Origin of the sequence: Pseudomonas sp. NPDC089401, assembly GCF_044749485.1 — a bacterium.
Taxonomy (GTDB): domain Bacteria; phylum Pseudomonadota; class Gammaproteobacteria; order Pseudomonadales; family Pseudomonadaceae; genus Aquipseudomonas.
The window spans coordinates 282317-394511 of sequence record NZ_JBIVIA010000005.1 but is presented as its reverse complement, the minus strand read 5'-3'; the positions used below and the strand labels follow the sequence as shown (position 1 = coordinate 394511).

Sequence of the window (112195 nt, the reverse complement as noted above, 5' to 3'; positions counted from 1 at the left end):
TCTACGGCCTCTGGGGCATCTACGTGGTGATTCCGGCCATCCGGCCACTGACCACCTGGCTCAACAGCGAGCTGGGCTGGATCCCGTTCTTCGGTACCTCCCTGAGTGGCCCCGGCCTGCTGCCGGCGGCGTTGGTACTGGCGATCATGATCCTGCCGACCATTGCCGCGGTGTCCCAGGACGCCTTGACCAGCGTGCCGATGAAGACCAAGCAGGCTGCCTACGGCATGGGCACCACCCATTGGGAAGCGATCCTCAAGGTCATGGTGCCGTCCGCCGCCACCGGCATCTTCGGCTCCCTGGTCCTCGGCCTTGGCCGTGCGCTGGGTGAAACCATGGCCCTGGCCATGCTGGTGGGCAACGCCAACACCATCACGCTTTCGCTGTTCGCCCCGGCCAACACCCTGGCTGCCTTGCTGGCGCTGAACTTCCCGGAAGCCGGCCCGAACGAGATCGAAGTACTGATGTACGCCGCCCTGGTGCTGATGTTCATCACCTTGCTGGTGAACGTGTTCGGCTCGATGATCATGCTCTACGCCCAGCGGGGTAACAAACAATGACCGACATCACTGCCCCAGCCAACCCGATGCCCAGCCTGCAGCGCCGCTTCGAAGGCCGCGCCCTGCGCAGCATCATGCTGACCAGCACGGTATGGTGCGTGGCCCTGCTGGCCAGCGTACCGCTGATCTCCGTGCTGTACATGCTGATCACCCGTGGTGGCGCGCGCCTGAGCCTGGAAGTGTTCACCGAATTGCCACCCACCGGCTTCGAGATGGGCGGCGGTTTCGGCAACGCCATGGCCGGTACCTTCGTCATGGTCGGCATCGCTGCCGCCATCGCGGTGCCGGTCGGCATCCTCGCGGCGGTGTTCCTCGCCGAGCTGGGCCCGGACAGCAAGCTGGCCAATGCCTCGCGCTTCGCCGCCAAGATGCTCACCGGCCTGCCGTCGATCCTCGCTGGCGTGTTCGCCTACGCCCTGGTGGTGATGACCACCGGCACCTACTCGGCCCCGGCGGGCGGTGTGGCACTGGCCGTGCTGATGCTGCCGATCGTCGTGCTGACCGCCGAGGAAGCCATGAAGATGGTGCCCAAGATCATGAAGGACGCCGCCTACGGCATGGGCTGCACCCGCGCCCAGGTGGTCTGGAAGATCGTCCTGCCGACCGGCATGCCGGCGATCCTCACCGGCGTCATGCTGGCCGTGGCCCGTGCCGCCGGCGAGACCGCGCCGCTGCTGTTCACCGCGCTGTTCAGCAACTACTGGATCCTCCACGAAGGCAGCCTGGCGGTCATGAACCCCACCGCCTCGCTGGCCGTGCTGATCTACAACTTCTCCGGCATGCCGTTCGACAACCAGCTGGAGCTCGCCTGGGCGGCCTCGCTGGTGCTGGTCATGATCGTGCTGGTCGTCAACATTCTTAGCCGTATCTTCGGCAAGCCCAAGTACTGAGAAAGGGAGCATCCAACTTGAACGTATCCACTGCGCAGCGAGTCGCTCCCATGGTCGATCAGACACCTGTAGTCATGGACTGCAAGCTCGACAAGATTTTCTACGGCAACTTCATGGCCGTGCGTGACAGCCACGTGCCGATCCGCAAGAACGAGATCACCGGCTTCATCGGCCCGTCCGGCTGCGGCAAGAGCACCGTGCTGCGTAGCCTGAACCGCATGAACGACCTGGTGAAGGGCTTCCGCTTCGAAGGCCACGTGCACTTCCTCGGCCAGGACGTCTACGGCAAGGGCGTCGACCCGGTGGTGGTGCGCCGCTACATCGGCATGGTGTTCCAGCAGCCGAATCCGTTCTCCATGAGCATCTTCGACAACGTCGCCTTCGGCCTGCGCCTGAACCGCTACAAGGGCGACCTGGGCGACCGCGTCAAGCACGCCCTGCAGGGCGCTGCCCTGTGGGACGAGGTCAAGGACAAGCTCAAGGTCAGCGGCCTGGCCCTGTCCGGTGGGCAGCAGCAGCGCCTGTGCATCGCCCGTGCCATCGCCACCGAGCCGGAAGTGCTGCTGCTCGACGAGCCGTGCTCGGCGCTCGACCCGATCGCCACCCGTCGCGTGGAGGAGTTGATGGTCGAGCTGAAGAAGGACTACACCATCGCCCTGGTGACCCACAACATGCAGCAGGCGATCCGCGTCGCCGACACCACCGCGTTCTTCTCGGTGGACATTTCCCAGGGCACCCGCACCGGCTACCTGGTGGAAATGGGCCCGACCACGCAGATCTTCCAGAACCCGCGTGAACAATTGACCAGTGACTACATCAGCGGCAAGTTCAGCTGATCGGCTCACTCGCCACGTCGGCCGGACGCGAGAACCGAAAGGTTCCCGCGTCTGGCCTTTTTACCTTCCGTTAAAGTGTTACTCGGGATTTCCAATGCGTGCCACGCGTCGACTTGACCTGCCAGCGGTAGAACGCGCACTGCGCGAGGTGCAGGGCCGTTTCTGCGAACTCAGCCGGCATTTCACCGAACCGCGCGACCCGTTTACCGACGAGGTGCTGCAGAATGTGGTTGAAGGCTACGCCCTGATTGACGACTATGTCGCACGGGGTATCGACCTGTTCGACCTCCAGCAGTTGAACCTGATGCTGGAAATCAACGCCACCGTGCTGTGCGGCAGCGATCCGGCACGCCGTCGTGAGTTCGCCCAGCACCTGGCAGCGACCGAGGCACACTTTTTCAACAACGTGGAGGGTGGCATCAAGGACCTGTACAACTGGTACTGCTCGTACCGCAGCGATTCGATCTGGAAGCGCGCGGCGGGTGTCTATGTACGGATCCTCAGCAAGCCACAGCTGTTCATCGAAGGCAACAACCGCACGGGCTCGCTGATCGTCAGCTACCTGCTGATGCGCGCCGGGTTGCCGCCATTCGTGCTCACGCTGGACAACGCCGAGGGCTACTTCAACCCGTCCTCGGTCATTCGCAACTCCGCCAAACACGGTGTCAAAGCCTTGTACGAATTGCCCAAGATCAAGAAAAAATACGCGGCCTTTCTCGAAGCGAAAGCGCCCGAGCCCGATCAGTTCTTCCTGGGCCGGGCCACCGTGCCAGCCTGTCAGGGAGGCCACTGACATGACCGGTTCCTCGATGCCTGACCACGGGCGCAGGGCATGGCAGGGCTTGGGGCGCAAGGCCCGCCGTCCGCAGGTGCGCATCTCGTTCGATATCGACGATACGCTCGCCTGCCTGCCCCATCACAGCCCTGCCGAGAACAGCAAGCTGCCGGAGTGCATCCACCGCTGGCTGGGCGAACCCCTGCGCATCGGCACCCGCTCGCTGATCCGCGACCTGCGCCGCCAGGGCTGCAGCATCTGGATCTACACCTCGTCGGGGCGCACGCCGTCCTACATCCGGCGCTGGCTGATGCTCTACGGCATCCACGTCGATGGCGTGGTCAACAGCGATCGGCACAACCACGTGGTGGCGGCACACGGCCTCGAAAATGCCCCGTCGAAGTATCCACCAGCCTTTGACATCGACCTGCACGTGGATGACTCCGAAGGCGTCGGGATCGAAGGCGATGACCATGGCTTCCGCGTGGTCGTGGTTGACCCGGAGGACGAGGGCTGGGCGCAGAAAGTCATGGACGCTGCGCTCAAGGTGCAGGCCCAGCTGGCCTGGCAGCAATCGTTCCGGCATGAGGCACCCGCGCCGCGCTGCCCGGAGGCACTGGCGTCGTGACCCTCAGGGCTCCAGCCCGATCCCGCGCAACACCACGGTCGTGATGGTCTGCAGCGCCTGTTCGAACTGCTCGTCGCTGAGCGGCTGATGACCGTTCAGCGCCCTGACCTGGTAGTCGAAGTCGGCGTAGTGCTGGGTCGTGGCCCAGATCATGTACAGCAGGGCGAAGGGCGCGATCGGGCGGATGCGCTGTTCATCGACCCATTGGCGGATCTTGTCCTCCTTGAACTTGGCACCGGCCAGCAGGTGTTCCTCGATGATGTCGCGAAACAGCGGGGCGCCGTGCATGATTTCATTGGCCCACAGTTTGGAGCCGTGGGGGCGCAAGCGTGAGTGGGTCATCTTTTCCCGCACGTAGCTGGTCAGTACCACCCGCGGGTCGTCGAAGTGGGCGAAACAGGCGCCCTCGCGTTCCCAGTCGCCGAGCAGGTTGACCAGCACTTCACGGTACAGTTCGTCCTTGGTGGCGAAGTAGTAGTGCAGGTTGGAGCGTGGCAGCTCGGCGCGCCTGGCGATATCGATCATCGACGTGCCTGCGTAACCCTGTTCGGCGAACACCTGCTCGGCGGCGAGCAGAATCTTTTCGACGTTCTTGCGGCGAATCTTGATCTTGTGGTTACTCATTCCATTCCCGGCACTGGTGCTCGTGGCAGTAAGTCTCTGACGCCCTCGAGAAGGCGGGCGCCACATCCGTGGGCGCCCGGAAAACGATCCCATTATCGAGGCTCAAGGTGCGCTGCGGTAGATCTGTGCATACATCGGCCAGTGGTCGGAGACACCCTCGGGGTGCTGGCCGCCGTCGAAGCGCGCCGGTGCGCCCCACCTGTTCACCTGGTAGACGCTCGCCCTGGGCATGTGGATGCTGGCGCGGTCGACCTTCCAGCCATTGAAGCCGTCGCCGTTCATGGCCTTGGGGAACAGCAGCATGTCGAAGAACGACCACTGCCGCTCGCGGTGGTAGTAATAGCTGCCGTTGCAGTCGTCGCAGCCGATCAGGTGCGACACGTCCCAGTCGCTGGCAAGGGTGCTGGCGATGGAGTGGTGCGTGGCTTCCTCGCCGGCATTGATGTTGAAATCGCCACCGACGATCGGCAGCACGTCCGCCGGCAACTGGCGCTTGAGCTCGGCCAGGTACTCCAGCGCCTGGCGCCGCAGGTAGCCCGGGGCGCCACCGGAGGGCAGGTGCACGGCGAACACCGAGGCCTTCTGGCCGCCAGGCAGCATCAGGCGGACTTCGAGGATGCCGCGGGTCTTGCCGGTCTTGTCCGAGCTGTCGCCTTGCTCGTTGCGGTAGGGCACCCGGTGCAGGATCGGCTCGCCCCACTGGGGCAGACGGCTGAGCACGGCGGTGTCGATGCCGCGCTCGTCCCAGCCTTCCAGCAGCACTTGGGTCTGGTAGCCCGACGTTGTCAGGTGCTGGTCGAGCCGCTCCAGCACCGTGCGGTTCTCTACTTCGTCGAGCATGAGGATATCCGGCCCGCGGCCACCGTCGGTCTGGCTGATCACTGCTGCCAGGCGGGTGAGTTTTTCCTGAAGCCGGGCATCGCTCCAGTCGTTGTGTTCGCATTCGTCGCGCCAAGGCTTGACGGTGATCCTGGCGCAGCTGGCGAGGTATTCTGGGTGGGCCTGCTTGACGCTCAGGGGCAGGTAGGCGACGTCGTCCTTGCCCTGGTCATGCGTGGTGTCGAACAGGTTTTCGACGTTGTAGGTCATCAGCGATACACGCTGCTCGGGGTGTTCGCTGACCGGCGCGGACCCGCAGCCGACCAGGCCGAAGGCGAAGAGCAGCGGCAGATGCCGCAAGCGTAAGGTGTCCATGGCGATTCTCCCGAGTCAGGAAGCTGGGCGGCCAGCGATCAGCGCGGCATTGAGCAGTTGCGCCAGGCGCACCGAGGCCAGTTGCACTTGCCGTTCGGCCAAGGGCACGAAGGTACTCATGTAACGGGCATCGATGCCGCCAGCGCTGGCCGACTGCTCGTTCATCAGCTTGTCGCCGCGGTTGTACTCCTTGCCGGTCCGGTTGTAGGCCAGGGTCTTGGCGCTGTAGTCGCTGCCACCGGTGTCATCGTCATCGACACTCTGCTTGCTCGGCAGCTTGCGTTTGCCGGTGGCCTTCTGCGGATAGATGCCGTCATCGCGCACGATGCGGCAGGCCTGTTGCGACCATTGCGCCGGGTTGCTGGAGTCGGCGGCGGGCAGGTCTTTCTGCAGCTTGTCGGCATAGGCCTTGACGTCGAGCCGAGCTGCGCCCAGCAGGAAGTCGTCCCAGACCTGGCGCAGGTTGTAGGTCTTGGCGCCGGCCTGTACGGGATAGTCGTAGCCGCCCCGGTCCGCCTTGAAGCTGTTGTTCAGCGGAGAGCTGGCATCGCTGCTGTGGTGGATGAGAAACAGCAAGGCCATCAGGCGCGTCTGGCTGGGTGCCTTGGGGTCGGCCAGGGCGTCGCGGTTGTGCTCGATCGCCGCCACGGTGCAGGCGCCATCGGGGCAGTCGCGAGTCTGCTGGAAGGTGCAGTCGTCACGTTTGTAGACCACGTTGAGCTGGTTGCGGGTGTTTTCCCACAGCACCTGGTTCTGCGGGTTCTTTTCCAGGTTACCGGCCCAGTTGGCGACCACGGCGAAGTCGCTCTGCTTGATCTGGCTGAGCAGGCGCAGGGCTTCTGCCTTGGCTTCGGGGGTCAACTGGCGCTGGGCCAGTTCACCGACCAGCGCGGTGCCTTGCTGGCCCCAGGCCAATGCCTGGCCGGCCCACAGGCTGGCAGCCACTACCAGGCCAGTTTTCAGAAATTTGCTCACAGTCACTTGCAGGTTCTCCTTGTTGAAGTTTGCGGTACAAGGCAACGGGCGAAGATGCCGGCCACGTGTCAGAGGGCCAGGAAGACCCCGGCCAGTGCTGCGCTCATCAGGTTGGACAGAGTGCCAGCGACCACTGCCCTGAGCCCCAGCCGGGCGATATCGGCGCGCCGCTCAGGCGCCATGATGCCCAGGCTGCCCAGCTGGATACCGATGGAAGCCAGGTTGGCGAAGCCGCACAAGGCGAAGGTGACGATCACCTGGGCCTGGGCGCTCAGCACCGGCATGCCCTTGGCCGCAGCCTGGGCTGGGTCGAGCAGGCGGGCGAAGTCGGCATAGGCGACAAATTCGTTGAGCACCAGTTTTTCACCGATCAGCCCGCCCGCCGTGACGGCCTCATGCCAGGGCACGCCCAGCACGAAAGCCAGCGGCGCCAGGCAATGGCCGAGTATCAGCTGCAGATTCAGCTGCGGCTGGCCGAACCAGCTGCCGGTCCAGCCGAGCAGGCCGTTGAGCAGGGCGATCAGGCCGATGAAGGTCAGCAGCATGGCACCCACATTGAGGGCCAGGTGCAAGCCGGCGGAGGCACCGATGGCGGCGGCATCGATGACATTGGCCGGCTGGCCATGGGCCTGGCCCGGCAGGTCGTCGGGGTGTTCGTGGGGGACTTCGGTTTCCGGCTCCATCAGCTTGGCCATCAACAGGCCACCAGGGGCGGCCATGACGCTGGCAGCGATCAGGTACTTGAGTTCGACCCCCAGGCTGGCATAGCCGATCAGCACGGAGCCGGCCACCGAGGCCATGCCGCCGGCCATCACCGCGAACAGCTCGGAACGGGTCAGGCTGCGTACATAGGGGCGGATCACCATGGGTGCCTCGGTCTGGCCGACGAAGATGTTCGCCGTGGCCGCCATTGCTTCGGTGCGGCTGGTGCCCAGCAGGCGCTGCAGGGTGCCGCCGATCACGTGGATCACCACGCGCATGATCCCCAGGTAGTAGAGCACTGCGATGAAACTGCTGAAGAACACGATCACCGGCAGTACCCGGATGGCGAAGACGAAGCCGTCGGCGCCGAACACCTCGGCCATCCGCGTGCTGCTCAGGCCGCCGAAGATGAACGCGATGCCATGGTTGGCGTAGTCCTGCAACGACGCCACCGAGGCGCAAATCTCCCCCAGGGCGCTTTGGCCCCAGGGTACGTAGAGGGCGAAGGCGCCCAGCCCGGCCTGCACGGCGAAGGCCGTGCCGACGGTACGCAAGCGAATGGCCTTGCGGTTGTTGGACAGCGCCACGGCGATCAGCAACAACACCACGATACCGATGAAGCCCATCGACGAATCCCCGGAAAAGCTCAGCAGGTTGGCGTCAGAACGCGCGAAAGGCGCCGGGCAGCAATTGCCCGGCGGTCCAGTGAAGGCTCGCTGCCGCATCGTGGCCGACGCAGATCACCGGGCAGTCCGGCGCCAGCAGCTCGACCATCACCTGGCGGCAGGCGCCGCAGGGCGAGATCACTGGCACCTTGGGCGCGTACACCAGCATCGCCTTGAAGCTGCCGGGCGCCTGGCCCTGGCTGATGGCAGCGAACAACGCGCTGCGCTCGGCGCAGTTGGTCAGGCCGTAGGACACGTTCTCCACGTTGCAGCCGCGGATGACCGTACCGTCGCCACACAGCAGCGCGGCACCGACGGGGAACGCCGAATACGGGCACCAGGCGCTGTCCGCCGCGGCAATGGCCTGCGGCAGCAGCAAGCCATGCAGCGCCTGCCAGGCTTCAGGGCGCATGGCTGAGCACCTGCTCGGCGACCTTGCGGATGCGCTGTTGCGCCTGGCCAAAGCCGGCCGGCTGACCGGCACGGTCCTGGGCCTGCAGGTAGCCGATCATCGACTCCAGGTCGTTGATGCCGGTGTCGAGCCGCTCGCTGGCCTGCTTGAGCACCGTGAAGTTGTCGCCGCCTTCGGCGAGGAAACTGTTCATGACGATCCGGTAGGGCTGTTCGGGCTGCACCACCTGGCCGTCGACCTTGAGGCTGCTGGCGAGCACGCGCTGGCCTTTCGGCTGGCTGGCATCCCATTGGTAGGTCAGCGACGCCGAGGGTTGCAACGGGTAGAAGCCCATGCCGCCGTCCTGCCATTGCTGCTCCAGCAGTTCGCGCAGTTGCGCGCCGCTCAGGGTGAGCAGGGTCAGGCTGTTGTTGAACGGCTGCACGGCAGCCACCTGGCCGTAGTTGACCCGATCCTGGCCCTCGTCGAGGGTCAGGTCCATGCGCATGCCGCCCTGGTTCATCAGTGCCACCTGGGCGCCGAGTTCGCGGGTGGCGGCCAGTTGCGAGTCGGCGATCAGGTCGCCCATCGGCGATTCGCCGGCTTCGTTGGTCACGCGCAGCACTTCGCGGGCGGCCAGGCGGGCCACCGGCTTGCCCAGCAGGGCCTGGCTGCGGGCCTGGACTTCGGCCAGCAGCGGGGCGACTTCGGCGCTGGCGCTGTAGCGCGCAGCATCCACCACCAGGTTGTTGGCCTTCACCGCCAGCAACTGGTGTTTGCGGGTGTCCACGGTCAGGGTCAGCTGGGTGAGCAGTCGGCCGTAGGACGCGCCCTGGGTCACCAGCTTGTCGCCCAGGCGGCACAGGTAGCCCTGGTGGGTGTGGGCGGTGACCACCACCTTGATCTGCGGGTCCAGGCGCCTGGCCACTTCCACCACTTCCCCGCTGAGCTGGCTGCAGTCCTGTTGGTCGAAGCGCTCGGGGGTGGTGCCGCCCTGGTGGATCACCGCGACCACGGCGTCGACCTGCTGCTGGCGCAGTTCCGGCAGCAGGGCGTTGATCGCCTCGGCCTCGTCGAGGGTGGCAAGGCCTTGCATGCTCTTGCCGCTGACATAGGCATCGACATTGCGCAGGGTGGCACCGACGAAGGCGATGCGGGCACCGTGGGCCTGCTCGATGCGGTAGGGAGCGAACAGGGGTTTGCCGCTCTGCTGGTCGATCAGGTTGGCAGAGATGTAGGGGAAGCCTGCGCCCTTGAAGGCCTTGTCGAACTGGCAGGCCTGCTCGCGGCTGCTTTGGCAGCCGCCGTCGATCTGCCGCAGCAGCTCGGCTTTGCCATGGTCCAGCTCATGATTGCCGACCACCGAGAATTTCAGCCCCAGCAGCTTGAGGGCCGCGAGGCTGGGTTCGTCGGCCCACATCGAGGAGATCGGCGGGCTGCCACCTACCATGTCGCCGGCGCCGATCAGCAGCAGTTGCGGGTCCTGTTGGCGCAGCTCGGCCAGGGCGCCGCTGAGCGGCCCGAGGCCACCGGCCATGAGTTTGACCGGGCCGGCGGCATCCGTGTACTGCAATGGGCTGGACAGCAGGTTGCCGTGGAAGTCGTTGAGTGCGGCAATGTGAACGTCGACCGGTGCCGGGGCTTTCTGGCAGCCGCTGGCCAGCAGCAGGGCGGCCAGCAGCAGCGGCCGCGGGCGGGGTACGAAAGGCGCGTGCGACATGAAGGCTCCGCTCGATCAGACAGGTTGCAGGGCGGTGGCCTGGGCGGCAACCGGCTTGCTGGCAAACGGTGTACCCATGCCGGCGCGCAGCAGGAGCATCTTCAGGTGATCGGTGATCAGTTCCAGGCGATCCTGCAGGTGGTTGTTGAACACCAGGCCGATCAGCGCGATGGCGATCCCCAGGGCGGTGGCGTACAGCGCTGTGCCGATGCCGCGGGACACTTCGCCCGGGTCGGAGACGCCGGCTTCGGCGAGGGCCTTGAAGGTGTCGATGATGCCCAGGATGGTACCCAGCAGGCCCAGCAGCGGAGCGCCGGCGACCACCGCCTCGAGCATCCACAGGCTGCGCGAGAGCTTGCCGCGCATGCCGATGTAGATGGCCTGGCCCAGGTCTTCCAGTTCATTGTGCGAGTGCAGCTGGCCGCGGCCTTCGAACAGCTGGCGCAGCAGCTCCAGCGGCAGGCTGTCACGCTCGCGCAGGGCCGCGGGCAGTTCGTTGAAGTGGCGCACCTTGTTGTGCAGGGCGGCTTCCAGGGCGCGCGCCTTGCGCAGGTTGTAGGCGAAGAAGATGCCCCGTTCCACCACCACGAAGGCGGCGAGGGCGGCGGCGCCGTACATGATGTAGAAGGTGATGTCGTGCAGCAGGTCCATGTTCATGGCGGGTTGCCTCGATGCAGGAAAGTAGGGCGGGGCAGGCGCGGGCCTGCCCCGGGTCAGGGTCAGAACTCAGCTTCGAAGGACACTGCGGCAGTACGCTCTTCGCCGATGTTGTAGTACGGCGTGCCGATGGTGCTGCGGTTGTTCGCGCCACCGTTGCCGAAACCCGGGTTGTACTGCGCGGAGGTGAAGGCCACGCTGTCGACGCCGCTGAGGTATTCGCGGTCGAACAGGTTGCTGACCGACAGGCGCACGGCGGCGCTCTTCATGTACTTCCTGTTCACCGGCAGGCGGTAGCCCAGGTTCAGGTCCACGGTGGTGAAGTGCGGGATCGACTGGTCGTTGGTCATGTCGCCGTACTGGTTGTCGACGAACTTGCCGATGACGTTGCCGTAGAAGCGGCCGTCGTCGTAGCCCAGGCTCAGGTTGAACATGTTCTTCGGCACACCGGCCACCTGCTTGCCCTTGGTCGGCAGGTCGATGCCGTAGTAGCTGATGGTGTCCTGCTGTTCGGCTTCGGTGTAGGTGTACGAGGCGTAGTAGTTGAAGTCGTGGGGCAGCAGCCCGCTCCATTCCAGTTCCAGGCCGCGGTTCTTCACTTCACCGACGTTGAGCATCTCGTAGTCGCCGGTGATCTGGTTACGGCTGGAGATCTGCCGGTTCTTGAACTGCAGGTAGAACAGCGTGGCGCTGAGCGCCATGTCGTCGCTCGCGTAACGCCAGCCCAGCTCGTTGTTCCAGCTCAGCTCGGGCTTCAGGCTCATCGAGTCGCCACCGTTGTACAGCACGTAGTTCGGCGGCGTGCGCATGGCGCGGGAGACGCTGTAGAACAACGAGTTGCTGGTGTCGAGCTGGTACTTGGCGTTGAAGCTCGGCAGGAACTCGTGGTACGTGGCATCGCGCTTGGTCGGCGTGTCATAGAGGCTGGCACGCAGCTCGCCGTCACGTTCGGAGTGTTCGTAGGCCACGCCGCCGCTCAGGGTCAGGTCGGGGGTGGCGTTCCAGGTGTCCTGGACGAACAGCTTGTGCGAAGGCGTGATGGTGAAATAGTTGCGCCCCTGGACGACGTTGCCGTTGGCATCGCGGACCTGGTTGCTGTCGTTGTAATCGGCCCACAGGTCGGTCGGGCTGCCATCGGCCTTGAGCGGCACGAACGGCTGGCTCTGGCGCTGGCGGGCGCGTTCGTACCAGTAGCCGACGTCGAAAGTGTGTTCGTCGTTGATGGCCCAGCTCAGCTTGGTGTTGATGCCAGGGCGCCAGGTCTCGGTCCAGGACGGGCGATAGTAACGGCCGCTGACCGGGTTGCCGTCGGCGTTGTACTGGGCCGAGGTCTTCAGGTTGCTCAGGTCGTAGTTGCCGCTGGAGTTGGTATTGCTGAACAGCGTGGCCGGGGAGCCGAAGGCACTGTAGCTGCCGCCGTCGGCATAGTAGTAATAGGGTTGCACGGTCAGCTGCAGGTCGTCGCGCAGCTGGAAGCGCCCGGTCACCGTGGCGCTCATGGTCTCGAACGGGTTGACGCTGGTCTTGTAACTGGCGGTGGTCAACTTGCCGGTGGTCGAGTTGTAGGTCGGCACGTTGGGGAAGTCGTACTTATGGTCCGAATGATACTGGGCCAGGCTCGGCTTCACGTATTTGTAGTTTTCCTGTTTGTGGTACTTGAGCAGGGCATTGATGCTGTTGCCTTCGCCAAACTTGAACAGGCTGTTGAGTTCGAACTTTTCGGCGTCGAGGTCGCCTTTGCCTTTCCATTTGTCACTGTTGGTCTTGGACGCGGAAATATAGTTGCTCAGGCCGTTGTATTCGCCGGTATTCAAGCGGACGAAGGTCTTGTCCAGGTTGTTGCTGCCAAGGGTCTGCTTGATGAACACACCGGCGTCCTTGCTCGGGGCCATCGACACCAGGCCGATGTTGCCGCCGCTGGCACCGATGTGCGGTGCGTCGAGTTCCGAAGAGCCTTGGGTGAGGAACACTTCCTGCAGGTTCTCCGGGTCACCCAGCAGGTTGGGGTACATGGAGAAGTCGCCCGAGTCGTTGATCGGAATGCCGTCCATGGTCACCCCGACCTGGCTGGCCTGCATGCCGCGCATGGTGAAGGAGAAACCGCTGAGGCCGGTGCTGTCGTCGCTGGAGACGTTGACCCCGGGGGTGTACTTGAGCTTGTCGATACCGTTGCCGGTGGGCGACATCTTGTCCAGGGCTTCCTTGGTCACGGTGGAGCGGGCCTTGGCCGCTTCTTCCTGGACCATCATGCCGTTGCCCAGGGTCTGCCCGGTGACATTGACGTCGCCGATGTCCATGGACTCCTCGGCAAAGGACGCGGCCGTCCAGCCGCCACAGCCGACCGCCAGCAAGGTAACAAACAACTTATTCAACTTCACCACACTTCCCCTTTGAACATGTCAAGACGGCACGGTGATTCCGCGCCGGCCATGAAGGCAGGTTTTAATTTTCGATGTTGTAAACAAGTGTCGCGGTAAACCGGTATTTATCCCTGCCCTCGAATACCGCCTGGGGAAAGGGTCTTACTTGCTCGATACGGCGCAGGCTGGTTTGCGCTGCTTTATTCAGCAACATGCTCGCGGCCTTCTTTTCGATCCCGGAATCGAGCACGGCACCACTGCGATCGACCAGCAACCAGATCACCACGTTGCCGACCGGGCGTTGCAGCGAGGCCTCACGGCCGCGCGGGTACTGCTTGTATTTCTCCAGTTCCGCCAACAGGGCGGCGATGTAGCTGTTCTCCAGTGCCGCCGTGTTCACCGCCGGGGGCGGCGGTGGCGCGGCGGCCTTGGCGACGGTGGGCGCCGGGGTCGGCTTGGCGGGTGCCGGGTCGCTGACCTGCGGCTGCGGCGCCGGCGCGGTCTTTGCGACTTGCGTTTGCGGCCTGGCTGGCTGCGGCTTGGGCACAGGAGGTTTCGGCCTGGGCTTGGGCGGCGGCTCGGGCACTTCCACCACGGGCTCCGGATCCGGCTCCGGCAGCGGCTGCACCTGCGGCTCGGGCGGTGGCGGAGGTGGCGGTTGCGGCTGCAACTCGGCCGGGTCGATCAGCGCCACCTCGACGGTGCTGTCGTCGTACCTGGGGGTGATCTTCAGGTCCGCTTTCATCGCACTGTGGACAGCGACCGCCAGCAGGCAGATCGCCGGCAGGCAGGCGAGGGCTTTTCGCGATTTGTACAGGGCCGACATGGTTTACAACTTGCGCGTGGCGATGGAGACGGAGGCGAAGCCGTTGCTCTTGAGCAGGTCCATCACTGCCACGAGCCGACCCACTTCCACGCCCTGATCGCTGTTGAGGATGACCACCAGCTTCTGGTCAGCGTTTTCCAGCGCCTTCAGCTGCCTGACCAGCTCTTCTTCGCCCAGGTCCTGGCCGTCGAGCTGCAGGCGCAGGTCCTGGCCCAGGGTGATCACGGCCTTGTTCTGCGGCTTGAGCTGCTGGGCGTGCGCGGCGCCCGGCAGCTGGGTCTTGATGCCCAGGGCCGGAATCACGTTCAGGCTGATCAGCACGAAAAACACCAGCAGGAACATCATCACGTCGATCATCGGAATGATCTCGATGTGCAGGCGTTTCTTCTTCGGTTCTTCCCAACTGCGCATTGCTCTGGCACTCCCGGTTTGTGCGTCGGTCGGGCCGAACGGCACGACGGTTTCGACCTGGTGTGAGCACTCCGCCGGGTAATCGTCGAAAGCTGGCACCGATGTCAGGAACGACACCCTAGGTGCATGAAGTTACAATTTGATTAAGTGGCGCAATGCCACTTTTTGCCGGATGGGGAGCTGCGAAGGATGAGTGAAATGCGGTTATCTGCGGTAATAAAGCGGTCATGTTGCGAGGATGAAACTATTTTTGGCGCAAGTGACGGAGGTCAGGTCAAAGGCCGTTGGAATCGTTCGGCGCTGAAACATAACTGACATCGGTGTCAGGTATTAAAGTCCTCCGGAACTGGTTCGATGGATCGGCGTACGCCCGCTCAGGGCCCTGCCACGTCCAGGCCCGCCACCACATTGACGCCTTCGAGCGTGGCAAAGGAAATGTCCTTGGCCGTCAGCAGGAAGTCGCTCAGGTACGGGACCTCCAGCATGTCGCTGCGGATGGCCGCAAACAGCGTGGCCTGCAAACCCTGCTCACCCAGGCGCTTGGCCGTCACGTAGCCGCGTGAGCTGTATTCGTGCACGGCCCAGTTGGGCAGGCAGCAGATACCGCGACCGGACGCCACCAGCTGCATCATCATCACGGTGAGCTCCGAAGTGCGCACCTGGGCCGGTTCGATGTCGGCCGGGTCGAGGAAGCGGGTGAATATGTCCAGGCGGTTGCGTTCGATCGGGTAGGTGATCAGCGTCTGGCGGGCGATATCGGCCGGCTCCAGGTACGGCTTGGCACACAGGGCGTGGTGATTGTCGATGGCCAGCATGGCCTCGTAGCCGAACAACGGCACGTAGCTGATGCCGGGCAGCGACACCGGGTCGGAGGTCACCACCAGGTCCAGGTCGCCGCGCTCCAGGGCCGGCAGCGGTGCGAAGGCGAAGCCCGAGGCCAGGTCCAGCTCGACTTCGGGCCAGGCGCCGCGGAATTCATCCACCGAGGGCATCAGCCACTGGTAGCAGCTGTGGCATTCGATGGCGATGTGCAGGCGGCCGGCGGTGCCGCTGGCCAGTTTGCTCAGGTCGCGTTCGCTGCTGCGGATCAGCGGCAGCACCTGCTCTGCCAGTTGCAGCAGCTTCAGGCCGGCACTGGTGAAGCGCACCGGCTTGGATTTGCGTACGAACAGCGGCATGCCGACGCGCTCTTCCAGCTCGCGGAACTGGTGCGACAAGGCCGATTGGGTCAGGTGCAGGCGTTCGGCGGCCTCTTGCAGGCTGTCGGTCTCGCGCAGCGCAAGGACGGTGCGCAGGTGCCTTAAATCAATCATGAGTAAAATTTGAGATCAGATAGAAAAAAATGAGTTTGTCTCATGGCGTTGCAGTCCTGACAATCCCCCTCATCGAATTTCTCGTTAGGGAGCAGGACACCATGGCACTGGCACACAATCTCGGTTTTTCGCACGGCGGCCACACACCTGAGCTGCGCGCCCATCAGTGGCAAGTGCAGAAAAACGCGGGCCTCGCGCTGCTGCCGGTGGCGGCCGATGCCTGGCACGTAGAGGCCATGAGCCAGGCAGGCGACCCTCGCCACCCGCTCCCCACATTCACCGTCGACCAGGCGTTCGACCTGAGCTGGGCGCCGCTGCTCGAGCACGTGCAGGAGGCCAAGGCTCTGGGCCATGCGGTCAAGCCGGTGGTGATCGGCCCGCTGACCTACCTGTGGCTGGGCAAGACCAAGGGCGCCGAGTTCGACAAGCTGGAACTGCTCGAACGCCTGCTGCCACTGTACGACCAGGTGTTCAATCGCCTGGCCGGCCAAGGCGTCGAGTGGGTGCAGATCGACGAGCCGATCCTGGTGCTGGACCTGCCACAAGCCTGGAAGAGCGCCTTCGAGCGGGTCTACAACATCCTCCAGCGCGCACCGCTGAAAAAGCTGATCGCTACCTATGGTGGCGGTCTGGAGGAAAACCTGGGCCTGGCCGCCAACCTGCCGGTCGATGGGCTGCATGTCGACCTCGTGTGCGCGCCCGACCGCTACACGGCCATCCTCGATCGCTTGCCGGCCTACAAGGTACTGTCGCTGGGCCTGGTCGATGGTCGCAGTGGCGGCTCCGGCGACCTGGAGGATGCCGTGGCACTTGTGCAGCACGCCGCCGAGTGCCTGGGCGATCGCCTGTGGCTGGCGCCGTCCTGCGCGCTGCAGCAGGGGCCGCTGGGTGTGGCCGTGCAGCAGTGCGAGCAGGTGGCCATGCTGGCCAAGGTCGCTGACGCGGGATGCGCGCGCGCCGCTGCCTGACCTGCCTGCCGGTTGACAACGGGACGCCATGCGTCCCGTTTTGCGTTTCTGCCGAGCGCGGTCAGCCACGGCAGGCAGGGCCTTGTGCGGCGAGGTTGCAGTATTGCCCTTTGAAGTACAGCAAGGGCTGCGCAGCTGCCGCGTGCTGACGGTCCAGCGCCTTCACTTCGCCAATCACGATCAGATGGTCCCCCGCGACATGTTCGGCGTGGATTTCGCAATCGAGCCAATGCAGGCAACCGGCGATGATCGGGTTGCCCAGTGGTGAGTCCAGCCGGTCGACGCCCTGCCACTTGTCGCTGCCGCGTCGGGCGAACTGGTTGGAAATCGCCACCTGCGTGCCCGAGAGGATGTTGACGGCAAAGCGCCCGGCCTGGCGGATCCTGGGGTAGCTCGCGGAATTGGCCATGACGCTGAACGAGACCAGCGGCGGGTTCACCGACACGCTGTAGAACGACTGGCAGGTGAAGCCGAGCGGCTCCTCATCCAGCTGCGAGGTGATCACCGTGATGCCGGAGGCGTAGTGCCCGAGCGCCTCGCGAAAGCGCAAGGGCTCGATGGCCGTGTCGGGTAATGACATGGGAGGTCCTGTGCAAAGGGGGCCTGGCGCTGGCCAGGCCCGGGTACGGTGTCAGCGCGCGAGCTCTCGGCGGACGATGTCCGCGCCCGCGCTCAGCGCTTGCAGCTTGCCGCGTGCCACCTGGCGGGGCAGGGGGGCCATGCCGCAGTTGGTGCAGGGGTAGAGCTTGTCGGCGTCGACGAATTGCAGGGCCTTGCGCAGGGTATTGGCCACTTCCTCGGGGGTCTCGATGGCGTGGTTGGCCACGTCGATGGCACCGACCATGACTTTCTTGCCGCGGATCAGCTCGATCAGTTCCATCGGTACGTGGGAGTTGTGGCACTCCAGCGAGACGATATCGATGCTGGACGTCTGCAGCTTGGGGAAGGCCTCTTCATACTGGCGCCATTGCGAACCCAGGGTCTTCTTCCAGTCGGTGTTGGCCTTGATCCCGTAGCCGTAGCAGATGTGCACGGCGGTTTCGCACTGGAGGCCTTCGATGGCGCGCTCCAGCGCGGCCACGCCCCACTCGTTGACCTCGTCGAAGAACACGTTGAAGGCGGGCTCGTCGAACTGGATGATGTCGACACCGGCCGCTTCGAGCTCGCGGGCTTCCTGGTTGAGGATCCTGGCGAATTCCCAGGCCAGTTTTTCGCGGCTTTTGTAGTGCGCGTCATACAGTGTGTCGATCATGGTCATGGGGCCTGGCAGCGCCCATTTGATCGGCTGCGAGGTTTGCCCGCGCAGGAACCTGGCGTCTTCGACGAACACCGGCTTGCGGCGGGCGACCGCGCCCACCACCGTCGGCACGCTGGCGTCGTAGCGATCACGGATGCGCACGGTTTCACGCTGCTCGAAATCCACGCCGTCGAGGTGCTCGATGAAGGTGGTGACGAAATGCTGGCGGGTCTGTTCGCCATCGCTGACGATGTCGATACCGGCGTGCTGCTGTTCCTGCAACGCCAGGCGCAGGGCATCCTGCTTGCCTTCGATCAATGCGTCGTCTTGCAACTTCCACGGTGACCAGAGCGTTTCCGGCTGGGCCAGCCAGGACGGTTTCGGCAAGCTGCCGGCGGTGGACGTGGGAAGCAGTTTTTTCATGACGGTTAACCTTGAGTCTTTTGATTGATCAATGAGCGTATTGCGCGGACCACTGTTCGAGCGTCGCCAGGTGTGGTTTGACGAAGTGCTCTTCGGCGAACTTGCCTTGCTCGATGGCCAGCCGACTGCGTTCTTCCCGATCGTAAACAATGCGCGTCAGCGAATAATCCTGGTGCTTCAAGCTGGGTTGGTAGGACTTTCCGGCCGCCGAATTGGCGTTGTAGATTTCCGGGCGATAGATCTTCTGGAAGGTATCCATCGTGCTGATGGTGCTGATCAGTTCAAGCGCGGAGTAGTCGCCCAGCAAATCGCCGGCGAAATAGAACGCCAGTGGCGCAACGCTGTTTGGCGGCATGAAGTAGCGGACTTTCAGGCCCATCTTGCTGAAGTACTCATCGGTCAGCGAGTACGCGTCCTGAAGGTATTCGACGCCCAGCACCGGATGCTGGTTTTCGCTGCGCCGGTAAGTCCTGCTGCTGGAGACGCTCAGGCAGATGACCGGCGGTTTGGCGAAGTGCTGGCGGTAGCAGTGCGAATTCACGAAGCGCTGGAACAGCTCGCCGTGGAGCTCGCCAAAGTGCTCGGGGGTGCTGAATTCGGCCCGGCCCTGGTTGTGCCCCAGCAGAAGCACGCTGAAGTCGTAGTCTCGCAAATACGAGGAAAAGTTGTTGCCGACCATGCCGGCGATGCGCGCGTGGGTGTGCAGGTCGACAACCGTGGTCTTGAGGATCTCGATCAACGGCAGGGCCTGGCCACTGCATTCGGCGGCGATATCCATTGCCACGGAAACGATTTCAAGTTCGACCTTGTAACGGTCGCCCTCGGGATTATCCCAGTGCGCCAGGGCATTGAACCGGTTGTCGATCATCTTCAGGGTATTGCGCAGGTTTTCCTGGCGATTGGCACCCCGCGCCAAGTTGGCGAAGTTGGTGGTGATGCGAGTGTTTTCCGCAGGCTGGTAGTGCTCGTCGAAGGCAATGCTTGTAACGCTGAAGCTGAAGTCGCAATTCATCTCGATCCCGCATCCCGATCCTTGGCCAACGCCCGAATCGGGCGTTTGCACAGTGATCTTCAAATTGGCTGTGATTGAGATGAATATTAAGTGGGGCTATCAGCCGAGGCTAATGAATAGATTTCAAAGTTATTTTAGCGATGCTCATGCAAAGTAGCTTCATTCAGCGCCTGGGCTGCCAGGCACAGTTCAGCGCCGCCAGGGCAAGTACCAGCGCCGCGCTGGCATAGGCCCAGATCGCCGGCACCTGGGGCAGCAGCAAACCTGCCAGCATCGGCCCGAAACCAGCGCCGATGTCGCGCCACACGGCATTGCCGGCCAGCGCCTGGATACGCCCCTGCGGATTGCGCTGCGCCACCAGCGTCATCACCAGCGGCAGCTGCAAGGCACGCAGTACCAGGACGAAGAAGGCACCGATGAACAGCCAGTGGCTGGCGAACACCAGCAGCGCCAGCGAGGTGGCCAGCGACAGCACCACCAGCATGCGCAAGGCGCCGAAGCGCTCGGCCAGGCGCCCGCCGAAGGGGCTGAAGAGCATTTCGCTGAGGTATCGCACAGCCATCAGCACGCCTGCGGCCAGCACGCCCGCGCTGCCGAGGTGCTGCTGCGCATACAGCGAGAGCCCGAAGATGAACAGGCCGTCCAGGGCCACGCCTTCGATGAACGACCAGGTGGCGATGCTGTCCGGCAGGCGCAGCCGTCGGCCACCTCGGCTGGGGATCGCATGGCCCCGGGCGGGCAGGGCGCGGGCACGCCACAGGCCGCACAGGGCGCTGACGCAGAGCACCAGGAAGACGCTGCGGGGGCCCCAGGCCTGGGCCATCAGCGCACCCAGCGGCAAAGCCAGCATCGGCCCGATCGACAGGGTCGCCCGCGAACGCCCGGCGCGGCGGGCGGCGCCCTCGGGCATGGCGGTGGCAAGGGTCTGGGTACTGAGGTTGAACGTGGCGAAACACAGGCCCCAGACCAATCGCAGCACCAGCAGCGCGGCGAAGCCGGACAGCGTCGCATTGCCCAGCGCGCACACCGCAGCGGCGCAGGCAGCGAGGCTGCAGGCGGCGCGATCACCGTGGCGCGCGTAGAAACGCACCACCCAGCCGTACCCGATGATCCGCACCAGGCGGTTGGCGGCCAGCAGCACCCCGGCCTGGGCCAGGGTCACGCCGAAGTCGGACGCATACATCGGCAGCAGCAGGTAGAGCAGGACATCACTGGGCAGGCACAGCCCCAGGACCTGCGCGGCGTGGCGGGATTCTCGGTCGGCGCGCAGGGTTTGCGCCGGTGCGGCAGCGGACGACATGACGATCTCGTGACAGAGGCGGGTGCGCAGGATAACCCGCGTTGCCGGTGGTTGTCCGGGGCACAGCCGCTCGGGCGCTGCGTTTCAAGTGGAAGAAACCCACGGCGCCGTGGCGGGTCAATGCTTTCTGATGAGTTGTCTTCATATTGCCGCGCCGACCCTCTGGTTTGGCTGCTATAGATTGAACAGCCCCTGTGATTGTGTTGCCAACGTACCGATGGAAAGCTGCGATGCCCGAGGATCGTTCCCTCCATGAACTGAGCCGTGATGAACTCGTTGCCGAGATCATCCGCCTGCGCTCGGCCACTGCGCCCACGCCCGCTGACCCTGGTTTTTTCGGTTTGTCCGAACCGATCGCCGCGGATGCTGTGCTGAGGGAGCGCCATGAACTGTTTCGCACCATCCTCGACACCATCGACGCGGCATTCGCCATCGTCGAGGTGAAGTTCGACGCTGACGACAGCCCCGTGGACTATCGCTTCCTCGACGCCAACCCGGCCTTTGCGCGGGAGTCCGGCATCGACCTGAAGGGCAAGTGGGTGACCGAATACGCACCTGACCTCGAACCGTTCTGGTTCGAGATCTACGGGCACGTGGCCAAGTCTGGCGAGCCGGCCAATTTCGAGAACTATGCCACCACCTTCAATCGCTGGTTCGACGTGCGTGCGGTCAAGGTCGGGCGGGCGCAGGACCGACAGATCGCCATCTTCTTCAACGATGTGACCGGGCGGCGTGTCGTCGAGCAAGAGCGTGACCAGGCCATCGCGGCCTTGCGGGGGCTGAACGAAACCCTCGAACAACGGGTCGGCGAACGTACCGTGGAATTGATGCAGGCCGAGGAGAAACTGCGCCAGGCGCACAAGATGGAGGCCGTCGGCCAGCTTACCGGGGGCCTCGCCCATGACTTCAACAACCTGCTCACCGGGATCTCCGGTTCGCTGGAGATGATCCGCGCCCGGTTGACCCAAGGGCGGCTGGCAGAGGTCGACAAGTACATGACTGCTGCCCAGGGCGCCGCCAAGCGTGCCGCCGCGCTGACCCACCGGTTGCTGGCGTTTTCCCGCCGGCAGACGCTGGACCCGCGCCCCACCGATGTGAACGCGCTGATGGACGGCATGAGCGAGTTGATCCGCCGCACGGTGGGCCCGGAAATCAGGATCGAAACGGTCGGCGCCGAGGGGCTCTGGCCGGCCCTGGTCGACGCAGGCCAGCTCGAGAATGCGTTGCTCAACCTGTGCCTCAACGCCAGGGACGCCATGCCCGAGGGTGGCCGCATCACCCTGGATACCGACAATCGCTGGCTCGACCAGGGCGCCGCCGCGGTCCTGGAGATGCCGCCGGGGCAGTATCTGTGCCTCAGCGTCAGCGACACCGGTACCGGGATGTCCGCAGAGGTCATGGCCAAGGCGTTCGACCCCTTTTTCACCACCAAACCCCTGGGCCAGGGCACCGGCTTGGGGCTGTCGATGATCTACGGCTTTGCCAAGCAGTCCGGTGGGCAGGTGCGGATGCACTCCGAACTCGGCCTGGGCACGACCATCAGCCTGTACCTGCCTCGCTATCTGGGCGATGTGCTCGACGGCGAGGAACAGCTGGCGTCGGCGGCCGTGATGGACAGCCCGGGTTGCGAGACGATCCTGATCGTCGACGACGAACCTTCGGTGCGCATGCTGCTCGATGACGCATTGGGCAGCCTCGGCTACCACCTGCTGGAGGCGGGCGACAGCCTTGCGGCCATGGCCACCCTGCGTTCGGGGGTGAAGATCGACCTGTTGATCACCGATGTCGGCCTGCCGGGTGGCATGAACGGGCGCCAGTTGGCCGATGCCGGGCGGGAACTGCGGCCAGGCCTGAAGACGCTGTTCATCACCGGCTACGCGGTCAACGCAGCCATTGGCCAAGGGCCCCTGCCACAAGGCATGCGGGTCCTGACCAAGCCGTTCGCCCTGGATGCCCTGGTGGGGCAGGTGCGGGAAATGCTGGCGACGGTGGATCAGGCCTGCACGGAGGTGGGACCGACCCAGGGCAGCGTGCGTCGCTGACGAAACCTCAGCGGTGTTGTTCTGCCATCCTTGCGGGGAGCCGAAGGGTGAACGTGGTGCCGGTTGCCGCAGTCGAAACGACGGTGATCGCGCCACCATGGGCCTGGGTGATCTCCCTGACGATAAACAGCCCGAGCCCCACCGAGCGCACCGCATCGGTGTGCTCGCTGGCACGCGTCATCGGTTCGAAAAGCTTGGGGATCAGCGCCTCGGGAATAGTGGGCCCATGGTTGTGCACGGCAATGATCGCCACGCCGTCGACAAGATCGCTGCTCAACGTGATGGGGTGCTGCAGATCGCCATAGGCGACACTGTTGGCCACCAGGTTGCCGATCATCTGTTGCAGGCGGTCCGGGTCGGCCTCGACCACCCCGCAGTGGCGGGCCAGGTGGCGAATACGGGCGTGGGCAAAGGCGACCCTGAGTTCGCCGACACTCTGGTCCACGGTCTTCTGCAAGTCGATCGGGCGGCGACGGATGGCGATGCCCTGGCCGATGCGTGCCGAGGCGAAGTCGAGCAGGTCGGCGATCATGCGCTGGGCGCGTTCGGAGCAATGGCTGATGTTGCCCAGCAGACGCCGCTCCTTTTCACGGCGTTCGCCACGTTCCAGCAGCTGCGTGGCCATCTTGATCGCGGTCAGCGGGTTCTTCAGGTCGTGGCTGGCAATCGCGACCATCTGCTCGGCCACTGCCGCACGCCGCTCGGCATTCCTGTACGCGGCAGCCAGTTCTGCCTTGGCCTGTTGCAGCGCCGCTTCGGCTGCGGTTTTTTCGCTCAGCAGCTCTTCGGCACGGCGGCGTGCGGCCAGCAGCTCACGTTCGTAGCGGTCGCGCTCGACGGTGCCGAACAGGGCCAGCTCGTAGTACACGCCGGCTTCGCGCTCGCGCCGCACGCCATTGAGCAGCATGGTGATGACATGGCCCTGGCGGTGCAGCAGGTCGAGTTTCACTTCCGCCACCGAGCCCTGCATTTTCATCAGCGGCGCCCAGTGGGTCTGGTGAAAGATCCGCCCGCCAACGGTGAGCAGGTCCTGGAAGCGCCGCTGCAGCAGCTGTGCCGGGTCAAGATCGAGCCAATTGCAGAAGGTCTGGTTGCTGCGCAGGATGGTGCCGTCTTCGCGCGTCACCACCAGGCCGCACGGCGCCTGTTCGAACAGCAGGTCGGCATCGGGCAGGCCCGGGTTATCCATGGTCCTGGCTCCAGGGCGCGAGAAACGCGTCCATGGCGGTGGAGCAGGCACTGGGAGCGCTCATGTGCGGGCAATGGCCAATGTTGTCGATCAGGCTCAACTGGCTGTTCGGCAGCACGCGGTGCAGGTATTCGCCCACGGCCACGGAGGCGATCAGGTCGTCGGTGGATTGCAGGATCAGCACGGGTGTCTGCAGGCCCTGGATGTCCTGGCGGTTGTCCGAGAGAAAGGTCACGCGGGCAAACTGCCGGGCGATTTCCGGGTCCGTGCGGCAGAAGCTGTTGGTCAGTTCTTCGCTGAGCGCCGGTTGCCCCGGTGCGCCCATGATGACCGGGGCCATGGTGCTGGACCAACCCAGGTAGTTGCTGTCCAGGGTGTCGAGCAGCGCGTGGATGTCCTGTTCCTTGAAACCGCCCTGGTAATCGTCGGCGTCGATGTAGCAAGGGGAGGGGCCGACCATCACATGGGCGTCGATACGTCCGGGCTGGAGGCGATCGGCCAGTGCGCCGATCATCGCGCTGACCGAGTGGCCAACGAGTATCACCGGGCCTGCGGCGACGTTCGTGATGACCTCGTTGAGATCGGCGGCGTAGCCTGAAAGCGACTCGTACTTCGCGCTGTCGTAGGCGCTCAGGTCCGAGCCGCCTGCGCCCACCAGGTCATAGGCAACGCACCTGAACCGCGCCTTGAAATGCGGCAGCAGGTACTTCCACATCGACTGGTCGCAGCCAAAGCCATGGGAAAAGATCAGCGTCGTCTTGCCATCGCCGTGCACGTGCACGTTGTTGCGCCGTTCTATGTCCATAACTGTCCCGTTGCTCGGCAGCGACCTGCTCCGCAGAGTTCATTTGCATTGATGGGTAACGAACATAGGCGAAGCGAGTGTGAGTCGACATGGCCGTGTGTGTCAAAGTTTCATCCCCTGGCAAACCCGTGAGCTATTTTGCCCTTGGCGTTGTCCAGATAGGACGGAAACACAGCAGTGATCAAGGAGTCCCCGTGGCCAGCAAAAAGGCGCGTGTCAGCAACCAGGCATCAGGTGATATCTCGCAACTGCCGCACGACCTGTTCTTCGCGGCGGTGGAAACCACCCGCATGCCCATGATCGTCACCGACCCGAACCGTGAGGACAACCCGATCATTTTCGCCAATCGGGCGTTTCTGGAAATGACCGGCTATGACCTCGAGGAGATCATGGGGCGCAACTGCCGGTTCCTGCAGGGGCCCGAAACCGAGGTGTCTGTGGTCGACAGCCTGCGCGACGCGATCGGCCGGCGCGTGGATATCGCCACGGAGGTACTCAATTACCGCAAGGACGGCTCCAGCTTCTGGAATGCGCTGTTCATATCGCCGATCTTCAATGAGCGTGGCGACCTGATCTACTTCTTCGCCTCGCAACTGGACGTCAGCCGGCGCCGGGATGCCGAGGACGCGTTGCGCCAGGCACAGAAGATGGAGGCGCTTGGGCAACTGACCGGGGGCATCGCCCATGACTTCAACAACCTGCTGCAGGTCATGGGCGGTTACCTGGGGCTGATCGCCAACGAAGCGAACAAGGCCCAGGTGGACATGAACCGCGTCCGCCGCAGTGTCGGCCATGCCCAGACCGCGGTCGAGCGCGCCAGCACCCTGACCAAGCAGTTGCTGGCCTTCGCCCGCAAGCAGAAGCTGCAGGGGCGGGTCCTCAACCTGAACCACCTGGTCGACGATGTACGGCCTATCATCGAGCGCACCTTCAATGCCGAAGTGACGGTGGAATTCGACCTCGAAGACAACTTGCGCAACTGCCGGATCGATGCGACCCAGGCGGAAGTGGCGCTGCTCAATATCTTCATGAACGCCCGCGACGCGTTGATCGGGCGCAAGCGCCCACATGTCTTCATCGAAACCCGCAACGTGCAGGTCAGCGACATCAACCTGTCCTTCGACGGCCTGCTGCCTGGCAGCTATGCAAGCATCTCCATCACCGACAACGGCATCGGCATGCCCGCCAGCATCCGTGACCGGGTGATGGACCCCTTCTTCACCACCAAGGAGGAGGGCAAGGGTTCAGGCCTGGGCTTGTCCATGGTCTATGGCTTCGCCAGGCAGTCCGGTGGCGCGGCGCGCATCTACACCGAGGAGGGCGAAGGCACGACCCTGCGCCTGTATTTCCCGGTGGACGATGCCAAGGTGACCCAGCCCCAGCAGGTGAAACCGGCAGACCGTAGCGCCGGCACCGAGCGCATCCTCATCGTCGAGGACCGGCCTGACGTGGCGGAGCTGGCCAAGATGGTGCTGGAGGACTATGGCTACGCCGCCGACATGGTGCTCAACGCGCGCGAGGCACTGAAGCTGATCCAGGCAGGGGAACGCTACGACCTGTTGTTCACCGACCTGATCATGCCGGGCGGCATGAACGGCGTGATGCTCGCCCGCGAAGTGCGGCGCCTGCAACCGCAGATCAAGGTATTGCTGACCACCGGTTATGCGGAAAACTCGATCGAACGCACGGACATCGGTGGTTCGGAGTTCGAGGTGATCTCCAAGCCCTGCCAGCCCCACGACCTCGCGCGCAGGGTGAGGCAGGTGCTGGACGGCCCGACCGGGGTAGGTTGAAACCGACGGCAGGTTCTAGCCGCGATAACGCCCGGCTTTGTGCCAGCTGATCAGCACCAGGTTCATGGCGACGGTGCCTGTCGTCGTCCAGAGCGGTATGCCGTGGGCGGTGTCACTTGTGCTCATAAGGTGTGCTCATCAACGTGGTGGCAGGCTTGCGTAGCCCTTCCATGGCCGTGATCCGGGCAATTTCGATACCCTGGCGTACGATAATGACCTCGGTCCCGTAGATGACCTGTTCGAGGATGAACTCGAGACTCGATTGTGCATCGGGCATTTCGTACTTGACCTGTTGCATGGCATTTCCTTTTGGGTTCTGGCCTTCCCGGCACGGCTGGGTGGGTTGCACCGTTGGATCCGTGCATTGACGTTGGTGGATTCGGGAGTGGAACCATTGTCTGCGCCTTCTCGCAAAAAGTGCTTTTGAATTGTTTGGCTTTCGGCCTAGGATTCAGCAAATATTTTTGAGATTTGAGAAAAATGCAGAAAAACAATCTGGACGACATGGACAAGCGCATTCTTCAGGTCCTGAGCCGTGACGGTCGTGCCAGCCTGCAGGAGATCGGCAAGCAGGTCGGCCTGTCCGCGAGCCCGTGCTGGCAAAGGATCAAGCGGATGGAGGAAAGTGGTGTCATCCAGGGTTACCAGGCGCGCATCGACATGGCCCAACTCGGCTACGGCGAAGGCCTGATCGTCATGGTGACCCTGGATCAGCATGACGATCAGGTGCTGCACCGGTTCGAGAAGGCGCTGGCGGAAATTCCCGAGGTGATCGAGGCCTACCTGGTGTCTGGCGAGTACGACTACTTCCTGCGCCTGGCCGTGCGGGATACCCGTGACTATGAGCGGCTGCTGCGCGAGAAGCTGTACAAGATCCCTGGCTTGCGGCATTCGGTGTCGAGCTTCGTGCTGCGGCAGCTCAAGGCCGCCAGCGTGCCGCTCTGAACTTCAAAGGGGCGAGCCAGGCGATCACGTGCATGGCTCGTGTCCAATACCGACTATTGATTAATGCAGCCTTTAACGCATGTGATATGTACGCTGCGATATATGAACTAACTTGAATGAGTCTGCGCTGAACCTTCCCCGCGCGCCGGTTGCATGTCAATTTGCGCCGCCGTCATCATATAGTAAAAATGCCGTTGACCCTCCTCGAATCCTTCGTCTATTCTGCGCCGACAAATTGTAGACAGAGAGTAGACACCTGTTCAGATTGAGCTGTGATGTCTTTTCAGCGCCGTTTTCCGGCGCACTCTCACGCCTGGCGATGGCGTGGAAATATTTGATAAAAACTTGATTTTGCTCAACTTGAAGCAGGGTTTTCTGCACCTGGAATAATTATTTGTCCAGTAGCGGAAGTTCTGACTTGTTGAGCGTGGACCGAATGTCTTCAGGCACTAAAAATAATTAATACCACAGGAGATTCTTCACGGTGACTCATCACAACGCTTCCATCGAAGATGCGCCATTAAATAACTTCCATCAGTTGATGACCGTGCGCGCAGGGGGTGGCTGGATCCTCGACGGCTATATCCTCAGCATCATCGGCGTGGTGATCGTGCAGTTTTCCGATTACCTGAAGCTCGACTCGTTCTGGCAGGGCCTGGTTGCCGCTTCGGCGATGCTGGGTACCTTCTTCAGTGGTTTTCTCGGGGGCTGGCTGACCGACAAGGTGGGGCGCAAGCGCCTGTTCTTCGTCGGCCCGATCCTGTTCATCGTGGGTTCAGTGGGCAGCTTCTGGGCCGAATCTGGCATGGCGTTGTTCATCCTGCGCTTCCTGGTCGGTGTCGGCGTTGGCCTGGAATACCCGGTCGCAGGCTCCTTGCTGACCGAATTCCTGCCGCAGAAGCATCGCGGTCAACGCCTGGCCGGGCTGACCATCCTCTGGTTCGCCGGTGCCGCGCTGGCGTACATCGTCGGCAACTTCATCCTGGCGCGGGGTGGCGACGATGCCTGGCGCCTGGTGCTGGCCAGCTCGGCGGTGCTGGGCGTGCTGCTGTTCATCGTCCGCCTGCGTACCCCTGAATCGCCGCGCTGGCTGGTGAGCAAGGGGCGCCTGGACGAAGCCGAGCGGATCATCAAGCAGGTCTACGGGCCGACATATTCGCTGGCCAGCATGCCCGAGCAGTCGACCGAGCAGAAAGTTTCGCTGGGTGACCTGCTGCGTTCCGGGTATGGCAAGCGCATGCTGTTCGTCGCGGTGTTCTGGAGCGCGGCGGTGGTACCGATGTTCGCCGTGTACTCGTTTGCTCCCGTGGTACTGCAGGCCCTGAACCTCAAGGGCGACTGGGCATCCTACGGCTCGGTGCTGATCACCTTGCTGTTCGTGGTCGGCTGCATCGTCGCCACCCGCATGATCGATTCGCTGGGGCGCCGCCCGCTGATCATCCACAGCTTCCTCTGGTCGACCCTGGCGCTCCTGGGGCTGGGCCTGTTCGCCGATGGTTCGCAGGTGCTGGTGCTGACGCTGTTCGGTGCCTACGCGCTGTTCATCGGGGGGGCGCAGGTGCTGGAACTGGTGTACCCCAACGAGCTGTTCCCCACGGAAATCCGCGCGTTCGCCGTAGGCATGGGCTCGTCCATGTCGCGTATCGGCTCGGCCGCAGGGACCTGGCTGGTGCCGGTCTCGCTGTTGCACCTGGGCATCGGCAACACCATGCTGGCGGCTGCGCTGGTGTCCTTGGCCGGGTTGGTGGTGTCGGTCTGGCTGGCGCCGGAAACCCGTGGCATGAGCCTGGAAATGGCGTCTTCCCTGGAGCGCTGAGGATCGATGCCGCCGCAGGCGTGCCTGCGGCGGGCAACTCAACCGTGCGCGTGCAAGGCATCGACCAGTTGCGCCTTGTTCATGCTCGAGCGCCCCTTGATGTCCTTGCTCCGCGCCTCCTTGAGCAGACTGGCCTTGGTCTGGCTTTGCAGCGAAGCGCCTGAGGTCCGCGAATGGCCCTCGCGCGTCTTCACTGCACGCTTTGCCGAGTCTCTGCGTGCGGTTTGCTTCTCGCTGGCAGTGGTCTTGCTGCCTGAGCCGCCTGGCTTGTCGCCACCACCGGATTGCTTGTTGACCGTGGCCCAGGCGCGCGCCTCGGCTTCCTCCTTGGGCACGCCTTTGTGCTCGTAGCTCTGCTCGATGTGTTCGGCCTTGCGCTTCTGCTTCTCGGTGTATTTGTCCTTGTCGCCGCGTGGCATGGCAGTCACCCCTGCGTGGATTGCATGCACGGTTGAAGGCCGGGGCATGCCCCGAGTGCCCTTTGCCGGACGAGTGGCGACAGGTTTCTTGTCGAGTCAGATTTGTCAATGAACGGTGTGGTGAGGCTGTGGGTGTATTCCGCCCCGTTTCCTACGACACGCGTCCCCTCGCGTCCTACATACCCTGCTGGAGCATCTGTTGAAGCTGCGCTGAACGGGGACGAAGGCAGCATTGTGGCAAGCGAAAGTGGCTGGTACCGTTGCCGCGATATCCACCCTTGATGACCCTCTGGAGTCCGTTGCATGAAAGCAGCCATCGTACAGGCCTTCGACCAACCACCGCGCTACGGCGAAATCGAGGCCCCGGTGGCCGGGCCAGGGGAGGTACTGGTCAAGGTGCGTGCCGCCGCGCTCAGCCAACTGGTGCGCGCCCAGGCCAGCGGCAAGCACTACAGCAGCGGCAAGACCTTGCCCCTGGTGCCGGGCGCCGACGGCATCGGCCTGCTCGAAGACGGCACCCGGGTGTATTTCGCCTTTCCGCGTGCACCGATTGGTGCGATGGCCGAGGTCGTCGCGGTGAAGGCAAGTCACTGTGTGCCAGTGCCGGACGATGTCGATGACATCACCGCGGCGGCCATTGCCAACCCCGGGATGTCCTCCTGGGCGGCGTTGCAGGCCCGCGCAGGGTTCAAGCCCGGCGAGCGGGTGTTGATCAACGGTGCTGCCGGCGCGTCCGGGCGCCTGGCGATCCAGGTGGCCAGGTACCTGGGCGCAGCGCATATCGTCGCCACCGCGCGCAATCCTGCGGTGCAGGATGAACTGCGGGCGCTGGGTGCGGATGCCTTCATCTGCCTCGATCAGCCAACCGAGCAACTGACCGCTGGGTTGCGCGAGGAAATCCAGGGCGGCGGCATCGACATCGTGCTGGACTACCTCTGGGGCCAGCCGGCCGCCTGCATCCTCGATGCGCTGGCAGGCTACGGTAGCGGTGAAGCTTCGCCACGTCTGCGTTTCGTCAATATCGGCGCGGTTGCCGGGGCGACCTTGCCGATGAATCCCGGGGTACTGCGCAGCTCCGGGCTGGAAATGTACGGTAGCGGGCTGGGTAGCGTTTCCACCGAGGAACTGGTGCGGGTGGTCGGGCAGTTGTTGAACGTGATCCGGCCGGCCGGTATCAAGGTCGAGGCGCAAGCGGTCCCGCTGAATGATGTCGAGGCCGCGTGGCAACGCAGCTCCGCCAGCCGGGTCGTCCTGGTGATCTGATGTGTCGGATGCCGACCGGCGCGGTTCAGGCCGAGGCGATGGCTTCGCCCGCGCAGGTCGCACAACCTCGGTGAGCCAGCGACAACCTTTTCAGCAATGGTAACAACAGCAGCGCCAGGCACATGCCCGCGAGTGCCGCCCAGCCCAGCCCGTTGAACAAGCCTACGTAGAGCGGCAACGACAGGCTCGCCTGCATGCCGGCTGGCGGCAACTGCGCAAGGTTGGCCACTGCACTCCCCAGGTACTGCGCCACGCCGGCGGCAACGAAGTAGGCGCCCATCATGAAGCCGCTCATGCGCACCGGCACGTAGCGCGAGATCATCGCCAGGCCCAGGCCGCTGATCAGCAAGTCGCCGAGTGCGTACAGCGCATAGCTCCAGACCACGAACCAGGACGAGACGCGGCCGGCTACCGCGAACTGGCCGCTCACCGCGAGCAGGAAGAAACTGGCCGCGACCGCCGCGAAACCCAGGGTGAACTTCACGGCGACCGGTGCGTCGTGGCCACGCTTGGCCAGCCTGTCGTAAAGCAGCACCAGCAGGGGCCCCAGCACGATGATCCAGATGCCGCTGAGCGCCTGGAACTGGGCCGCGCTCCAGGTGAACAGCGTGTGCCCCAGGAAGGTGAAGCGGGGGTCGACATTGCGCAGCGCGAACAGCGTGATCGAGGTGTACTGCTGCTGATAGAAGATGAAGAACAGGAACACCTGGGCGGTCAGCAGGAGGGCAGCGATCAGGCCGGCGCGTTCCGCCGGCGCCGCCTTGACGGTCAGATAAAGAAAGATCGACAGGATGCCGAGCCCGGCGGCCCACAGCGTGAAGGTCGCCAGCAAGCTGTGTTCGAGTACCTGCGCAGTGAACAGGCTCAGGACGACAGCGCCGGCGGCGATGCCGCCGACGCGTTTCCAGCAGACCGGTCGCTCGTCGGCCGGCGTGCCGATGCGCGCCAGCGTACGGTACCTCAACAGGAAATTCAGGATGCCCATGCCCATGCCGGCGCAACAGACGGCGAATGCCGCGTTCCAGCCCCAGTGGTCCTTGATCCAGGGGGTCGCCAGCATCGAGGCGGCTGCGCCAAGGTTGATCGCCAGGTAGTAGGTGGTGAACGCACTGTCGATGCGTGCCTCATCGCCTTGGTAAATACGGCGTACCAGGCTGGCGGCGTTGGCCTTGAACAGGCCGTTGCCGACCACGACGACACTCAGCGCCGCGAACAGGCTGGGCAAATCCTGGCTGGCCAGCGCCAGCATCAGGTAGCCGCTGCACAGCACCACGGCACCGGTCACCATGGTGCGGCGTGCGCCGAGCACCCGGTCGCCGAGCCAGCCACCGATGGCGGGTGCGGCGAACGCCAGGGCACTGAAGGCGCCCCAGGTCAGGTTGGCGCGGCTGTCCTCGAAGCCGAGGTTGTCGACCATGTACAACACCAGCAGTGCGGCCATGCCATAGAAGCCGAAGCGCTCCCATAACTCGACCAGGAAAACAGTGGTGAAGGCGCGGTGTTTCGATGTTTCACGCATGAAGGGCTCTCCGATTCTTGTTCTTCGAGTGATCGAGCTCAGGTTGTCGTGCGCCGCACCCAGGCTTCCCCGGTGGACGCAGGGCAAGGCTACGGGCTCCAAGGCGCGTTAACGAGCCAACGAATAGCCACGGTGTTCACCGTGGTTTGCCACCTGCGGGCGGGCGGCTCAGGCAAGCCGCCGTCTTCTGGCAGCGTCGCGCAGGCAATCGATCAACAGGCTGGCCGCCGGGGTAGGCGGGCTGTTGCGCCGGGTGATGATCTGCATCGAGATGGGCGGGATGGCGTGGGCAAGGGGCAGTACCGACACCGAGCTCTGCCACTTGAAGTCCAGCAACTGGCGCGGCATCGCCGTGATCAGGTCGGAGCCCTGGACCAGGCCGTGGGAGACGCCGTAGCTCAGGCACTCGACGATACGCGTCGGAATCGGCAGACCCTGTTGGTGGAAGACGTCGAACAGCACCTGGGCCGAGCTGTCCGGCGCCAGGTTCAGCAGCCAGTCGGCATCGACCAGGTCGGCCAGTTGCGTTGCCTGTGCCAGCGGGTGCCCGTGGCGTGCGACCACCACCAGCTCGCTCTGGTAGAGCTCGGTGTGTTCGAACGCGTCGGCGATGGCGTCGGTGCCCATCGCCAGCACGGCGAAGTCGAGCGTGCCGTCCTGCAATTGGCGTAACGCGGTGCCTGGAAAGCCCTCGCTGATGTTGACCCGCGCTGCCGGGAAGCGCCGGCGGAACGCAGCGAAGGCTTCCGGCAGGATGGTCAGGGCCGTCGCCGGGGTGATGGCTGCGGCCAGCGAGCCGACGGCCCCGTCGCGCGCCTGTTCGACGTCTTCGCGGGCACGCTGCATTTCGGCGACGATGAGCCGGGCGCGGACGTTGAGCTGCTGGCCGACCGTGGTCAACTGCACGCCCCGCGTCGTGCGCACGATCAGCGAAACGCCCAGGACGTGCTCGAGCTCCTTGATGGCCTTGGTCAGTGCCGCCGGTGACAGGTGCAGATGCCGTGCTGCCGCGCGAATGCTGCCTTCCTCGACAACGGTGACGAAGGCTTTGAGCTGGTGGTACTTCATGGATGGTCCATTGCCTCGACGGGGGAGCGGATTATCGGTGCTGCGCCGCTGGCTGCCCAGCGGCAATCCGCGGTGAACACCGCCACCATTGATTGGCTTATGAGCGGCGGCCATGGGCGATAGGCTGCTGTCACACAACAACTGCCCCATGAGGAAACACCATGTCCCCTGTTCTGCCCGGCATCGCTGCCATCGCAGCCGAGTCGATCGCGTTGCGCCGACGCATTCATGCCTGTCCCGAACTTGCCTTCGAGGAAACCGTGACCAGCGACCTGGTCGCCGAGTGCCTCACCGAATGGGGCTACGAAGTCCATCGAGGCCTGGGCGGCACCGGTGTGGTCGGCGTGCTGCGATCGGGCAGCGGGGCGCGCACCCTGGGCCTGCGCGCGGACATGGATGCATTGCCGCTGACAGAGAATACCGGCCTGCCCTATGCCAGCGTGAACCCGGGCAAGATGCACGCCTGCGGGCATGATGGCCATACCGCCATGTTGCTCTGCGCGGCCCGCTACCTGGCGCAGGCGGGTGGCTTCGAGGGGACCTTGAACCTGATTTTCCAACCGGCCGAGGAGGGCTTTGGCGGCGCCAGGGCGATGATGGATGATGGCCTGTTCGACAGGTTCCCGTGCGATGCGGTCTTCGCCCTGCACAACATGCCAGGCCTCGCGGCGGGGGACATGGCGTTCTGCGAGGGGCCGATGACGGCGTCCTCCGACAACGTCACCGTCACCTTGCGTGGCGAGGGCGGCCACGGTGCGTTTCCCCACCGTGCGCGTGACCCGATGCCGGCGGCAGGCGCCATTATCCTGGCGTTGCAGACGATCGTCGGGCGTGATGTCGACCCCCTCGATGCCGCGGTGATTTCGGTCGGTAGCGTGCAGGCGGGCGAGGCGTTCAACATCATCCCCGAACAGGTCGAGATGCGCCTGTCGGTGCGCACGCTGGACGCCGAGGTACGGCAGCGGGTCGAACAGCGCATCCGCGCGCTGGTCGCAGGCCAGGCGCAAGGCTTCGGGCTGCAGGCCGATATCCGCTACGACCGTGGCTACCCGGTACTGGTCAACGACCGACGCATGACCGAGTTCGCCGCCGCTATCGCGCGCGACCTGCTGGGCGATGCGCGAGTGGACGCGCAATTCCGGCCGGTGATGGGCAGCGAGGATTTCGCCTACATGCTCGAACAGGTACCCGGCTGCTATGCCTATATCGGCAATGGCACTGGCAGCCGGGGCGGGTGCATGGTGCATAACCCGGGCTACGACTTCAACGACCAGATCCTGGCCGTCGGTGCCAGCTTCTGGGTAAGGCTGGTACAGGGCTGGCTGGCCTAGCGCGTCGCCGTCAGGCATCGACGGTCGTCAGCGGCGCCGCGCTGGCGAATCAGCCCGCCGCACAGCACGCCGATCTCGAACAGCAGCCACATGGGCACGGCGAGCAGGGTCTGGGAGAAGATGTCCGGTGGCGTGAGGATCATGCCGACCACGAAGCAGCCGATGATCACGTACGGGCGGATCCTTTTCAGGTACTTCACGTCGACCACGCCGATCCACACCAGCAGCACCACCGCCACCGGGATCTCGAAGGCGACGCCGAAGGCGAAGAACAGGGTCATGACGAAATCGAGGTAATTTGCGATGTCGGTCATCATGGCCACGCCGGCCGGGGTGGCGGCGGCGAAGAAACTGAACATCAGCGGGAACACCAGGAAGTAGGCGAAGGCCATGCCTGCGTAGAACAGCAGGATGCTCGACACCAGCAGCGGCACTGCGATGCGTTTTTCCTGGCGGTACAGCCCGGGCGCGATGAAGCCCCAGATCTGCTGGAGGATGAACGGGATGGCCAGGAACAGCGAGACGATCATGGTCAGCTTGAACGGCGTCAGGAACGGCGAGGCCACGTCGGTGGCGATCATCGTCGCGTTGGCCGGCAGGTGATCGCGCAGGGGCGCCGAGACCAGGGTGTAGATCTGCTGGGCGAAGGAGAACAGCCCGGCAAAGATCACGAAGATGACCGCCACGCAGCGCAGCAGACGGGTACGCAGTTCGGTCAGGTGCGAGACCAGCGGCATAGGCTGGTCGTGTTGCGGGTTTTCGCTCATGGGGCTCGCGGCGGTTGAGGCGGTTCGGGCGCGGTGGTGGGGGGTTGCAACAGATGCTCGTCGTGCAGCTGGCGACGGATATCGTCGGCACCGAGTTCGCGTTCGACCTCGGCCTTGATGGCGTTGAAGCTGCGTTTCAGGCGGCCGATCCACAGCCCGGCGGTACGTGCGGCGCCCGGCAGGCGCTCAGGGCCGAGCACCAGCAAGGCGACCAGGCCGACGAGCAGCAGTTCGCTGAAGCTGATTCCGAACATGCTTCAGACGTTCTGCTGCTGTTGTGCACTGTTCTGTACCGGCTGTGCAGTGGCGGGGTTGGGCGAGTGCTCATCTTCGCTCATGGCTTTGCGAAAGCCCTTGATCGATTCGCCCAGGTCGCCGCCGAAGTTCTTCAGCTTCTTGGTGCCGAAGACCAGGACCACGACGCCCAGCAGGACGATCCAGTGTTTCCAATCAAAAATGCCCATGGTGTTCTCTGCTTGTGAAAAAGGAAGAAGGCTGGCGCGCGCGGCGCCAGCCTGTCGGGTCAGGCTTCCAGGCCAGCTTTCGCCTGGCCGGTGCGCAGGGTGAAGTTGACGCCCATCGACAGCACCGGCTGTGGCGGGTTCCAGTTAGGCTTGGGTGCGGACAGCAGGAACTCGGTCAGTGGCTCCATCTTGCCTGCCAGCATGTTGGCCAGCAGGGTGCCGGTGGCGGTGCCGCGCACGGTGCCCAGGCCGTTGCAGGCCAGTGCGCCGTAGACGTTCTCGCGCAGTTCGCCGAAGAAGCCGGCACCGTTGCGGGTCATGCCCAGGCCACCGCCCCAGGTGTGCTCGAACGGCACCTCGGTGAGGGTCGGGAAGCGGCGCTCGAACGACAGGCGGTGGGCGGCACGGACCTTGTCGGTGTAGCCATCCTTGGAGCGGCCATCCGGGTTGAAGCTGAAGCTGTTGCGCACCAGGATGCGGTTGTCGTGGGTACGGCGCAGGGTGGAGCCGAACGGGTCGGCCGGGATCACGCCCCAGAATTCCTGGCCACCGATGCTGGCCTGTTCGGCCGCGGTCAGCGGACGGGTCAGGCTGCCGTAGGTGAAGATCGGCAGCATGCGGTTCTGCAGGAAGCCGAAGTGCTGGCCGAAGTGGTTGTTGCCCAGGATCAGCTTGCCCGCAGTGATGCGGCCGGTCGGGTGATGCAGGACGATCTGCTGGCCATAGTCGACGGCGGTGATCACCGTGTCTTCGTACAGGGTGACGTTCTCCGGCAGGCTGTCGGCCAGGCCTTTGACCAGTGCCGAGGGCTGCACCAGCATGGTGCCCGGAGTGTACAGCGCCTTGCGGTAGAACGAGGTGCCGATGCGGTCCTTCAGCTCGTTGCCTTCGATCAGCTCGACCTTCTCGCCCAGGGCTTCGAGGCCGCCACGGTAGGCGTTGAGTACCGCGATGCCCTTGTCCTCGATGGCAGCCTGGTATTTGCCGGAGTGGCGCAGGTGGGCGTCGACGATGTTGTGCTGTTCGACCAGGTCGCGAAGGATGCCCTGGCCACGCTGGTTCAGGTGCAGGATGTTCTTGGCGTTGGTCTTGTCGCCGATGTAGTCCGGTGCACCGATGTCGTGGGGCACGTCGATCAGGAAGCCGGCGTTACGGCCCGAGGTACCGAAGCCGACCTGCTGGGCTTCGACCAGGATCACCTTGTCCTGCGGGAAGTTCAGGGCCAGCTGGCGTGCGGCGGCAAGGCCGGTGAAGCCGCCACCGATCACCACCCACGGTGCCTGGTCGTCGCCGATCAATGGCGCCTTGGGCTGGCGCACGCGGCTGGTGTGGAACCAGCCTGGGGACGAATCGTCGCGTGGCAGCGCATCGACGCGCACCAGCGAGGCCGGGTCGGCCGGGATGCCGTCGTTGAGCAGCGTGGCTGCGCCACCGGCTGCAACCACACCTGCGCCGACGCCGGCCCCAATAAGTACTTTCCTGCGGGTAACTGCCATTTACATCCATCTCAATCAAAGGTGTCTGCGGCCGACTGCAACGCCCTGGCGCCAGCATTCGCCGGACGACCGGGCCGAATCGGTGAAACGCACTGATTCTCACTAGCGAAATACAGTGTGTATACAGATTGTATGATCGAGATGGAGGTGCGTCAATCTGCCCCTGCTTCAAAGTGTCGCCGGGCTGCAGAGGTCTGGGTCAAACGGGCACGAGAGTGCCCAGGCGCTGGTGCAGACGTTTCGCTCAGCAGCTTGCCCTTGGTCTCCGGGGCCAGGAAGTAGGTGACGATGACCCCGAAAAGGCTGATCCCCCCGGCAATCAGCACGGTTGTGGTGATGCCGTAGGCTTGCACGCACAGCGGCAGGAGGAAGGTGCCTGCCGCTGCGCCGACGCGTGAGGCTGCGGTCGCGAAGCCGACCCCGACGCCGCGGATTTCAGTCGGGAACACCTCGCCCGGATACACGCCGGTGAGGGTTGTGGAAATGGCGTTGGCCAGGGAAAACACCAGGAAACAGCCCACGGTCACCAGCGGCGATACGTTCCAGAAAAAGGCCACCACGAACAGGGCGAGGGTAGCGATGGCGAACGGTGGAATCGCCAGCTGGCGACGCCCGACCTTTTCGATCAGCAGTACGGCGATGAGCGTGCCGCCCACGGCGATGGCGTTGATGGCCAGCCCCCCGGTCAGGCCGTCTTCGAGGCCGAGGTGCTCGAGCACGGTGGGGACGAAGGTGCCGATTGCAAAGTACGGCGTCACCAGGCAGATCCAGAACACCGAGACGAAAATCGTCGCCTTGGCGTATGCCGGGGAAAACAGGCTGGCGAAACCCAGTGGCTTGCCTTGCGGTTTGGTTCCCAGGTCCGTTCGCTCATCCGCCGCCATGTACTGTTCGGCCAGGGCCAGCGCTTCCTCGGTTCGCCCTTTGCTCATCAGCCAGCGCGGCGACTCCGGTGTGCCCAGCCGGGCCAGCAGCACGATCACGGTCGGCACGGTGCTCAGCCCGAGGATGACGTTCCAGTTGGCGCTGTCGGAAACCGTCAGTACCCAGCCGATGGCATATGACGCCAGGTAGCCGACATACCAGCCAACCTCCTGCAGGCAGAGCAGCTTGCCACGCAGGCGCGCCGGCGCGAACTCGGCCAGCAGCGGCCAGCCGATGGCGTAGTCGGCGCCAATGGCGACCCCCATCACCAGGCGCACGGCAAACAGTTGCCAGGCCTCGGTCACGAAAAATTGCAGAACCGAGCCCACCAGGAATATCGCCAGGTCGATGGTGAACATGGGCTTGCGGCCAATCTTGTCGGCCAGCAAGCCACCCAGTGGCCCGCCGAGGAAAATGCCGATGAGGGCGGAGGCGCCGATCAGCCCCTGCCAGGCCAGGGAAAGTTGCAAGTCGTTGCTGATGGCCGGCATGACGATGCCGATGGCGCCGAGGATGAAACCATCGATCAACATGCCCCCAGCAATCAGCAGGGTGAGTTTCGTGATGAACTTTCGTTGTTTATCGGACATGGCCTTTACAGGCGGTAACGCATGCTTGGACACAATTGCATCTCCACGTTTTTTTTGTCATTGGACGGTTCAAGGCAGGCAGTGAGCGCAACCACGCTCATGACGCGCCAATACAGCGCGTCGAATCACAAGGCATTGCGGTATTCGGGCTACCGCTCAGATTTCATAGCGAATTTCTTTGGATGGCGGGTGCCCGAAGAAGGCGCTGTAGGACCTGCTGAAGTGCGTGCAGGAAACGAAGCCGCAGGCGATGGAAACATCGAAGATCGAGGCGCTGGAGTTTTGTATAAGCCGCCGCGCCTCGGTAATCCTTAGTTGGAAGTAATACTTCTGCGGGGTGGTGTTCAACTGGTCCTTGAACAGCCGCTGGACCTGGCGCACCGACAGCCCGACGACGTCGGCAAGTTGCCCTGGGCTCAGCGGCTCTTCAAGGTTCGACTCCATCAGTGCAATGACTTCGCGCAACGGCTTGCTGACCTTGGGCTGCTGCGGCCTCTGGACGCTGCGGTGCTTGCTCTGGTCGGCGTCGAGCCTGTCCAGCACCGCATCTGCGAGCTGCAGGCCGGCGCCATGGGCCAGCCAGTGAATCATCATGTCGAAGGCACCGTTGGGCGTGGCCGAGGTCATCCGGTTCCTGTCGAACACCGAGGGCTCATGGCAGACGTTGGCATGGGGCGCGCGTTCGGCCAGCGCCGTGCGTTGCTCGGCGTGGATGGCGCAGCGATAGCCATCCAGCAGCCCGGCGTCAGCCAGGTACCAGGCACCGTTCCACAGGCCGCCGAGGGCGATGGGGAGCCTGGCGATTTTCCGCAGCAGCGCCGATAACCAGCTCGGTACCGTCCTGGCCGCACGCAAGCCGCCGCAGATCACCATGAGGTCGAGGTCGGACAGGCGAATGTCGGTCAGCGGCGTGTCCGGCCTGACGGGGATGCCCAGGTCGCTGATGACTTCGCCGTGGTCATGGCTGAAGGTATGAACGCGAACGGCGCCCGGCGCGATCAGGTTTGCCGTGACCAGCACATCCAGTGCCTGGGTGAAGCACGGCAACGAGAAGTGCTCGAGCAGGAGAAAGCCTACCCTGGAGGTCTTGCGTTCGGTTTGCGCCTGGCTGATGAAGCCCAGGTTGCGGTCTGCGAACGTACGACTGAATGTTCTTGTAGTTGTATTCATCGGGGCACCCAGCAGCCCAAGCCAGATGCTTGACCCACTCATGTTTCCAGGCGTTTTGGATAACGTTTTGTTATCGGTTCAATGCACGACTTGCGAGTGCGAATAAGAGCGAGCGTATGACACTTGATGGCCAAGGTGTTTTTCTAACATACGGCCCTCTGTTGGCGGCTGTCCAGTGTGAAAGTTAAGTAAGTGTTCGCATGACTTCAAGTTATGCGACATGGAATTTTTATGCCGATGAAAAATCATGGGCACTGCGTAGTATGGGTGTCACTCGCGCTGGATGGGGTCAAGGACGATAGGCTACTTGTCGCCAAGGCACGATGATCCAGACACCGTGGTACTCAAAAATGGCACCAGGCAATACGGCGCTCAGGTGCGTGGAGGATAATAATGAACAGCAACGAAGCCGTGATTGGCCTGATCAAGCAGCGCAAGCCGCGCCATGTTTTGCCGCGTCAGCTTTATCTCGATCCTGAGGTGTATCGCCAGGACCTCGAGCACATCTGGCACAAGGACTGGGTGTTCGCCGGGCATTCGTTCGAAATCCCCAAGGCGGGCCAGTATTTCACCCTGCAGATCGGCGACTACCCGGTAGCCGTGGTGCGCGGCAAGGATGGCGAGGTGCGCGCCTTCCACAACGCCTGCCGCCATCGTGGCGCCAAGGTCTGCGAGCACGCCAGCGGCAAAGTGGCCAAGCTGGTGTGCCCTTATCACAAGTGGACGTTCGAGCTCGATGGCAACCTGATCTACGCCGGCAACATGGGCCCGGACTTCGACCGCGCCAACTACGGCCTGAAGACTGTTCATGTCGAAGTGGTGCACACCTACATCTATGTCTGCGTCGCCGAAAAAGCCCCTGATTTCTCCAGCTTCCGCGCGGCCGTCAGCCCCTTCATCGCGCCGCACTTCCTGGAAAACGCCAAGGTCGCCTTCGAGTCGAACCTGATCGAGAAGGGCAACTGGAAGCTGGTGTTCGAAAACAACCGTGAGTGCTACCACTGCGACGGTACCCATCCGGAACTGCTCAACTCCTTCGTCGAGAACCTGTCGGTGCAAGGCGTGGGCGGTGACGACGATCCAGAGCTGGTGGCCCACTGGGACCGCTGTGAAGCGGCGGGCATGCCAAGCCGCCTGAACATGGACCCGCTCGGGCGCTTCCGCATGACCCGTATTCCACTGTCCGCCGGCGCGGTCAGCTACACGATGGATGGCAAGCCGGCAGTGGCGGGGCGGCTGGACAAGAGCGGCGAGGCGGACATTGGTGCGCTGCTGTACTTCAACTACCCGTCGACCTGGAACCACTTCCTCGGCGACCACGCACTGAGTTTCCGCGTGTTGCCGATTGGCCCGGGCGAGACCCTGGTCACCACCAAGTGGCTGGTGCCTGAGTCTGCGGTGGAGGGCGTCGACTATGACCTGGAGCGCCTCACCAAGGTCTGGATCGCCACCAACGACCAGGATCGGCGCCTGGTGGAAGGGACCCACGCCGGTGTTTCCTCGCCGAGCTACGAGCCAGGTCCGTTCTCGGAGAACGCCGAAAATGGTGTCTGCCAGTTCGATGACTGGTACTGCTCGACGATGCTGGAGCGCCTTGAAGGGCGCCCGCAGTTGAAATCGGTAGGTTGATGCATTGAGAACGAGCGCCGCTCACGCGGCGCATCGCGAGCAAGACTCGCTCCTACCCGTTATTGTTGCCTTATCATCGCTGCTCCAATCGCTGATCGAGGCCGCCGTGTTCAACTTTCTGGTCATCGTCTTCCCCGACTTCAACGCCGCCGCCACCACCGCCTTCGTCGACCCGTTCCGGGCCGCCAACTACCTCAGTGGCGAAAGCCGCTTCCAATGGGCCTTCGCTTCGGTCGAGGGCGGGGGTATCCGCGCCTCCAACGGCATGGACCTGTTTACCCAGTCGCTGGCCAACCTGCGGGAGCAGGCCTGGGACCTGGTGATGCTGTCGTGCAGCTGGGCCCCGGAAAGGCACCACAGCAGTTACCTGCAGGGTGTACTCAGGGCTTGGGCGAGCAGGGGTTGCCTGCTCGGCGGGCTGGATACCGGCACATTCCTGCTGGCCGAAGCGGGGTTGCTCAAGGGGCGGCGGGCCACCGCGCACTACGAGCACATCGATGCGCTGCAGGAGCTGTATGCCGATGTCAGCATCGTCGAAGACCTGTATGTGTTCGACCAGCAGCGCATCACCTGTTGCGGCGGCGCGGCAGCGACCGACACCGCGTTGCAGCTGATTCGCAACCTGCACGGCGAGACCTTGGCCAATGAGGCGGCGCGCTATGTGTTTCATCAGCAGTTCCGCCCCGGCAGTGCCCAGCAGAACCCGGAGGCGCAACAGCCGCTGGGGCATACCATCCCGGTGCCGGTGCGCCAGGCGATCAAGCTGATGGAGCGGCACCTGGAGGAGGTCATCGGCATTCCGGCGCTGTGCGAACAGGTGGGCATCTCCCAGCGCCAGCTCGATCGCCTGTTCCGCCAGGTGGTGCACAAGAGCCCGGCGCTGTACTACCGCGATATCCGCCTGGACCGGGCGCGGGGTCTGGTTACCCAGACCGACCTGGCGCTGACCAAGGTCGGCGTCGCTTCGGGCTTCCCCAACCAGTCGCATTTCTGCCGTGCCTACCGCGAACGCTTCGGCCTGACTCCACGCCAGGACCGCCAGGAGGGCAGGGTGCCGTTCGATTACCGCGCCTGGCCGATGCACCAGCGCGGCATGGCGCGGCCATGACGGTCGTTTCCAGGTGACACTTGCTCAAAAACGACAATGTCCTGAAAAGCATAAAATACGGCGGATTTTGCACATTTAACCACTCGGCCCCAGACCATCATCAACCCCACAGAACGGGCAGGACACCTTGCCCGGAATAATAAAAGGGCCGTTGATATGTCTGAGTTGCTGCATCCTCGCCAATTCGAATCGATCAAACAGGGCTACCACCCGGATCCTTTGCTGTCCCAGTCGCTGCGTGCCGAAGCGTATGTCGAACCGCAATGGTTCCGTCTCGACCAGCAGGCCATCCTGGCGAAAAGCTGGCAGTGGGTGTGTCACGTCGAGAAGGTCCGCGAAGCGGGCAGCTACACCACCGTCGACATCGCCGGGCACCCGATCGCCGTGGTACGTGACCAGGACGGCAGCCTGCGGGCGTTCTACAACGTCTGCAAGCACCGTGCCCACCCGGTGCTGCAAGGTGAGGGCAAGACCCGCCGCATCGTCTGCCCTTACCACTCCTGGTGCTACGGCCTGAACGGCAACCTGGTCGCGGCGCCGCACGTGGGCGGCTTGAAAGACTTCAACAAGGAACAGATCCACCTGACGCCGGTGCAGGTCGAGGAGTTCTGTGGCTTCGTCTACGTCAACCTGGACCCGCTGGCTGCGCCCCTGCACGCGCAGTCCGGCGACCTGGCCAGGGAAATACAGCACTGGGCGCCAGACATCGACAGGCTCACCTTCGCCCACCGCCTGACCTACGAGATCAAGTCCAACTGGAAGAACGTGGTCGACAACTTCCTCGAGTGCTACCACTGCCCGACCGCGCACAAGGACTTCTGCACCCTGGTCGACATGGACACCTACAAGGTGCAGACCCACGGCATCTATTCCAGCCACATGGCCGAAGCCGGCAAAGGCCAGAACTCGGCCTACGACGTGTCCAAGGCCAGCGTGCGCACCCACGCCGTCTGGTGGCTGTGGCCCAACACCTGCCTGATGCGCTACCCCGGGCGCAGCTCGATGATCGTGCTCAACATCGTGCCCATGGGGCCGGACCGCACCTTCGAAACCTATGACTTCTTCCTGGAATCGCCCGAGCCGGACGACATGGAAAAAGAAGCCATTCGTTACCTGGACGAAGTGCTGCAGGTGGAGGACATCGCCCTGGTCGAGAACGTCCAGCGCGGCATGCAGACCCCGGCCTTCGACCAGGGCCGCATCGTCACCGACCCCAATGGCTCGGGCAAGTCCGAGCATGCCTTGCACCACTTCCACGGCCTGGTGCTCGACGCTTACGCACGCTCCGTGAAGCCCTGAGCAGCGGCGGCCTGCCGCCCGAATCCATCCCCTGAACCGCGAGCCTTGCCATGCCAAAGTCCGTCATCATCACCTGCGCCACCACCGGTGGCGTGCACACCCCGACCATGTCCGAGTACCTGCCGATCACCCCGCAGCAGATCGCCGATTCGTCGATCGAAGCGGCCAAGGCCGGCGCCTCGATCATCCACTTGCATGCCCGCAACCCTGAAACCGGCAAGCCCGACCCTCGTCCTGAGCTGTTCCAGGACTTCATGGGGCAGATCCACCGCCAGAGCGACGCGGTGCTGAACGTATCCACCGGCGGGGGCCTGGGCATGACCCGCGAAGAGCGCCTGCGTGCCGCCCTGGCGGTCAGCCCGGAAATGGCGTCGCTGAACGTGGGTTCGATGAACTTCGGCATCTTCCCGATGAAGGCCAAGTACGCCAACTGGAAGCATGACTGGGAGCCGGCTTTTCTCGACAGCACCCGCGACTTCATTTTCCGCAACACCTTTGCCGACATCGAGTACATCGTCAAGGAACTGGGCGACGGCCACGGCACCCGTTTCGAGTTCGAATGCTACGACCTCGGGCACCTGTACAACCTGGCGTGGATCATCGACCAGGGCTGGGTCAAGCCACCGTTCCTGATCCAGATCGTGTTCGGCGTGCTCGGTGGCGTGGGTGCGGACCCGGACAACCTGATGCACATGCACAGCGTGGCGCAGAAGCTGTTCGGCAAGGACTACGAGTGGTCGGTGCTGGCGGCGGGCAAGCACCAGATGGCATTTGCCACCCAGGCGGCGATGCTCGGCGGCAACGTCCGGGTGGGCCTGGAAGACAGCCTGTTCATCGGCGCCGGCGAGAAGGCCAGGAGCAATGCCGAGCAGGTGCTGAAGATCCGTTCGATCGTCGAGCACCTTGGGCTCGAGGTGGCCACGCCTGAAGAAGCCCGGGCGCGCCTGGGCTTGAAAGGTCGCGACAAGATCACCCTGTGAGTGGGGATACGCCATGCATACCAGACTATTGATCAACGGCGAGCTCGTCGAAGGCGCCGCTGCCCCCCTGGCGGTCATCGACCCGTCCACCGGGGAGGCAATCACCAGCGTCGGCCAGGCCGACGAGGCGCAACTGGACGCTGCCGTGCGCGGCGCCCGGGAAGCCTTCGAGGGTTACTCGAAAACCACCCCGGCGCAGCGGGCCGGGCTGCTGCTGGACATTGCCGAGGTGGTCGGGCAACACGCCGAAGCACTCGCCGCACTGGAAAGCCAGAATGTCGGCAAGCCCTGGCCATCGGCGCTCGAAGACGAGATGCCGCTGACCCTCGACACCTTCCGCTTCTTTGCCGGTGCGGCGCGCACCCTGGCCGGCGTGGCGGCCGGCGAGTACGTGGCTGGGCATACCAGCCTGATCCGGCGCGACCCGATCGGCCCGGTGGCGGCCATCGCGCCGTGGAACTACCCGCTGATGATGGCGGCCTGGAAGCTGGCGGCGCCGCTGGCCGCCGGCTGCAGCGTGGTGCTCAAGCCCTCCGAGCTGACCCCGCTGTCGACCCTGCGGCTGGGGCAGCTGCTGGCCGATGTGCTGCCCAAGGGGGTCGTCAACATCGTGCACGGGGTCGGCAGCACCCTGGGGGCCCGGCTGATCAATGCCGACGGCATCGAAGCCGTGAGCATCACCGGCTCGCCGGCTACCGGCAGCGCGGCCATGCGCGCCGCGGCGCAGCAGATGCGCCAGGTGCATGTCGAGCTGGGCGGCAAGGCGCCGGTGATCGTCTACGAAGACGCCGATATCGACAAGCTGGTCGCCACCTTGCGCGCCACGGCGTTCTTCAATGCCGGCCAGGACTGCGCCCAACCCTGCCGGGTGCTGGTCGCCAGCAAGGTCTACGAGCGCGTCGTCTGCGCCCTGGCCGAGGCAGCCGCGTCGATCAAGGTCGGCGCGCCGCGGGCGAGCGGGACGGAAATGGGGCCGCTGGTGAGCGAGCTGCACCGGCAACGGGTGGCGGGGTTCGTCGAGCGTGCCCGCGCCTGTGCCGAGGTGGTCAGCGGGGGCATGGCGCAGCCTGGCGGCGGGTTCTTCTATAGCCCGACCGTGGTGGCCGATGTCGACCACCACGCGGAAATCGCCACCCAGGAGCTATTCGGCCCAGTGATCTCGCTGTCGCGCTTCACGCCGGACCAGGACCCGGTGGCGATCGTCAATGCCAGCCGCTATGGCTTGGCCTCGTCGCTCTGGACCCGTGACAGTGGCCGCGCCATGGCGGCCAGCAGCCGGCTTCGCTACGGCTTTACCTGGGTCAATACCCACGGCGTCGCCACGCCGGAAATGCCCTGGGCCGCGATGAAAGGTTCAGGCCACGGTTGCGACATGTCGGTGTTTGCCCTCGACGCCTACACCAGCATTCGCCACGTCATGCTCGCGCACCATTGAGTGCCAGGCTTTCCCTTCAAAACCGAGGTTCTACTGATGAGTGAATTCCACAATGTCGCGGTAATCGGCGCCGGGGTGATCGGTGCCAGCTGGGCTGCACTGTTCCTGGCGTCGGGGCGCAACGTCGCGGTGCATGATCCGTCACCGACCCAGCAAGCCGATGTGCGCAGCTACATCGACAATGCCTGGCCGACCCTGCGCGAGCTGGGCCTGGTGAATGCCGAGCCGGGCCAACTGAGTTTCCATGACGATGTGGCGAGCGCCGTGCAGCATGCCGACTTCGTGCAGGAAAGCGTGCCGGAGCGCATTGCAGTCAAGCATGAACTCTTCGCCCGGCTGGAAGCGGCCCTCAAGCCAGGCGCCATCGTCGCTTCGTCCGCTTCCGGCCTGCGCCTGGGCGAGATGCAGGCGGGGTGGAAGAACCCGTCGCACTTCATTCTCGGCCATCCGTTCAACCCGCCACACCTGATCCCGCTGGTCGAGGTCATGGGCAACGACAAGACCGCTGCGGGCGTGGTCGAGCAGGCCGAACGGTTCTATGCACTGGTCGGCAAGGTGACCATCCGGGTCAACCGTGAGGTGAAGGGGCATGTCGCCAACCGCCTGCAAGCCGCGCTGTGGCGCGAAGCCATTCACCTGGTCAAGAGCGGCGTCGCCAGCGTCGAGGACGTCGACAAGGCGGTGTGGGCCGGGCCGGGGTTGCGCTGGGCGGCCATGGGGCCAACCCTGCTGTTCCACCTGGGCGGTGGGGCGCAAGGCCTGAGTGCCTTTTGCCAGAAGTACGGCGACAGCTTCAACGGCTGGTGGGATGACCTGGGTGACCCCCGGCTGGATGCACAGACGGCCGCCTTGCTGGTCGAGGGCGTCGCTCAGGAAGCCGGCGCCAGCAGCTGGGCATCACTGGCGAGCGATCGGGACCAGCTGATCACTCAGATGTTGAAGGCAACCGCGCCGCTGCGGCGCCGTTGAGTCCGGGCCCGAGGCGTGCAGCGTCTCGGGCCAGTTAGCCGTGCGTGAGGTTAGCCATGCCTGATGAAGTCCTGAACCTGCAGATAACCGACCTGACCGCCGAAGCCAAGGGCGTCATGGTCATCGAACTGCGCTCAACCACTGGCCAAGCGCTGCCACCGTTCAAGCCCGGCGCGCATGTCGAGCTGCATTTGCCTGGCAACATCGTTCGCCAATATTCCCTGTGCAATGACGCCCGGGAGACTCACCGCTATTGCCTGGGCGTGGGCCTGTCGCCCAGCAGTCGGGGTGGTTCCCGGCACGTGCATCGATCGCTGAAGGTGGGCGACACGCTGAAGGTCAGCCCGCCGCGCAACCATTTTCCACTGCAAGAAGACGCGCCGCAGTTGGTGTTCTTCGCTGGCGGCATCGGTATCACGCCGGTGTGGTCGATGATCCAGTGGTGCGAGGCCAACGGGCGTCCCTGGCACCTGTTCTATCTGGTGCGCAATCGTCAGCGTGCAGCCTTTCTCGAAACGCTTGGCGGGTTTGGCGACCGGGTCACCTTGCATGCCGACGATGAGGCCGGTGGCTTGTTCGACATCGCGGCCGCGATCGCCAGGCAACCGGCCAATGTTCACATCTACACCTGCGGGCCGACCCCGTTGATGCTTGCTGTCGAGGCCGCGGCCAGCGGCTTCCCCGATGGGCAGGTGCATTTCGAATGGTTCACGCCCCGGCAGCCCACGGCTTCGGGGGCGGACAAAGCCTTCACTGTCCAGCTCGCCCGCAGCGGCAGGTCGCTTGAAGTACCCGCGGACAAAAGCATCCTTGAGGTCCTCGAGGCCAATGGCCTTCGTGTGGAAAGTTCTTGCCGGGAAGGCACCTGCGCCTCGTGCGAAATCTGCGTGCTGGAGGGTATTCCCGAGCATCGCGACAGCGTGCTGACAGCCGCGGAGCGCAACAACAACGACGTGATGATGATCTGCGTCTCCCGCTCGCGTTCAGAAAACCTCGTGCTCGATCTCTGAACCGCCCCCCGACTTGTGCAAGGACATAGCCGTGAACGACCTGCTACTGATTCACCAGGCCACCATCGTCGAAGACTGGATCGATTACAACGGGCACCTGCGTGATGCCTTCTACTGCCTGCTGTTCAGCCATGCGACCGATGCCTTGATGGACCATATCGGCCTTGACACGCGCGGCCGCGCGATCCACGGCCATACGCTGTACACGCTCGAAGCCCATGTCAATTACCTGAGCGAGACCCGGCTGGGGGAACAGGTGCAGGTGTTTACCCAGGTGATCGACCATGACGGCAAACGGCTGCACATCGTCCATCACCTGTACCGGCCCAGGGATGGCGAGCTGTTGGCTGCCAGCGAACAGATGCTGATGAACATCGCCGGTGAAACCGGGCGCGGGGCGAAGTTCGCCACGGCCGTCGAGGCGAAGATCAGCGCGATCTTCTGCGCTCACCGGGCGCTACCACGCCCCGGATACTGCGGGCGTGTGATTGGCATTCGGCGCTGAAGCAGCCGTTGCTGCTGCCCGAAAACAACAAGACTGCGTTGCCTCTGAACAACAACAAACCGCCGCTTCCCATGGCTGCCATAGAGAGGACCTGCGTCATGAAACATGCATTGCCCGTCATCTTCCGTTTTACCTTGATCCCTGGCGTCAACGCGCAGGTGGCGCCATGAGAATCGAGACGCGAAGTATCGAGTTCGTGCCGCACAGCGAGCGCTACGGCAGGCCAAGGCGGCTGTTCACGGTGTGGTTCAGCTCCAACCTGCAGGTGACCGCCTTGATGGTCGGCACATTGGGCGTGGCTTCGGGGCTGAGCCTGATGTGGACGCTTGCAGGGTTGGTCGTCGGCTGCCTGCTGGGCACCCTGTTCATGGCGGCCCACTCGGCGCAAGGGCCACATCTGGGCGTGCCACAGATGATCCAGAGCCGCGCCCAGTTCGGTGTCTTCGGCGCCGCCATTCCGTTGCTGGTGATGGTCACGGCTGCCGTGCTGTTCATGGCCGCCAGCGGGGTGTTGCTGCGTGACCCGTTGAAAGCCCTGTTGCCGGTCAGTGACGACCAGGCCATCGTGATCGTCGGCGTGCTGACGATGATCATCGGCGTTGTCGGCTACGAGCTCATCCACCGCCTGGGCGCATGGATGAGCCTGTTGTCCTCGGTGGTGTTCGGCTCCGCCCTGGTCGTGCTGCTGGTGCGAGCGGGCGTGTCCGCGACCGCCCAGGTGGACGCGGGCGGTTTTTCGATGCCGGTCTTCAACCTGGTGATCGCCCAGGCGGCTTCCTGGACGCTGGGCTACGGTCCGTATGTGGCGGATTATTCCCGCTACCTGCCGGCCGATGTGCGCACCCGGGATACCTTCTGGACCACCTATTTTGGCTGCGCGCTGGGCTCCCTGGGCATGATGGCATTGGGGGCGACGCTGGCCGCCGTGGTGCCTGCCGCACTCCAGGTCGACCCCGGGACCGCCGTCGCCAGCCTGTTCGGCCCGTGGGCGAGAGCGGCGTTGCTGGTAGTCGCGCTTGGCGTGGTCCAGTACAACGTGTTGTGCCTCTACAGCGCCTACATGTCCACCACCACGATTTTCAGTGGCTTCGCCAGGCTGCAGCAGGTTCGACAGGGCAGCAAGACCTTGCTCATGGCGTTGCTCACGGTGCTGGCCTGTGCCATTGCCGTGCACACGCAATATCACTTCGACAGGTTCTTTGCCGATATCCTGGTCGGCCAGCTCTATCTTCTGATCCCCTGGAGTGCGATCAACCTGGTGGATTACTACCTGGTGCAACGCGGTCGCTACAGCATCGACGACCTCTACGATGCGCAGGGTCGATATGGCCGTTGGAACAGGGGCACCCTGATCGTCTATGGCGTCTCGATTATCGGCACCGTGCCGTTCATGAAGTTCTCGTTCTTCGAAGGCTACCTGGCCCAGCGCATAGGCGCAGACATCAGCTGGATCGCAGGCCTGGCACTGGCGGGCCTGCTTTACCTGATCCTGCACAGGGGGCAGGCCTTGTCAGGGCGTCGAAAGCCGCTCGAGACAGGCGGAGGGGGTGTCACGAGCGCACGCTAGCAGCTCGAGGCTGCCAACGTGCACCAGCGGTTGGATCAGTCATGAACGTCCAGCGACCTTATCAGCGGTCTTTGTCCTTGTGCTGCTGATGGTCGCTGGCGGGCTTGCCGCCCATGGCGCCCGACTTGTCGGGCGTTTGCTTGTCGCGGGCGTTTTCTCCTTGCCGGCCGGCGGTATCGCGGGTTGCATCCCAGTCCTTGTTCATCTTGTCTTCCGGCATCCGTCCCGATTGCTCACCGCCTTTGTGCTTGCCGGCCATGTCGCCGCCGGATCCATGGCCGCCTTGCTGGCCGGTTTTGCCGGCTTGGGGATTGGTCGTACCTTTGTCTTGATTGTTCGCCATGATCGCTTACCTCAAGTCCAGACACAGGAAGGTCTGTGTTCAACTGTGACTTGGCAGAAATTCAATGCGCTGCAAATGCTTTCTGCATTTCGGACGAGACGCTTTAAGTAACCTTGGGCAAACCTTTAGCGAGCGAAAAGCCAGAGGTATCGATCGAGCGCCGCGCAAGCGGCGCTCGATCTCACAGACGCTGCCGACGCTTCACCGGCCGCTCGGGCAACAGGGCCGCTTGCAGCGCTTGCCCGGCGGGGTGCTCGAAGGCCAGATCAGCGTCCACCACGCGGTCTTCGACGATGCGCCCGGCATCGAGCACCACGACCCGCTGGCAGAAGTGACGCACCAGGCTCAAGTCATGGGTGATCAGCAAAAAAGCCGTGCCGCTGTCCCGCCGCAGTGCCTCGAGCCGTTGCAGCAATTGCAGCTGCAGGACCCGGTCCAGGTTCGACAGCGCTTCGTCGAGTATCACCAGGCTGGGCGAGAGGGCCAGGGCCCGGGCGATGTTGGCCCGTTGCAGTTGGCCACCGCTGAGCTGGTGCGGCAGGCGTGCGGCATGTTCGCCGCGCAGCCCCATCTGCTCCAGCAGTTCGACGGTACGCTCGCGGCGAGCCGCTGCATCCAGGTCGCTCAGGTGCCGCAAGGGTTCGGCGATGCTCCAGCCAATGCTGCGCCGCGGGTTGAATGCACTGGGCGCGTCCTGAAACACCAACTGCACGTTGCGCTGGAATTGCCTTGCCCGCTCCCCCCGCAGTTGGTCGACCGCCGCCCCGGCAAAAACCACCTCGCCCTGGGAGGGCGTCTCCAGCCCCAGCAGCAGGCGGGCGAGGGTGCTCTTGCCACTGCCACTGGGCCCCAGCAGACCGAGCGATTCGCCTGCCTGCAACTGCAGGTCGATGCGGTCTAGCACCGCTAGCCAGCCGCGCCTGCGCAGCAGCCCGCCGGTGGCATAGCCGTGGCTGAGCCCGTGTACCTGCAGCAGGCTCATGGCTGGCTCCCGCAGAGCGTGCTGTGGGCTTGCAGCAGTGTGCGCGCGGTGTCGCTGGCAGGCTGCTCGAAAAGCGTGTGAACGGCCTCGCGCTCGACAACCTGGCCGGCGTCCATCACCACCACCTGGTCGGCGCAGCGGGCCACCACGCCCATGTCGTGGGTCACCAGCAGCACGCCCAGGCCATGCTGTTCGACCAGCTCCATGATCAGGTCGAGAAAACGTGCCTGATTGAGGGCGTCGAGGTCACTGGTAGGCTCGTCGGCCAGCAGGAACGGCGTCTCGGCCATCAGCGCCAGGGCGATCATCATGCGCTGCAGCATGCCGCCGCTGAGCTGGAAGGCAAAGGCCGGCAACACCCGGCCAGGGTCCTGCAGGCCAGCCGCTTGCAGGCAGTCGACCATGCGCGCCTCGGCGTCGGCGCCGCGGATGCCGCGCTGGCGCAGGGTTTCCAGGCCATGGCCGGCCATGTTGCGAACCGGGTTGAAGGCGCTGCGCGGGTTTTGCAGGATCAGGCTGGCCAGGCGGCCGCGCACCTGTGTGGCGGCGAGCGGCTGGCCGTCGAGCAGCAATTGGCCCTGGGTCAGCCTGAGGCCGGCCGGCAGCAGGTCGAGCATGCCCAGGCAGCTCAGGGACTTGCCCGAGCCACTGGCGCCGACCAGGGCGCAGACTTCGCCACGGCGCACTTGCAGGTCGACGCCGTGGACCAGCGCAGCGGTCCTGGATTCGATGCGCAGGCCGCGGGCTTCAAGGGAATAGGGGCTCATCTAGTGATGCTCCTGGGTCGGATCGAGGCGGTCGCGCAGTGCATCGCCCAGCAGGTTGAAGGCCATGACCGAGAAAAAGATCATCGACCCCGGCAGCAACAGCAGCTGCGGGTGGGTCCAGATGAATTCCTTGGCGTCGTTGATCATCACCCCCCATTCGGCGCTGGGCGGAGTGACCCCCAGGCCGAGGAACGACAGGCCCGAGACATGCAGCATCATGTGGCCGATGTCCATGGTCGCCAGTACCAGCAGGGGGCCGGCGATGTTGGGCAGTACATGCTGGCGCAGGCGCGTCCAGCGCGAGGCCCCGGCCAGGCGCGCGGCCAGCATGTATTCACGCCCGCGCTGGGCGATCACCATGCCGCGCACCATGCGCGCATACCAGGCCCAGTGCGACAGGGCGATGGCAATGATCACGTTGCTCAGACCGGTGCCGAGCAGGGCGACGAAGAAAAACGCCAGCACCAGGGTCGGGAAGGCCATGAACAGGTCGCACAGGCGCATCAGCAGCAGCTCGGTGCGCCCACCGACGAAGCCGGCCACGCCTCCGACCAGCAGCCCCAGGGCGAGCACCAGGGCCAGGGTCAGCATCACGCTGCCCAGCGACAGCCGGGTGCCGACGATCAGGCGTGACAGCAGGTCCCGGCCGAGGTGATCGGTGCCCAGCCAGTGGCTGGCGTCGGGCGCCAGCAAGCGTTGGCCGAGGTCGACCAGGTCAGGGTCGTGGGGTGCCAGCGATTGGCCGAACAGCGCCAGGACCAGCAGCAGGCCGACCAGTAGCAGCCCCAGCACGAGCCCCGCCTGGCCGCGCAGTGCCTGGCGTCGATGGATGGCAGACGCGATCATGCACAGGCTCCTTGCAGCCGGCTGCGTGGGTCGAGCCAGGCGTAGCACACGTCCACCACCAGGTTGCAGACCATCAGCAGCCCGGTCAGCAGCAGGGTGAAGCACTGCATGACCGGGAAGTCGCGGTTGAGCACTGCCGAGACTGCGAAGCGCCCCACGCCGGGCCAGGCGAAGATGGTCTCGATCACCAGCGCCCCCCCGATCAGCTCGCCGACCTGCATGCCGGTGGCCGTGACGAAGGGCAGCCAGGCATTGCGCAGCACATGGTCGCGCCAGACCAGGCGCTCGGGCAGGCCGCGGGCGCGGGCATAGGTGACATGGCGCTGGCCGCTGGCCTCCAGCAGGCTGGCGCGCAGCAGGCGGGCGCTGATCGACATCGACATCAGCGCGATGGCCAGCACCGGCATCACCAGGTGCCCGAGCGTGCCCCGGCCCAGCGGCGGTAGCCAGCCCAGCCACAACGAGAACAGCGCGATCAACAGAAAGGCCAGCCAGAAATTCGGCATCGACACACCGAGGAAGGTCACCGCACGCACCAGGTGATCGGGCCAACGGCCTTGCCAGCGTGCCGCCAGCAGCCCGAGTGGAATGGACAACAGCAGGGTGCAGGCCAGGGCCAGGCCACCGAGCTGCAGTGTCGCCGGCAGGTAGTAGAGCAGGTCGTCGAGCACCGGCCGGCCGGTCAGGTAGGACGTGCCGAAGTCCAGGTGCAGGGCCTTCCACAGCCAGGTCAGGTACTGGATGTACAAGGGCCGGTCCAGGCCCAGGGCGTGGCGGACTTCGGCCACGGCGGCATCGGTGGGGGGAATGTGCGACAGGCGCAGGTAATCCAGCGCCGGGTCGGTGCTGCCCAGGTGCAGCAGCGTGAACACCAGCAGCGACACACCGAGCATCACGGGTACCAGCAGCACCAGGCGCAGAAGGATATCGCGCAGCATCTCAGTTTCCTTGTTTTGGCGTCATGGCTTCGAACGGCACATCGAACAAGGTGCTGCCGAACTGCACCTGGTCCACCGAGCTTCGGCGCACGCTGATGGCGGTCAGGTACGACAGCGGCAGGTACACGGCCTGCTCGTGCAGGGTGGTGAGGATGAAGCGGTACTGCTCGGCGCGCTGCTGTTCATCGGTGCTGGCCAGCACCTGGCCGATGCGCGCATCCAGTTCGTCCTTGAGCGCCAAGCCGCGTTGGGCCATGTAGTCGGCGTGGCCGGGGTAGCGCATGGAACTGACGAACGAGTGCGGGTCGTAGGGCGCGCCCCAGGTATCGGCGAAGATCATGCCGAAATCGCCGTCGCGCTGGCGGCGTACCAGCGCGCCTTCTTCCACGGCGCGCAGGTCGATGTGGATACCGACTTTCGCCAGTTCCCCCTGCAGCACTTCGGCCAGGCTCTTCTGCAGGGCGCTGGTGCCGAGGAACACCAGTTCGATGGCCAGTGGCTCGCCCGCCTTGCTGCGCACCGTGGCGCCCGGTGCCAGTGTCCAGCCGGCGGCATCCAGGCCCTGGGCGGCGAGGGCGGGGTCGTAGGGGTAGGGCTTCAGGCCGAGGTCGGCGTAGGGCATGTTGCTGGCGAACAGGGTGTCGGCGCGGGGCTCCAGGCCGTACAGGATCTTGTCGATGATTGCCTGCTTGTGCACCGCCTGGTTGATCGCCCGGCGCACCGCCAGGTCGCGGGTCGCACCGCGCCCGGTGTTCATGGCCAGGGTGCGGGTGGCCAGCGGTGCCGACAGCGCCGTGGCGAAACCCTGGTCGCGCAGGCGCACGAAGGTGCCGGCGGTGATCTCGCTGGCAGCACCCTGGATCAGCTCGATTTCGCCGGCCTGCAAGGCCAGTGCGCGGCTGTTGGGGTCGGGGATGACCTTGACCATCACTGCGCCATAGGCCGGGGTCGGGCCCCAGTAGTGCGGGTTGCGCACGAAGCGGTCGTATTCGCCCAGGCGCGATTCGGCGCGCATCCACGGGCCGGTGCCCAGTGCCTGGCCGGGCTTGGCGCCTGGCGTTGCAAAGCGCAGCGGGCGGACCTGGGCCAGCTCCATCAGCGTGGGGTAGTAGGGGTGCTTGAGGACCAGGCGCAGGGTCAGGCGGTCGGGCGCTTCGATATGCTCGAGGGTGCTGACCAGCTCCATCCAGCGATGCCGCTGACGGTCGGCCAGCAGCGCATCCAGGTTGGCCTTGGCCGCCTCGGCATCGAACGGCGTGCCGTCACTGAACTGCACGCCGTCGCGCAGGGTGAAGGTGTACACCTTGCCATCGGCAGACACCTGCCAAGTCGTGGCCAGCCAAGGCGCCACGGTGCCGGCGGCGGTGTAGCGCACCAGCGGTTCGTAGACCATGGCCTGGGCGTACATCTGGTTGGGCGAGTAGCCGCGCGGGTCGAGCGGGCCGGCGTTGACCGGCCAGGAATACACCAGGGTGGGTGAAGGGTCGGTGTGGGTGTCAGCATGGGCGAATGCGTTCGCGGCCAGTAGAAGGATGCCCAACAGGGCGGGCTTTCGTTTACCTGGCTGCTGCATCACACTGCGTTCCCCTACTCGACGGAGGCGGTAGGCTAGAGAGTGACGGGGATGATGTCTATATAAAATCATCGTGCCGGAAGTAACAAAATGCAACCGATGACCAGGATCTGAACCGCTCTAGAACGGCCATTTCAGGCCGCGATGGCGGACCTGTAGCATGACGCAAGCGCTGATGCGGCCCATCCGACCCTCCCAACTTGAGCCAGGCATGAACCAGACCCTCGACCTTTCTTTTTTCTACCTGCTGGCCACCCAAGGCAGCCTGGCGGCCACTGCACGCGAGCTGGGTGTAACGCCACCGGCAGTGAGCAAGCGCCTGGCGGCGCTGGAAGCGCGATTCGGCGTGCGCCTGGTCAACCGCACCACCCGCTCCATGAGCCTGACGGCGGAGGGCGAGCTGTACTTTTCTCACGCAGCGCGGATCCTCACGCAGATCAATGAAGTGGAACAGCTGGTCAGCAGCAGCCGAGCCACGCCCAAGGGGCTGATCCGGGTGAACGCGTCCCTCGGCTTTGGGCGACGGCATATCGGCCCGGCCTTGGCGGCATTCTTCAGCCGCTACCCGGAAGTGGAAATCCAGCTGGAAATCACCGACCACCCGTTGGACCTGACGGCCCACGGCTTTGACCTGGGTATCCGCTTCGGTACCTTGCCGGATGCGGCCTTCCATGCCCGCAAGATCGCCTCCAACCGCCGCTTGCTGTGCGCCTCGCCGCTGTATCTGGAGAAGTACGGCACCCCGATGCGCCTGGCCGACCTGCAGCAGCACAACTGCATCTTCCTCCGCCAGAACGAGACGCCCTACGGGGTGTGGAGTTTCAACGCGGGCAGCCGCACGCAGAACATCAAGGTCCGCGGTGCGCTCGGCTGCAATGACGGCGAGGTGGCCCTGAACTGGGCCCTGGAGGGTTACGGGATCCTGCTGCGCGCCGAGTGGGACATCGCCCGTTATGTACGCAGCGGCCGCCTGCGCCTGGTGCTCGAAGACGAAACGCCAACCCGGGCGGACGTCTATGCGGTGTATCCCCAGCAACTGCACCTGTCGGCGCGGGTGCGCAACCTCATCGACTTCCTGGTCGAGCGTTTCGCCCACATCGATCATATCGACGACACCGAATGAACGGCGTGCGATTAGTAACTACAGGTTAATTATGTAGTGATTTTCAGTAGCTCATTTCATGGATGTTCCTACTTTACTCTACCCCTATCCGGTCGTACGGAAGTGGCGACAGGGCAAACAAGAACAATCAATGAAGGAAATGGCTGATGAATACATACAAGATTGCTGCTGTACCCGGTGACGGTATTGGGATCGAGGTGATTGCTGCCGGCGTTGAAGTACTCAAGGCCTTGTCGAAAAAGGCCGGCTTCGAGATCTCCTTCAAGGACTTCGACTGGAACTCGGAAAACTACCTCAAGGACGGCCACTATATTCCCGAGGGTGGCCTGGAAGAACTGAAGACCTTCGATGCCATTTTCTTCGGGGCCGTGGGCGCCCTGAATGTCCCGGACCATATTTCCCTGTGGGGCCTGCGTCTGCCGATCTGCCAAGGCTTCGACCAGTACGCCAACGTGCGGCCGGCCCGCGTGCTGCCCGGGGTAAAAAGCCCGTTGCACAACGGCGAGCAGATCGACTGGGTCGTGGTGCGGGAAAACTCGGAAGGCGAATACTCGGGTAATGGTGGCCGTGTGCACCGTGGGCTGCCGGAAGAAGTCGCCACCGAGGTGTCGGTGTTTACCCGTGCCGGTGTCGAGCGCATCCACCGCTTCGCCTTCGAGCTGGCGCAGCGTCGCCCGCGCAAGCATCTGACCCTGGTGACCAAGTCCAATGCCCAGCGGCATGGCATGGTGCTGTGGGACGAGATCTTCCAGGAAGTCGCCAAGGACTTCCCGGATGTGAAAGTCGACAAGGAGCTGGTCGACGCGGTAACCACGCGCATGGTGCTCAAGCCCGCCACACTGGATGTGATCGTGGCCAGCAACCTGCACGCCGACATCCTTTCCGACCTCGCCGCCGCCTTGTCAGGCAGCCTGGGTATCGCGCCGACCGCCAACCTCAATCCGTCGCGCCAGTTCCCTTCGATGTTCGAACCGATTCACGGGTCTGCTTTCGACATCACCGGCAAAGGCGTGGCCAACCCGATCGCGACCTTCTGGACGGCGGCGATGATGCTCGAGCATCTGGGTGAAACGGCGGCGGCCAGGCAGTTGATGTCAGCCATCGAGGCCGTGACCGAAAGCGGCCTGCACACCCCGGACCTGGGCGGCACAGCGACCACCCGCCAGGTCACCGATGCAGTGATCGAACTGATCGATCGCTGATTGCGTACCGCCGTCATCCAGACATAGGGCCGAGTGGCAGGTCGCTGACCTGTCGCTCCGGCATCTCCTGACAAAAATAAAAATTCAGGGTCCTGTCATGAAAAGTCTTCTGGGTAAGTTGTACGTGCAAGTGCTGATCGGCGTCGTCGCCGGTGTGCTGCTCGGTGTGTTCTGGCCAGCCATCGGCACCGACCTGAAACCCCTTGGCGATGCGTTCATCAAACTGATCAAGATGGTGTTCGCCCCCATCATCTTCGCCACCGTGGTGCTGGGCATTGCCAGGATGGAGAACATGAAGGAGCTGGGCCGGGTGGGCGCACGCGCGCTCATCTACTTCGAGGTGCTGTCCACCTTCGCGCTGGTCCTGGGCCTGGTGGTGGTCAACCTGGTCAAGCCAGGGGCCGGCATGAATGTCGATGCGGCGCACCTCGACGCCTCCAGTATCGCCAGCTATACCGCAGCGGCGCAGAGTGGCGGTGGTATCACTGACTTCCTGATGAAAATCATCCCTGCCAGCATCACCGAAGCCTTTGCCCAGAATCAGATCCTGCCGATCATTCTGTTTTCCACCTTGATGGGTATTGCCTTGGCGCACCTCGGCCCGCGGGGCAAACCCATGGTCGATGTGCTGGAGTCTTTCTCCCACGGCATGTTCTACATCGTCGGCATGATCATGCGCCTTGCACCGCTGGCAGCCTTTGGCGCGATGGCGTTCACCATCGGCAAGTACGGCCTGGGCTCGATCGTGTCGCTTGGGAAGTTGGTGGCGACCATGTACATGACCTGCTTCCTGTTCGTGGTGATTGTGCTCGGTTTGATTGCCCGGCTCTCCGGTTTCAGCCTGTGGAGGTTTCTCAGGTATCTCAAGGAGGAGCTGTTTACCGTGCTGGGCACCAGTTCGTCGGAGTCGGTGGTACCGCAACTCATGGGCAAACTGGAAAGGGCCGGCGTGTCGAAGCCGGTGGTCGGCCTGGTGATTCCTTCCGGGCTGACATTCAACCCGGATGGCCAATGCATCTACTACACCATGGCCGCGATCTTCATCGCGCAGGCAACCAACACGCCGCTGACGCTGATGGATCAACTGATCGTGCTGGGAGTATTGCTGCTGACATCCAAGGGCTCGGCGGGCGTCACCGGCTCTGGATTCATCACCCTGGCTGCCACCCTGGCGACGATGGACAAGATTCCGGTCGCCGGCATGGTGCTGCTGCTGGGTGTCGACCGCTTCATGTCCGAAGCGCGCGCGCTCACCAATACCATCGGCAACGCAGTGGGCACCATGGCGATCGCCAAGTGGGTCGGCGCACTGGATGAAAAGCAGATGGAACGGGCCCTCGATGAGCATTCGCGCCCGGCGCCAACGTCGACGAAAACGGCGTCGGCCTCGAATCAGGCGCTGAAAACCCCCGTCACCGGCGCCTGACGTTGCTGCACTAGACAGCCCGCTCGACGTTCACCCGGCCACATGACTCGAAAGGCAAGAGCTGGGCGTCGCTGGCGGCGTCGGTGATCAATGTCCAGCGGCCCTCCAGGGGCGCCCAGAATTGCTGATGGTCACGGCCAAGCTTGCTGGCGTCGGCCAGCACGAAGACCTCGCTGGCCTGCATCAGCATGCGCTCCTTGAGATAAGCCTGCTCGGCCGTTGCCTCGCACAAGCCGCGGCTGGCGACCACGCCATCGGCACTGACGAAAACCTTGTCGGCGCTCAGTCGCTCCAGCATCGCCAATGCCGCCGGGCCCATGGTCGACATGCTTTCGGTACGCAGGTCGCCACCGAGCAGGGTGACCCTGCCTCCCGGCAGTGAACGCAGATGGGGCATCGCCAGCAGATTGTTGGTGATCACATGCAGCCCCTGACGCTCGTTCAGCAAGCGGGCGAGTGCCGCCGTGCTGGTCCCGGCATCGAGCATCAGCGTGTCGTGATCCTGCACGTGCGTCAGCGCCAGGCGTGCCATGCGCGCTTTCTCGGCGGCCCACTGGCTGCTGCGTTGTTCCAGGGACAGTTCGGGTTCACGTGCACCGATGTGCGAGGCTCCGCCATAGGTGCGCATGACCAGGCCTTGCTCGGCCAGTGCCGTGAGGTCACGGCGGACCGTGGCTTCCGAAACGCCAAGCAACGCGCACAGGGTTTCCACATTCGCGTCGGCAGGATTGGCGTGAATGAAATCGAGCAGGTTCTGGCGGCGATTGGCAACTTTCATACGGTATCCGGCGGGCGGTAGGGCGGTAGGGCACTTTACCTCACAATGATGCCCCGCCGCAGATCAGCAAGGTCTGGCCGGTGATGGCGCCTGCCTCGGCGCCCAGGATGAAGGCGGTGTAGGCGGCCACTTCCTCTGCTGCCACGAAGCGGCCGAGGGGCGGCTTGACGGGGGGCGTCCCGACACGACGAGGGTCATGCAGCATCGGGGTGTCGGTGGCACCGGGTGCAATCAGGTTGACGGTAATCCGCCGCGGCGCCAGCTCCAGCGCCCAGCTGCGTACCAGCCCGACCAGCGCCGCCTTGCTCGCGGCATACTGGCTACGGCCGGCGGCACCGGCCATGGTCCGACTGCCGATCACGACGATTCGCCCACCGTCGTGCAGCTTTGCCAGCAACCGGTCCACCAGCTGCATGGCGGCTTCCACATGCACACGCCACATGGCCTGGCCCTCGTCCAGGTCCAATTGCCCCGCTGGCGCCGTGTGCATGAAACCTGCGGCGTGTACCACCGCATGGATCGGGCCGATTTCGGCCAACACCGCGTCGGTCATGGCGCGGTCCGAAAGGTCGACACTGCGCCAGGCAAAGTGTGGGTGATCGATGCCTGGCATCTGCCGCGACAGGCCGAGTACCTGCCAACCGTCCGCGAGCAGGCGGTTGGCGATCGCCAGGCCGATACCCGAACTGGCGCCCGTGACGACCGCTTTGAATTGTGCAACTGGCATGCTTGCCTCCAAGGCCAGGGGGGCTTGCGCCCCGTTGTCGATGTCAGCCAGAGACAGGCAATGGCAGATGCACGTGCTTGATCTTCTGCCGGTAGTACGTGAACGCGACCTGCAGACTGCCGTTGCGAGCCTGGATGATGCTCGGGTAGGAGTACTCACGGTTGAGCTTCTGCTGGGAGTTGTTGGTCAGGCAGAAGCCATCGCCCAGCTCCAGGTCGATGCGTTGCGGCCAGCTGCGCCCTTCGTCACGGGAGATGGCCAGGCTCATCGGCGCCCTGGGAATCCCCCACACCGCTGCACGGCCGTCGGCATTGGCCCCGGGTACCACCCGGTCATCACCCTCGTCCTCGATCTCGTCATACAGCGAGGTGCGTCGCTCGCTGACCCCTTCGGCATTGATCGGGTTGTAGACCAGCGCCAGTTCGCCGCTGGCCAGGCGCACAAACTGGATGGAGGAGTTGTTGTTCGGCAGTTCGGTCGGCACCGGGACGGACCAGGTGCGCCCGTTGTCGGTCGAGCGAGACTCATGCACATGGTCGGCCCAGCGGCTGCGGAACAACCCGAGCAAGCTGCCGTCGGCCATCTGCTGGACGTTCATGTGCACCAGGCCAGTGCTCTGCGGCACATCCCGGCGCTGCCAGGTACGCCCGGCATCGCTGGAAATCATGACTGCGCTGACATCGTGGCTGCCGACCCACTTCTCGCCGGGCAGGGCAATGCAGTACCAGACCGGCAAGACCCAGTCGCCGTTGGCGAGCACGGCCGGGGGATGCCGCACGAAGATGCCCGCCTGATCGAACAGGGTCTCGATCGGCCCCCAGCTCAGCCCGCCGTCGTTGCTCAAGCGACGGCGGATGATGGCGGTTTCCTGGTTGCCGGATACCTGGGCCGTCCAGATCAGCCACAACGGCCCGTCGGGCGCCTGGAACAGCAGCGGGTTCTGCTCCGATCGGGAGGGGTCGTCACTGAGCTTGACCGGCTCACTCCATTCACCGTCCGGCGCTTTGCGCGAGAGCAGCACGAAAATGTCGGGCATGCCCTCCTGGGTGCCTGCGAACCAGGTGCAGAGCAGCGTGCCGTCCGCCAGCTCATGCAGGTTGGCGGCGTGGTTTTGCGCATAGGGAGTAGGCAGGAACGCATCCTGGCGTGGGTCAATTGGCATTGGAAGTCTCCGGTTTGATGCTGGCGCGTGGGGCCGGCAGGCAGCGTTCGATGAGGATCACCAGCGCCGGGGTGGCCAGGGCAATGTACATGTTGTCGATGCCATAGGGGTTGTTCAGCAGGTACCAGGCGCTGGTGGTGACCGTGGATGCGGCCAGGCCCAGGGTCGCGCCACGGCTCGTTGCGAAGAACGGCAGGTAGATCGCGACCAGCGCCACCACGGTGATGGACAGCCGCAGCGCGCGGGTGAAGAACGACAGGTTGAGGATTTCCGGCACGAACAGCACGAACACCAGCGGCACGAAACCGATCACCAGGCCAATCAGCTTGGTCATGCGAAATTCACGCTCGGCGTTGGGCTTGAACATGGGCACGTAGAAGTCGCGCACCACCAGCGAGGCGATGGCCAGGGCCACGGTACTGACGCCGACGAAGATCGATGCGACCAGCGAGATGGTCACCACCCCGGCCATCCAAGGGCTCATGGACTGCAGGAACACCGGCATCGCGTACAAGCTGTTCATGTCCGGGTACAGATACTTCGCCGCGACACCGATGAAGCCGAGTGCCAGCGAGATCGGCAGGCACAGCAGCGCTGCCCAGAAGGTCGAGGCCTGCGCCGCTTTTGCATTGCGGGTGGAGCAGATCGCCTGAATGATGAACTGGGTGGAGAAAATCGCCCCCGCCGTACCAATGATCCAGGCCAGCACCCTGGAGCCGCCGATGGCGCCATCCCAGGTGAAGTAATGCTCGGGCAGGCCCTGGTGGACCTTGTCGAACCCGCCGCTCAGGGACAGCGCCGTGCCGACCACGATCAGGATCCCGGCATATTTCACGGCGGTATGCAGGATGCTGACGTAGGCAATGCTTTTCAAACCGCCAAACACGTAATAGAGCGTACTGATGATGGCCGTGATGAAGGCGGCGACCGGCAGGTTGATCTTCAGCACCGTGGCAATCGCCGCGGCGCCGCTGATGTAGTTGCCGACGTTCACCAGCAGCAGGGCATAGATCATGATCACCGAGACCATCAGCTTGGTCGAACGGCCGTACTTCTTCTCGATGAACCCGGAGATGGTGAACTCGCCCGAGTTGTACAGCTTGCGGGCCATCAGCAAGCCGAACAACGGGAAGCCGATTGCCGCGGCGATGACTGACCAGGAGGCGGCCATGCCGCTTTCGAATGCAGCCTGGGCCGTGCCCACGGTGGATTTGGCGCCGATGTATTCGCTCATCATCAGGATACCGACGACATAGGCCGGCATGCTGCGCGCTGCGACCATGTACTGTTCGCTGGTGCGGCTGCGCAGGCGCAGGCTGAGCCAGGTGGTGAACAGGATGTAGATCACCACCATGGCGATGATCAGTAGCGTGTCTTGGTTGTTGAAGGTTTCCATCTCTATCGCTCCGCAATTGTTGTTCTGGGTGGGGCGGATAAATGGGCGATCGGGCAATCAGGCGGTTGCGCGGGTGCTCACCTCCCGGTGGCTGACCAGCTCGACCGCCTGGCGCAGGGCCTCGATGAGGCTGCGTTCATCGGCAATGCCTTTGCCGGCGATGTCGAAGGCCGTGCCGTGGTCGACCGAGGTGCGGATCACCGGCAGGCCGATGGTGACGTTGACGCCGGCTTCCAGGCCCATGACCTTGACGGGCCCGTGGCCCTGGTCGTGGTACATGGCCACCACGGCGTCGAAGTCACCGCGGCCGGCGCGGAAGAACAGCGTGTCGGCCGGCAGCGGGCCTTCGACCCGCCAGCCGCGCTGGCGCAGCTGGTCGATCGCCGGCTGGATCTTCGAAGCCTCCTCGCCATAGCCGAACAGGCCGTTCTCACCGGCATGGGGGTTGATGCCGCAGACGGCGATCAGGGGGTCTTCGATGCCGGCGCGCAGCAAGGTCTGGTGGGCGCGCTCGATGGTGCGGCGCACCAACCCCGGTTCTATCCTGGCGATGGCGTCGATGATGCCGATGTGGGTGGTGACGTGGATGACCCGCAGGTTCGGGGTCATCAGCATCATCGAAACTTCTTCGGTGCCGGTGAGGTGGGCCAGCAGTTCGGTATGGCCGGGGAACACATGGCCACCGGCATGCAGCGCCTCCTTGTTCAGCGGCGCGGTGCAGATCGCTTGCAACTCACCGGCCTTGGCCAGTTCCACGGTGCGGGCGATGTAGCGATAGGCCGCGTCACCGGCGATGGCCGAGAGCTGGCCGAAGGGCAGGTCTTGCGGGATCAGGCCCAGATCGATGCAATCGATGGTGCCGGGCTGGTAGCGCGCCTGGGCCGGCTCATCGATGGCGCGCACCTGCAGGTCGGCACCGACCAGGCGTGCAGCGCGTTGCAGGCGTGCGGCATCGCCGATGACCAAGGGCTTGCAGAGGGTGTGCACAGCGGCATGGGCCAGGGACTTGACGATGATTTCGGGGCCTACGCCAGCGGCGTCGCCCATGGTGATGCCGATTACGGGACGTTCAGACATGTGGGCATTCCTGCGGCAGGGGGGCGGAAACTTCGGTGAGGTATCGCCAGGTGGCGACCAGTGCGTCGGGGTCGCCGAAGGCGCCCGCCTTGGTCACCACCGTCAAAGTGCGGCCTTGCACGCGGGCCTCGGCGTGGACCAAGCCAGGTGCGGGCTCACCGCGCAGCGACAGCTGCTCGATACCTGCCTGAGCGAGCAGGGCGCGGGCGGTTTCGCCGCCCGTGGCGATCAGCGTGCCGGCGTGCTGCAAGGCGGGCTGCAGGCAGCTGGCGAGGGTCTCGCTCAATTGCCGAGCGTGCTGCGTGGGGCGCTGCCCCTGGTGCAGGCGCACCACCACAGGGCGCCCGTCAGCCAGCAACCGGGCCAACGCCTGCGAGCATTCGGCGCGTTCATCTGCGCGCTCGGGGTCCAGCAGCCAGAGGGGATCGAATTGCACGGACTCGGCAGCGCTGATTGCAGCCAGGCGCTCTGCCTGGTCATGGGAATGGGAGGCCATCGAGCCGACCACGGCAAGCAGCGGCATCTGCGCTTGGCCGCATGGCTCGACAGACTGCGGTTCGATCCAGCGCGCCAATGCCTTGGCCAGCCCCGCCGAGCCCACCCAATAGAGACGCTCATGCAGATCCGCACTGGCGGCGGCCAGCAGGTCCAGGTCCTCATCGGCCTCTGCATCGCAAACGAGGGCGTCCAGCTTGCCCGCCAGCGCCTGCATGATCCGCTGCCTCAGTGTGTTCGGCCGGGCGTAGGTTTCGCGGTCGAGCAACGCGCAGCGCAGGCCTTGAGCTTGCAGCGCCGCGCAAATGTCCGACCCCCCTCGCAGGCCCTCGTTACGCCAGGTTTCACTGTGCTCGACGGGCACGCCATCGAGGTGTTGAATGCCCTTGCGCGTGGTGCGGCCCAAGGCCGGGTATGCCGGTGCCACCAATGCCATGCCGCGAGGAGCCAGCGCCGCGATTTCGGCGGAATAATGCCCGCGCAAGGTCGAATCGATCTTCTTGTACAGGGGCAGTCGAGCGACTGCCGGGTTGCCCAGCAAGTGCCGATGGGCGTCTGCCGCGGCCTGCATCGGCCTGTGGCGACTGTCGATATCCAGCGCCAGCACGGGCGTTTGCGGCAACTGCGCCGGGATGTTCAGCAGGACCTCGCAGCGCGCCTGCCCGCGCAAGCCTGCCGCGCAATCGGCAGCGCCGGTCAGGTCGTCGGCGACGATCAGCAGGCGCTTCATGGCAGCAGGCGGCGGTACACCGCCTCGATATCGGCCAGCGACATGGCTTTCGGGTTGTTGACCATCAACCGGGTGACCTTGCTGGCGGCGATGGCCAGTTGCGCCACATGGCGGTCATCGACGCCGAAGGCGCGCAGGTCCTGGGGAATCTGCAGGCGACGGGTCCAATCGACGATCTGCGCCACCAGCTGGCTGGCCGCCTGTTCCGCGCTGTCCTCCTGCCTGGCAATGCCACAGACGCAGGCCGCGCGCTTGAGCCGTTCGGCGCAGGCGTCCTGATTGAACAGCATGACGTGGGGCAGCAGCATGGCGTTGGCCACCCCATGGGTCACGTGGAATTGCCCACCCAGCGGATAGGCCAGGGCGTGCACGGCGGCGGTGCCTGCGGCCGTCAGGGCCAGGCCGCCATACATCGAGCCCAGCAGCATGTCGGCACGGGCCTGCACTGACTCGGGCTGTTCGTAGGACTGCACCAGGCTGCCGGCGATCAGGCGCATGGATTCCAGGGCGAAGCCGTCACTGACCGGGTTGGCCTTGGTGGAGATAAACGACTCGAGGGCGTGGGTGAAGGCGTCCATGCCCGTGGCGGCCGTGATCGACCTGGGCAGGCTGAGGGTCAGCAACGGATCGAGCAGGACCAGGCTGGGCAGCAGGTGGCGGCTGACCACGCCCACCTTCAGCGCCTCGTCCGGCAGGGTGACGATGGCGTTGGGGGTCACTTCCGAGCCGGTGCCGGCGGTGGTCGGCACCAGCACGGTGGCGATGCCTGCGCGGGGCACCTTGTCGATGCCGAGCATGTCGCGAAGCGGCACATCGTTGGTCAGCAGCACCGAGAACAGCTTGGCGGCGTCCAGCACGCTGCCGCCGCCGATGGCCAGCAGGGCATCCGGGGCATGGGGCGCCACCTGTTGGTGGAACACCCGCTCGATGTTGTCCAGCGTCGGCTCGATTTCCACCTCATCGACCACGTGCACGGCGATGCCCGCGGCCTCGAGCCTGTCGCTCACGCGCTGGGTAACACCCAGCCGGTGCATGGCGTCCTGGGTCACCAGTACCAGGCGCTTGACCTGGGTATCGAGCAGGGCCAGGCGTTCAGGCAGCTCATCCAGGCTGCCCGCGCCGTGTACCAGATGCTTGACGGTTTGGAAGTGGTAGCTCATCGACTCTCTCCGGGATCAGGCGTGGTAGACCGACAGGATGCTGGCCAGGCGCTCCGCGTTGGCGGGCTCCAGCGGCAGAATGGGCGAGCGGCAGGGCCCGACGGGCAGGTTGAGCAGGCTGGTGGCCTGCTTGAGCACCACCGGCAGGGTGCCCAGGGCAAAGGCATCGCGCAGCGGGCGCAGGTGCTCCTGGGCGGCGCGTGCGCCAGCGTGGTCGCCTGCCTGGAAGCGGTTCCAGATTTCCATCACCACCTGCGGGACGGCGTTCGCAGTGGCGGCCACGGCGCCGTCGCCCCCGGCCAACAGGTTCCAGTAGATGAGCGAATCGGTACCGGCGAACACGGCGAAATCATCGCTGCGGTAGTTCATCATCTGCACCAGGCTGTCGAAGTTGCCGGCACTGTCCTTGATGCCTTTGATCATCGGGTGCTGGCTCAGCGTGGCGACGGCCTTGATGCCGATGCTCATGCCGGTCTTGGCGGGGATGTTGTAGAGCATGACCGGCAGGCTCGAGGCTTCGGCGATGATTTCGTAGTGTCGAATCAGCTCGCGTTCGCTCACGGCGTTGAAATAGGGGGTGATGACCGACAGCCCGTCGACGCCGACGTCGGCCATGCGCTTGTTCATCTCCACCACTTCATGGGTGGAAAAGGCGCCGGTCCCTGCGATCACCGGCACCCGTCCGCCTGCGGCGTCGACCACCAACGCGGCGATGCGCAGTTTCTCTTCCTGGGAAAGGGCGAAGAATTCACCGTTGGTGCCGAGGGCGAACAGGGCGTGGACGCCATGGCCAAGCAGGTTTTCGACCAGGTTGCGCAGGGCGTTTTCGTCGACCTGCTGATCGGCGGTGAAGGGCGTGAGGAGGGCTGGAACGATCCCTTTGAATTTCATCGAGGGCGTCTCTTTGTGGTTTTTGTGGGAACGATACTGGCAGTGGTGATTGAATCAATCAAGAAATTTCTATAAGTGATTGCAGTAATCACTGCGTGGTGTGCGCTTGATCCCAGTTTTGGCCCGCTGAAGGAACGCCAATGGAAGAGCAGGAAGAGAGGTTTGATCTAGGAAGGAAAATGATTGGTTCAATCATTTTGTGCGCGCCGCCGACGTTGGCGGTGGGTGGCTGAAGCCAGCCTGATTTTTTCCAGCCCAGGGGACCAGGGTGGGGCGCGCAGGAAGGTCTCGCCAGCGGCGCGCTTGCGCCGCCACCTGGCGTTACAGCGGGGTCAGCGTATTCATCACCGTGTGCAGCGCCACGCGGGTGTCATCCAGTTGCACCAGCGACGCGTGCCGTGCGGCGAGGGCATCACGGTTCTGGATGGCGGTGAGAATAGCCTTGTGTCGAGGCAGGCTCAGGCACTGGATGTCCGGGTCGGGTCGACGGTTGGTGATGTTGATCGACTCGCGCAAAGGCAGCGACAGCATTTCGCACATGTAGGCGAGCAGGTCGTTGTGCGTGGCTTCGGCAATGGCGCGGTGGAAGTCCAGGTCGGCCTGCAGGAGGTCTTCGTGGTTGGTCGCGGTTTCCATGCCCCGGTAGGCTTTTTCGATGCTGGCAATGTCTTCGTCGGTGGCGGTGACCGCCGTCATTGCCGCGATTTCCGGCTCGAGAATGCGCCGCACCCCGGACAAGGTGTCGAAAAACTTGCTGTGGGGCGTGGACTGCATCAGCCAGGCCAGCACGTCCGGGTCGAGCAGGTGCCACTTGGACCGCGACCGCACCACCGCGCCTACCCGGGGCTTGGAGTACACCAGGCCCTTGGCGCTGAGCACGCGGGTAGCCTCACGCAGCACCGAGCGGCTGACCTTGTATTCTTCGCACAGGGTGGATTCCATGGGCAGTCTTTCTTCAGGCTTGAAGCGACCGGAAACGATCGACATGCCCAGGTCCTGAACGATCTGGGCATGCATGCTTTTACGCGGCTTGGGCGGCTGTTGATCCATGAAGAAGCGCGGCTCTGGTCAAATGGGCGGCATTATACTACCCCAATCAATGGGAATGCCGGGGGACTTCAGCCCCTCGGCAGCCGACCAGGAAGTCGAAGTCGCAACCTTGGTCGGCCTGCAGCACGTGATCGGTGTAGAGCTGGCGGTAGCCGCCGGCAAGCAATGGCTGTGGCGCTTGCAGGTCGGCCATGCGTGCGGCCAGTTCGGCATCCGCAATGTCCAGGTGCAGGCGGCCGTTGGCGCAATCGAGCTCGATCCAGTCACCTTCCTGCACCGCTGCCAGCGGCCCGCCGGCTGCGGCTTCCGGCGCCACATGCAGGACCACGGTGCCATAGGCCGTACCGCTCATGCGTGCGTCGGAAATGCGCACCATGTCGGTCACGCCCTGGGCCAGCAGCTTGGCCGGCAGGCCCATGTTGCCGACCTCGGCCATGCCCGGATAGCCCTTGGGGCCGCAGTTCTTCATGACCAGGATCGAGCTGGCGTCGACCTCCAGTTGCGGGTCGTTGATGCGTGCCTTGTACATGTCGAAGTTCTCGAACACCACGGCGCGCCCGCGGTGCTGCATCAGCTCGGGCGTGGCGGCGGACGGCTTGAGCACGGCGCCCGAGGGCGCCAGGTTGCCGCGCAGCACGCAGATTCCGCCATCGGCGCGCAGCGGGTTGTCGAGCTTGCGGATCACCTGGTCTTCGCCGTAGATCGGCGCCTCCCGGGTGTTCTCGCCGATGGACTTGCCATTGACCGTCAAGGCGTTGGGGTGCGGAATCAGACCGGCCTCACCCAGGCGACGCAACACCGCAGGCAGGCCGCCTGCGTAGTAGAACTCCTCCATCAGGAAGCGCCCGGAAGGCTGCAGGTCGACGATGGTCGGCATGCCGCGCCCTATGCGGGTCCAGTCGTCCAGGTCCAGCGCGACGCCGATGCGCCCGGCAATGGCTTTGAGGTGGATCACCGCGTTGGTCGAACCGCCGATGGCCGCGTTGACCCGGATCGCATTCTCGAAGGCTTCCCGGGTGAGGATCTTCGACAGCCGCAGGTCTTCGCGGACCATCTCCACCGCGCGCATGCCGGACATGTGCGCCAGCACGTAGCGCCGCGCATCCACCGCCGGAATGGCCGCATTGTGGGGCAGGGAAGTGCCAAGCGCCTCCGCCATGCAGGCCATGGTCGAGGCGGTGCCCATGGTATTGCAGGTGCCAGCGGAACGGGACATGCCGCCCTCGGCGGCGAGGAAGTCATCGAGGCTGATGGTGCCGGCCTTGACCTGCTCGCTGAGCTGCCAGACCACGGTGCCCGAACCGATGTCCTTGCCCTTGTGCTTGCCATTGAGCATTGGCCCGCCGGTCACGACGATGGCCGGCACATCGCAACTGGCGGCACCCATCAGCAAGGCCGGGGTGGTCTTGTCGCAACCGGTCAGCAGCACCACGCCATCGATCGGGTTGCCACGGATTGCCTCTTCAACGTCCATGCTCGCCAGGTTGCGGGTGAGCATGGCCGTGGGGCGCAGGTTGGATTCACCGTTGGAGAACACCGGGAACTCCACCGGGAAGCCACCGGCCTCGATCACCCCGCGTTTGACATGTTCGGCAATCTGGCGGAAATGCGCGTTGCACGGGGTCAGCTCCGACCAGGTGTTGCAGATGCCGATGATGGGCTTGCCGTGGAACTGATGGTCGGCGATGCCCTGGTTTTTCATCCAGCTGCGGTACATGAAACCGTTCTTGTCGGCGGTGCCGAACCATTGGGCGGAGCGCAGGGCGGGCTTTTTATCAGTCATGATCTGTTCTCTTATTGTAAGACTATAGTGTTCGCCGTGAGGCTTAACATAGGCCAAATAACCGAGTCTTGGAAGTGTTGCCGGCTAAATAGTACTACTATATAGTCGTTGTCGCAGTTGCCTTGCCGTCTGTTCAAGCCCGTTTTCAGGAGAAAGCCATGCGTTTGGTTCAGTTCGAGTTGAGTGGCGGCGACCGCCGCGTCGGAGTGGTCGAGGGTGCCCTGGTGCGGGAGGTGCAGGCGGCGCGTACCGTTCGCGACCTGGCGCTGGCGTCGATCGAGGCGGGCGTCAAGCTCGAACAGCAGGTAGACGCCCTGGGCCTGGGCGCCAGCCACGACTATGCAGAGCTGTTGGCCACGCTGCGCATCCTGCCGCCACTGGACCATCCGGATCCTGCCCACCTGCTGGTCAGTGGCACCGGCCTGACCCACCTGGGCAGCGCTTCGGCGCGGGACAAGATGCATCAGCAGGCGGGCGACGAAGCGGCAATGACCGACACCATGCGCATCTTCAAGTGGGGCGTGGAGGGCGGCAAGCCGGCGGCCGGCCAGGCGGGCGTGCAGCCGGAATGGTTCTACAAGGGCGACGGCAGCATCGTCGTGCGCCCGGGGCAGCCATTCCCGCTGCCGCCGTTCGCCGAAGACGCCGGGGAAGAGCCCGAGCTCGCCGGCCTCTATGTGATCGGCCCCGACGGCAAGCCTTATCGCCTGGGTTTTGCCGTCGGCAACGAATTCTCCGACCATGTGATCGAGCGCAAGAACTACCTGTACCTGGCGCATTCCAAATTGCGCAGCTGCAGCTATGGCCCGGAGCTTCGGGTCGGTGACCTGCCGCAGCATCTGGCCGGTAGCAGCCGTATCCTCCGTGATGGCAAAGTGCTGTGGCAGAATGAGTTCCTCAGCGGCGAAGCCAACATGTGCCACAGCCTGGCGAACCTTGAATACCACCACTTCAAGTACCGCCAGTTCCAGCGCCCCGGGGACGTGCACATCCACTTCTTCGGTACGGCCACGCTGTCCTTCGCCGACGGCATTCGCACCCGGCCGGGCGATGTGTTCGAGATCAGCCAGGCGGAGTTCGGCGCACCCTTGATCAACGGTATCGCCCCCGCGGAAGCTGTATTCGAGCCGGGTGCAGTGGGCACACTCTAGGGCACTGAGCATCGAACCACTGTCACGCGGGCCTGAGAACATCAACAGCAAGGAGGCTTCATGTCGTGCATCGCTGTCACCCCGCATCGCGCGCAGTTGGGCGAAGGCCCGTTCTGGGACGCCGCCACGCAGGCCCTGTACTGGGTCGACATCGCCGGCAGACAGGCGCTGCGCCTGATGGGCAGGCAATTACAGGTGTGGCAGCTGCCCGAGCACGTCTCGGCATTCATTCCCTGTGCAAGCGGCGATGCGCTGGTGACGCTGAGCAGTGGTGTCTATCGGCTGGACCTGGCCAGCGAAGCCCTGACCCTGTTGTGCGTGGCCGACCCGCAACCGGGCAACCGCGGCAACGAAGCGCGCTGCGATGCCCGCGGCCGCCTCTGGCTGGGCACCATGCAGAACAACCTTGGCGAACAGGGTGAAGAGCTGCCGGTCAGCCGCCGCAGCGGCGGCCTGTTTCGCATCGACGCCACCGGCCAGGTCACCCCGCTGCTGCACGGCCTGGGCATTCCCAATACCTTGCTGTGGAGCGAGGACGGCAGCCAGCTGTATTTTGCCGACAGCCTGGACGGCACGCTGTATCGGCACCGGATCGATCCGGGCGACAGGCTCTCTTCTGCGCAGGCCTGGTTCGGGCCCCATGAGCGGGGTGTGCCGGACGGCTCGGCCATGGACAGCCAAGGCTTTGTCTGGAACGCCCGTTGGGACGGCAGCTGCCTGCTGCGGCTGGCACCGGACGGCAGCATCGACCGCATCATCGAATTGCCCGTCAGCCGGCCCACCAGTTGCGTCTTCGGTGGGCCGGACCTGACCACCCTGTATATCACCAGTGCCGCCAGCCCAGCGGGCCATCCCCTGGACGGCGCGCTGCTGGCCATCGAACTGGACGTGGCCGGCACACCCTGTCACCGCTTCGCCGGTTAACCGCAGCACTCAAAACAAAAACAAGGAGTCACCCGTATGAATCGTCATCGAGGTATCCGTTCGTTGTGCGCCGCCGTGGCGGTCTCGGCCATGAGCCTGAGCGGCTTGTCGCTGGCCGCCGACACTGTGAAGATCGGTTTCCTGGTCAAGCAGGCCGAAGAACCCTGGTTCCAGACCGAATGGGCCTTTGCCGAAAAGGCCGGCAAGGAACACGGTTTCGAGGTGATCAAGATCGCCGTGCCGGACGGCGAGAAAACCTTGTCGGCCATCGACAGCCTGGCCGCCAACGGCGCGAAGGGTTTCGTCATCTGCCCGCCGGACGTGTCCCTGGGCCCGGCCATCGTCGCCAAGGCCAAGGTCAACGACCTGAAGGTGATCGCCGTGGATGACCGCTTTGTCGATGCCAAGGGCAAGTTCATGGAAGACGTGCCGTACCTGGGCATGGCCGCGTTCGAAGTGGGCCAGAAGCAGGGCGCCGCCATGGCTGACGAAGCGAAGAAGCGCCAATGGGACTGGAACGACACCTATGCGGTGATCACCACCTTCAATGAACTGGATACCGGCAAGCAGCGTACCGACGGCTCGATCAAATCCCTGGAGGCGGCCGGCCTGCCCAAGGAGCATATCCTTGTCGCCCCCCTCAAGACCCTGGACGTGCCAGGCAGCATGGACGCCACCAATTCGGCCCTGGTCAAGCTGCCCGGCGGGGCGAAGAACCTGATCATCGGCGGCATGAACGACAACACCGTGCTCGGCGGCGTGCGCGCCACCGAAAGTGCCGGCTTTGCCGCTGCCAATGTCATCGGTATCGGCATCAATGGCACCGATGCCATCGGCGAGCTGAAGAAGGCCGACAGCGGTTTCTTCGGTTCGATGCTGCCCAGCCCGCACCTCGAGGGCTACAACACGGCACTGATGATGTACGAGTGGGTCACCAAGGGTACCGAGCCGCCGAAGTATACCGGGATGGAGCAGGTGACCCTGATCACCCGCGACAACTTCAAGCAGGAACTGGAAAAGATCGGCCTGTGGAAATAAGGCGGCTCGCTTCCCTTGACGGCACCGGTGACGGTGCCGCCTGACCGGTATGAAGAGGTGGTCATGCACGCACAACGGAACGTACAACAGCACAAGGCCGGGGCCAGTCTGCGGTTTGACGGCATCAGCAAGAGCTTCCCCGGCGTCAAGGCGCTGGACGGCATCAGTTTCACCGCCCACCCGGGGCAGGTCCACGCCCTGATGGGCGAAAACGGCGCCGGCAAATCCACCCTCCTGAAGATTCTCGGCGGCGCCTACATCCCCACCCGCGGCACCTTGCAGATCGGTGGGCAGACAATGGCCTTCAGGTGCGCCTCCGACAGCCTCGACTGCGGCGTCGCGGTGATTCACCAGGAACTGCACCTGGTGCCGGAAATGAGCGTCGCGGAAAACCTGTTCCTCGGGCATCTGCCGTCGCGCTTTGGCGTGGTCAACCGGCGCCTGCTGCGCCAGCAGGCGCTGGAATGCCTCAAGGGCCTGGCCGACGAGATCGACCCGGAGGCAAAGCTTGGCCGCCTGTCCCTGGGCCAGCGGCAACTGGTGGAAATCGCCAAGGCGCTGTCCCATGGTGCCCATGTGATTGCCTTCGACGAACCCACCAGCAGCCTTTCCGCCCGCGAGATCGATCGGCTGATGGCGATCATCGCGCGCCTGCGCGACGAGGGCAAAGTGGTGCTGTACGTGTCCCACCGCATGGAAGAGGTGTTTCGCATCTGCGACGCGGTGACGGTGTTCAAGGACGGTCGCTACGTGCGCACCTTCGAGGACATGAGCGCCTTGACCCATGACACCCTGGTGACCTGCATGGTCGGGCGCAATATCCAGGACATCTATGACTACCGCCCGCGCCAGCACGGCGAGGTTGCGCTCAAGGCTGAAGGCCTGCTTGGCCCCGGCCTGCGCGAACCGGTCAGCTTCCAGGTGCACAAGGGCGAGGTGCTGGGCCTGTTCGGGCTGGTCGGCGCCGGGCGTACCGAGTTGTTCCGCCTGTTGAGCGGCCTGGAGCGGGCCAGCGCCGGGCAGCTGGAGCTCTGCGGCCAGCCCCTGCAACTGCGCTCACCCCGTGATGCCATCGCCGCCGGCGTGCTGCTGTGCCCGGAGGACCGCAAGAAGGAGGGCATCATTCCGTTGGCCAGCGTGGCTGAAAACATCAACATCAGCGCCCGTGGCAGCCATTCCAGGTTTGGCTGGCTGTTGCAGGGGAACTGGGAAACGGGCAATGCCGACCGGCAGATCAAGGCCATGCGGGTCAAGACCCCGAACCCTGCGCAGAAGATCAAGTTCCTGTCCGGTGGCAATCAGCAGAAGGCCATTCTCGGCCGCTGGCTGTCGATGCCGATGAAAGTCCTGCTGCTGGACGAACCGACCCGGGGCATCGATATCGGCGCCAAGGCCGAGATCTATCAGATCATCCATAACCTGGCGGCCGAGGGCATCGCGGTGATCGTGGTGTCGAGCGACCTGATGGAAGTGATGGGCATTTCCGACCGCATCCTGGTGCTGTGCGAAGGCGCAATGAGCGGCGAACACACCCGCGAACATGCCACCGAATCCAACTTGCTGCAGCTGGCCTTGCCGCGCGGCCTGGCGAACTGAGAGAAGACCATGAGTACTCAAAACGACGCTTTGCCGACCACCGCCAAACCCCTGGACCTGCGCGCGCTGCTCGACAACTGGGCGATGCCGCTGGTGGCGGTCGGCATCTTCGTGCTGTGCGCGATGCTGATCGACAACTTCCTTTCACCCCTGAACATGCGCGGGCTGGGCCTGGCGATTTCCACCGTGGGCATCGCCGCGTGCACCATGCTGTTCTGCCTGGCGTCCGGGCACTTCGACTTGTCGGTGGGCTCGGTGATTGCCTGTGCCGGCGTGGTGGCGGCGATCGTGATGCGCGATACCGAAAGCGTCCTGCTGGGTGTCGGCGCGGCGCTGCTGATGGGCCTGGTTGTGGGGCTGATCAACGGCATCGTCATCGCCAGGCTGCGGGTCAACGCGTTGATCACCACCTTGGCGACCATGCAGATCGTGCGCGGCCTGGCCTACATCTTTGCCGATGGCAAGGCGGTCGGTGTGTCGCAGGATCAGTTCTTTTCCCTGGGCAACGGCCAGTTGTTCGGCGTGCCGGTGCCGATCCTGATCACCATCCTGTGCTTCCTGTTCTTCGGCTGGCTGCTCAACTACACCACCTACGGGCGCAACACCATGGCCATCGGCGGCAACCCGGAAGCGGCGTTGCTGGCGGGGGTGAATGTCGACCGCACCAAGGTGCTGATCTTTGCCGTGCATGGCCTGATCGGCGCTTTGGCGGGGGTGATCCTGGCGTCGCGCATGACCTCCGGCCAACCGATGATCGGCCAGGGGTTCGAGCTCACGGTGATTTCCGCATGCGTGCTGGGCGGGGTGTCGTTGAGCGGCGGCATCGGCATGATCCGCCATGTGATCGCCGGGGTGTTGATCCTGGCAATCATCGAGAATGCGATGAACCTGAAGAACATCGACACCTTCTACCAGTACGTGATTCGCGGTTCGATCCTGTTGCTGGCCGTGGTCATCGACCGCATGAAGCAACGTTGATCAAGCCGGCCGAGCCTGCGATGGCGGTGCTTTCAGGCCACCGTCATCGCAGCTTGGTCGACGCTCTGCAGCAACCTGCGATCAGTCGGCGGAGAACTTCAAGAAGGTGTGTTGGGTGTAGGTCTGCCCTGGGTTCAGGCGGGTCGAGGCAAAGCCGGGCTGGTTCGGTGCATCCGGAAAGTGCTGAGTCTCCAGGGTAAAACCACCCCAATGCGGGTAAGCCTTGCCAGCCTTGCCCTTGACTGAGCCATCAAGGAAGTTGCTGGTATAGAACTGCACGCCCGGTTCGCTGGTGTAGAGCTGCAAGCGCCGACCGGACTGCGGGTCATGCACTTCGGCGGCGAGTTGCTTGAGTTCGCCCTTGCCATCGAGCGCCCAGTTGAAGTCGAACCCGCCTTGTTTCGGCTCGGCGAATTTGAGCTGTGGATGATCGTCGCTGATGTGCTGGCCGATCGGCGTCGGTTTCAGGAAGTCCATCGGCGTGCCCTTGACGGGGGCCAGTTCGCCCGTCGGGATCAAGGTCGCGTTGACCGGCGTGTAATGGCTGGCATGCAAGGTGGCGACTTGCTTGAGTATGTCGCCGTTACCCGCGCCGGCGAGGTTGAAGTAGCTGTGGTTGGTGAGGTTGACCAGCGTGGGCTTGTCGGTGCTGGCCTTGTAGTCGATGTGCAGTTCGTTCTGCTCGTTCAGGCTATAGGTGACCTCGGTCTTCAGGTTGCCGGGAAAGCCCATTTCGCCGTCCCTGGACAGGTAGGTGAGGGTGACGCCGACCCAGTCCGTGCCCTTGACCGGCCTGGCTTGCCAGACCTGCTTGTCGAAGCCTCGGGCGCCGCCATGCAGCGAATTGGGGCCGTCATTGAGCGGCACCTGGTAGCGCTTGCCATCGAGTTCGAAGGTGCCGCCGGCCAGGCGGTTGCCGAAACGGCCGATGGTCGCGCCGAAAAACGCGGTACCGCCCTGGTAGCCCTGGACGTCGTCGAAGCCCAGCACCACATCCTCAACCTTGCCATGCCGGTCTGGCACCATCAGCGACTGCAGCACGCCGCCATAGGTGATCACCGTGGCTTGCATGCCCTGGCTGTTGCGCAAGATGTACTGATCGACCACGGTGCCGTCATTGGTTTGCCCGAACGCCTTGTGCTCGGTGCTGAGCCCTGCGGCCTGGGCGCAGCCGGTGGCAATCATCACGGGGATGGCCAGGCCCGAAAGCAGGTAGAGAGATCGCTTCATCATCGCCTTCCTTTTGTTATTTTGAGTGAAATAGTTCTACTAATGTGCGATATTTTGCCGGTGACACAGCGCATGTATAGCTTCTGACGCCAATTCTGCAAAATAAAATAAGACTATTTGAATGAGGCCTTGAGCAATGACCGACCACACCCCGAACGCCGTCTACCCCGACCTCGAAGGTAAAACCGTACTGATTTCAGGAGGCGCCTCCGGGATCGGCGAATTCATGGTGCGGGCGTTCGCCGCGCAAGGTGCCAGGGTCGGCTTCGTCGACCGTGCGCAACGCCAGGGCGAACGCCTGGAGACGCTTCTGCGCAGCCAGGGGCACAGCGTCGAGTTCGTCCATTGCGACATCACCGATGACCTCGACTACAGGGCCGCCATCGGGGGCTTCGAGCAATCCCTGGGGCCGATCACGGTGCTGGTGAACAACGCGGCCAATGACCTGCGCCACAGCCTCGAAGAGGTGGATTCGGAGACCTTCGACAGGCTGATCGCGGTCAACCTGAAACACGCGTTCTTCGCTGCCAAGGCCGTGGTACCGATGATGACGCGCGCGGGTGGGGGCTCGATCATCAACCTGGGATCTGTGGGCTGGATGATGGCCTCTGCCGGCTACCCGGTGTACGCAGCCAGCAAAGCCGCCGCCCACGGCATGACCCGGGCGCTGGCGCGGGAGCTGGGGCCGCAGCATATTCGGGTCAATACCCTGGTGCCGGGTTGGGTGATGACGGAAAAGCAGCTGGCGATGTGGGTCGACGATGCCGCCAAGGAGCTGATCAGCCGCAGCCAGTGCCTGCCGGGCAGCGTGATGCCGGAACATATCGCCGACATGGCGCTGTTCCTGGCGTCGGATGCCTCGAGGATGTGTTCGGCGCAGAACTTCATCGTCGACGGTGGCTGGGTCTAGGTGCCCGGTGGTTCCAGGCCTTGTTTTTGCAGTTTAAAGTGGCCGGTGTCATTGAACCGGGCTGCTGACAACAACGCTAACAACAAGGTACCGACGGTTGAAACTTCACCAACTCAGGGCGCTGGTCGCCATTCATCAGGCAGGAAGCATTCTCGAGGCCTCCAAGACCCTGCACATTACCCAGCCGGCGTTGAGCCGCTCGATCAAGGAGCTGGAACGCGAGCTGGGGTTTGCGCTGTTGCAGCGCTCGCACAAGGGCATGGCGCTGACCGAGGATGGCAAACGGGTGATCCGCCACGCCAACCTTGTGGTGGAAAGCATTCGCCGCCTGCAGATCGAGGCCGCGAGCATTCAGGACGCGGCGCTGGGTGCGGTGTCCATCGGGGTCACGTCGCTGACGGCGATGCTCAACGGTGTCGACGAAAGCATCCTGGCATTCCGGCGCAAATACCCGCGGGTGAAAATCACCATCACCGACCTGCGGCCCAGCCAGATCCTGCAACGCCTGCGCGATGGCAGCCTGGATTTCGCCATCACCTCGCAGCAGCCGCTGAGCCGCCTGAACCTGGATTGGGAGGCACTGGGCAGCATCAAGGGCAGGGTGATCTGCCATGCGTCCAACCAGCAGAAGTTTTCCCACTCGTTGCGCTCGCTGCAGTATGCCAACTGGATCAGCCTGGACGAGCTTGCCGACCAGGCGTCGCAGTTTCATCAGCTGTTCGAGGTCAACGGCCTGCAGGTGCCGCAGAACACTGTCGAATGCACCTCCATCATGATGGCGCTCAAGTTGCTGAAGAACACCGAGTCGCTGATGACCATCAGTGAACTGGCCGTGGACGAGGTGTTCACCATTGGCTTCAATCCCGAATTCGTTGCCATGACAGTGCAGGAGCTGATTCCGGATTACCCGGTCAACCTGGTCTGCATCGACCGCCACAGCCTCACGGCACCCGCCCAGGAGCTGTTCCACAGCTTGCGCGGGCGGGTGCTGAAGCGGTCGCAGCCGGCCCAGTCAGAAGTGGTAGTACATGCCTAGGGAAACGTTACTGGGGTTGTCGCCGGCCTGTTCCAACGGGGTGCCGGCGTAGGTGACCGACGACGCGCGCTGGTTCGCGATCATCCCGAGCCGGCCATAAACGGCCCACTGCGGGGTGAGGAAGTGGTCATAGCCGATCATCACGCCCAGCGCGTCTTTGTCGCGGGCGGTGACGGTGCGCTGCATCACCGCCAGCCGTACCACGTCGCGTTCGCCGGCAGGCGCCATCAGGCCGAAGGTGTACAGCGTGGTGCTGGGCGTGCCCGCCTGATCCACCTCCTGGCGCTGCCAGGTCAGGCTGGTGGCCAACGGGCCGAAATCGTAGAACGCCGACAGGCTCTTGAAATGGTTGGCAGTCTGTCGCGTTGACCCGCCATCGTCCCACGGGTCGCTGTAGTACAGGTTGTAGGATGCCAGCAGCATCACCCGGCTGTTGCGATATTGCAGCCTGGCGCCGCCGCCTCTCACGGTGCGCCCTTGGCTTGCGGCATCATCGAAACCGAAGCTCATGGCGGCCCCGAGGCTGAACCCATTCAGGCTCGGGCTGCTGTAGGCCAGCGTGTGCTTGGGGCGCAGGTCCAGGTAATACGCGCCTTTGCCGGCGGCGGGTATGGCCAGGTAGGTATAGGGCGAGCCGTAGGTGGCCAGGAACGGGTCGGCGTAGGTGGGCGTACTCATGCCGTAGGTCTTGCCGAACTCCAGTTTGCCCAACGTGCGCGAGCGCAGGGCGAGCGTGGCCAGGCGCAGGGTGCCGATGCTGTCCCAGGTGCCGTCCAGCGCCGTGCCGTTAAGGTTGAAGCCTTCTTCCACGTCGACTTCCAGGGCCGTGTCCGGGCTCAGCTCTTTTCGCCCGTACAGCCCGAGTTTGTTGGTCCAGGCACCGCCGCCGGCCAGCCTGAAACCTGAGTGGTGCTGCGAGTCGTGATAGCTGGCGAACGCATCGACGCTGCCGTAGACCTTCAGCTTGTCATCGAAGCCAGAGTCGACCCCGTAGTAACCGAAACCTGCAGAAATCCTGTTGAGGGTAGGGAAACCCTCGGCTTGTGCCTGCGCGGCAAGACAAGCCCCATGGCACATCAACAGCAACGATGCAGTGCGAGTGTTCATTCACGACTCCAGGCCAGCACGGTGATGGGGTAGCGCTAGCGTCGGTGAACAGCGGGTGTCAGCGTGATTGCTTATTCGGCCATGCCATGCCGTTTGGTTAAGCATGCTCGGGCGCGGCCCTGTGCGCGCCGCGTCGGTCCGTTTCAGAGCGGTTGCGCAATGGCAGCGAGGCGGGTGCCGGACGGGGTTGGGGGGGCGGTACGTGCGCGGTGACGGGGCAGGCCGGCGACAACGGGCAATCTGCGCGCCATCTCAGGGCGATTCGGCCAGCGTCGACAGGTGTCGATTAACCATTGGTTAAGCGCATGCCGAACGCGCAAGTGTGTTGATCGTTCGATTGGCTGATAGTCACTGCACGCCGTGATTTGCCATCGGAGATAACAATGACCAGACCGCTCCCCGCCCCGACAGCCATGCACACGGGCCCTGAGCCTGCTGTGCAGGCATCCTCCTCGCGAAAGACCTTGATTGCCTGTTCGTTGGGCAATGCGCTGGAAATGTACGACTTCACCATCTACAGCTTCTTCGCTGTATTGATCGGTCGGCATTTCTTCCCCTCCGATTCGCCGATGGCCTCGTTGCTGATGTCGCTGGCCACCTTCGGCGTGGGCTTCCTGATGCGCCCGGTGGGCGCGATGGTGATCGGGCTTTATGCCGACAGGCGAGGGCGCAAGGCGGCATTGAGCCTGACCATCGGCTTGATGACCCTGGGCACCGCGTTGATCGCTTTCGCGCCGACGTATTCGCAGGTCGGCATCTTCGCGACGGCGATGCTGGTGGCCGGGCGGCTGATCCAGGGCTTGTCGGCCGGGGGCGAGATTGGAACGGCGGCGGTATTCCTGATGGAGTCGAGCACGCCCGGCAAGCGCTGCCATAGCGTCAGCTGGCAGGCCGCCAGCCAAGGCTATGCCGCATTGGTGGGGGCGGGGTTCGGTCTTGCGCTCAGCCAGGCGCTCGATGCGCACGCCCTTGAAAGCTGGGGGTGGCGCATACCCTTCATCTTCGGGCTGCTGATCGGCCCGGTCGGCTTGTACATTCGCAACCGCCTGCCAGAAACCCATGACGCCGCACGCGCCCCGCAGGGTGCACAGGGCATGGATGGCGAACTGCTCAGGCGCATCGCCCTGGGCATCGGCCTGATGGCCAGCTCGACCATTGGCATGTACCTGTTCGTGTTCTACATGCCCACCTACCTGACCACCGCGCTGCATTACCCGTCTGGCAGCGCCATGGCCATCGCCTGTATCAGCAGCGGCTGCATGGCGATCATCTGCCCACTGGCGGGCAAGTTTGCCGACAAGTACCAACTGCGAAAACGCTTGCTGGTGTGGACCATTGCCGCACCGGTGCTGCTCACCCTGCCGATGTTCTACCTGCTCGGGCAGGTCGAGCACATGGGCCTGGCGATGATGTGCGTCGCCGCGCTGATCCTGCCCACCTGCATCGGCGCCGGCGCCTACTTCGCATTGATCATGGAGGGCTTCCCGAAAGCCCGGCGATCGTTTGGCACCTCGGTCAGCTACAGCCTGGGCGTGACGATCTTCGGGGGCTTCTCACCCCTGGTCGCCACTTGGCTGATCGCCGCGCTGGGCACCCCGATGGCGCCGGCTTATTACCTGCTGGCCGGAGGTGTTGTCAGCCTGGCTTGCCTCAAGTACTTCCCGGAAAACAAAGGATGCGAATGACATGGGCACTTTTCAAGGCAATCAACCGCAACATCAGGCGCAAGCGCTGGACACGTTCATCGAAATCCGTCGGCAGATCCACGCGGCGCCGGAACTGGGCGGCGACACGCCCGAGACGGCCAGGCTGGTAGCCGAGCAGCTGCAGGCCTGGGGCTATGAAGTCCATCGCAATGTCGGTGGGCATGGCGTGGTCGGGGTGTTGAAAGTGGGCGACAGCCCGCGCAGCATTGGCCTGCGCGCCGACATGGACGCCTTGCCCATGAGCGAGAAAAACCCGTTCGCGCATGCCAGCAAGATCCCCGGCCGGATGCATGCCTGTGGGCATGACGGGCATACCGCGATCCTGCTGGCGGCGGCTTCGCAACTGGCCGCGACGAAACGCTTCAATGGCACCCTGAACGTGATTTTCCAGCCTGACGAAGAGGGCCTGGCCGGCGCCAAGGCCATGATCGACGACGGCCTGTTCGAACGCTTCCCGTGTGACTCGGTGTACGCGCTGCACAACATGCCAGGCCTGCCGGTGGGCGCGTGCGTGGTGCAGTCCGGGCCGACCATGGCGTCGTCCCTGCGCGTCAGCATCCGCATCACGGGCAAGGGTGGGCACGGGGCGATGCCGGAGCTTTCGGTGGACCCGATTTCGGCGTTGAACAGCCTGATCAGTGGCATCCAGACCATCAAGTCGCGCAACCTGAGTGTCGAGGAATACGCGGTCATCAGCATCGGCATGATACAGAGCGGTTCGGTCTACAACATCATTCCGGATGAAGCCAGCATGCTGTTGAGCGTGCGCACCGACACCGCTGAAACCCAAGCCAAGATCCAGCGCCGCCTCGAGGCCTTGGTCACGGGGCATGAGGCAAGCTTCGGGGTACAGATCGAGTTGCAGTACACGCCGCTGGCTCCCGCGTTGATCAACACTGACGAAGAGAGCGAGCAGTTGCGCGAAAGCCTGCGCCCGCTGTTCGGCGAAGGCATGTTGCTGAACAGGATGCCCCGCAAGATCATGGGTACCGAAGATTTTGCCTACATGCTGCAGCAGCGGCCGGGCTGCTACTTCATCCTGGGCAACGGAACTGGCGAGTTCCATGGTTGCTCGGTGCACAACCCGCACTACGACTTCAATGATGCGCTGGTGAAAATCGGCTCTGAATGTTGGGTGAAATGGGTCCAGGACTGTCTCTGCTGACGTACCTTCATAGGGGGGCGAAGCAGGCGAGCCGCTGATCAAGCAGGCCATCGAGGCCGTGCGCCAGGCGGCTACGTCTCCAGCATGCTGGCCGGCGTTCAGCCAGGCCAGTTCTCCAGGACGCGCCTGCGCACCTCTTCCGGATAGCCCTGTGCGAACGAGGCGTGCAGATGGCGCTGGCTTTGCAGCGTATCGAATACCACCTTGGCGCCCTTGCCGGCGAGGTATTCCTCCTCCTCGTAGCATTGCGGCAGGCGGATCACCCGCTGGTCGTCGAATACCGCACGACGCCCCACCGGATGGACGCGTGTCGACAGCACCCAGGCGACCTCGCGCAGGTTGGTGGGATCGAAGTCATCGTCCACGACGTAGACTTTCGGGATGAACACCATCGCATCGGTCTTGAACAGCACTTCGCCAATGCGCTGTGCCAGCGCCTGGCTGCTGAGTTCCGGCAACTGCTCGCGCCAATCCTGCGGCATGACCACGAGCAGCCAGTGCACCGTGGAGTCTTCCGGGATCCAGGCGGTCTTCACCGGCAACCCGGCCTCGCGCAGGTGGGTCAGCGCATCGGCGGCCAGGCCCATGGCCCAAAGGGTATGGGATTCGTCGGTCGGTCGGCCGGTCACCGACATCGGCCAGATCGGGTCATCGCGATGGGTGATGGTTTCGACGTGGAAGGTCGGTTGCGCGGACGAGCCGGCGCCCAGGTAACCACCGTACTCGCCGTAGGGCCCCTCCTGGCAGTCGCGGGTGATGGAGACATGGCCTTCGATGACGATTTCCGCGGTGGCTGGCACATCCAGGTCCACACTGACGGCTTTCACCACCGGCACCGGCGCGCCTGCCAGCGTACCGATGTAGTCCGCCTCGTCGGCGTGGGCCGGAATCGGGATGCCGGAAACACAGGAAATCGCCGGGGCCGGGCCCTGTACCAGGGCGTAGGGCATGGGCTCACCGCGCTGCACCCACTGGGTCCAGATCTGGCCGATATGCTGGCTCGGCACGATCAGGCCGACCATGCGCTTGCCATCCACCTTCATGACCCGGGCAATGGACCAGTTCACCCACTTGCCGTCGGGCGTCTTGACGATCAGCGTGCCCCAGGTGTTGGCATAACGGCCGCCATCCTGGTCGTGGGCATAGGGAATCGGAAAGCGGTCCAGGTTGGCGTCGTCGCCACGCAGGATGTTTTCGTGGCACCGGGCATCTGCGCTGGCCACCCGCACCGGCGGGATCCCAGGCTGCTGCCGGGCCGCCGCCAGTGCTTCGATGATCTGCGGCCCGGTGGATTGTGCGGCCAGCCCCAGTGACAGGGCCACCCGGGCATAGGGCATGTCGCGGCGCGAAGACAACGAGGCCGGTGCGCCGAACAGGCGAAACCCTGGTGCCACGCCGGCCACCTGATGGAACAGCGGCGCCGGCGACTGGATCTCGTAGCTGCGTCGGGTGATGGCGCTGGGTTCGAAATCGCAATCCACTTCCCGGCGCACGTGCATGATGTCGCCCAGGGCGTCCAGCGCCGCGATGTAGCTTCTCAGGTCGTCGTAATACGTCATGGCATTTTCCTCAAGACAGGGCTGCACCGCCCCAGGGGTTGCCCGGTAGGAGCGAGCAAGGCGGTTTCGGCCGATAACGGGCACCCCAAAAAGGATGATCAGGCTGGATGAATCATCACGCTGATGCGGCGACGCTCAATGAGCTTCCGAGCGCCGGGCGCCCCGGCAAGCTTGTCGAAGGTGACGGTGGTATCGGCATTTGTTGCCGGATTCGGTATGACTCGTATGACCTGATAACCCTGGCCTTCCTGCGCTTGCGGCTGGAGCTCGACCGTAGCGGTATCCGGGGTACTGGCAACCCAGGTTTCGCCGGGGGACACCTCAAGCCGGGCAGAGTAGGTGTCACCGGCCACGCTGTGGAAGGTGCAGCCATCGATGACCTGCGCTTCGGCAGGGCAATGGGCTGCCTTGGCGCCGGGACGCAATGGGTTTTCGATGGCGTAGGTGATGCCGGAAGTATCGGCGAATGCCGGCGTTCCGAGGGTGCTGGCCAGTACAGCGATAAAGAGTCTTACCCGCATTGCAGAGCTTCCTTGTATGCAAAACCAGAATGTATACAAACTGTATAATCGTTCTCGAGCAGGCGTCAACGTGTCCTTGCAATCGAACAATTTCACCAAGGTGCTTGACCGGGGAGAGCGATCGTTCTGCCTTGGATGCATGGAGAAGCCAATGACCGATACACGCGAAAAAATCCTGGCCACTGCCGAGCGACTTATTTACGAGAATGGGATTCACGCCACCGGCATGGACCTGTTGGTAAAGACCTCGGGCGTGGCACGTAAAAGTATCTATCGCTATTTTGCGAACAAAGAAGATGTCAGTTTTTCGTGCTGATAGAGGGCACGATAACCGTGGCCCGCGTCATGGATGATTTCAGCGCGCTCGATAGTGCAAGGGAAATCGCGCGTCGACCCTCTGCCCGTCGAGGGTGAACACGCCCGCTCCGCTGTCGGCGCCAGCGACCACGCGGCGGGCCCAGTCCAGTTCAGTTGCCGAAGGCAGTAGCGCCCGGCGGCAGGCACGCGGACGTTGCCTGAAGCAGCAACCGGCAAGAGTCGAGCACTGAGCTTTGTCGATGCGACGTAAGCGTCTGCTGAAGTCACCTTGCATAAACTGCGTGATCAAAGAGCGCCACAGCGAGCAATTCCAAGGGGGCAGTTGCTGTAGGAGGTTTGCTGCAGCACACTCAACTGCTCGCTTCTCCCAAAGGACTGAAATACATGAAGGATCAACCTAGCCCCATCCCTCTCGTTATCCTTGACGTTCAGGACGCCATAGATCGCCCGAACTGGGATGGAAAAAATAATCCTGGATATTTGGCCGTGATCCAACGGCTTCTCGCCCTCTGGCGGTCGAACGGCTGGCCAGTTCTTCACGTGAAGCATGATGAACGGACACCGACATCCAGCTATTACGCCTATGGGCCGTGGAATGGCATCAAGAACGACGTAGCCCCCATTGAGGGAGAAACCGTTATTATCAAGCAGGAAAACTGCGCATTCATCGGCACCGAACTGGACGCTATTCTTACCAAGATGCGAGTAAAACGTTTGGTGCTAACGGGGGTTGTCATTCATAACAGCATGGATGCTACTGTTCGTGCGGGAAAAGCACTCGGATACAACATCGTTCTTCCCTCAGACGCTACGACAGCTGTGCCAGTTGTCGGGCCGCATGGAAAGTCGTGGGATGCCACAACCGTACATGAACTGACCTTGGCAATACTCGGTGATGAATACGCCGATGTCATGTCGTCGGATGAAGTGGTTGCACAGCTCACACCGTGAAGTTTGAGGGTATCCACTGCTGTGGAAGCAGTAGATGTCTCCTCAAGCCCAGTCCCCCTGTACTGTACGTCTGCGCTAATCGAGTACTTTCACCGATGGGCAGCTACAAGGGATCATCCATCAGAACCCAATGAATCGGGCGTTATTGGAGACCCTCTACTGCAACGGTCTGCGGTGGCGATATCCCGACATCGTTGAGGCAGTTGTGTGCTCGGACATCAAGGGCGTCGTGCGGCTGAAGGAGCGCAAACAGGTGTGGATTTAACAAATGGGAAGCATTACCATCCGCAGCCCTGTCTTCCAGGCGAGCGCATGGGCCACCGCATGACCAACGAAGAGCTTGAAACTGCCTTCAAGGCCCACGCTGGCGAACTGCGCGCCTTTCTGCACCGTCACCTGAAGAACCCCGAGACAGCCGCCGACTTCACCCAAGAAACGTATCTGCGCGTGCTGCGTCAGCCACCTCGCAGCTCGGTGCGAAACCTGCGTGGCTTGCTGTTCCGCATTGCCCGGAACCTGGTCATCGATCATTCGCGCAGCCGTGTGACCCGGGGGCAGCATGACCAAGGCATGGCTTACCTCTACGAAGTCACGGGCGAAAGCCCGGAGTTGTTCGATGTCGTGGCGTCGTATCAGGATTTGAGGCTGATGACTGAAGCGTTGGGACGATTGCCCACACGCAGCCAAGAGATTTTCCTGTTGTGCCGTCTGCAGGGAATGGCCCACCGTGAGGTCGCCGAGCAACTGGGTGTTTCCCTCAGTACGGTGGAGAAACACTTGGCCCAGGCCCTCGACTTTCTCAGCACGAGCCTGCAACGTTGACCGTCATGCGCGATCCTTCCATTTCCGACCTGCACGATGCTGCCATCCGCCGTCAGGCCCAAGCCTGGGTGGTACTGCTGACCTCCGGCGAGGCTGGCGCTGACGACGTGGCCGCTGCACGCGCCTGGTGCGGGGCTGCGCCTGCGCATCAGGCCGCGTTCGTCGAGGCCCGCCGCGTGTGGATGCTCTCCGGGCAGGTGCCAGTGCCGACCCGTCGTAGCCCGTTGCGTCGCTACCTGGCTGCCGCTTGTGCGGCGGTGCTGGTGTTGGGTGTCGGCGCCACGGGCATGCGCCACTTCGCCTGGGATGCCGACTACAGAACGGGTGCAGGCGAGCGTCGCAGCGTCACGTTGGCCGACGGCTCGCGCATCGTACTGGATGCGGACTCCGCTGTGGACGTCTCGCTGTTTCCGGCTGAGCGGCGTATTACGCTGCGCCGAGGCGATGCATTTTTCCAGGTGCAGCACGATCCGGATCGGCCCTTTGTCGTCCAGGCGGGTACGGTCAGCGCCACCGCACTGGGCACGGAATATGGTGTTAGCCGCGAGTCGACGCGTGTTGACGTGATTGTGCGCACTGGCCGAGTGCGCGTGCAGGCCATGGGCAGGCACGTGGACGTGCCAGCAGGGCAGCGGGTATCGGTGGATGGGCAGGGCGTGGGCCAGGTGCTTTCGGTGGATGCCGATGGCCTTCTGGCCTGGCATGGCGGGCGTCTGGTGTTCAACCAGACGCCGCTGCCCGTCGTCGTTGCACAATTGCAGCGTTATCGCCCTGGGCTGATCTACATCGCCGATGACCAGCTGCGCTCGATCAAGGTCAGCGGTACCTTTCAGCTTGACCGCATCGATGCTGCGCTGTCGACCCTGGAGCAGACCTTCCCACTGCGCGTGACCCGCTATACCGATCACCTGCTGGTGTTCACCGCGCGCCAATAAAAACTTTTACGGGTTCGTCGCATCCACACGTCTTCCCTGTGCAAAAACGAATGCTTCGTATTTTCTAGGGAGGAAACCATGCACCGTCCGTTCTATCCTCGCGGCAGCCGCCGTTCGCTGGCGCAGGCCGTTGGTACGTTGTCGCTGGTGTACGTGTTGTCGGTTCCAGTAGCACAGGCTCAGCCTCGTCACTTCGACATCAGTGCGCAACCGTTGGCTAACGCACTCAACCTGTTGGCCGCCCAGAGTGGCCTGCAGGTAATTTTCGACGGTGACTTGGTCCAAGGCAAGAACAGCCCGACGGTGCAGGGCGATCGGGAGCCCGAGCAGGCGCTGACCGAGTTGCTGCAAGGCAGTGGGCTGAGCTGGCGCAGCACAGGGGAAGGCACGGTCACGCTCGAAAGGTTGGTCGATACCCACGGCGCACTCGAGTTGGGCGCATTGACCATTCTGGGGCAGGGCATGGGTGAGATGACCGAGAACTCTGGAGCCTATACCACCGGCGCAGTCAGTGTGGGAAGCAAGTCTCCGACCAGTTTGCGCTACACCCCGCAGTCGGTCTCGGTGATTACCCGGCAGATGATCGAGGATACCGCTGCCAATGAACTCGAAGACGCGCTGCGTTACGCGCCAGGCGTGACGGTGAACAAGACCGGAAGCAGTAACTATGACTACTACTCGCGCGGCTTCAACATCGACAGTATCCAGATCGACGGCGCCGCGCCCATGGCGCTGACCTCCAACGCCAGCAGTTTCTACTCGCAACGCCTGTACAACCTTGTCGAGTTCGATCACGTCGAAGTACTGCGAGGAGCCGGCGCGCTGTTCAGCGGCGTTGGCGACCCCGGTGGCGTCATCAACGTGGTGCGCAAGCGCGCATTGCCGACGTATCAGCTCAAGCTCGAAGCCGCGGCGGGTTCCTGGGACACCTACCGCAGCATGCTCGACGTGACTGGCCCGCTCAACGACAGCGGCAGCTTGCGCGGGCGATTGGTTACCGCGTACACCGATCGAAAGTACTTCGTCGATGACATGTCGACCGAAAAACCGACCGTATACGGCGTACTGGAGTGGGACCTTACCCCTTCGGACACCTTTACCCTGGGCGGCATGTACGAAAAGATCCACGCCCGCAACTATGCAGGCCTTCCTCGCTACAGCGATGGCCGCGATATCGGTTTGCCGCGCCATACCAGCCTGAGCCAGAAGTGGGCCTATTCCGACACGGTATCCCAGGAGATATTCACCAAGTGGGACCATTATTTCGATAACGGCTGGAAAGCCAACCTGACCTACACCAACACCCACGACGCGGGCGAGGCGTTGTCGGCGGTGACGACCCGCGCGCTCGATCCCGTCACGCTGACCGGACCCATCGGGCGTGGGAGCATAAACCGCTTCTGGACCAACCAGAACCTGTTCGACACCAACCTGTCCGGCAGTTTTGAGGCCTATGGACGGGAGCACGAGTTCGTCATTGGCGGCGACTGGCAGCACGTGACCAGCAAATGGAAGGGGGCAGGGGCGTTGAGCAATACCAACCAGCCGGTCGATGTGTTCGACCCTCAGCCCTGGGACCCGAATCCGATCACCAAGACTTATCCTCGGGTCTATAGCCCCAACACGCAAGTGCAGTACGGGTTGTATGGCCGCTTGAGCTTGCAGGTGGCTGACCCGCTGAAGGTGATTCTTGGCGGCCGAGTGTCACGCTATCACTTCGAGCAGGTTTACAAGAGTTCCGGGGTGGTCCAAAGCAATGTGGACATGCGCGAGCCGACGCGTCTGGTGCCCTACGGTGGCGTGATCTACGACCTGACAGACAACTGGTCGGCCTACGGCAGTTATTCGGAAATCTACAAACCGCAGCAGAACAAGCTCGTGGGCCCGGTGGGGAGCGGCAGCGTGGTAGACCCCATGGTTGGGAAAACCTACGAAGCCGGCCTCAAGGGTGAGCATTTTGACGGTCGGCTGAGTTCGGGCATTGCCTTGTTCTATACAAAACGCAAGGGCGGTGCGATCGAAGACCCGAACTATCCGCGCGATGACGTTTTGTGGGGCGGCAGTTGCTGCTATCTGAGCCAGGGCGAAGTGATCAGCAAAGGCATCGAGTTGCAGGCGTCCGGCGAGCTTTCGCCTGGCTGGAACTTGATGGCGAGCTACGTGTTCAACCTTAATCGCAACCGTACCGAAGGTGGCGGATTGAGCACCATCACACCCAAGCATGAAGGCAAGCTCTGGACCACCTACCAGTTGCCGGGCAACTGGCATGACTGGACCCTGGGCGGTGGGGTCACGGTGCAGAGTGCCACCTACGTCACTGGCAGTGCACTGACCTATGATGCCGCGGGTAACTCGACCGGGACCAATACCGACTACGCCTATAGCCAGGCGGGTTACACGCTATACGATGCCATGGCACGTTACCGCGTCAACCAGCACTGGGATGTGACGTTCAACGGTAACAACCTGTTCGACAAACACTACTACCGCACGGTGTCCAGTTCAGCGAACGGTAACTACTACGGCGAGCCACGTAACTTCTCGGTGACGTTGCGAGGTCAATACTGAGACGGTGGGCGGGACGTAGGCCGGTTGAGGTAAATGGTCGCTTCCGTCTCGTTGAGCACAAAGCGCATGTCACGTAGGGGGGCATGGTAGGCAGGCATTGCGATTTCTCTTGTTGTGGGTCAGTCCCGTTAGAACCGTTTCGATGTGTACGCAGATGCCCATCGGAAAAGGTGTTCTAAAAACATCTATTGATGACTTCATCAAAAATGATGAATATATCAATAACGCTCCAATCGGGTGACACCGCCAGCACCCGGGGCTGATAACAACAACATGAAAAAGGTGACGCTATGACCGCAGTTCTTCCCCCTGAACCGACCTTGTCCGGCACCTCGGCTGCCGCCGCGCTGCTCGACCACGCCCGCGCCCTGCTGCCGGCCCTCAAGGCCCGAAGCAAGGACACCGCGCGGCTCGGCCACTTGCCGGCCGAGACCATTGCCGACCTTGAAGCCGGTGGCCTGCTGACCATGACCACGCCCCGTCGTTACGGTGGCAGCCAGGTGTCGGTGCGCACGTTCCTCAACGTGGTCGCCGAGCTGGGGCGCGCCGATGCCTCCGTGGCCTGGGTCGCCGCGCTGACCAATGTCACCACCTGGTGCGCTGCGGCCTTCTTCGGCGAGGACGCCGCCAGGGAAGTGTTCGCTGGCGCCAAGCCGGCGCGGGTGACCGGCGTGCTTTCGCCGCGCAAAGCCGTTGTACGCAAGGTGGACGGCGGCTACCTGATCGAAGAGGGCATGTGGGGCTTCAACTCCGGCGTCAGGCACGCGACCTGGGACATGCTCGGGATCCCGCTGGTTGACGAAGCCGGCAAGGTGGTGGACCAGGGCGTGGCGCTGATCCCGGTCGAGCAACTGCAGGTCCTCGACGACTGGAACGTCATTGGCATCAGTGGCAGCGGTAGCTGCACCGTCACGGCGAGCCAGGTGTTCGTGCCGCAATCGCGGATCGCCTCCGTGACCGAAGCCATTGAGGGTCGGTACCTGGCCAGCCATCTGGCCGAAGAGTCGCTGTACCAGAGCGCCTGCATGCCGATGCTGGCGATTATCCTGGCGTTCCCGGCCCTGGGCCTTGGGGTGGCGGCGTTGGAAACCTTCCTCGAATCGCTGCCACGGCGTGGCATTCAGTACTCCTGGTACGCCAAGCAGGCCGAGGCACCGGTTACCCATCTTCAGGTCGGCGAGGCATCGGCCAAGATCGACGCCGCGCGGGTGATCCTGGAGCGCCATGCCGATGCCATCGATGCCAGCGCGGCCTCCGGCATCTACATGGCCTTCGAGGAGCGGGCCAAGGTGCGCCGCGACGTGGGCTATGCCGAGAAACTGATCTGGGAAGCCGTCGACCTGCTGGCCTCGGCGTCTGGGGGCTCGCTGGCCTCGGTCGGTAATCCGATGACGCGCATCTGGCAGGACGCGCGCATTGCCTCGCTGCACGGCATCGTCAGCCCCAACACCAACTTCGAAACCTACGGCCGGATTCTCTGCGGCAACACGCCGGGTACGCCTTTCATCTGAATGGCGAAGCCACAACGCGTTTGTCTGAGGAGTGCCGAGCATGCAGAGCAAACAGCTGGACGCGCGGGCCTTTCGCCGCGTGATGGGCAAATTCGCCACCGGCGTGACGGTGGTGACTTTCAATCATGAGGGAGAACCCAGCGGCATGACCGCCAATGCCTTCATGTCACTGTCGGTGGACCCGCCCATGGTCCTGATCGCGGTGCGTAACCCGGCGCGCTTCGCCGCCAGCGTGAGGCCAGGCGATGCCTTTGGCATCAACTTCCTGCGCGAGGAGGATGAAGCGTTGAGCAGTCACTTCGGCGGTCGCCCGCAGGCAGCGCTAAGCGCCGACTTTCGCCAGCTGGGCGAGTCGCCGGTATTGGGCGGTGCGCTGGTGCAGTTGGCCGTGCGCGCCAACGCGGTGCACCCGGGGGGCGATCACCTGATCTACACCGCCGACGTCGAGGCCATCGAGGAGTCGGATGGGCGCCCGTTGCTGTTCTTCTCGGGCGCCTACAAGCAGTTGCATGCACTGGACCCGTCCACCTGCTGGTTCGACCGCGGCTAGCCACGCAGCGTCACCGTCCCCACAACAACGACAGGAGGAGTGCAGCATGATTGCTGTACGCGATATCGCTTACGTGCGTTATCAGGTGCCGGACCTGGATGTTCAGGCCGGCTTCCTGCGCGACTTCGGCCTGCGGCACCACGCCCGCACGGCCACAAGCCTGCAGATGGCCGCCTATCAAGGGGGGTATCCCGCCTACATTGCCGAACAGGGCCCCGCCAAAGCCGTGGGTGCTGGTTACCGGCTCGACAGCCTGCAAGCCTTGCAGGGTATTGCTGCACGGTTCGGCACCGAGGTGCTGGCCAACGACGAGCTGGGTGCGGGCTGGGTGGTCACCCTGCATGACCCGGACGGGCTGCGCGTCGATTTGCTGTATGGCGGCGATTGTGTCGAGGCCGAGCCGGTAAGGCCGGCCCTGATGCTCAACACGGCCGATCGGCGCCAGCGCCGGGGCACCACCAACCGGGTCGCACTGCAGCCTTCGCGGGTGATGCGCCTGGGCCATGTGGTGCTCAAGACCGTCGATTATCCGGCCATGTTCGCCTTCTACCACGACGTGCTGGGGCTAAGGGTTTCCGACAGCTACTTTGCCGGCCAGCAGGACAATACCGTGGCGGCATTCATGCACTGCGGACTGGGCGAGACCTACACCGACCACCACACGGTGGCCTTGCTCAACCTGGGTACTGAGCAGGCCGGCTTCGATCACTGTGCCTTCGAGGTACTGGACTGGGACGACCTGGCCAGTGGCAGCCATTTTCTCCAGCAGCAGGGCCGCCGCCACTCCTGGGGCATCGGCCGGCACGTGCAGGGCAGCCAGGTGTTCGACTACTGGCTCGACCCGTTCGGCAACAAGGTCGAGCACTGGACCGATGGCGACCTGGTCAACGACAGCATGCCTGCAGGCCACGAACCCCTCAGCCCTGATGCCTTGGCGCAGTGGGCGCCACCGTTGTCGCCGGACTTCCTCGGTTGATCACGCTTCTTCTCCCCATTCAAAGGTACACCCATGAAACTGGCTCGCTATACCCATGATGGCAAGACTTCCGTTGGCCTGGTCCAGGGCCACCGTGTGATCAATCTGGATCACCTGCTACCGGCATCGGCGCCGACAGACGTTGCGTCCCTGCTGGCCCGCGCCGATGCACTGGCTGACGCCCGCACGCTCCTGGCCACCGCTGAAAACAGCGTGGCGTTGGAGCACGTGCGGCTGCAAGCGCCCATTCTGCGCCCCGGCAAGTTCATGGCGTTGGGCATGAACTACAAGGACCACGAAGCCGAAGCACGGCGCCTCAACGTGCCTATCCCGGCTTCGCAGGTGTGGTTCAGCAAGCAGATCAGCTGCATCAACGGCCCTTACGACGACGTTCATCATCCTGCGGTCTGCGAACGCCTGGACTACGAAGCAGAACTGGGCGTGGTGATTGGCAAGGGCGGCCGGCGCATCGACGCGCGCGACGCGCTGCAGCATGTTGCCGGCTACTTCGTGGCCAATGATGTCAGCGCCCGCGACTGGCAGGCCAAGAGCCCGACCTGGACCCTTGGCAAGTCGTTCGATACCCACGGGCCGATCGGGCCATGGATTACCACCGCAGACGAAGTTGCCGACCCGCAGCAACTGACCGTGAGCCTGAGCGTGAATGGCGAGCAACGCCAGAAGTCCTCCACCGCGCTGATGACCTACAGCATCGCGCAACAGATCGCCTACCTCAGCGAAGTGATGACCCTTGAGCCCGGCGACATCCTCATCACCGGCACGCCGGCCGGCGTCGGCATCGGCATGCAACCGCCGGTGTTCCTCAAGGCCGGTGATGTGGTGCGGGTCGAGATCTCGGGCCTGGGCCACATCGAAAACACCATTGTCGACGAACCTCGCTAACCAGGCCCGGCGGCTTTGCCCAGCAAGGCCGTCTTTATGGAAGGAAACAGACATGGCTGCAAAAGCTTCCAAAGTGATCATCACCTGCGCCATTACCGGCTCGATCCACACGCCGTCGATGTCGCCCCATCTACCCATAACACCTGAACAGATTGCCCGCTCCGCGATCGAGGCGGCCGAGGCGGGGGCCGCGGTGGTGCACCTGCATGCCCGCGATCCGCAGAGCGGCATGCCGAGCCAGGACCCACGCCTGTTCGAGCAGTTTCTGCCGCAGATCAAGCGCGAATCCGATGTGGTGGTCAACCTCACCACCGGGGGGGCACCGACCATGTCGGTGGAGGAGCGCATAGCCCCGGCCCTGCAATTCAGCCCTGAGATCGCCTCGCTGAACATGGGCTCGATGAACTTCGGCATGTACGAGTTGCTGCAGCGCTACAGCGAATTTCAGCATGACTGGGAACGGCCTTATCTGCAGGCCAGTGAAGAGCGGATCTTCCGCAATACCTTCAAGGACATCGCACAGATACTGGCGGCCTGCGGCGAGAACAACACGCGCTTCGAGATCGAGTGCTACGACATTGGGCACTTGTATACCGCTGCGCACTTCCGCGATCGCCTGTTGTTGCAAGACCCGTTGTTCATCCAGTCGGTGTTCGGCATTCGCGGCGGCATCGGTACCCACCCTGAAGATGTGGCGCACATGAAGCGAACTGCCGACCGCCTGTTCGGTGACCGCTATCACTGGTCGGTGCTTGGCGTAGGGGCGATGCAGCCGCGCATCGCCATGCAGTCGCTGTTGCTGGGCGGCCACGTGCGTGTGGGCCTGGAGGACAACCTGTGGTTGGGCAAGGGCCGCCTGGCGCAGAGCAACGCCGAACAGGTGCGGGCCATCAAGGCGCTGATCGAGTCGCTGGGTTTTGCCGTGGCGACGCCTGATGAGGCACGCGCGCTCATGCAGTTGAAAGGCCGCGACAACGTCGCCTTCTGATCATCGCTTGACCTCTGCAAGTGTGTAAACCGGCCGCGCCCGCTGTTGCGGCGGCGGGTACGGCTGGCCGCGATCTGCTGCAAACGCTTCGAGTCATCAGTTCCAAAAACAATAAATAAACTGTGCAGGCGTAACCATGAACATTAAAGCGATGCAGGCCGGTGGCGTGCTGTTTTTCTTCGCGTGCCCGTTGGCCCAGGCCATGAACTTCAATATTCCCACTTCCAGCAGCATCGAGTCGGCGCAGATGGGCGGCGCCTCGCTGGCCTTCCCCCAGTCTGCGGCCATTGCCAGTGACAACCCCGCCGGCATGAGCGAACTGGGCAACCGCATCGACGGCGGGCTGCAGCTGTTCTTCGGCAGTTTCCGCGCAAGCTTCGGTAACGAGAACAACCGCGACGATTTCAAGGTGCGGGCGCCGATCCCCAGTGGCGGTATCAGTTACCAGCTCGATGAACGCACCGCGCTGGGCCTGTCGATGTACTCGATTGGCTCAGGTTCCGACTACAGCCACGCGGCCGTGCCTGGCATGGGTTTCCCGGCGGTGAAGACCAAGATCGCCTACGTGAACTTCGCCCCCACGCTGGCCTATAAGGTCACCCCGGACTTGTCGCTGGGGCTGTCGGCACTGGTCGGTGTGCAGCAGGTGCAGGCGCGTGGCCTGGTGGTGCCGCAGGCGGACGGCAGCCTTGGCGTTTCGCCGACCCATGGCATTGCCACCAGCACTGGTCTGGGCTGGCGGGCAGGGGTGCTATGGAAGGTCGATTCGCGGTTCAGCCTGGGTGCGGCGTATTCACCGAAGATGCGCTTCAGTGACGCCGATGGCTACAAGGATGACCTGCTGGCGATCGCCGGCGGCCATCTGGACTTGCCGGAGCAGTACGGGGTCGGCGTTGCCGTGCGCCTGACCCCGGCGCTGACCGTGGCCGCGGACTACCTGCGTATCGAATGGGCCGAGGTCGGTTTCTTCAACAACCCCGATGGCGCTGGCATGAACAGCCAGGATGTCTGGCGGGTCGGGATGTCGTGGGAGGCGAGCACGGCGTGGACGTTGCGTGCCGGCCTCAAGCGCGCCACGGCGGCAGTGGATGCGCAACATACCAATGCCAACTACTTCTCGCCGGGCATACTCAACAACTCGGTGTCGGCTGGTTTTACCTATCACCTGTCGCCGGCCACCGACCTGTCGCTGGGCTACGAGTACGAGATCCCCGAGACGCTGCGCGGCAAAGGCCCGAGCAGCGGCACCAACATCGGCGCGCATTATTCGTCGGTGCTGCTGGGGCTCGGCATGCGCTACTGAGCGGGCGCGGTTGGCTGGCGCTGCAGGGCGAGTCGGGTATCATGGTCCGCACCCCCCATCAGTGCCAGCCGATCGCTACCATGAATGAAGACAACAACCCCAAGGCAGCCGAGCCACGCAAGCCACGGGTCAATGAGAAGGCGCGCCAGCGCACCCGCGGCAAGCTGTTGCGTGCTGCGCGTTCGGTAATGGGGCGCAAGGGCATCGAAGCCACTGCCATCAATGACATCACCGAAGAGGCCGAATTGTCGTTCGGCTCGTTCTACAACTACTTCTCGAGCAAGGAAGAAGTGGCGCGTGCGGTGTTCATCGACGACGCCTTGCAGATGATCGAAGCGCTGGATGCCGCTACCTGCCCGGCTGCGGGCATCGCCGAGCGGGTAGGGGTCAATATCCGTCGCACCGTTTACCGCGGCCTGACCGACCCGGTCTGGGGCTGGTTCCTGGTGCACTCGGTATACAGCATCAACGACATGATCGAGACCATGGGCAATCCGCTGGCACGGGATATCCAGGTCGGTAACGAAGAAGGCGTTTTTCAGGTGGTCGACATCGTTTCCACGGTCGATTGCATCATCGGGGGCATGCTCTACCTGTTGCGCAAGGTGCTGGAGGGCGCCCGCCCGCCGTCGGCAGTGGAAAGCATGGTGCATTTCGTGCTCAGCGGCCTGGGTGTGGATCACCACGAGGCCGAGCGGATCATCAGCATCGACCTGGATACGTACGGTAATCAGCCCGCCTGATCGTGCCTGCCCAGCGGCGTGTCAGCCCGCTGGGCGGCGGTAGGCCAGAAACTCCCGGCCATCACGGGAGTTGAGGTTCAGCGCCCACACCGGTCGTGGCAACTCCAGCGCCCCGGAGCCCCAGTCCTGCAGATAGGTCAGCGAAAAATCCACGCCGCGCTGGCAGGTTGCAGGGTCGACGCCCAGGCTGATCAACGCCATGTGCACACAGGCGTCCATGTAGTCATTGACGTTTTCCACACCTTGCAGGATGGCCTGGATGGCATGCGCGGACGCGCCCATCAAGAAGTCGGTGGCGGCGTCCAGCCTTGCGAAGGCCAACTGCCCCGCGGCACGGCCACTTTCCAGGTCGCGGCCCATGTACTCGGCCACCAGTGCGTGGTGCGGCCATACATCCACACGGGTCACGAAACCGGCCCACTTGCGGTCCAGAAGGGCACGCACCAGGAACACCCGAAAGCCCACCGAAACGCGCTTCCATGGTTCCTCGAGAATATCGTAGAGCGGCAGGATGTCGGTGGTCATCTGGTTGCTCAGCTCCTGGCCGAGCGCGATCAGCACCTGGTCCAGCGAATCGAAGTAACGATAGAACGTGCCACGGGACACCTTGGCCTCGCGGATAACATCGTCGATCACTGGTGTGGCACCGGCCGCTTCGGCAAATACGCGCATGGCCGAGTCGAGCAAGCGCGTTCTCATCATCAGGCGTTTCTTTTCCGCCATACGTGGGCGGTGGTCGCTGCAGGTTCGCCCGGCAGGGGCAAGCGAGTCATGGCTGGGCATGGGTAATCTCGTCGAGTGACAAAATGTCATTGTTAAAAACTATGCATTTCATCGCATGAATAAATTTATTTGATAAAAGCTATTGAACAAGTCTGTGCCTTGTCCTACATTCTTGCAATGTCGGAATGACAAGTATGTTTTATCTAATGCTGAGTCACGCTGGCAGTTTCGTCATAAAAACAACAGGAGACGAAAAATGCTCGTTCAAGCCTTGACCCCCCGCGTATCCCGTCCGCTGCCACCGCCGCCGCGCCGCAAGCTTCTGCCCATTTGAAATAAGCGCATTCGCAGGTACTCCCGAGTAGTCGTCCGCACGCTCCGCTGATGACGGCGTGTGGATTCGTTCGCCCAGAATAAATAAATGACATTTTAGTCATTATTAAAGGTGGAAAACATGAAAGAAGCGATTAATGCGTTCGACGCAGACGTGTTGCCGCTGGCCGACAGGGGGCCTTCCTTGCAGGAGCTGGTCGAGCGCGCCGCCGCGCTGCAACCCCTGCTAAGCAAGAACGCCGCCGAATCCGAGACGAACCGCCGCGCAGCCGAGGAAAACATCCAGGCCATCCGTGACGCCGGCTTGTTTCGTCTGATGGTGCCGAAGCGGTTCGGTGGCCATGAAGGCACATTGCGCTCGCACCTGGAAGTGTCGGCTGCACTGGCAGAGGCATGCGGTGGCACGGCGTGGGTGGTGGCGCTCAGCAATGTCTGCGCCTGGTTCACCGGCCTGTTCGATGAGCGTGCGCAGCAAGAGGTCTTCGGTAACAACCCCGATGCCCGTGTGGCCGGTGTGTTCAACACCTCGCCAACCACACGAAGGGTCGAGGGCGGCCTGGTGATTTCCGGCAAGTGGTATTCCTCGTCCGGCAGCCTGCATGCCGACTGGGCCGCGATCGGCGCCGAGGAGCGCGACGCCAACGGCGCCCTGGTGGCCCAGTACCTGGCGCTGATCCCCAAGGCGCAGTACCGCATCGAAGACACCTGGTTCACCACCGGCATGCGTGCGTCCGGCAGCAACTGCATCATCGCCGAGGAGGTGTTCGTGCCCGACCACCGCCTGCTGAACATGGGCGCGGCCATCGAGGGAGAATATGCCACCCCGTTCAAGGACGAAGCCAGCTATCGGCCGCTATTCGTGCCGTTTGCCGCGCTGATTCTCAATGGCCCGCAGCTTGGCCTGGGGCGAGCCGCCCTGAAGTACGTGATCGCCAATGCCCCGCGCCGCGCCGTGGCCTACACCTCGTTCGAAAAGCAGACCGACTCGGTGGTGTTCCAGACCCAAATCGCAGAAGCGGCACTGAAGATCGACAGCGCCCAATTGCGCGCCATGCGTGCTGCCGACGAGCTGGATGAGGCGGCCCGTCAAGGCATCAAGCTAGACAACGTGATCCGTGCGCGTATCCGTGCCGACGTCGGTCTGGTCAACACCCACGTCACCGATGCCATCAACATCCTGTTGTCCGCCCATGGCGCCGGCAGCTTCGCCGAAAGCAGCCCGATGCAGCGCTGGTGGCGCGACTCCAACACCGCCGCACGGCATGCCGTGGCGTTGCCGGCGATTGGTCTGGAGCTGTACGGAAAGGCACTGCTGGGCGTGGAAAACACGGTCACCGCACTGATCTGACAAGAGGGCAACCCCATGGACCCCAAACTTCTGCGCACGGTAATGGGCCAGTTCGCCACCGGCGTCACGGTGGTCACCTTCGTGGCCGACGGCGAGCCGGCAGGCATGACGGCCAATGCCTTCATGTCGGTATCGCTGGAGCCACCACTGATCCTCATCTCGGTACGCAACGCCTCGCGCTTCAACCAGTGGGTGAAGGAAGGGGTGTGCTATGGCGTCAATTTCCTGGCCGAGACCCAGCGCCCGCTGAGCGCCCACTTCGGTGGGCGGCCAGAGGAAGGCCTGGCGCTGCCGTACTGTTTCCACGAGCAGACCCCCTTGCTCGACGGCAGCCTGGTGCAACTGGTGGCGCGCACGGTGGACGTGCACCCGGCTGGCGACCACCTGCTGTACATCGGCGAAGTCGAGCACCTGCGCATCGGTGAGCAACGCAAGCCGCTGCTGTTCTACAGCGGCCGTTATCACCAAGTCCACGCCCGCGCGCCGGGCGTGGAGTGGAGCGGTTGCCGCGACGGTTGGTAAACCAGCCAAGAACCTGATTGTGCGCAAGTGCACCCGGGCCTGCCCGTTGTCGGGCAGCCATGGGCGGCTTGCGCCTGTAAAACCTGATTGAGCCTTATGCCATGACCGCCAAGATCACCGATATACCGCGCGATCGCACCGAGCACGACAGCGACCGCCAGGAAACCCATGAATGGCTCGACGCCCTGGAGGCCGTGGCGCATAGCGCCGGCGGCGAGCGCGTGGATTTCCTTCTGCAGCGCCTGGCCGAGCACGCCAGCCACCTGGGCATACGCCCGTCCGCCCCCCCTTGCTCGTTGTACCAGAACAGCATCGCCCTGGATGACCAACCGGTATTTCCAGGCGACCTGGCCATGGAGGAGCGCATCACCTCGATCATCCGCTGGAACGCCCTGGCCATGGTGGCACGGGCTAACAAGGCCTATGGCGAACTGGGTGGGCATATCGCCAGCTACGCTTCGGCGGCCGAGATCTTCGAGGTTGGCTTCAACCATTTCTTCCGCGCCGACAACGAGCAGGGCAAGGGCGACCTGGTGTACTTCCAGCCCCATTCGGCGCCTGGGGTGTACGCCCGGGCCTTTCTCGAAGGGCGCATGAGCGAAGAGCAACTGCAGCGCTACCGCCAGGAAGTCGATGGCGGTGGCTTGTGCTCCTATCCACACCCCTGGCTGATGCCGGACTTCTGGCAATTCCCCACCGGCTCCATGGGCATCGGCCCGATCAGCTCGATCTACCAGGCGCGCTTCCTGCGTTACCTGCAGCACCGCAAACTGGCCGATACCGCGCAGCGCCATGTCTGGGGCGTGTTCGGCGACGGCGAGATGGACGAGCCGGAGTCCATCGCGGCGTTGTCCCTGGCTGCCCGCGAAAAACTCGACAACCTGACCTTCGTCATCAACTGCAACCTGCAACGCCTGGACGGCCCGGTGCGGGGCAACGGGCAGATCATCCAGGAACTGGAGTCGCTGTTCAGCGGCGCCGGCTGGAACGTGATCAAGGTGGTCTGGGGCTCGGACTGGGACGCGCTGTTCGCCCGTGATCGCCACCATGTGCTGCTGCGCCGTTTCGCCCATACCGTCGACGGCCAGTACCAGACACTGGGCGCGAACGACGGCGCATACAACCGCGCGCATTTCTTCGACCTCGACCCGGAACTGCAAGCACTGGTTGCGCACATGAGCCCGGCCGAGATCGACGGCCTGCGCCGCGGTGGCCATGACTTTAAAAAGTTGCATGCCGCCTTCGCTGCTGCCAAAGCACACAAGGGCCGGCCAACGGTGATCCTGGCCAAGACCAAGAAAGGCTATGGCATGGGCCAGGCCGGCGAATCGCGTAACACGTCGCACATGCAGAAAAAGCTCGACGTCGAGGCACTCAAGGCATTTCGCGACCGCTTCGCACTGCCTATGGATGACCAGGCGCTGGAGGAAATGCGCTTCTGCAAACCCGCTGAAGACAGTGCGGAAATGCGCTACCTGCATGCTCGCCGGGCGGACCTGGGTGGCTACATGCCGTGCCGCAGCAGCATTGCCGAAGCCCTGCAGGTGCCGGCGCTGGAGAGCTATGCGCAGTTCGCGCTGACCCCCGATGACCGTGCGGCGTCGACGACCACCGCCGTTGTCCGGCTGTTCACCAACCTGCTCAAGGACAAACAGTTGGGCCCGCGTATCGTGCCCATCGTCGCCGACGAAGCACGCACCTTTGGCATGGCCAACCTGTTCCGCCAGGTCGGCATCTACGCGCCGCTAGGGCAGCTGTACGAGCCGGAGGACGCCGGGGCGATGCTCTACTACAAAGAGTCCCAGGATGGGCAGTTGCTGGAGGAGGGGATCACCGAAGCCGGCGCGATCTCGTCCTGGGTGGCGGCGGCGACCTCCTACAGTGTCAACGGCGTGCCCATGCTGCCGTTCTACATCTACTACTCGATGTTCGGCTTCCAGCGTATCGGCGACCTGATCTGGGCCGCTGCCGACCAGCGTGCCCGTGGCTTCCTGATCGGCGCCACGGCCGGGCGTACCACCCTCGCCGGCGAAGGTCTGCAGCACCAGGATGGCAGCAGCCAGCTGATCGCCGCCACGGTGCCGAGCTGCCGCGCCTACGACCCGGCCTTCGCCGCCGAAGTGGCGGTGATCATCGACCACGGCAGCCGGCGCATGCTCGAAGCGCAGCATGACGAGTTCTACTACCTGACCGTGACCAACGAGAACTACGTACAGGCGCCACTGGACCCCGCCCAGCACGCCGACGTGCTCAAGGGCATGCGTTTGTTCGGCACGCGTGGCGAGGGCAAGCCCGCTGTGCGCCTGCTCGGCTCCGGGGCCATCTTGCGTGAAGTGATCGCGGCCGCCGAGCTGCTGGCCGAAGAGTGGGGCGTGGCCAGCGAGATCTGGAGCGTCACCAGTTTTTCGGAGCTGGCCCGCGAGGCCCGCGAGGTCGAGCGCCAGCAATTGTTCGGCACTGAGGCCAAGGGTACCAGCCACCTGCAGGCCTGCCTGCCCGGCAGCACCCCGGTGGTCGCGGCCAGCGACTATGTGCGCGGCTATGCGCAACTGATCGCCCCCTACCTGCAGGCGCCCTATACCGCGCTGGGCACCGACGGTTTCGGCCGCAGCGACACCCGCCAGGCATTACGCCGCTTCTTCGAGATGGACCGCCAGCACATCGCGTTGGCGGCGCTGGCCGGCGTCGACCGTGACAAGCATGCCCAAGCCCGTGAGCGTTATGCCATCGATGGCCGCAGTGCCGCCCCGTGGAACCGTTGAGGAGTGAATGCCATGCAACAACTGATGGTTCCGGATATCGGCGACTTCAAGGACCTGCCCGTCGTGGAGGTGTTGATCAAGGCCGGTGACGTGGTCGCCGTGGAGCAGCCGCTGCTTGTCCTCGAGTCCGACAAGGCGGTGATGGATGTGCCCAGCACCTTGCAGTGCATCATTCGCCAGGTGCTGATAAAGCCAGGTGACAAGGTCTCGCGCGGCAGTGTAATCGCCGATATCGAGCCGGCTGGAGAGCGTCCAGCGACCATCGAGGCCGCGCCGCTGTTGGTGAGCCTTGAGCCGCTGGCCGCCGCGCCTGCCGCCGCACCGGCACTTGCCACTGAAAGCGCACGCAAGCCACAACTGGCGCTGGCAGGCCCGGCCGTGCGCAAGCTGGCACGTGAACTGGCGGTCGAACTCGACCAGGTAGCAGCCACCGGCCCCAACGGCCGGCTGCTGCGCGAGGACGTGCTGGCCTTCGTCAAGGCACAGCGCGATCGGCCGACTGCCAGTGTTGGCGGGGAGTTGGGCCTGCTGCCCTGGCCGCAAGTGGACTTCAGCCAGTTCGGCCCGGTCGAGCGCCGTTCGCTGTCGCGCATCAAGCGCCTTTCGGCGGCCAACCTGCACCGCAACTGGGTTCGTATTCCCCACGTCACCAACCACAGCCAGGCCGATGTCAGCGATATCGAAGCCTTGCGCGTGCAACTCAACCAGGAGGCGCGAGAAGGGCAGGCCAAGGTCACCTTGCTGGCCTTCCTGATCAAGGCGTGCGCGGCGGCGCTGCAGCGCTTCCCGCAGTTCAACGTGAGCCTGGAGGGCGACGAGGTGGTGCACAAGCACTACTGCCACATCGGCTTCGCCGCCGACACGCCCAATGGCCTGGTGGTGCCGGTGATCCGGGATGCCGACCGCAAGGGCATCGCCGCGCTGGCGGCGGAAATGGCCGAGCTTTCGCAACTGGCGCGTACCGGCAAGCTTTCGCCGGCACAGATGCAGGGTGGCTGCTTCTCCATCTCGTCCCTGGGCGGCATTGGCGGAGGCCATTTCACGCCGATCATCAATGCCCCCGAGGTGGCGATCCTCGGCGTCGGTCGCGCCGAGTTGCAACCGCGCTGGGACGGCAATGCCTTCCAGCCGCGCCTGCAACTGCCGCTGTCGCTGTCCTGGGACCACCGCGCAGTGGATGGTGCCGAGGCCGGCCGCTTCCTTGCCTACCTGGCGACGCTGCTCGGCGACTTCCGTCGGGTGCTGGTCTGACGACAACAAGCAGGAGAATCGAAATGAGCGTTTCCCCAACCCGCAGCGCGGTGATCGCCGCAGGCGAACGCGTGGTGCCGATGAAAATGGCGCACCTGGTGTTCCGCTGTGCCGACCGCCAGGCCATGGTCACCTGGTACCGCAAGCTGTTCCAGGCCGAGCTGGTGTTCGAGGACGAGATCCTCACCTTCATCACCTATGACGACGAGCACCACCGGCTGGCCTTCTTCAACATGCCGCACCTGCCGCCGAAGGCCGACGAAGTCACCGGCGTACACCACATCGCCTACAGCTACGCGCACATCGACGACCTGTTGCGCACCTACCTGCGCCTGAAGGAGGAGGGCATCCGCCCCTATTGGTGCATCAACCACGGCCCCACCACCTCGCTGTATTTCCGCGACCCGGAAGGCAACGACATCGAGCTGCAGGTGGACAACTTCAGGGAGGCCGCCGACGCCGCAGCGTTCTTCCACAGCGACACCTTCGCCAACGACCCGATTGGCCTGGAGTTCGACCCCGACGCCATGGTCGAGCTATGGCTTGACGGCGCCAGCGAAACCGAACTGTGCCGCCTGGGAACCGCCGGTACCGGTACTCGCACCCTGCTTGGATGAGGAGAGACCCATGAAACTGTGTACGTTCAAGACCCCTGGCGGCCTGCAGGGCGTCGGTATCGTCGTGGCGGGGGGCGTGATTCGCATCGCCGATCACCTGTCCGCCGCGCCGCGTGAAATGGCTGGGCTGATCGCTGAATGGAACCTCTGGCAGGAGCCGCTGCGGCGCCTGGTGCAGCTGCAGCCTGCAGATTTCGCCCTCGACGAAGTGACCCTCATGGCGCCGGTGCCGCGCCCTGGGAAAATCCTCGGTATCGGCCTGAACTACGCCGATCACGTTGCCGAGTCCGGCATGGCAACACCGGCCGATCAGCTGTGGTTCGCCAAGATGAACACGTCAGCCAACGGGCCCTACGCGGCCATCGACCTGCCGCAGGTGTCGGCGCAGTTGGACTACGAGGCGGAAATGGTTTTCGTGATCGGCAAACGCTGCCGCCACGTCAGCCGCGAACAGGCCCCCGAGGTGATCTTCGGATACTGCGTGGGTAACGACGTGAGCGTGCGCGACTGGCAACTGCGCACTTCGCAATTCGTGCTGGGCAAAGCTTTTGACGGGCACGCGCCGTTCGGCCCTTGGCTGGTCACCCCGGATGAAGTGGGCAACCCCCATGAACTCGGCATCCGCTGCTTCGTCAACGGTGAGCAGCGCCAGGGCTCCAATACCCGGGAGTTGATCTTCGACTGTTACCAGCAAGTCGAGCACCTTTCCAAGGTGATGACCCTCGAGCCGGGTGACGTGATCTACACCGGCACGCCGGGCGGGGTCGGCGTCGGTTTCAAACCGCCTCGCTGGCTGCGCGAAGGTGATCGGGTACGGGTGGAGATCGACGGCCTGGGGAGCATCGAGAATGTCGTCCGTGCAGAGCAACCAGGGGGGAATGGCCATGCAGCTTGAAACGATCGAGCAGCACATCCTGCACCTGGAAAGCGAGCGCTGCCGGGCACTGGTGCAGCGCGACGTACAAGCCCTGGCCGAGTTGATGGACGACCGCCTGGTACACGTTCATGCCACCGGCAAGGTGGACGACAAGGCGCAGTACCTGGAAATGGTCGCCGGGCACATCGACTTTCTCAGCGTCGAGCGCGCCGACATGCGTGTGCGAGTGCAGGGTGATACGGCCATCGCCACTGGCCGCCTGGAGCAGGCCATCGTCCTGCGCGAGAGTGGCGAACAGCGGTTTATGAAAGCCTACACCACCCAGGTATGGATTCGCAGCGAGGGCGCCTGGCGCCAGTGTGCCTTCCAGGCCACCAGCACCTGACCCACGCAAAGGCCGGCCCCGGCCTGCGCCGGCAGGGACGCCGGCCCCCACGATAACGACACAGAACAACAACAAGAGTCCCTCTCCATGAATAACATCCGGGTGAAAGCGCTGGGTGCGGTGCTGGCCGCCTTCGCGATTATCGATTGCCATGCCGAACCGGCCGAGGAACCCGCCGAAGGCACTTTGTTCCGCAGCCTGTTTGGCGACAGCCTGCGACGCGACTACGGCATCAGTACGTTCTTCCTGCTCGACATCGGCTATTCGCGCAACAACCGCTCAACCCATGATGAGCGCCGCGACGGGCTGAGCAACTTACCCATCAGTGGGTTTTCCGACGAAGGTTTCGAGCTGGGCAGCCTGCATCTGTTCGTCGACAAGCCTCTCAAGGCCAACCTCATCCCGCGCATCACCCCGTTGCCTGGCCCCGCACCGGAAATAGCGGATTTCGGTTTCACCTTCGAAACCTTGTACGGGCGCAACGCGCAGTTCTCCAGGGCCTTTGGCTGGGACATGCACTGGGGTGTCAATTCGCCCGGTGACGATGACACTGAAAAAGCCCGGCGGGACAGGCAGAACTTCGTTTCCACGCCCAACCTCGCCGCCACCGCCTATCTGCCGTACGGGCCTGGTTTCACGGTGATGGCGGGTATCTTCGGCCCGGCTTTCGGCTACGAGATCCCGCCAAACATTCGCCTGGCCCGCAACCCCTTCGCCAGCCGGACCTACGCCTTCGTCAGCAACCTGGTGACTGTCAGCGGCGTCATGATCAGCAGCCGTCTGGTCGACAGCCCGCAGGGTCTGTTGGGGGTGGAACTGGGCGTGGCCCAGGGCTGGAGCAACCTGCGTGACAACAACGATGACAAGGCGCTGTTCGGTGCACTGCGCTGGCGCACGGCAGACATGCAGACCTGGGTCGACTATGAATTCATGGTCGGCAACCAGGAGAACCACAGTTTCAAGGACGTGCAAGCCCCAACCTCACGGCTGATCTCCCCAGACGGCCAGCTCAGGCAGCAGCATTCGCTGAACGGCTGGCACCGTTTCGATGAGCGTTGGTCGATGGGCGCGGAACTGGTTTACGGCCGTCAGGATGGCGATGGCAAACCGAGCACCGTCGACATCGTCACCGGGCCAGGCTTCGACGGTGCGCATTGGTGGGGCGCCAACGCGGTGCTTACCTATCAGGTGCGGCCGGACTTGTCATTCTCGGTGCGCGGCGAGCACTTCAGCGACCCGGACGGCTTCACGCTGTTCCCCACGACCACCGCGCGCGGGGACTTTAACGCGATCACCACGGGCTTTCGCTACGACGTCAGCAAGCACCTCTCGCTACGCCCGGAGCTGCGCTATGACTGGTTCGATGCCTGCGAACATGACCGCCCATTCGGCAATGGTCGTGACCGCACACAGCTGACCGCGATGGTGGAAGCGTTGCTGTACTTCTGAGCGCAATGAAAAAAGCCCTGGCAGTTCGCACTGTCAGGGCCAGGTTGCTCGCTCAATTCACGCGTTGATGGCACAGCGTCTGGCAAAGGCCAGTTGCTGGAACTGGAACGCATCGCCCATGCGGTGAAAGTCGATGCAATGGCCAGCGTCTCTGAACAGTGCGGCATCCATGGCCGGGCAATTGACAAAGGTTTGGGCAAAACGCTGCACCGTGGCTTCATCGACAGGCCACAACTGCTCGAACTCCGGTTGCCGATAGTGCACGGGCACCTTCACCTGGGCTGCGAGATGGCCGACCTGCCTGGGCCACTGCATGCCGATGTCCACCAGCTCGCTGCGCGGGGCAGGGGCGCACGCGGCATGGCTGGCCTGGGGCATGACGGCATGGTCGTAGGTGGCCGGTGGCCCGAAGAAAAAGCCATCCATTGCCTCTGGCGGCACGCTGACCAGCGCCTGATGTGCAGGCACACCGTTCCACTTGTCTTTGGAAGCGGTTACCGGGTCGAGCCCGACGCCAGAAATCGCGATGCCCAGCAGCGGCCAGGAAGGCTGGCGCGCAGCGATGGCGATGCTGATGGCCGCGCCGATGGAATGCCCGATCAGGACGATACCGCTGGCGTTGTGCGGGTAGTTGTGCCACAGGTCCTGGATGGCGGAGTCGAGGATCTCTGCGTTGTCCAGGATGCTCGGGGCATTCTCGGCGTAGGCTGCGCTGATGCCGTAGCCAGGGCGGTCGATGGCAAAGATGGGCAGCCCTTGCGCCTGCGCCCGGTCCAGCAGTGAATGGCCCGGCACGTCGAAGTAACGGGAGCTGTAGGTGCTACCATGGATGGCCACAATCAGTGGCAGCGGCTCCACGCTCCCGGTTTCGGGTACGTGGCCGCGTCCCGACAGCGAGACGCCCAGCCCGCGGAAAACATATTCCTGTTTGCACATCGGTTTCGCTCCTCTTGTTGTTCTTGTGTGGCGCTGTAATCGGCTGTCAGGCGGCGAGCCAGGCCTGTGCGTTCTCGCGAATGGCGCTTTCCAGCTCGCTACCGCGGGTGGCGAACGTGCGGTTCAGCGGGAAACCGCTTTTCTCCAACAGGTAGGCCAAGGGCGCATACTCGCGCGGATAGCGCGCCAGCACCTGCGCATCGATGGCCAGCGGGCCACGGGGGAAGGTGAAGCCACCCATGTCATAGATGCTCTGGCGCTTGAGCAGCTTCCATTGGCCATCGCGTTTTTCCGCAAGGTCATAGAAGCGGTTGTGCACGCTGCAGCCCAGCTCCAGGCGCAGGTTTTCGGCGACGATCACCGCATTGGTCTCGACGATGGCGCGGTTGCCGTTGATCTGTACCACCGGCGTACCGATCAGGTGCTTGGTACGCAGGTCGGAGGCGCCCATGCGCCGCGAGCCTTCGATGAACCCGGTGAACGAGCCTTCGTACCAGGTGATTTCGATCACCCCGTCGGGGTGGAACAGCGTGGCCAGTTGCTCCCATTGGCCCAGGTCGCGATGGATCCAGCCGGTGATGAGGTCGGTAATCTGTTGGCGGTCGTGCAGGTAGCTGTTCATGGTGCAGTGCTCTTGGGGATAGACGATCAGCCCAAGCTTCGTCCCGTTCTGGAGTAAACTCAAATAGATTGATCTGAACGATTTATCATTAAAAATGAATGGAGATGAAGATGGAGCTGCGTCACCTGCGGTACTTCCTGGCCGTGGCTGAAGAGGGGCATTTCGGCCGTGCGGCCAAGCGCCTGCATATCGTGCAGTCGGCGCTGAGCATGCAGATACGGGCACTGGAGGAGGAGCTGGGTGGCCCGCTGTTCGTGCGCACCAGCCGCCGGGTCGAGCTGACCGAGGCCGGCACGCTGTTCTGCGCAGAAGCACAACGCACCTTGGCGCAGGCCGAACATGCCCAGCAGACGGTACAACGGGCGATGCGCGGCGAGATGGGCACCGTGCGCATCGGCTTTGCCGGCAATGCGGTATTCAGCGGGCGGCTGATGGTCGCCGTGCGGGCGTTTCATGCGGCCTATCCGCAGGCCGAGGTGGTGCTGCGCGAACTGGCGCCGCAGCAGCAGGTCGAAGCGATACAGGCAGGGCAGCTGGATGTTGGATATGCCCCCAGCCATGGCGGGCAGATCGTCGATGCGTCGCTTTGTTTCGAGCGTGTCGGTACCTGGCCACTGCTGGTGGCGATGCCCGACAGTCATCCGCTGGTCGACGCCAGCCCCTTGCAGGTCTGCATGTTTGGCGACGCGCCATTGATCGTCTATGCCGCCCATGGCGCCGACGAGAACATGCTGCGTGGCTTGCGCCAGGCACTGGGGCGCGAGCCCAGGGTGCACCGCACCGGCAGCACCCTCAGCCTGCTGGCGCTGGTGGCCGCAGGCCTGGGTGTGGCGCTGGTACCCGAACCGCTGCTGCAGGTGAACATACCAGGTGTGGCCTATCGCCGGCTCGACGGCATCGAACAGCAGGCAGACCTGTTGTTGGTCAGCCGCAATGACGAGATCAACGGAGCCGTACGGGCCTTTCTGCAGGTGGCACGCCAGGCGCTGGCACAGGGCTAGGCGCGGGGCTGGCCAATGGCGTCGCGTGCGGCTTCCAAGGCCTGGCGGAACTCGTCCTTGCGGGCTGCGAAGCGTGCAGTAGGCACCACCACCGAAACAGCGTGAGGCCCCATCAGCGTCGGTAGCAGAACACTGATGGCGCTGACGCCGGGGGTATGCTCTTCGTTGTCCTGGGCGATGCCTGTGCGGCGGATCTGCTCGATCTGCTCGAGCAGTGCCGGCAGCTCCAGTGTGTTGGCCGTGAGTTTTTGCGGTGCAGGTGTCAGCCATTGAGCGATGCTTTCGTCCGTCAAGGTCGACAGCAGCACCTTGCCGTCCGCCGTGGCATGCATGGGCATCGAGCGGCCCAGCGGAATCACCACACGCAGTTCACCTTCCCCGATCACCCGGAAAATCGCGTGGGTCTGCTGGCCGCGGATGCACGACAGCACCACGGTCTCGCCAAGCGCCTCGCCAAGTTCTTCCAATGACTGCCTGGCGATGGAAATGATGTCGCCGTGGGCCTGGTGAATCAGCTCGCCCAGTGCCGGCCCCAGGCGATAGCCGCTGCCGGGCAGGGCCTCCACCAGCTTCTCCACCTCCAGCGCGGCAATGATGCGCTGCACGGTAGAGCGTGGCAGGCCGACGGCCTGGGCGATGGCCGCCAGGCTCAGGCCCTGCGGTTGCGCGCCCAGTGCACGCATGATGGCGCTCGCCCGGGCAATGACCTGGATACCACCACTGCGCAGCTCTTCTGCTGCCTTGTCTTTCTCAACGCTCATTTCTTTCCTCGAAAACCGACGTGCCGGCTGCGCCTTGGCGGCCGGCCCGAGTGTACAGGTTCATCGCCTGATCGACAGCGGCTGGTGTTTCTTCAAAATC

General features: G+C 63.8%; 105 protein-coding genes and 2 pseudogenes (1 of these 107 only partly in view). 55 read left to right on the top strand and 52 right to left on the bottom strand.

The annotated features are described in order from the left end of the window. The 5 genes from pstC to ACIP21_RS14895 form a co-directional block, all read left to right on the top strand. On the top strand, positions 1-560 hold the 3' portion of the coding sequence (gene pstC, locus ACIP21_RS14915; RefSeq protein ID WP_400688670.1) for a phosphate ABC transporter permease subunit PstC. The gene continues 409 nt to the left of window position 1, outside the view; the window shows 560 of its 969 coding nt (coding positions 410-969); its start codon lies off the left edge, out of view; its stop codon occupies positions 558-560. After that, positions 557-1450 carry a phosphate ABC transporter permease PstA gene (gene pstA / locus ACIP21_RS14910; RefSeq protein WP_400688667.1) on the top strand — a complete coding sequence of 298 codons (894 nt, stop codon included), beginning with the start codon at positions 557-559 and terminating at the stop codon, positions 1448-1450. The genes pstC and pstA overlap by 4 nt, the downstream gene beginning before the upstream one ends. A gap of 50 nt (positions 1451-1500) precedes the next feature. Continuing rightward, the gene (gene pstB, locus ACIP21_RS14905) at positions 1501-2286 is read left to right on the top strand and encodes a phosphate ABC transporter ATP-binding protein PstB (RefSeq protein WP_205299823.1); all 786 of its coding nucleotides are present in this window, start codon (positions 1501-1503) and stop codon (positions 2284-2286) included. Positions 2287-2380: 94 nt separating this feature from the next. Continuing rightward, the gene (locus ACIP21_RS14900) at positions 2381-3079 is read left to right on the top strand and encodes a hypothetical protein (protein ID WP_400688665.1); all 699 of its coding nucleotides are present in this window, start codon (positions 2381-2383) and stop codon (positions 3077-3079) included. Between the two features lies 1 nt (position 3080). After that, complete coding sequence (locus ACIP21_RS14895; protein WP_400688663.1) at positions 3081-3689, top strand: hypothetical protein; 609 nt, start codon at positions 3081-3083, stop codon at positions 3687-3689. 3 nt (positions 3690-3692) lie between these two features. Here ACIP21_RS14895 and ACIP21_RS14890 read toward each other — a convergent pair whose 3' ends face one another. The 11 genes from ACIP21_RS14890 to ACIP21_RS14840 all read right to left on the bottom strand — a co-directional run bounded on the left by ACIP21_RS14890 (position 3693) and on the right by ACIP21_RS14840 (position 15527). Then, the gene (locus ACIP21_RS14890) at positions 3693-4313 is read right to left on the bottom strand and encodes a TetR/AcrR family transcriptional regulator (protein WP_400688661.1); all 621 of its coding nucleotides are present in this window, start codon (positions 4311-4313) and stop codon (positions 3693-3695) included. 102 nt (positions 4314-4415) lie between these two features. Then, positions 4416-5507 carry an endonuclease/exonuclease/phosphatase family protein gene (locus ACIP21_RS14885; RefSeq protein WP_400688658.1) on the bottom strand — a complete coding sequence of 364 codons (1092 nt, stop codon included), beginning with the start codon at positions 5505-5507 and terminating at the stop codon, positions 4416-4418. Between the two features lie 15 nt (positions 5508-5522). Next, the gene (locus ACIP21_RS14880) at positions 5523-6488 is read right to left on the bottom strand and encodes a S1/P1 nuclease (protein ID WP_400688655.1); all 966 of its coding nucleotides are present in this window, start codon (positions 6486-6488) and stop codon (positions 5523-5525) included. Between the two features lie 62 nt (positions 6489-6550). Beyond that, positions 6551-7810 (bottom strand): NupC/NupG family nucleoside CNT transporter, encoded by a 1260-nt coding sequence (locus ACIP21_RS14875; RefSeq protein WP_400688652.1) that lies wholly within the window; start codon positions 7808-7810, stop codon positions 6551-6553. A gap of 34 nt (positions 7811-7844) precedes the next feature. Continuing rightward, the gene (locus tag ACIP21_RS14870; RefSeq protein WP_400688649.1) at positions 7845-8261 is read right to left on the bottom strand and encodes a cytidine deaminase; all 417 of its coding nucleotides are present in this window, start codon (positions 8259-8261) and stop codon (positions 7845-7847) included. Beyond that, the gene (locus tag ACIP21_RS14865; protein ID WP_400688647.1) at positions 8251-9960 is read right to left on the bottom strand and encodes a bifunctional metallophosphatase/5'-nucleotidase; all 1710 of its coding nucleotides are present in this window, start codon (positions 9958-9960) and stop codon (positions 8251-8253) included. The genes ACIP21_RS14870 and ACIP21_RS14865 overlap by 11 nt, the downstream gene beginning before the upstream one ends. Before the next feature lie 15 nt (positions 9961-9975). After that, the gene (locus ACIP21_RS14860; protein ID WP_400688644.1) at positions 9976-10617 is read right to left on the bottom strand and encodes a MotA/TolQ/ExbB proton channel family protein; all 642 of its coding nucleotides are present in this window, start codon (positions 10615-10617) and stop codon (positions 9976-9978) included. Positions 10618-10679: 62 nt separating this feature from the next. Further along, positions 10680-12995 carry a TonB-dependent receptor gene (locus ACIP21_RS14855; RefSeq protein ID WP_400688642.1) on the bottom strand — a complete coding sequence of 772 codons (2316 nt, stop codon included), beginning with the start codon at positions 12993-12995 and terminating at the stop codon, positions 10680-10682. Between the two features lie 64 nt (positions 12996-13059). Further along, positions 13060-13803, bottom strand: coding sequence for an energy transducer TonB (locus ACIP21_RS14850; RefSeq protein WP_400688639.1), 744 nt, complete (start codon positions 13801-13803; stop codon positions 13060-13062). Positions 13804-13806: 3 nt separating this feature from the next. Beyond that, a complete protein-coding gene (locus ACIP21_RS14845) occupies positions 13807-14214 on the bottom strand; it encodes an ExbD/TolR family protein (RefSeq protein WP_400688637.1) in 408 nt (135 codons plus the stop codon). A 374-nt stretch (positions 14215-14588) separates the two neighbouring features. Further along, entirely contained in the window at positions 14589-15527 is a 939-nt protein-coding gene (locus tag ACIP21_RS14840) for a LysR substrate-binding domain-containing protein (protein ID WP_400688634.1), read from the bottom strand. A gap of 101 nt (positions 15528-15628) precedes the next feature. Here ACIP21_RS14840 and ACIP21_RS14835 point away from each other — a divergent pair, with 101 nt between their 5' ends. Beyond that, the gene (locus ACIP21_RS14835) at positions 15629-16495 is read left to right on the top strand and encodes a 5-methyltetrahydropteroyltriglutamate--homocysteine methyltransferase (protein ID WP_400688631.1); all 867 of its coding nucleotides are present in this window, start codon (positions 15629-15631) and stop codon (positions 16493-16495) included. A gap of 61 nt (positions 16496-16556) precedes the next feature. Here ACIP21_RS14835 and ACIP21_RS14830 read toward each other — a convergent pair whose 3' ends face one another. The 4 genes from ACIP21_RS14830 to ACIP21_RS14815 all read right to left on the bottom strand — a co-directional run bounded on the left by ACIP21_RS14830 (position 16557) and on the right by ACIP21_RS14815 (position 20467). Beyond that, entirely contained in the window at positions 16557-17075 is a 519-nt protein-coding gene (locus ACIP21_RS14830) for a flavin reductase family protein (protein ID WP_400688628.1), read from the bottom strand. A 51-nt stretch (positions 17076-17126) separates the two neighbouring features. Continuing rightward, complete coding sequence (locus ACIP21_RS14825; protein WP_400688625.1) at positions 17127-18155, bottom strand: methionine synthase; 1029 nt, start codon at positions 18153-18155, stop codon at positions 17127-17129. A gap of 28 nt (positions 18156-18183) precedes the next feature. Further along, entirely contained in the window at positions 18184-19167 is a 984-nt protein-coding gene (locus tag ACIP21_RS14820; RefSeq protein WP_400688623.1) for a DUF1852 domain-containing protein, read from the bottom strand. A gap of 163 nt (positions 19168-19330) precedes the next feature. Then, the gene (locus ACIP21_RS14815) at positions 19331-20467 is read right to left on the bottom strand and encodes an MFS transporter (RefSeq protein WP_400688620.1); all 1137 of its coding nucleotides are present in this window, start codon (positions 20465-20467) and stop codon (positions 19331-19333) included. Positions 20468-20697: 230 nt separating this feature from the next. On the opposite strand from ACIP21_RS14815, the gene ACIP21_RS14810 reads away from it, so the two are divergent. After that, positions 20698-22509: an ATP-binding protein gene (locus ACIP21_RS14810; RefSeq protein WP_400688617.1), complete on the top strand. Its 1812-nt coding sequence runs from the start codon at positions 20698-20700 to the stop codon at positions 22507-22509. Positions 22510-22516: 7 nt separating this feature from the next. Here the strand turns inward: ACIP21_RS14810 and ACIP21_RS14805 are convergent, their stop codons facing one another. Next, on the bottom strand, positions 22517-23698 hold the full coding sequence (locus ACIP21_RS14805; protein WP_400688615.1) for an ATP-binding protein: 1182 nt from the start codon (positions 23696-23698) through the stop codon (positions 22517-22519). Beyond that, on the bottom strand, positions 23691-24503 hold the full coding sequence (locus tag ACIP21_RS14800) for an alpha/beta fold hydrolase (protein WP_400688613.1): 813 nt from the start codon (positions 24501-24503) through the stop codon (positions 23691-23693). Before ACIP21_RS14800 ends, ACIP21_RS14805 begins: the two co-directional genes overlap by 8 nt. 194 nt (positions 24504-24697) lie before the next feature. On the opposite strand from ACIP21_RS14800, the gene ACIP21_RS14795 reads away from it, so the two are divergent. Beyond that, positions 24698-26296: a histidine kinase famiy protein gene (locus tag ACIP21_RS14795; RefSeq protein WP_400688610.1), complete on the top strand. Its 1599-nt coding sequence runs from the start codon at positions 24698-24700 to the stop codon at positions 26294-26296. Between the two features lie 112 nt (positions 26297-26408). On the opposite strand, the gene ACIP21_RS14790 is transcribed toward ACIP21_RS14795, so the two are convergent. Continuing rightward, positions 26409-26594, bottom strand: a complete 186-nt coding sequence (locus tag ACIP21_RS14790; RefSeq protein ID WP_400688607.1) for a hypothetical protein — start codon at positions 26592-26594, stop codon at positions 26409-26411. 182 nt (positions 26595-26776) lie between these two features. Between ACIP21_RS14790 and ACIP21_RS14785 the strand changes: the two genes are divergently transcribed. Both ACIP21_RS14785 and ACIP21_RS14780 read left to right on the top strand, forming a co-directional pair. Then, positions 26777-27241 (top strand): Lrp/AsnC family transcriptional regulator, encoded by a 465-nt coding sequence (locus ACIP21_RS14785; protein WP_400688606.1) that lies wholly within the window; start codon positions 26777-26779, stop codon positions 27239-27241. Between the two features lie 484 nt (positions 27242-27725). Then, positions 27726-29057 carry an MFS transporter gene (locus ACIP21_RS14780; RefSeq protein WP_400688604.1) on the top strand — a complete coding sequence of 444 codons (1332 nt, stop codon included), beginning with the start codon at positions 27726-27728 and terminating at the stop codon, positions 29055-29057. 38 nt (positions 29058-29095) lie between these two features. Here the strand turns inward: ACIP21_RS14780 and ACIP21_RS14775 are convergent, their stop codons facing one another. Then, complete coding sequence (locus tag ACIP21_RS14775) at positions 29096-29476, bottom strand: termination factor Rho (RefSeq protein WP_400688721.1); 381 nt, start codon at positions 29474-29476, stop codon at positions 29096-29098. Between the two features lie 303 nt (positions 29477-29779). Here ACIP21_RS14775 and ACIP21_RS14770 point away from each other — a divergent pair, with 303 nt between their 5' ends. Continuing rightward, on the top strand, positions 29780-30739 hold the full coding sequence (locus tag ACIP21_RS14770; protein WP_400688602.1) for a zinc-binding alcohol dehydrogenase family protein: 960 nt from the start codon (positions 29780-29782) through the stop codon (positions 30737-30739). A gap of 25 nt (positions 30740-30764) precedes the next feature. Here the strand turns inward: ACIP21_RS14770 and ACIP21_RS14765 are convergent, their stop codons facing one another. Together ACIP21_RS14765 and ACIP21_RS14760 are read right to left on the bottom strand one after the other, a co-directional pair. Then, a complete protein-coding gene (locus ACIP21_RS14765) occupies positions 30765-32258 on the bottom strand; it encodes a peptide MFS transporter (RefSeq protein ID WP_400688600.1) in 1494 nt (497 codons plus the stop codon). A gap of 168 nt (positions 32259-32426) precedes the next feature. After that, entirely contained in the window at positions 32427-33326 is a 900-nt protein-coding gene (locus ACIP21_RS14760; RefSeq protein ID WP_400688598.1) for a LysR substrate-binding domain-containing protein, read from the bottom strand. Between the two features lie 161 nt (positions 33327-33487). Here ACIP21_RS14760 and ACIP21_RS14755 point away from each other — a divergent pair, with 161 nt between their 5' ends. After that, on the top strand, positions 33488-34657 hold the full coding sequence (locus tag ACIP21_RS14755) for a M20 aminoacylase family protein (RefSeq protein ID WP_400688597.1): 1170 nt from the start codon (positions 33488-33490) through the stop codon (positions 34655-34657). Here ACIP21_RS14755 and tatC read toward each other — a convergent pair. The 6 genes and pseudogenes from tatC to ACIP21_RS14725 form a co-directional block, all read right to left on the bottom strand. Continuing rightward, complete coding sequence (gene tatC, locus ACIP21_RS14750) at positions 34654-35424, bottom strand: twin-arginine translocase subunit TatC (RefSeq protein WP_400688595.1); 771 nt, start codon at positions 35422-35424, stop codon at positions 34654-34656. The two genes, ACIP21_RS14755 and tatC, sit on opposite strands and share 4 nt — an antisense overlap. A gap of 2 nt (positions 35425-35426) precedes the next feature. Continuing rightward, positions 35427-35678 (bottom strand): annotated as a pseudogene (tatB, locus tag ACIP21_RS14745) (Sec-independent protein translocase protein TatB); the annotation flags it as partial. A gap of 3 nt (positions 35679-35681) precedes the next feature. Next, positions 35682-35888 carry a twin-arginine translocase TatA/TatE family subunit gene (locus ACIP21_RS14740; protein ID WP_400688593.1) on the bottom strand — a complete coding sequence of 69 codons (207 nt, stop codon included), beginning with the start codon at positions 35886-35888 and terminating at the stop codon, positions 35682-35684. Between the two features lie 59 nt (positions 35889-35947). Further along, on the bottom strand, positions 35948-37270 hold the full coding sequence (locus ACIP21_RS14735; RefSeq protein ID WP_400688719.1) for an NAD(P)/FAD-dependent oxidoreductase: 1323 nt from the start codon (positions 37268-37270) through the stop codon (positions 35948-35950). Positions 37271-37536: 266 nt separating this feature from the next. Beyond that, positions 37537-38898 carry an MFS transporter gene (locus tag ACIP21_RS14730; RefSeq protein WP_400688591.1) on the bottom strand — a complete coding sequence of 454 codons (1362 nt, stop codon included), beginning with the start codon at positions 38896-38898 and terminating at the stop codon, positions 37537-37539. 156 nt (positions 38899-39054) lie between these two features. Further along, positions 39055-40068 (bottom strand): GlxA family transcriptional regulator, encoded by a 1014-nt coding sequence (locus ACIP21_RS14725; protein WP_400688589.1) that lies wholly within the window; start codon positions 40066-40068, stop codon positions 39055-39057. A 393-nt stretch (positions 40069-40461) separates the two neighbouring features. On the opposite strand from ACIP21_RS14725, the gene ACIP21_RS14720 reads away from it, so the two are divergent. The 10 genes from ACIP21_RS14720 (at position 40462) to ACIP21_RS14675 (ending at position 50570) form a co-directional block, all read left to right on the top strand. Beyond that, positions 40462-41697, top strand: a complete 1236-nt coding sequence (locus ACIP21_RS14720) for an aromatic ring-hydroxylating dioxygenase subunit alpha (RefSeq protein WP_400688587.1) — start codon at positions 40462-40464, stop codon at positions 41695-41697. A 106-nt stretch (positions 41698-41803) separates the two neighbouring features. Continuing rightward, complete coding sequence (locus ACIP21_RS14715; RefSeq protein ID WP_400688585.1) at positions 41804-42805, top strand: GlxA family transcriptional regulator; 1002 nt, start codon at positions 41804-41806, stop codon at positions 42803-42805. Positions 42806-42961: 156 nt separating this feature from the next. Next, entirely contained in the window at positions 42962-44104 is a 1143-nt protein-coding gene (locus ACIP21_RS14710) for an SRPBCC family protein (RefSeq protein WP_400688583.1), read from the top strand. A 50-nt stretch (positions 44105-44154) separates the two neighbouring features. Further along, a complete protein-coding gene (locus ACIP21_RS14705; protein WP_400688581.1) occupies positions 44155-45084 on the top strand; it encodes a 3-keto-5-aminohexanoate cleavage protein in 930 nt (309 codons plus the stop codon). Positions 45085-45097: 13 nt separating this feature from the next. Then, on the top strand, positions 45098-46519 hold the full coding sequence (locus ACIP21_RS14700; RefSeq protein WP_400688579.1) for an aminobutyraldehyde dehydrogenase: 1422 nt from the start codon (positions 45098-45100) through the stop codon (positions 46517-46519). A 36-nt stretch (positions 46520-46555) separates the two neighbouring features. Then, positions 46556-47488 carry a 3-hydroxyacyl-CoA dehydrogenase NAD-binding domain-containing protein gene (locus ACIP21_RS14695; protein ID WP_400688577.1) on the top strand — a complete coding sequence of 311 codons (933 nt, stop codon included), beginning with the start codon at positions 46556-46558 and terminating at the stop codon, positions 47486-47488. A gap of 56 nt (positions 47489-47544) precedes the next feature. Beyond that, a complete protein-coding gene (locus tag ACIP21_RS14690; protein ID WP_400688575.1) occupies positions 47545-48498 on the top strand; it encodes a PDR/VanB family oxidoreductase in 954 nt (317 codons plus the stop codon). A gap of 31 nt (positions 48499-48529) precedes the next feature. Beyond that, a complete protein-coding gene (locus tag ACIP21_RS14685) occupies positions 48530-49003 on the top strand; it encodes a thioesterase family protein (protein ID WP_400688573.1) in 474 nt (157 codons plus the stop codon). An 8-nt stretch (positions 49004-49011) separates the two neighbouring features. Next, positions 49012-49173 carry a hypothetical protein gene (locus ACIP21_RS14680; protein ID WP_400688571.1) on the top strand — a complete coding sequence of 54 codons (162 nt, stop codon included), beginning with the start codon at positions 49012-49014 and terminating at the stop codon, positions 49171-49173. Further along, the gene (locus ACIP21_RS14675; RefSeq protein ID WP_400688569.1) at positions 49170-50570 is read left to right on the top strand and encodes a purine-cytosine permease family protein; all 1401 of its coding nucleotides are present in this window, start codon (positions 49170-49172) and stop codon (positions 50568-50570) included. The genes ACIP21_RS14680 and ACIP21_RS14675 overlap by 4 nt, the downstream gene beginning before the upstream one ends. 61 nt (positions 50571-50631) lie before the next feature. Here the strand turns inward: ACIP21_RS14675 and ACIP21_RS14670 are convergent, their stop codons facing one another. From ACIP21_RS14670 to nikA, 6 genes are all read right to left on the bottom strand, one after another. Further along, positions 50632-50913: a hypothetical protein gene (locus ACIP21_RS14670; RefSeq protein ID WP_400688567.1), complete on the bottom strand. Its 282-nt coding sequence runs from the start codon at positions 50911-50913 to the stop codon at positions 50632-50634. 181 nt (positions 50914-51094) lie between these two features. After that, the gene (gene nikE, locus ACIP21_RS14665; RefSeq protein WP_400688565.1) at positions 51095-51895 is read right to left on the bottom strand and encodes a nickel import ATP-binding protein NikE; all 801 of its coding nucleotides are present in this window, start codon (positions 51893-51895) and stop codon (positions 51095-51097) included. Next, on the bottom strand, positions 51892-52662 hold the full coding sequence (gene nikD, locus ACIP21_RS14660) for a nickel import ATP-binding protein NikD (RefSeq protein ID WP_400688564.1): 771 nt from the start codon (positions 52660-52662) through the stop codon (positions 51892-51894). Before nikD ends, nikE begins: the two co-directional genes overlap by 4 nt. Next, complete coding sequence (gene nikC / locus ACIP21_RS14655) at positions 52663-53508, bottom strand: nickel ABC transporter permease subunit NikC (RefSeq protein ID WP_400688562.1); 846 nt, start codon at positions 53506-53508, stop codon at positions 52663-52665. Next, the gene (gene nikB, locus ACIP21_RS14650; protein WP_400688560.1) at positions 53505-54446 is read right to left on the bottom strand and encodes a nickel ABC transporter permease subunit NikB; all 942 of its coding nucleotides are present in this window, start codon (positions 54444-54446) and stop codon (positions 53505-53507) included. The genes nikC and nikB overlap by 4 nt, the downstream gene beginning before the upstream one ends. Before the next feature lies 1 nt (position 54447). After that, positions 54448-56019 carry a nickel ABC transporter substrate-binding protein gene (gene nikA, locus ACIP21_RS14645; protein WP_400688559.1) on the bottom strand — a complete coding sequence of 524 codons (1572 nt, stop codon included), beginning with the start codon at positions 56017-56019 and terminating at the stop codon, positions 54448-54450. A 211-nt stretch (positions 56020-56230) separates the two neighbouring features. Here nikA and ACIP21_RS14640 point away from each other — a divergent pair, with 211 nt between their 5' ends. From ACIP21_RS14640 to ACIP21_RS14630, 3 genes are all read left to right on the top strand, one after another. Further along, positions 56231-57142 carry a LysR family transcriptional regulator gene (locus tag ACIP21_RS14640; RefSeq protein WP_400688557.1) on the top strand — a complete coding sequence of 304 codons (912 nt, stop codon included), beginning with the start codon at positions 56231-56233 and terminating at the stop codon, positions 57140-57142. 146 nt (positions 57143-57288) lie between these two features. Continuing rightward, complete coding sequence (locus ACIP21_RS14635; RefSeq protein WP_400688555.1) at positions 57289-58344, top strand: tartrate dehydrogenase; 1056 nt, start codon at positions 57289-57291, stop codon at positions 58342-58344. Between the two features lie 97 nt (positions 58345-58441). Continuing rightward, a complete protein-coding gene (locus tag ACIP21_RS14630) occupies positions 58442-59770 on the top strand; it encodes a dicarboxylate/amino acid:cation symporter (protein ID WP_400688553.1) in 1329 nt (442 codons plus the stop codon). 10 nt (positions 59771-59780) lie between these two features. Here ACIP21_RS14630 and ACIP21_RS14625 read toward each other — a convergent pair whose 3' ends face one another. From ACIP21_RS14625 to ACIP21_RS14580, 10 genes are all read right to left on the bottom strand, one after another. Then, complete coding sequence (locus ACIP21_RS14625) at positions 59781-60548, bottom strand: DeoR/GlpR family DNA-binding transcription regulator (RefSeq protein ID WP_400688551.1); 768 nt, start codon at positions 60546-60548, stop codon at positions 59781-59783. Positions 60549-60588: 40 nt separating this feature from the next. Then, positions 60589-61275: an SDR family oxidoreductase gene (locus tag ACIP21_RS14620; RefSeq protein ID WP_400688549.1), complete on the bottom strand. Its 687-nt coding sequence runs from the start codon at positions 61273-61275 to the stop codon at positions 60589-60591. Positions 61276-61318: 43 nt separating this feature from the next. Further along, positions 61319-62437 carry an exo-alpha-sialidase gene (locus ACIP21_RS14615; protein ID WP_400688547.1) on the bottom strand — a complete coding sequence of 373 codons (1119 nt, stop codon included), beginning with the start codon at positions 62435-62437 and terminating at the stop codon, positions 61319-61321. After that, positions 62427-63833: a sodium:solute symporter family protein gene (locus tag ACIP21_RS14610; protein ID WP_400688545.1), complete on the bottom strand. Its 1407-nt coding sequence runs from the start codon at positions 63831-63833 to the stop codon at positions 62427-62429. Before ACIP21_RS14610 ends, ACIP21_RS14615 begins: the two co-directional genes overlap by 11 nt. Before the next feature lie 57 nt (positions 63834-63890). After that, positions 63891-64910 (bottom strand): 4-hydroxythreonine-4-phosphate dehydrogenase PdxA, encoded by a 1020-nt coding sequence (gene pdxA, locus ACIP21_RS14605; RefSeq protein WP_400688543.1) that lies wholly within the window; start codon positions 64908-64910, stop codon positions 63891-63893. Beyond that, positions 64903-66135: a four-carbon acid sugar kinase family protein gene (locus ACIP21_RS14600; protein WP_400688541.1), complete on the bottom strand. Its 1233-nt coding sequence runs from the start codon at positions 66133-66135 to the stop codon at positions 64903-64905. Before ACIP21_RS14600 ends, pdxA begins: the two co-directional genes overlap by 8 nt. Beyond that, a complete protein-coding gene (locus ACIP21_RS14595) occupies positions 66132-67295 on the bottom strand; it encodes an iron-containing alcohol dehydrogenase (protein ID WP_400688539.1) in 1164 nt (387 codons plus the stop codon). Before ACIP21_RS14595 ends, ACIP21_RS14600 begins: the two co-directional genes overlap by 4 nt. Positions 67296-67310: 15 nt before the next feature. After that, the gene (gene dapA, locus ACIP21_RS14590) at positions 67311-68186 is read right to left on the bottom strand and encodes a 4-hydroxy-tetrahydrodipicolinate synthase (RefSeq protein ID WP_400688537.1); all 876 of its coding nucleotides are present in this window, start codon (positions 68184-68186) and stop codon (positions 67311-67313) included. A 321-nt stretch (positions 68187-68507) separates the two neighbouring features. Beyond that, complete coding sequence (locus tag ACIP21_RS14585; RefSeq protein ID WP_400688535.1) at positions 68508-69236, bottom strand: FadR/GntR family transcriptional regulator; 729 nt, start codon at positions 69234-69236, stop codon at positions 68508-68510. Between the two features lie 46 nt (positions 69237-69282). Next, positions 69283-71019: an IlvD/Edd family dehydratase gene (locus tag ACIP21_RS14580; RefSeq protein WP_400688534.1), complete on the bottom strand. Its 1737-nt coding sequence runs from the start codon at positions 71017-71019 to the stop codon at positions 69283-69285. A gap of 158 nt (positions 71020-71177) precedes the next feature. On the opposite strand from ACIP21_RS14580, the gene araD1 reads away from it, so the two are divergent. The 5 genes from araD1 (at position 71178) to araH (ending at position 76706) form a co-directional block, all read left to right on the top strand. Next, on the top strand, positions 71178-72170 hold the full coding sequence (gene araD1 / locus ACIP21_RS14575) for an AraD1 family protein (protein WP_400688532.1): 993 nt from the start codon (positions 71178-71180) through the stop codon (positions 72168-72170). A gap of 60 nt (positions 72171-72230) precedes the next feature. Further along, entirely contained in the window at positions 72231-73094 is an 864-nt protein-coding gene (locus tag ACIP21_RS14570) for an SMP-30/gluconolactonase/LRE family protein (RefSeq protein WP_400688530.1), read from the top strand. Positions 73095-73130: 36 nt separating this feature from the next. Continuing rightward, a complete protein-coding gene (locus ACIP21_RS14565; RefSeq protein WP_400688529.1) occupies positions 73131-74132 on the top strand; it encodes a substrate-binding domain-containing protein in 1002 nt (333 codons plus the stop codon). A gap of 63 nt (positions 74133-74195) precedes the next feature. Next, on the top strand, positions 74196-75728 hold the full coding sequence (gene araG / locus ACIP21_RS14560; RefSeq protein WP_400688527.1) for an L-arabinose ABC transporter ATP-binding protein AraG: 1533 nt from the start codon (positions 74196-74198) through the stop codon (positions 75726-75728). Between the two features lie 9 nt (positions 75729-75737). After that, positions 75738-76706: an L-arabinose ABC transporter permease AraH gene (gene araH / locus ACIP21_RS14555; RefSeq protein ID WP_400688525.1), complete on the top strand. Its 969-nt coding sequence runs from the start codon at positions 75738-75740 to the stop codon at positions 76704-76706. 81 nt (positions 76707-76787) lie between these two features. On the opposite strand, the gene ACIP21_RS14550 is transcribed toward araH, so the two are convergent. Next, positions 76788-77936, bottom strand: coding sequence for an aldose epimerase family protein (locus ACIP21_RS14550; RefSeq protein ID WP_400688523.1), 1149 nt, complete (start codon positions 77934-77936; stop codon positions 76788-76790). Positions 77937-78072: 136 nt separating this feature from the next. On the opposite strand from ACIP21_RS14550, the gene ACIP21_RS14545 reads away from it, so the two are divergent. Together ACIP21_RS14545 and ACIP21_RS14540 are read left to right on the top strand one after the other, a co-directional pair. Then, entirely contained in the window at positions 78073-78846 is a 774-nt protein-coding gene (locus ACIP21_RS14545; RefSeq protein WP_400688521.1) for an SDR family NAD(P)-dependent oxidoreductase, read from the top strand. 97 nt (positions 78847-78943) lie between these two features. Beyond that, positions 78944-79882 (top strand): LysR family transcriptional regulator, encoded by a 939-nt coding sequence (locus ACIP21_RS14540; protein ID WP_400688520.1) that lies wholly within the window; start codon positions 78944-78946, stop codon positions 79880-79882. Here ACIP21_RS14540 and ACIP21_RS14535 read toward each other — a convergent pair. Further along, the gene (locus tag ACIP21_RS14535; protein ID WP_400688518.1) at positions 79859-80989 is read right to left on the bottom strand and encodes a porin; all 1131 of its coding nucleotides are present in this window, start codon (positions 80987-80989) and stop codon (positions 79859-79861) included. The genes ACIP21_RS14540 and ACIP21_RS14535 overlap by 24 nt on opposite strands. 383 nt (positions 80990-81372) lie before the next feature. Here ACIP21_RS14535 and ACIP21_RS14530 point away from each other — a divergent pair, with 383 nt between their 5' ends. Both ACIP21_RS14530 and ACIP21_RS14525 read left to right on the top strand, forming a co-directional pair. Then, positions 81373-82674 carry an MFS transporter gene (locus ACIP21_RS14530; RefSeq protein WP_400688517.1) on the top strand — a complete coding sequence of 434 codons (1302 nt, stop codon included), beginning with the start codon at positions 81373-81375 and terminating at the stop codon, positions 82672-82674. Position 82675: 1 nt separating this feature from the next. Further along, positions 82676-83860, top strand: coding sequence for a M20 aminoacylase family protein (locus ACIP21_RS14525; protein WP_400688515.1), 1185 nt, complete (start codon positions 82676-82678; stop codon positions 83858-83860). 98 nt (positions 83861-83958) lie between these two features. On the opposite strand, the gene ACIP21_RS14520 is transcribed toward ACIP21_RS14525, so the two are convergent. Next, on the bottom strand, positions 83959-85419 hold the full coding sequence (locus tag ACIP21_RS14520; RefSeq protein ID WP_400688513.1) for a UbiD family decarboxylase: 1461 nt from the start codon (positions 85417-85419) through the stop codon (positions 83959-83961). Between the two features lie 98 nt (positions 85420-85517). Then, on the bottom strand, positions 85518-85940 hold the full coding sequence (locus ACIP21_RS14515) for a hypothetical protein (protein WP_400688512.1): 423 nt from the start codon (positions 85938-85940) through the stop codon (positions 85518-85520). Positions 85941-86091: 151 nt separating this feature from the next. Here ACIP21_RS14515 and ACIP21_RS14510 point away from each other — a divergent pair. From ACIP21_RS14510 to ACIP21_RS14490, 5 genes and pseudogenes are all read left to right on the top strand, one after another. Beyond that, positions 86092-86244, top strand: a pseudogene (locus ACIP21_RS14510) (TetR/AcrR family transcriptional regulator); the annotation flags it as partial. Positions 86245-86642: 398 nt separating this feature from the next. Beyond that, the gene (locus ACIP21_RS14505; RefSeq protein ID WP_400688510.1) at positions 86643-87209 is read left to right on the top strand and encodes an isochorismatase family protein; all 567 of its coding nucleotides are present in this window, start codon (positions 86643-86645) and stop codon (positions 87207-87209) included. A 324-nt stretch (positions 87210-87533) separates the two neighbouring features. Further along, positions 87534-88031 carry an RNA polymerase sigma factor gene (locus ACIP21_RS14500; RefSeq protein WP_400688508.1) on the top strand — a complete coding sequence of 166 codons (498 nt, stop codon included), beginning with the start codon at positions 87534-87536 and terminating at the stop codon, positions 88029-88031. A 5-nt stretch (positions 88032-88036) separates the two neighbouring features. Further along, positions 88037-88966 carry a FecR family protein gene (locus tag ACIP21_RS14495; RefSeq protein WP_400688506.1) on the top strand — a complete coding sequence of 310 codons (930 nt, stop codon included), beginning with the start codon at positions 88037-88039 and terminating at the stop codon, positions 88964-88966. Positions 88967-89044: 78 nt separating this feature from the next. Continuing rightward, positions 89045-91534 (top strand): TonB-dependent siderophore receptor, encoded by a 2490-nt coding sequence (locus ACIP21_RS14490; protein WP_400688504.1) that lies wholly within the window; start codon positions 89045-89047, stop codon positions 91532-91534. Here ACIP21_RS14490 and ACIP21_RS14485 read toward each other — a convergent pair. Further along, positions 91525-91632 (bottom strand): acyl-CoA dehydrogenase N-terminal domain-containing protein, encoded by a 108-nt coding sequence (locus ACIP21_RS14485; RefSeq protein WP_400688502.1) that lies wholly within the window; start codon positions 91630-91632, stop codon positions 91525-91527. The two genes, ACIP21_RS14490 and ACIP21_RS14485, sit on opposite strands and share 10 nt — an antisense overlap. 192 nt (positions 91633-91824) lie before the next feature. Between ACIP21_RS14485 and ACIP21_RS14480 the strand changes: the two genes are divergently transcribed. The 7 genes from ACIP21_RS14480 (at position 91825) to ACIP21_RS14450 (ending at position 98508) form a co-directional block, all read left to right on the top strand. Next, positions 91825-93045, top strand: a complete 1221-nt coding sequence (locus ACIP21_RS14480) for an acyl-CoA dehydrogenase family protein (protein WP_400688501.1) — start codon at positions 91825-91827, stop codon at positions 93043-93045. A gap of 40 nt (positions 93046-93085) precedes the next feature. After that, entirely contained in the window at positions 93086-93595 is a 510-nt protein-coding gene (locus tag ACIP21_RS14475; protein ID WP_400688499.1) for a flavin reductase family protein, read from the top strand. A gap of 46 nt (positions 93596-93641) precedes the next feature. Continuing rightward, positions 93642-94571, top strand: a complete 930-nt coding sequence (locus ACIP21_RS14470) for a VOC family protein (RefSeq protein ID WP_400688497.1) — start codon at positions 93642-93644, stop codon at positions 94569-94571. A 33-nt stretch (positions 94572-94604) separates the two neighbouring features. After that, the gene (locus ACIP21_RS14465; protein ID WP_400688496.1) at positions 94605-95474 is read left to right on the top strand and encodes a fumarylacetoacetate hydrolase family protein; all 870 of its coding nucleotides are present in this window, start codon (positions 94605-94607) and stop codon (positions 95472-95474) included. A gap of 52 nt (positions 95475-95526) precedes the next feature. Continuing rightward, positions 95527-96462 (top strand): 3-keto-5-aminohexanoate cleavage protein, encoded by a 936-nt coding sequence (locus ACIP21_RS14460; RefSeq protein ID WP_400688494.1) that lies wholly within the window; start codon positions 95527-95529, stop codon positions 96460-96462. A gap of 136 nt (positions 96463-96598) precedes the next feature. Further along, on the top strand, positions 96599-97765 hold the full coding sequence (locus tag ACIP21_RS14455) for an OmpP1/FadL family transporter (protein ID WP_400688492.1): 1167 nt from the start codon (positions 96599-96601) through the stop codon (positions 97763-97765). A gap of 80 nt (positions 97766-97845) precedes the next feature. Continuing rightward, a complete protein-coding gene (locus ACIP21_RS14450) occupies positions 97846-98508 on the top strand; it encodes a TetR/AcrR family transcriptional regulator (protein ID WP_400688491.1) in 663 nt (220 codons plus the stop codon). 21 nt (positions 98509-98529) lie between these two features. On the opposite strand, the gene ACIP21_RS14445 is transcribed toward ACIP21_RS14450, so the two are convergent. Beyond that, a complete protein-coding gene (locus ACIP21_RS14445) occupies positions 98530-99210 on the bottom strand; it encodes a TetR/AcrR family transcriptional regulator (protein WP_400688489.1) in 681 nt (226 codons plus the stop codon). A gap of 475 nt (positions 99211-99685) precedes the next feature. On the opposite strand from ACIP21_RS14445, the gene ACIP21_RS14440 reads away from it, so the two are divergent. From ACIP21_RS14440 to ACIP21_RS14405, 8 genes are all read left to right on the top strand, one after another. Beyond that, a complete protein-coding gene (locus ACIP21_RS14440; RefSeq protein WP_400688487.1) occupies positions 99686-100912 on the top strand; it encodes an acyl-CoA dehydrogenase family protein in 1227 nt (408 codons plus the stop codon). 15 nt (positions 100913-100927) lie between these two features. After that, the gene (locus tag ACIP21_RS14435; protein WP_079228516.1) at positions 100928-101434 is read left to right on the top strand and encodes a flavin reductase family protein; all 507 of its coding nucleotides are present in this window, start codon (positions 100928-100930) and stop codon (positions 101432-101434) included. A gap of 101 nt (positions 101435-101535) precedes the next feature. Beyond that, positions 101536-104196 carry an alpha-ketoglutarate dehydrogenase gene (gene mdeB / locus ACIP21_RS14430; protein WP_400688485.1) on the top strand — a complete coding sequence of 887 codons (2661 nt, stop codon included), beginning with the start codon at positions 101536-101538 and terminating at the stop codon, positions 104194-104196. Between the two features lie 12 nt (positions 104197-104208). Beyond that, positions 104209-105447, top strand: a complete 1239-nt coding sequence (locus ACIP21_RS14425; protein ID WP_400688483.1) for a 2-oxo acid dehydrogenase subunit E2 — start codon at positions 104209-104211, stop codon at positions 105445-105447. Between the two features lie 23 nt (positions 105448-105470). After that, entirely contained in the window at positions 105471-106064 is a 594-nt protein-coding gene (locus ACIP21_RS14420; protein WP_400688481.1) for a VOC family protein, read from the top strand. A 10-nt stretch (positions 106065-106074) separates the two neighbouring features. Beyond that, entirely contained in the window at positions 106075-106959 is an 885-nt protein-coding gene (locus tag ACIP21_RS14415; protein ID WP_400688479.1) for a fumarylacetoacetate hydrolase family protein, read from the top strand. After that, entirely contained in the window at positions 106949-107326 is a 378-nt protein-coding gene (locus tag ACIP21_RS14410; RefSeq protein WP_400688477.1) for a nuclear transport factor 2 family protein, read from the top strand. The genes ACIP21_RS14415 and ACIP21_RS14410 overlap by 11 nt, the downstream gene beginning before the upstream one ends. Positions 107327-107413: 87 nt before the next feature. Next, on the top strand, positions 107414-108775 hold the full coding sequence (locus ACIP21_RS14405) for an outer membrane beta-barrel protein (RefSeq protein ID WP_400688476.1): 1362 nt from the start codon (positions 107414-107416) through the stop codon (positions 108773-108775). A 57-nt stretch (positions 108776-108832) separates the two neighbouring features. Here ACIP21_RS14405 and ACIP21_RS14400 read toward each other — a convergent pair whose 3' ends face one another. Together ACIP21_RS14400 and ACIP21_RS14395 are read right to left on the bottom strand one after the other, a co-directional pair. Further along, a complete protein-coding gene (locus tag ACIP21_RS14400) occupies positions 108833-109711 on the bottom strand; it encodes an alpha/beta fold hydrolase (protein WP_400688474.1) in 879 nt (292 codons plus the stop codon). A 46-nt stretch (positions 109712-109757) separates the two neighbouring features. Next, entirely contained in the window at positions 109758-110333 is a 576-nt protein-coding gene (locus ACIP21_RS14395; protein WP_400688472.1) for a nuclear transport factor 2 family protein, read from the bottom strand. Positions 110334-110443: 110 nt separating this feature from the next. Here ACIP21_RS14395 and ACIP21_RS14390 point away from each other — a divergent pair, with 110 nt between their 5' ends. Next, positions 110444-111334 carry a LysR substrate-binding domain-containing protein gene (locus tag ACIP21_RS14390; RefSeq protein WP_400688470.1) on the top strand — a complete coding sequence of 297 codons (891 nt, stop codon included), beginning with the start codon at positions 110444-110446 and terminating at the stop codon, positions 111332-111334. On the opposite strand, the gene ACIP21_RS14385 is transcribed toward ACIP21_RS14390, so the two are convergent. Beyond that, positions 111331-112095 (bottom strand): IclR family transcriptional regulator, encoded by a 765-nt coding sequence (locus tag ACIP21_RS14385; protein WP_400688468.1) that lies wholly within the window; start codon positions 112093-112095, stop codon positions 111331-111333. The genes ACIP21_RS14390 and ACIP21_RS14385 overlap by 4 nt on opposite strands. Between the last annotated feature and the right edge of the window lie 100 nt (positions 112096-112195).

Excerpts from the sequence above, each read along its gene's own strand:
- pstA (WP_400688667.1), top strand. The coding sequence starts at position 557 with ATGACCGACATCACTGCCCCAGCCAACCCGATGCCCAGCCTGCAGCGC.
- pstB (WP_205299823.1), top strand. The coding sequence starts at position 1,501 with ATGGTCGATCAGACACCTGTAGTCATGGACTGCAAGCTCGACAAGATT.
- ACIP21_RS14900 (WP_400688665.1), top strand. The coding sequence starts at position 2,381 with ATGCGTGCCACGCGTCGACTTGACCTGCCAGCGGTAGAACGCGCACTG.
- ACIP21_RS14895 (WP_400688663.1), top strand. The coding sequence starts at position 3,081 with ATGACCGGTTCCTCGATGCCTGACCACGGGCGCAGGGCATGGCAGGGC.
- ACIP21_RS14890 (WP_400688661.1), bottom strand. The coding sequence starts at position 4,313 with ATGAGTAACCACAAGATCAAGATTCGCCGCAAGAACGTCGAAAAGATT.
- ACIP21_RS14885 (WP_400688658.1), bottom strand. The coding sequence starts at position 5,507 with ATGGACACCTTACGCTTGCGGCATCTGCCGCTGCTCTTCGCCTTCGGC.
- ACIP21_RS14875 (WP_400688652.1), bottom strand. The coding sequence starts at position 7,810 with ATGGGCTTCATCGGTATCGTGGTGTTGTTGCTGATCGCCGTGGCGCTG.
- ACIP21_RS14870 (WP_400688649.1), bottom strand. The coding sequence starts at position 8,261 with ATGCGCCCTGAAGCCTGGCAGGCGCTGCATGGCTTGCTGCTGCCGCAG.
- ACIP21_RS14865 (WP_400688647.1), bottom strand. The coding sequence starts at position 9,960 with ATGTCGCACGCGCCTTTCGTACCCCGCCCGCGGCCGCTGCTGCTGGCC.
- ACIP21_RS14860 (WP_400688644.1), bottom strand. The coding sequence starts at position 10,617 with ATGAACATGGACCTGCTGCACGACATCACCTTCTACATCATGTACGGC.
- ACIP21_RS14850 (WP_400688639.1), bottom strand. The coding sequence starts at position 13,803 with ATGTCGGCCCTGTACAAATCGCGAAAAGCCCTCGCCTGCCTGCCGGCG.
- ACIP21_RS14845 (WP_400688637.1), bottom strand. The coding sequence starts at position 14,214 with ATGCGCAGTTGGGAAGAACCGAAGAAGAAACGCCTGCACATCGAGATC.
- ACIP21_RS14840 (WP_400688634.1), bottom strand. The coding sequence starts at position 15,527 with ATGATTGATTTAAGGCACCTGCGCACCGTCCTTGCGCTGCGCGAGACC.
- ACIP21_RS14835 (WP_400688631.1), top strand. The coding sequence starts at position 15,629 with ATGGCACTGGCACACAATCTCGGTTTTTCGCACGGCGGCCACACACCT.
- ACIP21_RS14830 (WP_400688628.1), bottom strand. The coding sequence starts at position 17,075 with ATGTCATTACCCGACACGGCCATCGAGCCCTTGCGCTTTCGCGAGGCG.
- ACIP21_RS14825 (WP_400688625.1), bottom strand. The coding sequence starts at position 18,155 with ATGAAAAAACTGCTTCCCACGTCCACCGCCGGCAGCTTGCCGAAACCG.
- ACIP21_RS14820 (WP_400688623.1), bottom strand. The coding sequence starts at position 19,167 with ATGAATTGCGACTTCAGCTTCAGCGTTACAAGCATTGCCTTCGACGAG.
- ACIP21_RS14815 (WP_400688620.1), bottom strand. The coding sequence starts at position 20,467 with ATGTCGTCCGCTGCCGCACCGGCGCAAACCCTGCGCGCCGACCGAGAA.
- ACIP21_RS14810 (WP_400688617.1), top strand. The coding sequence starts at position 20,698 with ATGCCCGAGGATCGTTCCCTCCATGAACTGAGCCGTGATGAACTCGTT.
- ACIP21_RS14805 (WP_400688615.1), bottom strand. The coding sequence starts at position 23,698 with ATGGATAACCCGGGCCTGCCCGATGCCGACCTGCTGTTCGAACAGGCG.
- ACIP21_RS14800 (WP_400688613.1), bottom strand. The coding sequence starts at position 24,503 with ATGGACATAGAACGGCGCAACAACGTGCACGTGCACGGCGATGGCAAG.
- ACIP21_RS14790 (WP_400688607.1), bottom strand. The coding sequence starts at position 26,594 with ATGCAACAGGTCAAGTACGAAATGCCCGATGCACAATCGAGTCTCGAG.
- ACIP21_RS14785 (WP_400688606.1), top strand. The coding sequence starts at position 26,777 with ATGCAGAAAAACAATCTGGACGACATGGACAAGCGCATTCTTCAGGTC.
- ACIP21_RS14775 (WP_400688721.1), bottom strand. The coding sequence starts at position 29,476 with ATGCCACGCGGCGACAAGGACAAATACACCGAGAAGCAGAAGCGCAAG.
- ACIP21_RS14770 (WP_400688602.1), top strand. The coding sequence starts at position 29,780 with ATGAAAGCAGCCATCGTACAGGCCTTCGACCAACCACCGCGCTACGGC.
- ACIP21_RS14765 (WP_400688600.1), bottom strand. The coding sequence starts at position 32,258 with ATGCGTGAAACATCGAAACACCGCGCCTTCACCACTGTTTTCCTGGTC.
- ACIP21_RS14760 (WP_400688598.1), bottom strand. The coding sequence starts at position 33,326 with ATGAAGTACCACCAGCTCAAAGCCTTCGTCACCGTTGTCGAGGAAGGC.
- ACIP21_RS14755 (WP_400688597.1), top strand. The coding sequence starts at position 33,488 with ATGTCCCCTGTTCTGCCCGGCATCGCTGCCATCGCAGCCGAGTCGATC.
- tatC (WP_400688595.1), bottom strand. The coding sequence starts at position 35,424 with ATGAGCGAAAACCCGCAACACGACCAGCCTATGCCGCTGGTCTCGCAC.
- ACIP21_RS14740 (WP_400688593.1), bottom strand. The coding sequence starts at position 35,888 with ATGGGCATTTTTGATTGGAAACACTGGATCGTCCTGCTGGGCGTCGTG.
- ACIP21_RS14730 (WP_400688591.1), bottom strand. The coding sequence starts at position 38,898 with ATGTCCGATAAACAACGAAAGTTCATCACGAAACTCACCCTGCTGATT.
- ACIP21_RS14725 (WP_400688589.1), bottom strand. The coding sequence starts at position 40,068 with ATGAATACAACTACAAGAACATTCAGTCGTACGTTCGCAGACCGCAAC.
- ACIP21_RS14720 (WP_400688587.1), top strand. The coding sequence starts at position 40,462 with ATGAACAGCAACGAAGCCGTGATTGGCCTGATCAAGCAGCGCAAGCCG.
- ACIP21_RS14710 (WP_400688583.1), top strand. The coding sequence starts at position 42,962 with ATGTCTGAGTTGCTGCATCCTCGCCAATTCGAATCGATCAAACAGGGC.
- ACIP21_RS14705 (WP_400688581.1), top strand. The coding sequence starts at position 44,155 with ATGCCAAAGTCCGTCATCATCACCTGCGCCACCACCGGTGGCGTGCAC.
- ACIP21_RS14700 (WP_400688579.1), top strand. The coding sequence starts at position 45,098 with ATGCATACCAGACTATTGATCAACGGCGAGCTCGTCGAAGGCGCCGCT.
- ACIP21_RS14695 (WP_400688577.1), top strand. The coding sequence starts at position 46,556 with ATGAGTGAATTCCACAATGTCGCGGTAATCGGCGCCGGGGTGATCGGT.
- ACIP21_RS14690 (WP_400688575.1), top strand. The coding sequence starts at position 47,545 with ATGCCTGATGAAGTCCTGAACCTGCAGATAACCGACCTGACCGCCGAA.
- ACIP21_RS14675 (WP_400688569.1), top strand. The coding sequence starts at position 49,170 with ATGAGAATCGAGACGCGAAGTATCGAGTTCGTGCCGCACAGCGAGCGC.
- ACIP21_RS14670 (WP_400688567.1), bottom strand. The coding sequence starts at position 50,913 with ATGGCGAACAATCAAGACAAAGGTACGACCAATCCCCAAGCCGGCAAA.
- nikE (WP_400688565.1), bottom strand. The coding sequence starts at position 51,895 with ATGAGCCTGCTGCAGGTACACGGGCTCAGCCACGGCTATGCCACCGGC.
- nikD (WP_400688564.1), bottom strand. The coding sequence starts at position 52,662 with ATGAGCCCCTATTCCCTTGAAGCCCGCGGCCTGCGCATCGAATCCAGG.
- nikC (WP_400688562.1), bottom strand. The coding sequence starts at position 53,508 with ATGATCGCGTCTGCCATCCATCGACGCCAGGCACTGCGCGGCCAGGCG.
- nikB (WP_400688560.1), bottom strand. The coding sequence starts at position 54,446 with ATGCTGCGCGATATCCTTCTGCGCCTGGTGCTGCTGGTACCCGTGATG.
- nikA (WP_400688559.1), bottom strand. The coding sequence starts at position 56,019 with ATGCAGCAGCCAGGTAAACGAAAGCCCGCCCTGTTGGGCATCCTTCTA.
- ACIP21_RS14640 (WP_400688557.1), top strand. The coding sequence starts at position 56,231 with ATGAACCAGACCCTCGACCTTTCTTTTTTCTACCTGCTGGCCACCCAA.
- ACIP21_RS14635 (WP_400688555.1), top strand. The coding sequence starts at position 57,289 with ATGAATACATACAAGATTGCTGCTGTACCCGGTGACGGTATTGGGATC.
- ACIP21_RS14630 (WP_400688553.1), top strand. The coding sequence starts at position 58,442 with ATGAAAAGTCTTCTGGGTAAGTTGTACGTGCAAGTGCTGATCGGCGTC.
- ACIP21_RS14625 (WP_400688551.1), bottom strand. The coding sequence starts at position 60,548 with ATGAAAGTTGCCAATCGCCGCCAGAACCTGCTCGATTTCATTCACGCC.
- ACIP21_RS14620 (WP_400688549.1), bottom strand. The coding sequence starts at position 61,275 with ATGCCAGTTGCACAATTCAAAGCGGTCGTCACGGGCGCCAGTTCGGGT.
- ACIP21_RS14615 (WP_400688547.1), bottom strand. The coding sequence starts at position 62,437 with ATGCCAATTGACCCACGCCAGGATGCGTTCCTGCCTACTCCCTATGCG.
- ACIP21_RS14610 (WP_400688545.1), bottom strand. The coding sequence starts at position 63,833 with ATGGAAACCTTCAACAACCAAGACACGCTACTGATCATCGCCATGGTG.
- pdxA (WP_400688543.1), bottom strand. The coding sequence starts at position 64,910 with ATGTCTGAACGTCCCGTAATCGGCATCACCATGGGCGACGCCGCTGGC.
- ACIP21_RS14600 (WP_400688541.1), bottom strand. The coding sequence starts at position 66,135 with ATGAAGCGCCTGCTGATCGTCGCCGACGACCTGACCGGCGCTGCCGAT.
- ACIP21_RS14595 (WP_400688539.1), bottom strand. The coding sequence starts at position 67,295 with ATGAGCTACCACTTCCAAACCGTCAAGCATCTGGTACACGGCGCGGGC.
- dapA (WP_400688537.1), bottom strand. The coding sequence starts at position 68,186 with ATGAAATTCAAAGGGATCGTTCCAGCCCTCCTCACGCCCTTCACCGCC.
- ACIP21_RS14585 (WP_400688535.1), bottom strand. The coding sequence starts at position 69,236 with ATGGATCAACAGCCGCCCAAGCCGCGTAAAAGCATGCATGCCCAGATC.
- ACIP21_RS14580 (WP_400688534.1), bottom strand. The coding sequence starts at position 71,019 with ATGACTGATAAAAAGCCCGCCCTGCGCTCCGCCCAATGGTTCGGCACC.
- araD1 (WP_400688532.1), top strand. The coding sequence starts at position 71,178 with ATGCGTTTGGTTCAGTTCGAGTTGAGTGGCGGCGACCGCCGCGTCGGA.
- ACIP21_RS14570 (WP_400688530.1), top strand. The coding sequence starts at position 72,231 with ATGTCGTGCATCGCTGTCACCCCGCATCGCGCGCAGTTGGGCGAAGGC.
- ACIP21_RS14565 (WP_400688529.1), top strand. The coding sequence starts at position 73,131 with ATGAATCGTCATCGAGGTATCCGTTCGTTGTGCGCCGCCGTGGCGGTC.
- araG (WP_400688527.1), top strand. The coding sequence starts at position 74,196 with ATGCACGCACAACGGAACGTACAACAGCACAAGGCCGGGGCCAGTCTG.
- araH (WP_400688525.1), top strand. The coding sequence starts at position 75,738 with ATGAGTACTCAAAACGACGCTTTGCCGACCACCGCCAAACCCCTGGAC.
- ACIP21_RS14550 (WP_400688523.1), bottom strand. The coding sequence starts at position 77,936 with ATGAAGCGATCTCTCTACCTGCTTTCGGGCCTGGCCATCCCCGTGATG.
- ACIP21_RS14545 (WP_400688521.1), top strand. The coding sequence starts at position 78,073 with ATGACCGACCACACCCCGAACGCCGTCTACCCCGACCTCGAAGGTAAA.
- ACIP21_RS14535 (WP_400688518.1), bottom strand. The coding sequence starts at position 80,989 with ATGAACACTCGCACTGCATCGTTGCTGTTGATGTGCCATGGGGCTTGT.
- ACIP21_RS14530 (WP_400688517.1), top strand. The coding sequence starts at position 81,373 with ATGACCAGACCGCTCCCCGCCCCGACAGCCATGCACACGGGCCCTGAG.
- ACIP21_RS14525 (WP_400688515.1), top strand. The coding sequence starts at position 82,676 with ATGGGCACTTTTCAAGGCAATCAACCGCAACATCAGGCGCAAGCGCTG.
- ACIP21_RS14520 (WP_400688513.1), bottom strand. The coding sequence starts at position 85,419 with ATGACGTATTACGACGACCTGAGAAGCTACATCGCGGCGCTGGACGCC.
- ACIP21_RS14515 (WP_400688512.1), bottom strand. The coding sequence starts at position 85,940 with ATGCGGGTAAGACTCTTTATCGCTGTACTGGCCAGCACCCTCGGAACG.
- ACIP21_RS14505 (WP_400688510.1), top strand. The coding sequence starts at position 86,643 with ATGAAGGATCAACCTAGCCCCATCCCTCTCGTTATCCTTGACGTTCAG.
- ACIP21_RS14500 (WP_400688508.1), top strand. The coding sequence starts at position 87,534 with ATGACCAACGAAGAGCTTGAAACTGCCTTCAAGGCCCACGCTGGCGAA.
- ACIP21_RS14495 (WP_400688506.1), top strand. The coding sequence starts at position 88,037 with ATGCGCGATCCTTCCATTTCCGACCTGCACGATGCTGCCATCCGCCGT.
- ACIP21_RS14490 (WP_400688504.1), top strand. The coding sequence starts at position 89,045 with ATGCACCGTCCGTTCTATCCTCGCGGCAGCCGCCGTTCGCTGGCGCAG.
- ACIP21_RS14485 (WP_400688502.1), bottom strand. The coding sequence starts at position 91,632 with ATGCCTGCCTACCATGCCCCCCTACGTGACATGCGCTTTGTGCTCAAC.
- ACIP21_RS14480 (WP_400688501.1), top strand. The coding sequence starts at position 91,825 with ATGACCGCAGTTCTTCCCCCTGAACCGACCTTGTCCGGCACCTCGGCT.
- ACIP21_RS14475 (WP_400688499.1), top strand. The coding sequence starts at position 93,086 with ATGCAGAGCAAACAGCTGGACGCGCGGGCCTTTCGCCGCGTGATGGGC.
- ACIP21_RS14470 (WP_400688497.1), top strand. The coding sequence starts at position 93,642 with ATGATTGCTGTACGCGATATCGCTTACGTGCGTTATCAGGTGCCGGAC.
- ACIP21_RS14465 (WP_400688496.1), top strand. The coding sequence starts at position 94,605 with ATGAAACTGGCTCGCTATACCCATGATGGCAAGACTTCCGTTGGCCTG.
- ACIP21_RS14460 (WP_400688494.1), top strand. The coding sequence starts at position 95,527 with ATGGCTGCAAAAGCTTCCAAAGTGATCATCACCTGCGCCATTACCGGC.
- ACIP21_RS14455 (WP_400688492.1), top strand. The coding sequence starts at position 96,599 with ATGAACATTAAAGCGATGCAGGCCGGTGGCGTGCTGTTTTTCTTCGCG.
- ACIP21_RS14450 (WP_400688491.1), top strand. The coding sequence starts at position 97,846 with ATGAATGAAGACAACAACCCCAAGGCAGCCGAGCCACGCAAGCCACGG.
- ACIP21_RS14445 (WP_400688489.1), bottom strand. The coding sequence starts at position 99,210 with ATGATGAGAACGCGCTTGCTCGACTCGGCCATGCGCGTATTTGCCGAA.
- ACIP21_RS14440 (WP_400688487.1), top strand. The coding sequence starts at position 99,686 with ATGAAAGAAGCGATTAATGCGTTCGACGCAGACGTGTTGCCGCTGGCC.
- ACIP21_RS14435 (WP_079228516.1), top strand. The coding sequence starts at position 100,928 with ATGGACCCCAAACTTCTGCGCACGGTAATGGGCCAGTTCGCCACCGGC.
- mdeB (WP_400688485.1), top strand. The coding sequence starts at position 101,536 with ATGACCGCCAAGATCACCGATATACCGCGCGATCGCACCGAGCACGAC.
- ACIP21_RS14425 (WP_400688483.1), top strand. The coding sequence starts at position 104,209 with ATGCAACAACTGATGGTTCCGGATATCGGCGACTTCAAGGACCTGCCC.
- ACIP21_RS14420 (WP_400688481.1), top strand. The coding sequence starts at position 105,471 with ATGAGCGTTTCCCCAACCCGCAGCGCGGTGATCGCCGCAGGCGAACGC.
- ACIP21_RS14415 (WP_400688479.1), top strand. The coding sequence starts at position 106,075 with ATGAAACTGTGTACGTTCAAGACCCCTGGCGGCCTGCAGGGCGTCGGT.
- ACIP21_RS14410 (WP_400688477.1), top strand. The coding sequence starts at position 106,949 with ATGCAGCTTGAAACGATCGAGCAGCACATCCTGCACCTGGAAAGCGAG.
- ACIP21_RS14405 (WP_400688476.1), top strand. The coding sequence starts at position 107,414 with ATGAATAACATCCGGGTGAAAGCGCTGGGTGCGGTGCTGGCCGCCTTC.
- ACIP21_RS14400 (WP_400688474.1), bottom strand. The coding sequence starts at position 109,711 with ATGTGCAAACAGGAATATGTTTTCCGCGGGCTGGGCGTCTCGCTGTCG.
- ACIP21_RS14395 (WP_400688472.1), bottom strand. The coding sequence starts at position 110,333 with ATGAACAGCTACCTGCACGACCGCCAACAGATTACCGACCTCATCACC.
- ACIP21_RS14390 (WP_400688470.1), top strand. The coding sequence starts at position 110,444 with ATGGAGCTGCGTCACCTGCGGTACTTCCTGGCCGTGGCTGAAGAGGGG.
- ACIP21_RS14385 (WP_400688468.1), bottom strand. The coding sequence starts at position 112,095 with ATGAGCGTTGAGAAAGACAAGGCAGCAGAAGAGCTGCGCAGTGGTGGT.